Source organism: Sandaracinaceae bacterium (assembly GCA_016706685.1).
In the GTDB taxonomy this organism is placed as follows: Bacteria; Myxococcota_A; Polyangia; order Polyangiales; family Houyiibacteriaceae; genus JADJJE01.
Genome location: JADJJE010000001.1, coordinates 633,388 through 748,730 on the forward strand (window position 1 = coordinate 633,388; position 115,343 = coordinate 748,730).

The 115,343-nt window shown below is 70.2% G+C and carries 96 protein-coding genes and 1 pseudogene (2 of these 97 only partly in view); 57 read left to right on the forward strand and 40 right to left on the reverse strand.

Going from position 1 to position 115,343, the window contains the following annotated elements:
- The 4 genes from IPI43_02680 to IPI43_02695 form a co-directional block, all read right to left on the reverse strand.
- On the reverse strand, positions 1–266 hold the start of the coding sequence (locus IPI43_02680; protein ID MBK7773031.1) for a tetratricopeptide repeat protein. It extends 1,393 nt beyond the left edge of the window; 266 of the gene's 1,659 nt are visible here — the first part of the coding sequence; it begins with the start codon at positions 264–266; its stop codon lies off the left edge, out of view.
- A 66-nt stretch (positions 267–332) separates the two neighbouring features.
- Complete coding sequence (locus IPI43_02685; protein ID MBK7773032.1) at positions 333–1,280, reverse strand: OmpA family protein; 948 nt, start codon at positions 1,278–1,280, stop codon at positions 333–335.
- Positions 1,277–1,627: a DUF4398 domain-containing protein gene (locus tag IPI43_02690; GenBank protein MBK7773033.1), complete on the reverse strand. Its 351-nt coding sequence runs from the start codon at positions 1,625–1,627 to the stop codon at positions 1,277–1,279. The genes IPI43_02685 and IPI43_02690 overlap by 4 nt, the downstream gene beginning before the upstream one ends.
- Entirely contained in the window at positions 1,624–2,175 is a 552-nt protein-coding gene (locus IPI43_02695) for a hypothetical protein (protein MBK7773034.1), read from the reverse strand. The genes IPI43_02690 and IPI43_02695 overlap by 4 nt, the downstream gene beginning before the upstream one ends.
- Positions 2,176–2,370: 195 nt before the next feature.
- Between IPI43_02695 and IPI43_02700 the strand changes: the two genes are divergently transcribed.
- From IPI43_02700 to IPI43_02710, 3 genes are read left to right on the forward strand one after another with little or no spacing between them, the layout of a single operon-like run.
- On the forward strand, positions 2,371–3,684 hold the full coding sequence (locus IPI43_02700; GenBank protein ID MBK7773035.1) for a thioredoxin family protein: 1,314 nt from the start codon (positions 2,371–2,373) through the stop codon (positions 3,682–3,684).
- Between the two features lie 43 nt (positions 3,685–3,727).
- On the forward strand, positions 3,728–4,675 hold the full coding sequence (locus tag IPI43_02705) for a diacylglycerol kinase family lipid kinase (GenBank protein MBK7773036.1): 948 nt from the start codon (positions 3,728–3,730) through the stop codon (positions 4,673–4,675).
- Between the two features lie 48 nt (positions 4,676–4,723).
- Positions 4,724–5,143 (forward strand): hypothetical protein, encoded by a 420-nt coding sequence (locus tag IPI43_02710; protein ID MBK7773037.1) that lies wholly within the window; start codon positions 4,724–4,726, stop codon positions 5,141–5,143.
- 208 nt (positions 5,144–5,351) lie between these two features.
- Here IPI43_02710 and IPI43_02715 read toward each other — a convergent pair whose 3' ends face one another.
- Positions 5,352–7,109 carry a hypothetical protein gene (locus tag IPI43_02715; GenBank protein ID MBK7773038.1) on the reverse strand — a complete coding sequence of 586 codons (1,758 nt, stop codon included), beginning with the start codon at positions 7,107–7,109 and terminating at the stop codon, positions 5,352–5,354.
- Positions 7,110–7,586: 477 nt separating this feature from the next.
- On the opposite strand from IPI43_02715, the gene IPI43_02720 reads away from it, so the two are divergent.
- Positions 7,587–8,624 (forward strand): hypothetical protein, encoded by a 1,038-nt coding sequence (locus tag IPI43_02720; GenBank protein ID MBK7773039.1) that lies wholly within the window; start codon positions 7,587–7,589, stop codon positions 8,622–8,624.
- A gap of 24 nt (positions 8,625–8,648) precedes the next feature.
- Here IPI43_02720 and IPI43_02725 read toward each other — a convergent pair whose 3' ends face one another.
- Both IPI43_02725 and IPI43_02730 read right to left on the reverse strand, forming a co-directional pair.
- A complete protein-coding gene (locus IPI43_02725) occupies positions 8,649–9,836 on the reverse strand; it encodes a hypothetical protein (protein ID MBK7773040.1) in 1,188 nt (395 codons plus the stop codon).
- Positions 9,837–10,146: 310 nt separating this feature from the next.
- Positions 10,147–11,046, reverse strand: a complete 900-nt coding sequence (locus IPI43_02730) for a hypothetical protein (protein MBK7773041.1) — start codon at positions 11,044–11,046, stop codon at positions 10,147–10,149.
- A gap of 87 nt (positions 11,047–11,133) precedes the next feature.
- Between IPI43_02730 and IPI43_02735 the strand changes: the two genes are divergently transcribed.
- The 9 genes from IPI43_02735 (at position 11,134) to IPI43_02775 (ending at position 25,584) form a co-directional block, all read left to right on the forward strand.
- Positions 11,134–13,698 carry an AMP-binding protein gene (locus IPI43_02735; protein ID MBK7773042.1) on the forward strand — a complete coding sequence of 855 codons (2,565 nt, stop codon included), beginning with the start codon at positions 11,134–11,136 and terminating at the stop codon, positions 13,696–13,698.
- Between the two features lie 32 nt (positions 13,699–13,730).
- The gene (gene pncB, locus IPI43_02740; GenBank protein ID MBK7773043.1) at positions 13,731–15,182 is read left to right on the forward strand and encodes a nicotinate phosphoribosyltransferase; all 1,452 of its coding nucleotides are present in this window, start codon (positions 13,731–13,733) and stop codon (positions 15,180–15,182) included.
- A 26-nt stretch (positions 15,183–15,208) separates the two neighbouring features.
- Positions 15,209–16,132 (forward strand): ribose-phosphate pyrophosphokinase, encoded by a 924-nt coding sequence (locus IPI43_02745; protein MBK7773044.1) that lies wholly within the window; start codon positions 15,209–15,211, stop codon positions 16,130–16,132.
- Positions 16,129–18,111 carry an NAD(+) synthase gene (gene nadE, locus IPI43_02750; protein MBK7773045.1) on the forward strand — a complete coding sequence of 661 codons (1,983 nt, stop codon included), beginning with the start codon at positions 16,129–16,131 and terminating at the stop codon, positions 18,109–18,111. The genes IPI43_02745 and nadE overlap by 4 nt, the downstream gene beginning before the upstream one ends.
- A gap of 14 nt (positions 18,112–18,125) precedes the next feature.
- Complete coding sequence (pncA, locus tag IPI43_02755; GenBank protein ID MBK7773046.1) at positions 18,126–18,737, forward strand: bifunctional nicotinamidase/pyrazinamidase; 612 nt, start codon at positions 18,126–18,128, stop codon at positions 18,735–18,737.
- Between the two features lie 532 nt (positions 18,738–19,269).
- The gene (locus IPI43_02760; protein ID MBK7773047.1) at positions 19,270–19,887 is read left to right on the forward strand and encodes a TetR/AcrR family transcriptional regulator; all 618 of its coding nucleotides are present in this window, start codon (positions 19,270–19,272) and stop codon (positions 19,885–19,887) included.
- Complete coding sequence (locus IPI43_02765) at positions 19,884–21,281, forward strand: TolC family protein (GenBank protein ID MBK7773048.1); 1,398 nt, start codon at positions 19,884–19,886, stop codon at positions 21,279–21,281. Before IPI43_02760 ends, IPI43_02765 begins: the two co-directional genes overlap by 4 nt.
- Positions 21,282–21,436: 155 nt before the next feature.
- The gene (locus IPI43_02770; protein ID MBK7773049.1) at positions 21,437–22,399 is read left to right on the forward strand and encodes an efflux RND transporter periplasmic adaptor subunit; all 963 of its coding nucleotides are present in this window, start codon (positions 21,437–21,439) and stop codon (positions 22,397–22,399) included.
- Positions 22,396–25,584, forward strand: coding sequence for an efflux RND transporter permease subunit (locus IPI43_02775; GenBank protein ID MBK7773050.1), 3,189 nt, complete (start codon positions 22,396–22,398; stop codon positions 25,582–25,584). Before IPI43_02770 ends, IPI43_02775 begins: the two co-directional genes overlap by 4 nt.
- A 16-nt stretch (positions 25,585–25,600) precedes the next feature.
- Here IPI43_02775 and IPI43_02780 read toward each other — a convergent pair whose 3' ends face one another.
- The 4 genes from IPI43_02780 to IPI43_02795 all read right to left on the reverse strand — a co-directional run bounded on the left by IPI43_02780 (position 25,601) and on the right by IPI43_02795 (position 28,906).
- Positions 25,601–26,269 (reverse strand): transglutaminase domain-containing protein, encoded by a 669-nt coding sequence (locus IPI43_02780; GenBank protein MBK7773051.1) that lies wholly within the window; start codon positions 26,267–26,269, stop codon positions 25,601–25,603.
- Positions 26,266–26,799 carry a PaaI family thioesterase gene (locus IPI43_02785; GenBank protein MBK7773052.1) on the reverse strand — a complete coding sequence of 178 codons (534 nt, stop codon included), beginning with the start codon at positions 26,797–26,799 and terminating at the stop codon, positions 26,266–26,268. Before IPI43_02785 ends, IPI43_02780 begins: the two co-directional genes overlap by 4 nt.
- On the reverse strand, positions 26,789–27,469 hold the full coding sequence (locus IPI43_02790) for a TetR family transcriptional regulator (protein MBK7773053.1): 681 nt from the start codon (positions 27,467–27,469) through the stop codon (positions 26,789–26,791). Before IPI43_02790 ends, IPI43_02785 begins: the two co-directional genes overlap by 11 nt.
- A gap of 531 nt (positions 27,470–28,000) precedes the next feature.
- Positions 28,001–28,906, reverse strand: coding sequence for a hypothetical protein (locus IPI43_02795; protein MBK7773054.1), 906 nt, complete (start codon positions 28,904–28,906; stop codon positions 28,001–28,003).
- 87 nt (positions 28,907–28,993) lie between these two features.
- Here IPI43_02795 and IPI43_02800 point away from each other — a divergent pair, with 87 nt between their 5' ends.
- The 5 genes from IPI43_02800 to IPI43_02820 are packed head-to-tail and all read left to right on the forward strand — an operon-like array spanning position 28,994 to position 37,916.
- On the forward strand, positions 28,994–32,854 hold the full coding sequence (locus tag IPI43_02800) for a protein kinase (protein ID MBK7773055.1): 3,861 nt from the start codon (positions 28,994–28,996) through the stop codon (positions 32,852–32,854).
- A 55-nt stretch (positions 32,855–32,909) separates the two neighbouring features.
- On the forward strand, positions 32,910–33,920 hold the full coding sequence (locus IPI43_02805) for a hypothetical protein (GenBank protein ID MBK7773056.1): 1,011 nt from the start codon (positions 32,910–32,912) through the stop codon (positions 33,918–33,920).
- Positions 33,917–35,188 carry a hypothetical protein gene (locus IPI43_02810; GenBank protein ID MBK7773057.1) on the forward strand — a complete coding sequence of 424 codons (1,272 nt, stop codon included), beginning with the start codon at positions 33,917–33,919 and terminating at the stop codon, positions 35,186–35,188. The genes IPI43_02805 and IPI43_02810 overlap by 4 nt, the downstream gene beginning before the upstream one ends.
- Positions 35,185–36,492 carry an outer membrane protein transport protein gene (locus IPI43_02815; protein ID MBK7773058.1) on the forward strand — a complete coding sequence of 436 codons (1,308 nt, stop codon included), beginning with the start codon at positions 35,185–35,187 and terminating at the stop codon, positions 36,490–36,492. Before IPI43_02810 ends, IPI43_02815 begins: the two co-directional genes overlap by 4 nt.
- The gene (locus IPI43_02820) at positions 36,489–37,916 is read left to right on the forward strand and encodes a hypothetical protein (GenBank protein ID MBK7773059.1); all 1,428 of its coding nucleotides are present in this window, start codon (positions 36,489–36,491) and stop codon (positions 37,914–37,916) included. Before IPI43_02815 ends, IPI43_02820 begins: the two co-directional genes overlap by 4 nt.
- Here the strand turns inward: IPI43_02820 and IPI43_02825 are convergent.
- Positions 37,853–39,646, reverse strand: a complete 1,794-nt coding sequence (locus tag IPI43_02825; protein ID MBK7773060.1) for a tetratricopeptide repeat protein — start codon at positions 39,644–39,646, stop codon at positions 37,853–37,855. The genes IPI43_02820 and IPI43_02825 overlap by 64 nt on opposite strands.
- A gap of 123 nt (positions 39,647–39,769) precedes the next feature.
- On the opposite strand from IPI43_02825, the gene IPI43_02830 reads away from it, so the two are divergent.
- The 3 genes from IPI43_02830 to IPI43_02840 are packed head-to-tail and all read left to right on the forward strand — an operon-like array spanning position 39,770 to position 41,291.
- Positions 39,770–40,408, forward strand: a complete 639-nt coding sequence (locus tag IPI43_02830; GenBank protein MBK7773061.1) for a hypothetical protein — start codon at positions 39,770–39,772, stop codon at positions 40,406–40,408.
- Positions 40,405–40,722: a YkgJ family cysteine cluster protein gene (locus IPI43_02835; protein MBK7773062.1), complete on the forward strand. Its 318-nt coding sequence runs from the start codon at positions 40,405–40,407 to the stop codon at positions 40,720–40,722. The genes IPI43_02830 and IPI43_02835 overlap by 4 nt, the downstream gene beginning before the upstream one ends.
- A 53-nt stretch (positions 40,723–40,775) precedes the next feature.
- A complete protein-coding gene (locus IPI43_02840) occupies positions 40,776–41,291 on the forward strand; it encodes a hypothetical protein (protein ID MBK7773063.1) in 516 nt (171 codons plus the stop codon).
- A gap of 9 nt (positions 41,292–41,300) precedes the next feature.
- Here IPI43_02840 and IPI43_02845 read toward each other — a convergent pair whose 3' ends face one another.
- From IPI43_02845 to IPI43_02855, 3 genes are all read right to left on the reverse strand, one after another.
- Positions 41,301–42,905: a hypothetical protein gene (locus IPI43_02845; GenBank protein ID MBK7773064.1), complete on the reverse strand. Its 1,605-nt coding sequence runs from the start codon at positions 42,903–42,905 to the stop codon at positions 41,301–41,303.
- An 84-nt stretch (positions 42,906–42,989) separates the two neighbouring features.
- A complete protein-coding gene (locus IPI43_02850) occupies positions 42,990–43,592 on the reverse strand; it encodes a hypothetical protein (protein ID MBK7773065.1) in 603 nt (200 codons plus the stop codon).
- 33 nt (positions 43,593–43,625) lie between these two features.
- Entirely contained in the window at positions 43,626–44,111 is a 486-nt protein-coding gene (locus IPI43_02855) for a YajQ family cyclic di-GMP-binding protein (GenBank protein ID MBK7773066.1), read from the reverse strand.
- A gap of 706 nt (positions 44,112–44,817) precedes the next feature.
- Here IPI43_02855 and IPI43_02860 point away from each other — a divergent pair.
- From IPI43_02860 to IPI43_02870, 3 genes are all read left to right on the forward strand, one after another.
- Positions 44,818–46,848: a protein meaA gene (locus IPI43_02860; GenBank protein ID MBK7773067.1), complete on the forward strand. Its 2,031-nt coding sequence runs from the start codon at positions 44,818–44,820 to the stop codon at positions 46,846–46,848.
- A 10-nt stretch (positions 46,849–46,858) separates the two neighbouring features.
- Positions 46,859–47,827 carry a protein kinase gene (locus IPI43_02865; protein MBK7773068.1) on the forward strand — a complete coding sequence of 323 codons (969 nt, stop codon included), beginning with the start codon at positions 46,859–46,861 and terminating at the stop codon, positions 47,825–47,827.
- Between the two features lie 115 nt (positions 47,828–47,942).
- On the forward strand, positions 47,943–49,877 hold the full coding sequence (locus IPI43_02870) for a hypothetical protein (GenBank protein MBK7773069.1): 1,935 nt from the start codon (positions 47,943–47,945) through the stop codon (positions 49,875–49,877).
- Positions 49,878–49,896: 19 nt separating this feature from the next.
- Here IPI43_02870 and IPI43_02875 read toward each other — a convergent pair whose 3' ends face one another.
- Genes IPI43_02875 through IPI43_02885 form a run of 3 tightly spaced genes read right to left on the reverse strand, consistent with a single transcriptional unit; the run spans position 49,897 to position 50,907 of the window.
- The gene (locus tag IPI43_02875) at positions 49,897–50,160 is read right to left on the reverse strand and encodes a zf-HC2 domain-containing protein (protein MBK7773070.1); all 264 of its coding nucleotides are present in this window, start codon (positions 50,158–50,160) and stop codon (positions 49,897–49,899) included.
- The gene (locus IPI43_02880) at positions 50,144–50,710 is read right to left on the reverse strand and encodes a sigma-70 family RNA polymerase sigma factor (protein ID MBK7773071.1); all 567 of its coding nucleotides are present in this window, start codon (positions 50,708–50,710) and stop codon (positions 50,144–50,146) included. The genes IPI43_02875 and IPI43_02880 overlap by 17 nt, the downstream gene beginning before the upstream one ends.
- Positions 50,707–50,907 carry a DUF2892 domain-containing protein gene (locus IPI43_02885; protein ID MBK7773072.1) on the reverse strand — a complete coding sequence of 67 codons (201 nt, stop codon included), beginning with the start codon at positions 50,905–50,907 and terminating at the stop codon, positions 50,707–50,709. Before IPI43_02885 ends, IPI43_02880 begins: the two co-directional genes overlap by 4 nt.
- Positions 50,908–51,224: 317 nt before the next feature.
- On the opposite strand from IPI43_02885, the gene IPI43_02890 reads away from it, so the two are divergent.
- Both IPI43_02890 and IPI43_02895 read left to right on the forward strand, forming a co-directional pair.
- On the forward strand, positions 51,225–53,723 hold the full coding sequence (locus tag IPI43_02890) for a hypothetical protein (protein MBK7773073.1): 2,499 nt from the start codon (positions 51,225–51,227) through the stop codon (positions 53,721–53,723).
- 73 nt (positions 53,724–53,796) lie between these two features.
- On the forward strand, positions 53,797–54,849 hold the full coding sequence (locus IPI43_02895) for a B-box zinc finger protein (protein MBK7773074.1): 1,053 nt from the start codon (positions 53,797–53,799) through the stop codon (positions 54,847–54,849).
- 24 nt (positions 54,850–54,873) lie between these two features.
- Here the strand turns inward: IPI43_02895 and IPI43_02900 are convergent, their stop codons facing one another.
- Both IPI43_02900 and IPI43_02905 read right to left on the reverse strand, forming a co-directional pair.
- Entirely contained in the window at positions 54,874–57,396 is a 2,523-nt protein-coding gene (locus IPI43_02900; GenBank protein ID MBK7773075.1) for a serine/threonine protein kinase, read from the reverse strand.
- Positions 57,397–57,516: 120 nt separating this feature from the next.
- Entirely contained in the window at positions 57,517–58,590 is a 1,074-nt protein-coding gene (locus IPI43_02905; GenBank protein ID MBK7773076.1) for an NAD-dependent epimerase/dehydratase family protein, read from the reverse strand.
- 104 nt (positions 58,591–58,694) lie between these two features.
- Between IPI43_02905 and trxC the strand changes: the two genes are divergently transcribed.
- The 4 genes from trxC to IPI43_02925 all read left to right on the forward strand — a co-directional run bounded on the left by trxC (position 58,695) and on the right by IPI43_02925 (position 62,551).
- Positions 58,695–59,144 (forward strand): thioredoxin TrxC, encoded by a 450-nt coding sequence (gene trxC / locus IPI43_02910; protein ID MBK7773077.1) that lies wholly within the window; start codon positions 58,695–58,697, stop codon positions 59,142–59,144.
- Positions 59,145–59,224: 80 nt separating this feature from the next.
- Positions 59,225–59,854, forward strand: a complete 630-nt coding sequence (locus IPI43_02915; protein MBK7773078.1) for a TetR/AcrR family transcriptional regulator — start codon at positions 59,225–59,227, stop codon at positions 59,852–59,854.
- On the forward strand, positions 59,851–61,299 hold the full coding sequence (locus IPI43_02920; GenBank protein ID MBK7773079.1) for a cytochrome P450: 1,449 nt from the start codon (positions 59,851–59,853) through the stop codon (positions 61,297–61,299). The genes IPI43_02915 and IPI43_02920 overlap by 4 nt, the downstream gene beginning before the upstream one ends.
- Positions 61,300–61,357: 58 nt before the next feature.
- Positions 61,358–62,551 carry an ATP-binding protein gene (locus tag IPI43_02925; GenBank protein ID MBK7773080.1) on the forward strand — a complete coding sequence of 398 codons (1,194 nt, stop codon included), beginning with the start codon at positions 61,358–61,360 and terminating at the stop codon, positions 62,549–62,551.
- Positions 62,552–62,570: 19 nt separating this feature from the next.
- Here IPI43_02925 and IPI43_02930 read toward each other — a convergent pair whose 3' ends face one another.
- Positions 62,571–63,629 carry an alkene reductase gene (locus IPI43_02930; GenBank protein MBK7773081.1) on the reverse strand — a complete coding sequence of 353 codons (1,059 nt, stop codon included), beginning with the start codon at positions 63,627–63,629 and terminating at the stop codon, positions 62,571–62,573.
- Between the two features lie 333 nt (positions 63,630–63,962).
- Here IPI43_02930 and IPI43_02935 point away from each other — a divergent pair, with 333 nt between their 5' ends.
- Positions 63,963–65,396 (forward strand): hypothetical protein, encoded by a 1,434-nt coding sequence (locus IPI43_02935; protein MBK7773082.1) that lies wholly within the window; start codon positions 63,963–63,965, stop codon positions 65,394–65,396.
- 4 nt (positions 65,397–65,400) lie between these two features.
- On the opposite strand, the gene IPI43_02940 is transcribed toward IPI43_02935, so the two are convergent.
- Both IPI43_02940 and IPI43_02945 read right to left on the reverse strand, forming a co-directional pair.
- On the reverse strand, positions 65,401–67,113 hold the full coding sequence (locus IPI43_02940; GenBank protein ID MBK7773083.1) for a DUF4388 domain-containing protein: 1,713 nt from the start codon (positions 67,111–67,113) through the stop codon (positions 65,401–65,403).
- A gap of 56 nt (positions 67,114–67,169) precedes the next feature.
- Positions 67,170–68,756, reverse strand: a complete 1,587-nt coding sequence (locus tag IPI43_02945; GenBank protein MBK7773084.1) for a putative metal-binding motif-containing protein — start codon at positions 68,754–68,756, stop codon at positions 67,170–67,172.
- A 45-nt stretch (positions 68,757–68,801) separates the two neighbouring features.
- Between IPI43_02945 and IPI43_02950 the strand changes: the two genes are divergently transcribed.
- Positions 68,802–69,548, forward strand: coding sequence for a carbonic anhydrase (locus IPI43_02950; GenBank protein ID MBK7773085.1), 747 nt, complete (start codon positions 68,802–68,804; stop codon positions 69,546–69,548).
- A gap of 9 nt (positions 69,549–69,557) precedes the next feature.
- Positions 69,558–69,791, forward strand: a complete 234-nt coding sequence (locus tag IPI43_02955) for a hypothetical protein (protein ID MBK7773086.1) — start codon at positions 69,558–69,560, stop codon at positions 69,789–69,791.
- Positions 69,792–69,813: 22 nt separating this feature from the next.
- Here the strand turns inward: IPI43_02955 and IPI43_02960 are convergent, their stop codons facing one another.
- A complete protein-coding gene (locus IPI43_02960) occupies positions 69,814–70,380 on the reverse strand; it encodes a hypothetical protein (protein MBK7773087.1) in 567 nt (188 codons plus the stop codon).
- A 30-nt stretch (positions 70,381–70,410) separates the two neighbouring features.
- A pseudogene (locus tag IPI43_02965) lies at positions 70,411–71,329 on the reverse strand (LysR family transcriptional regulator).
- A gap of 80 nt (positions 71,330–71,409) precedes the next feature.
- Between IPI43_02965 and IPI43_02970 the strand changes: the two are divergent.
- Positions 71,410–72,048 (forward strand): glutathione S-transferase, encoded by a 639-nt coding sequence (locus IPI43_02970; GenBank protein MBK7773088.1) that lies wholly within the window; start codon positions 71,410–71,412, stop codon positions 72,046–72,048.
- A gap of 104 nt (positions 72,049–72,152) precedes the next feature.
- Entirely contained in the window at positions 72,153–72,995 is an 843-nt protein-coding gene (locus IPI43_02975; protein ID MBK7773089.1) for a pyridoxamine 5'-phosphate oxidase family protein, read from the forward strand.
- A gap of 1 nt (position 72,996) precedes the next feature.
- Here the strand turns inward: IPI43_02975 and IPI43_02980 are convergent, their stop codons facing one another.
- A complete protein-coding gene (locus tag IPI43_02980) occupies positions 72,997–73,935 on the reverse strand; it encodes an FKBP-type peptidyl-prolyl cis-trans isomerase (GenBank protein MBK7773090.1) in 939 nt (312 codons plus the stop codon).
- Between the two features lie 152 nt (positions 73,936–74,087).
- Between IPI43_02980 and IPI43_02985 the strand changes: the two genes are divergently transcribed.
- Together IPI43_02985 and IPI43_02990 are read left to right on the forward strand one after the other, a co-directional pair.
- The gene (locus IPI43_02985) at positions 74,088–74,339 is read left to right on the forward strand and encodes a UPF0175 family protein (GenBank protein MBK7773091.1); all 252 of its coding nucleotides are present in this window, start codon (positions 74,088–74,090) and stop codon (positions 74,337–74,339) included.
- The gene (locus IPI43_02990; protein ID MBK7773092.1) at positions 74,332–74,826 is read left to right on the forward strand and encodes a DUF3368 domain-containing protein; all 495 of its coding nucleotides are present in this window, start codon (positions 74,332–74,334) and stop codon (positions 74,824–74,826) included. The genes IPI43_02985 and IPI43_02990 overlap by 8 nt, the downstream gene beginning before the upstream one ends.
- A 331-nt stretch (positions 74,827–75,157) precedes the next feature.
- On the opposite strand, the gene IPI43_02995 is transcribed toward IPI43_02990, so the two are convergent.
- Positions 75,158–76,666, reverse strand: coding sequence for a DUF2083 domain-containing protein (locus IPI43_02995; protein MBK7773093.1), 1,509 nt, complete (start codon positions 76,664–76,666; stop codon positions 75,158–75,160).
- A gap of 579 nt (positions 76,667–77,245) precedes the next feature.
- On the opposite strand from IPI43_02995, the gene ccrA reads away from it, so the two are divergent.
- Together ccrA and IPI43_03005 are read left to right on the forward strand one after the other, a co-directional pair.
- Positions 77,246–78,466, forward strand: coding sequence for a crotonyl-CoA carboxylase/reductase (gene ccrA / locus IPI43_03000; GenBank protein ID MBK7773094.1), 1,221 nt, complete (start codon positions 77,246–77,248; stop codon positions 78,464–78,466).
- Between the two features lie 45 nt (positions 78,467–78,511).
- Positions 78,512–80,125, forward strand: coding sequence for an acyl-CoA/acyl-ACP dehydrogenase (locus IPI43_03005; GenBank protein ID MBK7773095.1), 1,614 nt, complete (start codon positions 78,512–78,514; stop codon positions 80,123–80,125).
- Positions 80,126–80,242: 117 nt separating this feature from the next.
- Here the strand turns inward: IPI43_03005 and purE are convergent, their stop codons facing one another.
- A complete protein-coding gene (gene purE, locus IPI43_03010) occupies positions 80,243–80,749 on the reverse strand; it encodes a 5-(carboxyamino)imidazole ribonucleotide mutase (protein MBK7773096.1) in 507 nt (168 codons plus the stop codon).
- Between the two features lie 133 nt (positions 80,750–80,882).
- Positions 80,883–81,146: a LysR family transcriptional regulator gene (locus tag IPI43_03015; GenBank protein MBK7773097.1), complete on the reverse strand. Its 264-nt coding sequence runs from the start codon at positions 81,144–81,146 to the stop codon at positions 80,883–80,885.
- 89 nt (positions 81,147–81,235) lie between these two features.
- Here IPI43_03015 and map point away from each other — a divergent pair, with 89 nt between their 5' ends.
- Positions 81,236–82,012: a type I methionyl aminopeptidase gene (gene map, locus IPI43_03020; protein ID MBK7773098.1), complete on the forward strand. Its 777-nt coding sequence runs from the start codon at positions 81,236–81,238 to the stop codon at positions 82,010–82,012.
- 3 nt (positions 82,013–82,015) lie between these two features.
- On the opposite strand, the gene IPI43_03025 is transcribed toward map, so the two are convergent.
- The 3 genes from IPI43_03025 to IPI43_03035 all read right to left on the reverse strand — a co-directional run bounded on the left by IPI43_03025 (position 82,016) and on the right by IPI43_03035 (position 85,044).
- Positions 82,016–83,293, reverse strand: a complete 1,278-nt coding sequence (locus tag IPI43_03025) for a hypothetical protein (protein MBK7773099.1) — start codon at positions 83,291–83,293, stop codon at positions 82,016–82,018.
- Positions 83,290–83,937 carry a tetratricopeptide repeat protein gene (locus IPI43_03030; GenBank protein ID MBK7773100.1) on the reverse strand — a complete coding sequence of 216 codons (648 nt, stop codon included), beginning with the start codon at positions 83,935–83,937 and terminating at the stop codon, positions 83,290–83,292. Before IPI43_03030 ends, IPI43_03025 begins: the two co-directional genes overlap by 4 nt.
- 138 nt (positions 83,938–84,075) lie before the next feature.
- Complete coding sequence (locus IPI43_03035; GenBank protein ID MBK7773101.1) at positions 84,076–85,044, reverse strand: class I SAM-dependent methyltransferase; 969 nt, start codon at positions 85,042–85,044, stop codon at positions 84,076–84,078.
- Positions 85,045–85,327: 283 nt separating this feature from the next.
- Between IPI43_03035 and IPI43_03040 the strand changes: the two genes are divergently transcribed.
- Complete coding sequence (locus IPI43_03040; GenBank protein MBK7773102.1) at positions 85,328–87,802, forward strand: sulfatase; 2,475 nt, start codon at positions 85,328–85,330, stop codon at positions 87,800–87,802.
- Between the two features lie 15 nt (positions 87,803–87,817).
- Here the strand turns inward: IPI43_03040 and IPI43_03045 are convergent, their stop codons facing one another.
- The 3 genes from IPI43_03045 to lnt all read right to left on the reverse strand — a co-directional run bounded on the left by IPI43_03045 (position 87,818) and on the right by lnt (position 97,594).
- Positions 87,818–90,172, reverse strand: a complete 2,355-nt coding sequence (locus IPI43_03045; protein MBK7773103.1) for a transglycosylase domain-containing protein — start codon at positions 90,170–90,172, stop codon at positions 87,818–87,820.
- A gap of 74 nt (positions 90,173–90,246) precedes the next feature.
- Positions 90,247–95,904 carry a hypothetical protein gene (locus IPI43_03050; GenBank protein MBK7773104.1) on the reverse strand — a complete coding sequence of 1,886 codons (5,658 nt, stop codon included), beginning with the start codon at positions 95,902–95,904 and terminating at the stop codon, positions 90,247–90,249.
- A gap of 76 nt (positions 95,905–95,980) precedes the next feature.
- Positions 95,981–97,594, reverse strand: a complete 1,614-nt coding sequence (gene lnt / locus IPI43_03055; GenBank protein ID MBK7773105.1) for an apolipoprotein N-acyltransferase — start codon at positions 97,592–97,594, stop codon at positions 95,981–95,983.
- A gap of 127 nt (positions 97,595–97,721) precedes the next feature.
- Here lnt and IPI43_03060 point away from each other — a divergent pair, with 127 nt between their 5' ends.
- The 4 genes from IPI43_03060 to radC all read left to right on the forward strand — a co-directional run bounded on the left by IPI43_03060 (position 97,722) and on the right by radC (position 100,752).
- Positions 97,722–98,324, forward strand: coding sequence for a hypothetical protein (locus tag IPI43_03060; GenBank protein MBK7773106.1), 603 nt, complete (start codon positions 97,722–97,724; stop codon positions 98,322–98,324).
- Entirely contained in the window at positions 98,321–99,250 is a 930-nt protein-coding gene (locus IPI43_03065) for an ABC transporter permease (GenBank protein ID MBK7773107.1), read from the forward strand. Before IPI43_03060 ends, IPI43_03065 begins: the two co-directional genes overlap by 4 nt.
- Entirely contained in the window at positions 99,247–99,897 is a 651-nt protein-coding gene (locus IPI43_03070) for a hypothetical protein (GenBank protein ID MBK7773108.1), read from the forward strand. Before IPI43_03065 ends, IPI43_03070 begins: the two co-directional genes overlap by 4 nt.
- Before the next feature lie 117 nt (positions 99,898–100,014).
- Positions 100,015–100,752 carry a DNA repair protein RadC gene (gene radC, locus IPI43_03075; protein MBK7773109.1) on the forward strand — a complete coding sequence of 246 codons (738 nt, stop codon included), beginning with the start codon at positions 100,015–100,017 and terminating at the stop codon, positions 100,750–100,752.
- Between the two features lie 25 nt (positions 100,753–100,777).
- Here the strand turns inward: radC and IPI43_03080 are convergent, their stop codons facing one another.
- Positions 100,778–102,100, reverse strand: a complete 1,323-nt coding sequence (locus tag IPI43_03080; protein MBK7773110.1) for a VWA domain-containing protein — start codon at positions 102,098–102,100, stop codon at positions 100,778–100,780.
- 275 nt (positions 102,101–102,375) lie between these two features.
- On the opposite strand from IPI43_03080, the gene IPI43_03085 reads away from it, so the two are divergent.
- The 3 genes from IPI43_03085 (at position 102,376) to IPI43_03095 (ending at position 105,107) form a co-directional block, all read left to right on the forward strand.
- Entirely contained in the window at positions 102,376–104,064 is a 1,689-nt protein-coding gene (locus IPI43_03085; GenBank protein MBK7773111.1) for a cation:proton antiporter, read from the forward strand.
- Between the two features lie 114 nt (positions 104,065–104,178).
- Positions 104,179–104,739: an OmpA family protein gene (locus tag IPI43_03090; GenBank protein ID MBK7773112.1), complete on the forward strand. Its 561-nt coding sequence runs from the start codon at positions 104,179–104,181 to the stop codon at positions 104,737–104,739.
- Complete coding sequence (locus tag IPI43_03095) at positions 104,736–105,107, forward strand: hypothetical protein (GenBank protein ID MBK7773113.1); 372 nt, start codon at positions 104,736–104,738, stop codon at positions 105,105–105,107. Before IPI43_03090 ends, IPI43_03095 begins: the two co-directional genes overlap by 4 nt.
- Before the next feature lie 19 nt (positions 105,108–105,126).
- Here IPI43_03095 and IPI43_03100 read toward each other — a convergent pair whose 3' ends face one another.
- A complete protein-coding gene (locus IPI43_03100; GenBank protein ID MBK7773114.1) occupies positions 105,127–105,855 on the reverse strand; it encodes a hypothetical protein in 729 nt (242 codons plus the stop codon).
- A gap of 281 nt (positions 105,856–106,136) precedes the next feature.
- Between IPI43_03100 and rpmH the strand changes: the two genes are divergently transcribed.
- From rpmH to IPI43_03125, 5 genes are read left to right on the forward strand one after another with little or no spacing between them, the layout of a single operon-like run.
- Entirely contained in the window at positions 106,137–106,286 is a 150-nt protein-coding gene (gene rpmH / locus IPI43_03105) for a 50S ribosomal protein L34 (GenBank protein ID MBK7773115.1), read from the forward strand.
- Between the two features lie 25 nt (positions 106,287–106,311).
- Positions 106,312–106,707 (forward strand): ribonuclease P protein component, encoded by a 396-nt coding sequence (rnpA, locus tag IPI43_03110; protein MBK7773116.1) that lies wholly within the window; start codon positions 106,312–106,314, stop codon positions 106,705–106,707.
- Positions 106,704–106,961 (forward strand): membrane protein insertion efficiency factor YidD, encoded by a 258-nt coding sequence (gene yidD, locus IPI43_03115; protein MBK7773117.1) that lies wholly within the window; start codon positions 106,704–106,706, stop codon positions 106,959–106,961. Before rnpA ends, yidD begins: the two co-directional genes overlap by 4 nt.
- A gap of 9 nt (positions 106,962–106,970) precedes the next feature.
- Complete coding sequence (yidC, locus tag IPI43_03120) at positions 106,971–108,638, forward strand: membrane protein insertase YidC (protein MBK7773118.1); 1,668 nt, start codon at positions 106,971–106,973, stop codon at positions 108,636–108,638.
- Between the two features lie 58 nt (positions 108,639–108,696).
- On the forward strand, positions 108,697–109,236 hold the full coding sequence (locus IPI43_03125) for a KH domain-containing protein (protein MBK7773119.1): 540 nt from the start codon (positions 108,697–108,699) through the stop codon (positions 109,234–109,236).
- On the opposite strand, the gene IPI43_03130 is transcribed toward IPI43_03125, so the two are convergent.
- The 3 genes from IPI43_03130 to IPI43_03140 all read right to left on the reverse strand — a co-directional run bounded on the left by IPI43_03130 (position 109,214) and on the right by IPI43_03140 (position 112,158).
- Positions 109,214–109,735 carry a class I SAM-dependent methyltransferase gene (locus IPI43_03130; protein ID MBK7773120.1) on the reverse strand — a complete coding sequence of 174 codons (522 nt, stop codon included), beginning with the start codon at positions 109,733–109,735 and terminating at the stop codon, positions 109,214–109,216. The two genes, IPI43_03125 and IPI43_03130, sit on opposite strands and share 23 nt — an antisense overlap.
- Before the next feature lie 295 nt (positions 109,736–110,030).
- Positions 110,031–111,836 carry an elongation factor 4 gene (lepA, locus tag IPI43_03135; GenBank protein MBK7773121.1) on the reverse strand — a complete coding sequence of 602 codons (1,806 nt, stop codon included), beginning with the start codon at positions 111,834–111,836 and terminating at the stop codon, positions 110,031–110,033.
- Positions 111,837–111,972: 136 nt separating this feature from the next.
- Positions 111,973–112,158 (reverse strand): ribbon-helix-helix domain-containing protein, encoded by a 186-nt coding sequence (locus IPI43_03140; protein MBK7773122.1) that lies wholly within the window; start codon positions 112,156–112,158, stop codon positions 111,973–111,975.
- A gap of 240 nt (positions 112,159–112,398) precedes the next feature.
- Between IPI43_03140 and IPI43_03145 the strand changes: the two genes are divergently transcribed.
- The 4 genes in view from IPI43_03145 to IPI43_03160 are tightly spaced (at most 15 nt apart) and all read left to right on the forward strand, a layout consistent with a single transcriptional unit that may run on beyond the window.
- The gene (locus tag IPI43_03145) at positions 112,399–113,307 is read left to right on the forward strand and encodes a hypothetical protein (protein ID MBK7773123.1); all 909 of its coding nucleotides are present in this window, start codon (positions 112,399–112,401) and stop codon (positions 113,305–113,307) included.
- Positions 113,304–113,966, forward strand: a complete 663-nt coding sequence (locus IPI43_03150) for a hypothetical protein (protein MBK7773124.1) — start codon at positions 113,304–113,306, stop codon at positions 113,964–113,966. The genes IPI43_03145 and IPI43_03150 overlap by 4 nt, the downstream gene beginning before the upstream one ends.
- Before the next feature lie 8 nt (positions 113,967–113,974).
- Positions 113,975–114,805: an rRNA pseudouridine synthase gene (locus tag IPI43_03155; protein ID MBK7773125.1), complete on the forward strand. Its 831-nt coding sequence runs from the start codon at positions 113,975–113,977 to the stop codon at positions 114,803–114,805.
- A 15-nt stretch (positions 114,806–114,820) separates the two neighbouring features.
- Positions 114,821–115,343 carry the start of a hypothetical protein gene (locus IPI43_03160; GenBank protein MBK7773126.1) on the forward strand. 1,235 nt of this gene lie beyond the right edge of the window, so the window shows 523 of its 1,758 coding nt (coding positions 1–523); it begins with the start codon at positions 114,821–114,823; the stop codon falls past the right edge of the window.

Consider the following 115,343-nt stretch of genomic DNA (forward strand, 5'->3'; position numbering starts at 1 on the left):
GCCACGATGGCGAGGTTCATGTACGTGCGGGCGAGCGGCGTGTCCGTGATGCGGTGGCGCTGGCAGAGGGCGAGGGCCTCTTCGAGCAGCTCTTGCGCGCGGTCGAACTCGAAGTTGCCGTACTCGTTCATCGCGCGGATGTTGAGCGCCGCGACCTGGTCGCGTTGGGCCGGCTGTGCGCCCGCAGGGAGCGCGCTCGCGAGCACGAGAGCACCGATCACCCACGGCGCGAGCGCCGCCACCATCCTCATTCGGAGACCGTCCATCGGCGGCATCCTATCGCGCTTCCGCGCGCACGTCGCGTTCAAGATGCGCCCCCACCGCGAGTACCTCTAGAGCGCCCCGTCGCCGCCTTCGGTTCGGCGCACCTCGACGCGGCGGTTCGCGGCGCGCCCCTCCTCGGTGCTGTTCGACTCGAGCGGGAGCTCCTCACCGTAGCCACGCGCGCTGATGCGGTCGGGATCTGCTCCCTCGGCGACGACCAGCTCGCGTAGGCGCTCAGCGCGGCGCTGCGACTCCGCGAGGTTCTCGAGCTCGGTCCCCTCACTGTCCGTGTGGGCTCCGATCTCGATGCGCATCGCCGGGCGATCGCGCAGCGCGCGGGCGAGCGCACGCAGCAGCGGGCGCGTGGGCTCGGCCGGTGCGCCGTCGGTGTCCAACAACAGCGGCCGCAGCAACACGATGCGCTCGGAGCGGACTACGAGACCCTCGTAGCTTCCTGGGCAGGCGGCGCCCGCTTGCCCTGCCGCTCGCGGACACTCGTCGGCGGAGTCGGGCACCCCGTCCGCGTCGTGATCGGGGGCGGGCGTGAGCAGCACATCACCCGAAGGGTCGGGCGCGCTCGTGGGATCCGGAGTCCCTACGGGGTCCAGCAGCGGAGCGGCATCGGGGTCCCCAGGATCATCACCCCCAGGGGCGGCATCCGTGAGGGGCGCGGTGTCGATGGGCGCCTCGCTTTCGCTCGATGCAGGCTCTTCCTCGAGAGGAGGATGGCCGGAGCAGCGGGCGGCTGGGCTCAGGTAGAGGGCAGCCCCCGCGTTGGGCTCGGCGATGGCCAGGTGCTCCTCCGCCCGGGCGCGCTGACCCCGCTCGCGCTCGAACGTGGCGAACCCGAGGTGCGCACGCCCGAGTGCCAGCTCTCGCGGCGCGCAGCGCATGGCGCCCGCTTCCTCCGCGCGAGCGAGCGTGCCCTCGATGGAGACGAAGCGACGCTCCCAGCTGGGGTCTGCGGCACAACCACTCAGCCACAGCGCCACCGCGCATGTCAGCAGCGCCCTCATGGCGCGGTCGTGGCCCCCCGGCTGGTGGCCTCGGCGCGCTCGGCGTGCTCGCGTGCGATGCGGGCGTGGTCCGCTGCGTCTTGGAAGGCCGACTCGGCGGCCTCTTCGCGAGCCTTGTCGAGGTGCGCCAGGGCAAAGTAGTAGTCGTACGTGGCCAGCTCCTCGGCGCCAGCGTCGTGCGCGCGCTCGACGGCGCGCTCGGCTGGCCGCATGGACGCGAGGTACAGGCCGGGGCCGCACCCGCCGAGCAGCGCAGCGAGACCGCCGACCCACAGCGTGGCGCACACCCCACGGCCCAGCCGACGACGCGCCGCGAGGGCCGTCCGCCCGGGCCTGCCGGTGCTCACCCGCGACCTCGGCCCCAGATGACGCGGGCCACCGTCCCCATCAAGCCGAGCACCAGGATGGACCCCATGAGCCACGCGCTGGGCTGAACGGGCCCGGCCGAGAAGTCGGTGAGGCCGAAGCCGCGCGTGAACTGCGCGTGGGTGCCCACCACCGAGAGCCGATCGCGCAGCGTGAGCGCGACAGCGGCCGACGCGACCATGGCCACCGCGAGGAGCGCACCGCTGATGGCGTCCCGCTGCGCCCGGGCCAGCGCTGCGGCGCACGCGAAGCCGAGCAGCCCGACGCCCACCAATAAGATGAAGCCGATCAGGGCGAGCGCGGACGGGATGCGCTGGACATCCACCATGTAGACCAGGAACCAGTCTCCGTGGAGCACGTAGAAGTAGATGCCCACGGGCACGACCAGCAGGCTGGCGTAGAGCAACAACGCGGTCGCGCTCGACGTGAGCAACACCGGCCGCGGGGACACACGGATCTCGGAGCGCCCCGCCAGCGCGATGGCGATGCCCGCCGCGAACACGAAGCAGAGGAGCGAAGGGAGTGGCACGCCCCGAGCTAACGCGATGCGGGGCGTTCCCGCAAGTGCCGAGTGGTCGCGGCGCCGGAGCCGGACGAAAGCCCCGGGCCCGGCGGCGGGAGAGCGGCTTGCGGTCGGCTCCCCCGCTTCCCATGATTCGGGGGAATGCTGCCTCTTCGCTCGCACGCCCTACGCCTCGCTGGGGCGCCTTCCCCTCTTCGCCCCGTGGGACGCTCGCTGGTCGCGCTCGGCGCACTGATGGTGACGTGGCTGGTGGCGGGCGACGCAAACGCCTCGTTCTTGGACGACGTGTCCGAGAGCTACCGCGCGGCGCTCGCCGAAGGGCGCTACGGGCCAGCGCTGGGCATGACCTACCTGGCCGGCCTGCTGACCGCGCTCACGCCCTGCGTGTACCCGATGATCGCCATCACGGTGAGCATCTTCGGCGCCCGGCAGAGCGACTCGCGCTGGCGCGCCGCAGGCCTCTCCAGTGCTTATGTGCTCGGCATCGCGGCGCTGTTGACGCCCCTCGGGGTGCTCTCGGCCCTGGCGGGCTCGCTGTTCGGCGCGTGGACCGGGAACCCGTGGGTGATGGTGCCCATGTCGCTGCTCTTCCTGGTCATGGGCGCCAGCATGTTCGGCGCGTTCGACCTGGCGCTGCCCACCAGTGTCCAGACGCGCCTGTCGCAGTCCGGCGGCGTGGGCTTCAAGGGGGCCTTCGTCATGGGCTTGGTCAGCGGCCTGATCGCGGCCCCGTGCGCGGGCCCCGTCATCAGCGCGCTCTTGGCCTACGTGAGCACCACGCGCGACGCCACCTTCGGCGCGCTGAGCATGTTCACGTACTCCATCGGGCTCGGCACGCTGTTCTTCGCGGTGGGCACGTTCGCGCTGTCGCTGCCCAAGACGGGCCGCTGGGTGGACGCGGTCAAGAGCGTGTTCGGGCTGGTGATGGTCATCATGGCCATCTACTTCGTGCGCGACATCCTGCGCCTGCCGGCGCCCGTGACGCGCGACGTCCGCTGGCTGTACGCGGGGGCCGCCATGATCCCGGTCGGCGCGCTGCTGGGGGCCATCCACCTGTCCTTCAAAGAGGGCGCCTGGCACCAGCGGGCGCGCAAGGGCGTGGGGGTGCTGCTGATCACGCTCGGCGCGCTGGCCCTGATCCGGCACCAGGAGGCGCTGCCGGAGGGCGCGCAGATCACGTGGGAGACCGACTACACGGCCGCGCGGACGCAGGCGCAGCAGAGCGGGCTGCCGCTGCTGGTGGACTTCGGGGCGGACTGGTGCTCCGCGTGCCGCGAGCTCGACCACATGGCCCTCAGCGACGCGCGCGTGGTGTCCGAGGCGCGGCGCTTCGTGGCGGTGCGCATCGACCTCTCGGACGCCAGCGACGACGTGGCCCAGGGCCACCTGCGCAGCTACGGCCAGTCCGGCCTGCCCTTCGTGGTGATGCACCACGCGGACGGCTCCGAGGGCCCGCGCGTCACCGCGCCGATGCAGGCCGAGCCGTTCCTGGACTTGATGCGCGCCGTGCGTTGACGGTGGCGGTTCCGCCGGTGAGCAGGCATCCTCCGGCGGCGCCATGATCGACCCTCGCAAGACCTACGTCATCGCCAACCCCGCCGGACGCGGCGGCTGGGTGGGCCTCAATTGGCATCGCTTGAGCGACGAGATCCGCGCCGTGCTGGGCGCAGACGTGCAGTTCCTGCAGACGCAGAGCATCGGTGACGGCGTGCGCTGTGCGCGTGAGGCCGTGGAGGCCGGCGCCACCACGCTCGTCTCGTTCGGCGGCGACGGCACCCACAGCGAAGTGGCCGACGGCATCATGCGCGCGAGCGCGGGCCAGAAGGTCTCGCTGGGCATCCTGCACGCCGGCACGGGCGGAGACTTCCGGCGCATGCTGCACGCGTCGGACGACCTCGGCGCGGCGTGTCGCGTCATCGCCGAGAGCGAGCCCGTGAGCGTGGACTGCGGCTGGGTGGAGTACGTGACGGAGAGCGGCGAGTCGCGCGGCAGGCACTTCCTCAACATCGCGACCACCGGCATTGGTGGGCTGGTGGACCGCTTCGTGAACGAGTCCAAACACCGCTTGAGGGGCGGCGCGGCCTACGCCCTGGCCACCCTGCGCGCCAACATGGTCTACAAGCCGGCCGAGGTCACCATCGAGGTGGACTCGGAGAACGTGGGCACCTACCGGGTCTCGGCGGTGGGCGTGTGCAACGGGCGCTGGTGCGGCGGCGGCATGATGCTGGCGCCCAACGCGCGCCTGCAAGACGGCCTGCTGGACGTGGTGGTGCTGGAAGCGGCCAGCACGCTGCGCTCGCTGCCGGTGTTGCAGGGGGTCTACAAGGGGACGCACACGCGCTCGCGGCTGGTGCACGTGTTCCAGGGGCAGCGCGTGCGCGTCACTCCGCACAAGAACACCGCGTACATGGACATCGACGGTGAGGCCCCCGGCATCGCCCCCGCGTCGTTCCAGGTGCGCCAGAAGGCGCTACGCGTCCACGGCGTGCGGCCGGAGTTCGTCTGAGTGCTGCGCCGGCTGCGCGGGTCTCTCACCAGACGCGTGGCGCTCGCCATGCCACTCTTGCTGCTGGGCTGCCTGCACGGCAACAACGCCCCGAGCGGTGAGGTGGAGGTGCGCGTCACGCGCGACACCGAGGGCTTCGTGGTCAGCTGGCCCGCAGGGCGCGCCGTCGAGGTCCAAGTGGGCCGCTGCGCCGCCGTGTGCGACGAGCGCGTGTTGATCGACCCCACCTCGGAGTTCTCGGAGCTGGTGCCCGAGCCCGAGTTCGCGGATCTCACGTGGCACGTCACGGTGCCCGACGGTGCGCTGTCGCCGCTGCGAGTAGGGCTCACACCCGCGGGCGGCACGGTGATCGTGCCGTTCGAGGAGCCCGCCACCGAGACGGGGACGTGGGCAGTGTTCGTGGTGGTGGAGAGCCCACGTGGCGATGACGTGCTCACGCAGACGGGCGTGGCGCTGCTGCCTCCGTAGAGGCGGGAGAGGCCGTCGGTGGACTCTTCGCGGGGTCGGTGGTGCGCCGCTCCAAGGCCCGACAGCGCGCGCCCCGGTCATGGCCATCCAGCGTCTTGGTGGGCGGACTCTACAGCGACGGCGCCTTCATCGCAGATCGGTGCCCCGTGAGCTTCGCGCCATTCGTGGAGGCCCTACGGGCGACGGAATCGACTTGCGGCAGCGCCCGCTAAGGACGCAGCCGCAGCACGTAGATGTCCTCGCGCCCCAAGCCGGTTTCATGGGGCACGGCGCCGTTCACTCCGCCGAGCACCCGCACGCGGCCGGCTGCGTCGACGGCAATATCCCGAGGCACGAACCAGTCGACGGCGAACTGCTCGGTCCGGGTCAGCGACTCACTGTCGTCGTACCACTGCACGAACCCGCCGGGCACGCTGCCCCCGGTGACCGGTGCTTGCGAGGAGCTCCCCGCGATGACCACGCCCCCCGTCAGGTCGGGCGCCATCCACAGGTTGCGTGACCCCACCGTGCCAGGGTCGGTGTACATGTGGAGCAGGGTGCCGTCTGGCGCGTAGCGCACCAGCGCGATCGCATCAGCGGCTCCCGTGCGGGCAGCGAGCGCCACGATGTCGCCGTCGGAGGTGAGGACCACGGCCACCCCCACGTCGCTACCGTCGGTGCCGAACTGCCGCGCCCAGAGCGTGGTGCCGTCGGTGTCGAGCTTCAGGAGGTACGCGTCGCGCGCGCCGAGCTGTGTTTGGCCCGCCAGCACGGCCGCGCCGGGCAGCTCCCCCGTGATGTAGGCCGCCCCGGTGGCATCGACCACGACGCCGTTGGCCGCGTCGCTACCGGCATTCCCGAAGCCCATCTGCCGGGTCCAGCGCTCGTTCCCGTCGGTGTCGTAGACGCGCACGTAGGTGTCCGGCGCGTCCACCGCCATCTGCCCCGGGAGCACACCGTAGGTCCTGCCCACGATCCACACGTCACCCGTGGGCCCCACCGCGATGTCGTACACGTAGTCGGAGGTCGACGTGCCGAACTGCCGCGTCCACAGCACCGCTCCCGTAGACGCGTACTTCCGGACGAACACGTCGTCCACCCCGTTGGCCACCTGACCCGGCAAGGCAGCCGTGTGCACGTCCCCCGCGACGTAGACGGTGCCACCAGGTCCCACCGCCACGGCGTCGACCGCGTCGAAGCTGGCAGTCCCGAACTGGTCAGCCCACGTGACCACCCCGCCTGGGCCAGCGGCGACCACGGCGGCGTCGGACATCCCCAAGTGCGTGAAGCCGGGATAGGCCCCCTCGTCGATCGCCGCGCCGAAGCGCATCGACCCGTCGGGCAAGACCACGAACGAAGACGCGCTGTCGCGATGGGCGGTCCCGAACACGTCCACGTGATCCCACGGGGTGTCCGTGCACACCCGGTCGCGGTAACTCGTGGGGGGGGAGGCTTCGATCGTGTCGGGTGCTGGGCACTCGGTCCACGCCGTGCACGCCCTGGAGTTCGGACCGACCGCGAACGTGCCCTGAACACAGGCTTCGCACGTACGGTTCGTGGTGGCGCTGCCGTCGTCGAGCACCGTGAACCCGCCGACACACCGGTAGCGCTCCTGGCAGGTCGTCTCGGGATCGCCGTCGTGGTCCCAGGTGTCGTCCACGTCGCCGCACACGACGGCGGCAGCCGACCCGCCCTCGCAGTACGTGCCCGCGTCGCACGCGGCGCAGACGGGCGCGGAGCTCGAGGTCCCCGCCTGCACGAGTACCGTGCCCGCCACGCACGTCTCGCTGCGCTCGCAGCCGGTGCTGTTGACGCCGACCGAGTAGTATCCGGGTCGGCACGGCAGACAGTCACGGTCCGTCACCGCGTCGCCGAGCGCCACCTGATACTCCCCCGGCGCGCACTGCGTCCACGACGCGCAGCGGTCGGCGTTCTCGGTGGTGCTGAACGACCCGCTCCCGCATGGAGCGCAGCTGCGATCGCTCACTGGACGGGGTGCCTGGCTAACGTAGGTCCCCGGCGCGCACGATGTCCACGGCTGGCAATCGACGTCTGAGCCCGGGTCCGAGTCGAAGAAGCCGACACCGCAGGGGTCGTGGACGGCCGCGTCGTCCGGCGTGGCGGGTGGGTCCCCACAACCGAGTACGAGCGCGGCGAACAGCAACGGCCCCATGAAGGCTCTGGGTCTCGAATGTGAAGACATGCGCTTCCTCCTCGGCTCCGCGGGTGTACGCGGTAGGGACGCCCGCCGTCAACCAGTGGTGCACCCATGGACCCGCGAGCTGCCGCACTGCGTCGGCACCTTGAACGCGCGCCTCATGAGCTACGCCGGCGAAGCCGTGACCTTCGCCACCGAGGACGGCCTCAGCTGCACCCTGAACGCGGTGGACTTCCTGGGCCGCCTCTTCACACACCACGTTGGAATGACTCACAATTCCTATGGATCATGCTACGTTACGGCCCAATGCAACGTCTCCTCGCGCTCCTCGTGCTCGCCTCCTTCGCCTTCACCAACGCTCGCGCCGACGCGCAGTGCGTCCCGTCTCCCGAAGTCTGCGACGGCGCCGACAACGACTGTGATGAACAAGTGGACAACCCACCATTCGCCGACGCTCCCTCGGCGGGCCAGGCTGGTTGCTGGAACCAAGCTGGGAACTGCTGCTCCTTCTCGAACCTGAATTGGTGCCCGCCGTCTGGCGCGAGCTGCGGCGGCACGGGTGTGCTCTCGTCGCCGTGCGCGGCCGGGACGATCACGTGTGACGAAGGGGCATGGACGTGTGCCAACGTCCAGCGACCTCTGCCCGAGGTCTGTGACGGCTCGGACAACGACTGCAACGGCGTTGCGGACGACGGCACGGAGGCCGGCACCAGCTGCATGTCGGGCGTCGGGGCATGCGCGGCGATGGGCGTGCTCGAGTGCAGCATGACGGGCGCCTCCTGCTCCGCGGATCCAGGCCTGCCTGGCACCGAGCTGTGTGGAAACGACGTCGACGACGACTGCAACGGCATGGTCGATGAAGGCTTCACGATTGGCGCCTCGTGCACGGTTGGCGTTGGCGCCTGCCTAGCGACGGGCATGTATGTCTGTGACGCCGGGAGCGAGGTGTGCGACGCCACGGAGGGTACCCCTGCGGCGAGCGAGACCTGCGATGACGGCGTGGACGACGACTGCGATGGCATGACGGACAACGGGTGCACGCCCGACGCTGGGGTCCCCGACGACGCTGGCGTGGTCGGCGACGCGGGCATGGTGAGCGACGCTGGCACGACCGACGACGCTGGCACGACCGACGACGCTGGCATGATCGAGGATGCGAGCGTCAGGATGGATGCGCGCGTGCTCGAAGACGCAGGCGTCGACGCGGGCACCCCCGATGGAGGCGGCTCGTCCGGCTGTTCGTGCCGCGCAGGCGCGTCCAGCGCACCCTTCGGCGCTCGGGCCATGGCGCTGGGGTTGCTGGCCGCCTTGCTGGCGCGTCGCTGCCGACGCACTGGCGTCTGAACGCGGGCGCTGGTGGTGTCGACGTCAGCGGGCCACGGCAAGGTCGATGGCGTCGAAGCCGACGTCCACCGGGGTGCCGCTCGCGACCTCGCCGCTGCGAGCGTGGAACACGTGGACTCCGCGTTCGCAGGCCTGGTTGGAGGGCGTGATGGTGCACGGGTCCGGGAAGAACAGCAGGTCTTCCACGGTGTCGAGCGCCAGCTGATCCACGTAGTACGACGAGAAACTGTTGTACGTGGGGAAGGCTCCAGCGCCCACCAGCTCGAGGTGCGACGAGGCCCCGGGACCGAAGTCCGTGTGCGTGATGCGCCACCCGAGGACGTCGTCCACCACCTCGAAGCCACCCACTTGCGCGCCGTTCGCGAAGTCGAACACGCTGACCACTAGCGTGCTGAGATTCACGACCTCGTAGCCCCCTCCCCCCGAGAAGAGGGGCCTCGGCTCGGCCACGAACAGACGGCTACGCGCACAGTCCACGGGCATGTCGAACTCCGCCTGTGAATTCAGCGCAACCCCTTGGACGCCGACAGCGTCCGGATCGACGTCCACCACGCGCCCTCCTGCGGGCGAGCTGAAGTCCAACACGGCCAGCGCAGGCCCGAGATCACTGACGGCGCCCGACTCATGATCGATGCGCGCGAGCTGAACGAAGGCACGCTGCCCGCAGCTCGCGACGTGCGCGGGCTCCGGGAGGCCATCGGCGTCCGCGAGGGCGGCGAGGTCGATGGACGAGACGGTCAGCGCGGTCGCGTCGATCACCACCACCTCGGCGCTCTCGTACTGGCTCACCACCACGATGTCGTCCCCCACCCACGCCGCATCGCGCGGGTCGGCGCCACGGGCGAGAGTGAAGGTGCGCGTAACACTCAGAGTGCGCGCATCCACGAGATCGACGGTATTGCTGGGAGCAGGGTGCACCACCACGCAGCGCGCGCCTGCGCACTTCACGCTCGAAGTCACGGCATCCAAGTCGTCGCTCGCCCGCACCGTGAAGGGCGCCGCCAAGTCGAGCGAGGCGATCTCCCCATCGGGGCCCACCACCACGAGCCGCCCGCTCTCGACGCCGGCGTCGTCCACGTGTCCGTCCACGGCGGCATCGAGACCGGCGGCCGCCCCCGAGCCGCAGCCGGGCAAGAGACAAAGCGAAAACACGAAGGCGCGCCGCCAAACAGGGACCGGGCGCTCCACGAAACAAGAGTAGAAGTCAATCATGCCGCGGACTATAGCGGGGGGTGTTCCGCGCAACAGGCGTGGGTCAGCTCGGGGGAGACACTCCCGTATACAGCCAGTCTGCACATCCCCACTGCACTCCGATCCAGTGAGGACCGCTGTTACGCTCGTCAATGACGCGCCCATGTCCTCGTGAGTCGGCTCGAGCATGGGTGCGAAATGTCTACATTGGCCGACTGCTGGGCAGTGCGCGGTCGGTCAGCGCCAGATGCATCGGCTACATCGCGCCTCTGGGCGACAGATTGGCGAGACTGTCCGCTGGTCATGCAGGCCGACGGGAACCGCTCGGGCTTCAGTTGAGCGGGAAGCCCGCGTTCACCAGCAGCGCGCGCAGGGAGCTGTCGGCGTGGTCCCGCACGAAGGCCAGGTCGCGATCCGGATCGTAGGTGCTGCCACGCCCCGCGCGGTAGGCGGCACGCAGCAGGCGGATGGTGCCCAGCTCGTCGCCGGCCACGCAGGCTGCACGCGCCGCGAGGCCCAGCCAGAGCACGCGCCCCTCTTGGTCCGAGCGGTGGGCGCGTTCCTCGATGATGCGCGCGGCCACCATGCCCTCCTCGGCGAGGCCGATGGCTTCGGGCGTGGCGCCGTCGAGCGTGGCGAAGTGGAAGACGGTCTCGGGGGCCACTCCGATCTGCATCAGGATGCGCAGCGTGTAGCGCACGCGCTCCTGATAGACCTCGCACGGCGTGAAGCGCTGCAGGTGACCCCAGCTCTCTTCGCTGGGCTCCATGGCGAACTGCGCGACGGCCAGCGCCCAGCCGCTGGGGGCGAGGGAGACCTCGGCGAGCAGACCCTCGAGCTCGTGACGATCGCGCTGCTCGTTGGCGTCCAGCAGCGCGATGGCCATGCTCACGGCCCGCGCGCTGTGACCGTTTTGAACCAGCAGCCGGAGGTACTCGGCGTGCGACCCGCCCGCCAACCAGCGCTCACGCGCCTCGCGCAGCAACGCGTCGGGCAGGCCGAGGCAGGCGTCGATGGTGTCGCGCAGGGTGAGCAGCGAGCTGCGATGCTCCGCCAAGGGATGACTTCGGTGCAGCGGCACGGGCAGCGCGCGCAGGTGCTGCTCGAGCTCTCCACGCAGCGCGCCGAGGTGCTCGGGAGCGGCGGACGACAGCAGCGAGCGGACGTGTCGGACCTCACCGCTCGCGACGCGGCTCATCAAGTGGTCCAAGTCTGCGTAGTGCTGGTCCACGCATCGACTATACGTCAATCAGCGCGCTGGGAGCGAGCGCGTTCGTTCGTCGCAGCTCGGCACTCAGTGTCGTGGTAAAGCGCGAACGTGCAGTCGCTGCTTCCCCGCATGCTGGATCCCGACGACGCCGAGGCCGTGCGCGTCGATGGCCGAACGCTCTCTTATCAAGCCCTCGCAGAACGCGTGGCGATCCACCTCGCGCGCTTGGATGCGCTTGGTGTGGGGGCGGGTGAGCGCGTGGGCGTCTTCACCCACGCGAGCCTGGACGTGGTGACAGCGCTGGTGGCGCAGGTGACGCATGGCGTGGTGACGGTCCCGCTCAACCCTGCGCTCGGCGCGCGGGAGCTCGAGCACATGCTGAGCGACGCGGCCCCCGTGGCGGTGTTCGTGGATGGCGCGCGACGGGCCGAGCTGCCGGTGAGCCCTGCGCTCGCGGGACGCTTGCACGACATGGCGGACAGCGACGTTGGGAGCCCGAGCCCGGCGTGGGCTCCACGCGCGGTGTCGAGCGACGTGGCGCTGATCCTGTACACCTCGGGGACCACCGGCGCGCCCAAGGGCGCCCAGCTGAGCAGCGCCAACCTGGCCGCCAACCTGGACGCGCTGGCGCTCACCTGGGGCTGGACGGCGAGCGACACCGTGGTGCACGGGCTGCCGCTCTTCCACGTGCACGGCTTGGTGCTGGGGCTGCTGGGCGCGCTGCGGGTGGGCGGCGCCCTGCACCACGTGTCGCGCTTCACCCCGCACGCGCTCGCCGCCGCGCTGGCCGCGGTCACGCCCGGTCGCGCGCTGCTCTTCGCGGTGCCCACCATGTACCACCGCCTGATCGAGGCGGCCGAAGCCGAGTCACAGGGCAGCACCGGCACGCCCATCGCGAACGCGCTGCGCAGCGCACGTCTGCTGATCTCGGGCTCGGCGGGGCTGCCCACGCGTGAGCACCAGCGGCTCACCGCGCTCACCGGGCGGGGCATTCACGAGCGCTACGGCCTGACCGAAACGCTCATCAACTGTGGCGTGCCGGCGGCTGACGCACCGCGGCCGGGCTATGTGGGCCCCGCGCTCCCCGGAGTAGAGCTGCGGCGTGTGGACGAGGCACGCCAGCCGCTGCCCCCCGAGGCCGATGACGACGCCACGCTGGGCGAGGTGGCCGTGCGCGGGCCGAGCGTGTTCCTGGGCTACCTCAACCGCGAAGACGCCACGCGCGAGGTGCTGGACGACGACGGCTGGTTCTATACCGGCGACCTCGCCACGGCGGCGCCGGACGGCGCGCTGCGCATCGTGGGCCGACGCAGCACGGACCTGATCAAGACCGGCGGCTACAAGGTGGGCGCGGGCGAGATCGAAGCCGCCCTGCTCGAGCACCCCGACGTGGCCGAGGCGGCCGTGCTCGGCGTGCCGGACGCGGACCTGGGCGAGCGCATCGTGGCGTTCGTGGTGCCGCGTGTGGGGACCACGCTGTCGGCCGACGCGCTGCGGGCGCACGGCGAGCAGACGCTCACGCGCCACAAGCAGCCGCGCGAGTATCGCGTGGTGGACGCGCTGCCGCGCAACGCCATGGGCAAGGTGCAGAAGAAGCGCCTGCTCGAGCCCACGCCCGCTGCAGCCCCGCTGCCACCCGAGGTGCGCGTGGATCCCTTCACCGGCTTCCCCGTCATCGTGTCGTCGGCGCGCGCGCAGATTCGCCACGGCGTGGACCCCGGCGCGGGGCTCCCGCAGCCGAGCGGGCCCTGCCCCTTCTGTCCGGGCTACGAGGGCCGGACGGAGCCCGCCGTGCTGCGCGTGCCGGCCGACGAGGCGCTGCCGTGGCTCGTGCGCTTCGTGCCCAACCGGTACCCGTGGGTGGTGGAGGGGCCGCTGAGCGTGCCGTTCCAGCACGCGCCCGGCGGCGAGTCGCACCCTGCGCTGGGCGTGCACGACGTGGTGGTGGAGCACCCCGCGCACGACCTCGACCTGGTGGACTACGACGACGCCCACGTGCTCCTGTTGCTGACGGCGCTGCGCGACCGCGTGCGCACGGTGGAGGCTGTGCCCGGTGTCCTCAGCGTGAGCCTCTTCCGCAACCGAGGGCGCCGCGCGGGGAGCTCGCAGCCGCACCCCCACGCGCAGATCGTGGGCGCGAGCGTGCTGGGCCCCACGCAGCTGGCCCGTCGCAGCCGCGCGCGAGAGCACTTCATGCAGCACGGAACCAACCTGCTGGCTTCACAGGTGGCGGTGGAGCGGGCCGCCCGCGAGCGCGTGCTGCTGGATGACGGCGTTTGGTTCGCCGGCTGCCCCTTCGCGCCGCGCCACCCCTACGAGGTCTGGCTCGCGCCACAGGTGCCGAAGGGCCAGCCCGCGGCCACGCCGTTCTCGGCGCTCACGGACCAGGCGCTCGGCCAGCTGGGCGGCCACCTGCAGAGGCTGGTGCGGGCCACGCTCGCGGCGGCGGGCAAGCGCGACTACAACGTGGTGCTGCACCAGCTGCCGGTGGCCGAGCGCGAGGCCCCTCACGCCTACTGGTGCCTCGAGATCGCACCACGGGGTGGTGGCGGTGCGGGCTTCGAGCTGAGCACGGGGCTGGCCATGACGTCCACCCGCCCCGAGGCCAACGCGGCTCGCATTCGCGCAGAGCTCGCCGCCCTGGCGCCACGAGCGGCCGAAGAATCCCAATGACCGCATGAGGCGCTTCGTGTAGGACTCTCACGATGCTCGCCCCTTCCGCGCTGCTGACCGACCTCTATCAACTCACGATGGCGTTCGGGTACTACCGCGCCGGCATCGCCATGCGCGACTCGTGCTTTCACCTGCACTTCCGCAAGTGCCCCTTCAAGGGGGGCTACGCGGTGGCTGCCGGGCTCGAGCCCGCACTCGACTTCCTCACGGCGCTGCACTTCACGGACGAAGAGTGCGCGTACCTGAGCACGCTGCAGGACGCCCAAAAGAACCGGCTCTTCCCGGACGACTTCCTGCGCTTCCTGCAAGACACGCCGAATGGCCTCGAGGTGGACGCCATCCCCGAGGGCACCGCCGTGTTCCCGCACGAGCCGCTGCTGCGCGTGAGCGGGCCGCTGTATCAGGCGCAGCTGGTGGAGACCGCGCTGCTCACCATCGTGAACTTCCAGACGCTGGTGGCCACCAAGGCCTCGCGCGTGCGTCAGGTGGCCGGCGACCGGCCCGTGGTGGAGTTCGGGCTGCGACGCGCACAGGGAGTGGACGGCGGGCTGGCCGTGAGCCGCGCGGCGTACCTGGGCGGCTGCGCGGGCACCAGCAACGTGCTTGCCGGCATGCGCTTCGGTGTGCCCGTCACCGGGACGCACGCGCACAGCTGGGTGATGGCCTTCCCGGACGAGCGCACGGCCTTCAACGCGTACGCCGACGCCATGCCCGGCAACTGCATCTTCCTGGTGGACACCTACGACACGCGCAAAGGCGTGGGCATCGCCATCGAAGTGGGCAAGCGCCTCGAAGCCGAGGGCAGCCGCCTGAACGGCGTGCGCCTCGACTCGGGCAACCTCACCGAGCTGAGCATCGACGCACGCGCGCAGCTGAACGCCGCGGGCATGCAAGACGCCAAGGTGGTGGCCAGCAACGACCTCGACGAGTACGCCATCGCGCAGCTCCAAGCCGAGGGCGCGTTGATCGACATCTACGGCGTGGGTACACGGCTCTCCACCTGCCACGACCAGCCGGCGCTCGGTGGCGTGTACAAGCTGTCCGCGCTGGCCAACGCCGAGGGGGAGCTGGTGCCCAGCATCAAGCTCAGCGAGCTGGCCATCAAGGTGTCGCTCCCCGGGCGCCTCGGAGCGAAGCGGCTCATGCGAGGCGACACTCCGGTGTGCGACGTGCTGGTGGACCTCGACCACAGCGGCATCTCGCTCTCGCTGTGCGCCATGGCCACGGGCGAGCCCATCCCCACGCCCGAGCACGACCGGGTGGTGGACCTGTCGGTGCCCGTGATGCGCGCTGGGAAGCGCGTGGGCACCCCACCCGCGCTCAGCGCTTCGCGCGACCTGGCCAAGCGCGAGCTCTCGGTGCTGCCGGCCGTGCTGACCGCGCTCACGGCCACGGGTGAGTATCCAGTCTACCTCGAGGCCTATGTGGCGCGCTCCCGCGCCGAGCTGATGGCGGCACGCCGCCCCGTGAAAGAAGCGATGTGATGAGTGCCCTGCTCCCCCGCGGTCCCATGCTCCTGTTCTGTACCGAAGCCTATGAGCCCCTGGCCGAGCGGCTGATCGCCTACGAGGAGATCACGCGCGGCGCGCTCTTGCGCAAGCGGTTCCCGGACGGCGAGCGCTACCTGCGCATCCTCGAAGAGTGCAGCGGACGCGACGCGGTGGTGCTGGGCGGCACGGTGACCGACGCCGACACGCTCGAGCTGTACGACCTCTGCTGCTCGCTGGTGCACCGCGGCGTGCACACGCTCACGCTGCTGATCCCGTACTTCGGCTACCAGACCATGGAGCGGGCCGTGAAGCCCGGTGAGGTGGTGGTAGCCAAGACGCGCGCGCGCCTGCTCTCCAGCATCCCCACGGCCGGCAGCGGCAACCGCGTGGTCATGTTGGACCTGCACGCCGAGGGCATCCCGCACTACTTCTCGGGCAGCATCCGCCCGCTGCACGTGTACGCCAAGCCCGTGATCATCCCGCTGCTGCGCGAGCTGGGCGGCGAGGACTTCGTGCTGGGCGCCACCGACGCAGGGCGCGCCAAGTGGGTGGAGTCGCTGGCCAACGACCTGGGCGTGCAGGCGGGCTTCGTGTTCAAGCGGCGCACCAGCGGGACCGACACCGAGGTCACCGCGCTCGCGGCCGACGTGCGCGGCCGCAAGGTGGTCATCTACGACGACATGATCCGCACGGGCGGCTCGCTCATCGGCGCGGCGCGCGCGTACCTGGACTCGGGCGCCAGCCACGTGGCGGCCGTGTGCACGCACGGGGTGTTCCCGGCCGGCGCCCTCGACACGCTGGCCGCCTCGGGCCTCTTCACCGAGGTGGCCTGCACCGACTCGCACCCCAACGCCGAGGCCGCGCGCGCACACCCCCTGCTGCGCGTCACCACCATCGCGCCCGTCCTGCGGGACGCCCTCGCGACCCTCTCCGGAGTCTCATGAACCGCATCCGCGCCGCCATCGCCGTCCTCAACCAGACCCCGTTCGCGTGGGACGAGAACCGCACCAACATCGAGGCCGCCATCACCGAGGCGCGCCGTCGTGGAGTCACGCTGCTGTGCCTGCCCGAGCTGTGCATCACGGGCTACGGCTGCGAGGACATGTTCCTCGCGTCGTTCGTGCAAGACGAGGCCTTCCGCATCTTGGAGCGCCTGGCGCCCCTCACGCGCGGCATGATCGTGAGCTTTGGCCTGCCCGTGCTGCACCGCGGCTGCGTCTACAACACCGCGGCCATGGTGGTGGACGGCGAGATCGCGGGCTTCGTGGCCAAGCAGTTCCTGGCGGGTGACGGCATCCACTACGAGCCGCGCTGGTTCAAGCCCTGGCCCACTGGGCGGCGCGCCACGCTCGAGCACGGCGAGCAGCGCTATCCCATCGGCGACCTGACGTTCGACATCGGCGGCATGGTGCTGGGCTTCGAGATCTGCGAGGACGCGTGGGTGGCGCGGCGCCCGGGCGCGAGCCTCTCGCTGCAGGGGGTGGACGTCATCCTCAACCCGAGCGCCAGCCACTTCGCGTTCGGCAAGCAGCGCATCCGCCGGCGCCTCGTGCTGGAGGGCTCGCGCGCCTTCGGCGTGAGCTACCTGTACGCCAACCTGCTGGGCAACGAGGCCGGCCGCGCGGTCTACGACGGCGGCGGCATGATCGCGGCAGCGGGCAACCTGCTGGTGGAGACCAAGCCCTTTTCGTACGCGGGCATGGGCGTCTACGACGCGGTGCTGGACATCGATCACACGCGCCTGATCCGCGCGCAGTCGGCCAGCTTTCGCCCCGAGGTGGAGGGCGACGAGCGCTGCGTGCGCGTGAGCTTCGACCACAACGACGTGGCCCCCAAGCGCGTGGACATCAAGCCCGAGCCGTGGATCGAGGGGCCACACCGCAAGGAAGAGGAGTTCACGCGCGCCATCGGGCTCGCGCTGGTGGACTACATGCGCAAGTCGCGCTCGCAGGGCTTCGTGGTGTCGCTCAGCGGCGGCGCCGACTCGGCCGCCTGCTGCGTGCTCATCTACACCGCCCTGCGCATGGCCGCGGCCGAGCTGGGCTGGGACGGGCTCCAGAAGCGCCTCGCGCACGTGAAGGGCATCGCCAGCATGGGCAGCGTCAAGGAGCTCATGCCCAAGGTGCTGACCACCGCCTACCAGGCCACGCACAACAGCGGCGACGTCACGCGCAACGCCGCGCGCGCCATGGCCGAGGCGGTCTTCGCCGACCACTACGAGCTGGACGTGGACGCGCTGGTGAAGGGCTACGTGGCCATGGTCGAAGGCGCCGTGGGGCGCCCGCTGACCTGGGAGCAAGACGACCTCACGCTCCAGAACATCCAGGCACGCACGCGCGGGCCGGGCATCTGGATGTTCGCCAACCTGCGCTCGCAGCTGCTGCTGGCCACCAGCAACCGCTCCGAGGCCGCGGTGGGCTACTGCACCATGGACGGCGACACCTGCGGCGGCGTCTCGCCCATCGCGGGCATCGACAAGGCGTTCTTGCGGCAGTGGCTGCGCTTCATGGAGAGCACCGGGCCGCACGGGCTCACGCCCACGCCGGAGCTGGTGCACATCAACCGCCAGCAGCCCACCGCCGAGCTGCGCCCCAAGGAGAGCGCACAGACCGACGAGGGCGACCTGATGCCCTACCCGCTGCTGGACGCCATCGAGATGGTGGCCATCCGCGACAAGAAGGGCCCGGGTGAAGCGTTCGAGCTGATGCGCGCCGAGTTCCCGCAGTACACGCCGGAGCAGCTGCGCGTGTGGGTGGTGCGCTTCTTCCGCCTGTGGTGCCAGAACCAGTGGAAGCGCGAGCGCTACGCGCCGTCGTTCCACGTGGACGACAAGAACCTGGACCCCAAGACCTGGTGCCGCTTCCCCATCCTGTCGGGCGGCTACGACCTCGAGCTGCGCGAGCTGCTGAGCCGCACGCTCTGAGCTGGAGACACGCCATGCACATGCCCGCGCACGCCCTGATCCTCGTCGACCTGCAGCCCGACTTCCTGCCGGGCGGCGCGCTGGCCGTCACCGCCGGCGACGAGGTGGTGCCGTTCGCGCGGCACGTCATGCGCGAGTTTGCGTGCGTGGTGGCCACGCAGGACTGGCACCCCGCGAACCACGGGTCGTTTGCCAGCCAGCACCCCGGCAAGCAGCCGGGTGAGCTCATCGAACTGAACGGGCTGACGCAGGTGCTGTGGCCGGACCACTGCGTGCAGGGCACCCCCGGCGCCGCGCTCTGCAAGGAGCTGGACCCGGCCAGCATCACACGGGTCTTCCGCAAGGGCAGCGACCCCGGCGTGGACAGCTACAGCGGCTTCTTCGACAACGGCCGCCGCAACGCCACGGGCCTCGGCGACTGGCTGCGGGCCGAGGGCATCACCGCGCTCAGCGTGCTGGGTCTGGCCACCGACTACTGCGTGAAGTTCACGGCGCTCGACGCGCGTGACCTGGGCTTCGACGTCACCTTGCTGACGCAGGGCTGCCGCGGCGTGGAGCTCCACGCGGGTGACGTCGCCCGCGCGCTGGACGAGCTGCGGAGCGCGGGCGTGCACGTCCGTGAGTGACAGCCCGGAAGCACGGCCGGCAAATGCGACTGAATATCATTGATGGTTCACCCGGATTTTCGCGCACCAAAGACGGCACCTCGTCCGAAGCTTCCGTTGCATTTGCTGGATACTCTGATCAGCCCGCAAATCACTTCGTAATCATAGGCAATTTGAGGTTGGCACAACGGTTGGCGAGGCGCCGTGTGTGGAAACCTCCTACGCGCCCCAATCCCTCCTCGTCCTCCCGCAGACCTCTGGCACGCTCACGTGTCGCCGGGTGGCGCTGAAGGCCAGCCGGACGCTCTGCCTGCTGATGACGATGGGCTGCGGCCACATGGGCGTAGGGAGTCACGCCATGTGTCAAAGAGCATAGAAATGTCGGGGAGGGAGTTCATTGGAATTTCGCGACAAGTTCGGGACGGAGGTTCCAGCCCTTCGGGGCGCAAGCTGGCACCGTGGCTCCCTTCCACGCGCGCATCGAGAACGATCATTCTTGATGCGAGAACGATCGTTCGCTATAACGGAGCGATTCGTCTTTGTGGAGGTCGCCATGAGCAACCCGACCCAGGAACGGCGCCACGCCAGAGCGCGGACAGAAATTCTCGAATCGGCCGCCCGGGCCTTCGCCAAGAAGGGGTTCCACGGCACGAGCATGGACGACGTTGCCCGTGAGGTCGGGATGTCTCCCAGCTCGCTCTACCGCTACTTCGAAGGCAAGGAAGTGCTCTACCGAGCGATGGTGGACAACATCGCGGAGGTCGTCCTCGCCCCATTCAGCGACCCGCTCCTCCCCACGCTGCCCTTTGACCAACGACTCGAGTGGTTGTTGCGCCGCCAGCTGGCAACCATTGAAGCACAACGCGAGTTCTTCATCACTTTCGCGTCGGACCGGGCCTCCATGGACTGGGAATTTGCGGGCACAGGTGACCCCGTCGGCGATGCCTATCATCGTTGGGTGGCGGCGTTTCGAACCCTCCTCGAGGAGGGTGTCGCCATTGGGGCCCTGCGACGTCTCGACACCTGGAACACCGCCTATCTCGTAACCGGCGCGCTCAGCGCCACCGTCTTTCGCTGGATTCGCGGATATCTGCCCGTCGCTCTGCAGGACTACGTGCCCGTCCTGCTCGACATGATCTTCTGCGGCATACGCTCGGAGCACCAGCCGTGAACGCCACCCGTAGTCTCGTATCGCTCGTCACGGTGTTACTCCTCGCTGCTCCTGCACACGCGCAGGAGGGCGCCGACACCGTCACCGTAAGCCCAGACATAGAGCCCGCAGTTCGGACTCGCAGGACGCTCACGGAGTGCGTCCTGCTCGCCTTGGACCGCAGTCCTCGCGTCGAAGGCGCGGCTGCCGCGAGCGCGGAGGCAACGGCGATGCGGCGCAGCGCTCGCGGGAGGTTTGGGCCGGTCGTCCGCGTGGAGGCCAACGTGCTGCGCTGGAATGCGCCCTTTGGGCTGCCGCTCGAGATCCCAGTTCCCGCTCCCTTTGGGCCACTGAACGTGCCGCCGATCCCCGTGCGCAACGCCACGACGGCGCAGTTATCCGCGACCGTGGTGCAACCGCTGACCGGTCTCTGGACCGTCTACGAAGGTCACCGGGCGCAGCTACTTGGCGAAGACGCCGCGCGCCACCAGGAGCGCGCGACCCGAGACGACGTGGTCCTCGCCGTCGCCGACGCCTACGTGCAGGCACTCGAGGCCGAACGAATGACTGAGCTTGCCGCTGATCAGGTGCGAACCATCGAAGCCCATGTGGAACGAGCGCGGCAGTTCCACGAAAATGCTCTGATTACACGCAACGACGTGCTGGTCGCTGAGATCCGCCTCGCCGACGCGCGCGTGCGTCAGCTACAAGCCGAGGGCGGGGCGGGCCTCGCGAGAGCGCACCTCGCCTTTCAGATCGGCTTACCGGCCGATGATGAGGTGTGGCCCGAGGAACTGCCGGCTCCGAGTGTCGCCGCGACGACCACCAGGAGTGATGCTTCCCTTGGGAGTGGCTCGGAGGACAGGCCCGAACTCGCGGCGGCGAGAGCACGGGTAGAGCAAGCGCGCGCCGGAGTACGTGTCGCGACCTCGCAGATGGCGCCAGAGGTCAGCGCGATCTTCAGGGTTGAGCACGTTGAGGGCGTGCGCTTTCAACCCTCCAACGCCTGGTTCGTTGGGGCCCAGCTCAGTTGGAATGTCTGGGAATGGGGGAGCGGATACTACGCCATCGATGCTGCACGGGCTCGAGCAGTGCAGGCTGAAGCGGCGGAAACCCAAGCCCGGGAGGGGTTGCGCCTGGAGGCGATGCAGGCTGAGACCGAGGTCGACATCGCTATGGCGCAGCTGCAGGTCGTGCGCGCTGCGGTGACGCAGGCTGAGCAGAATCTCGAGCTCGTACAGCAGCGCTTCGCGCAGCAGGTTGGCACGAGCACGGACGTGCTCGACGCACAGCTGCTGCTGCACGCGACGCAGCTACTTGAAGTCCGCGCCGGATACGGCGTCTTGCGGGCCCAGGTCCGGTGGCGGCGCGCGCGTGGTTTGGATCCCGTCGCCATCGAAGGGGAGTCCCCTTGAATTCCTTGCACCCCGCTGTCTCGACCTACGCCGCCCCCGGTTTCTTGGGGGTGCTGCTCGTCCTGGCTCTGGTGGGAGGGTGCCGCGAGCTTGAACCTTCTTCGGCACCCCGGCGCGCTGCGGATCTCCCCCCTTGCTCGGCCGAGCTTCAGCGCGTGACGCCGGACCAAATCCCTCGCTCCACTACGATTGTCGGAGTCACAGAGCCACTACGGAGAACGACCCCGGCCGCCCGCGTGATGGCGAGGGTCACCGAGGCCACGTTTCGTGAGGGCGAGCGCGTGCTGCCCGGACAAGTCCTGGTGCGGCTCGACACGCGAGATCTGAGCAGACGAAGAGTGCAGGCTGCAGCCGGCCAAGATGCGGCACGAGCCGTCCTCGACCTTGCCCGGATGAACGTGGAGCGCATGCGCGCTCTCCATGCTTCGGGCGCGCTCTCGGGAGCGCAGCTCGAACAAGCGGAAGCGGCGTTCACCCAGGCCACCGCCGGCGCGACGACCGCAGGCGCCGCCATCGGTGAGGTGGACGTCAACCTGTCCTACGCACGCGTCGACGCACCGTTTGCTGGCGTGGTGGTCCGGAGGTTGGTCGAGGTCGGAGACCTCGTCGGGCCCGGCCAGCCTGTTGCCGTCATCGAGGACGACTCGCGGTTGCGGGTCGTAGCGCCCATCGGAGCCGATTTAGCGAGGCGCGTGACCCCTGGGCAGCAGCTGTTCATGGAGATTGCCGAAGCGCGCATCTCCGGCGAGGTGGAGGGGGTCATCCCCTCGGGAGACATTCGTGCTGCCGGGCTACGACTGCAGCTCGTGCTGGAGAATCCGAGCCATACGTACCAAGCGGGCATGTTCACGACCGTAGAGATCCCCCTCGAGGCCAACGGCAGGGAAGTCTATGCAGTCAGGATTCCGCGGTCGGCTCTGATCGAACGCGGACAGCTCACGGGGGTCTTCGTCGTGAACGAGCAATCGGAGGCGAGGCTCCGTTGGGTCGTGATCGACGAAGACGGGGGTGACACGGTGCGCGTCTTGTCCGGCCTCCGGGTCGGTGAGCATGTCGCCATCGCGCCCGATGCCGAGTGCTTGTCCGATGGACGGAGCGTTACGGCGGTGGGGCGATGAGCGACGAGTCCTTGGGCTTCTCGGCCCGCGTCGCGAGCCTGTTCATTCGCTCGAAGCTGACGCCGCTCATCATTCTCGTGTCGTTGGCTCTCGGGACCCTCGCGATCTACACGACGGCCAGGGAGGAGGACCCGTCGGTCACCATCACAGTGGCCGACGTGTTCGTCGCGTTTCCCGGTCGCGGCACGACGGACGTGGACGAGCGAATCGCACGTCCTGTGGCGGCATGGATCCTCGAAATCCCCTCGGTCGAGCATGTCATCAGCTCGGCCGCTGACGACGGAGCCATGTTCGTCGTGCAGTTCCGGGAAGGCGTCGAACGCGATCAGGCGTTGAGCCAGCTCTACGAGCGCCTCAACGCGAACAGAGACTCACTCCCCGCGCGGGTTCCGGCACCGTTGGTGGTGCCACGAGGTATCGAGGACGTTCCGGTGCTCGCGGTCACGCTCTGGCACGAGACAGACGATGCCGTCCTGGTTCGCAGGCTAGCTGCGGAGTTCGCCACCGAGCTCGAGGCGCTTCCCGGGGTATCCCGCGTTCAGCTCACGGGAGGTTCTCGCCGCGAGATCGTCGTCGAGCTCGACGCGAACCGGCTCGCAGAGCGAGGTCTGGGCGCCGACCGCATCGTCCAAGCCGTCCAAGCGGCCAACGTCCGCCTCCCGGCGGGCGAGTTGGCGGGTCCGGGCGGCAGCTTTCGCGTCGAGACTGGCGCGCTGCTGTCGTCGGCCCAAGATGTCGAGGCGCTGGTCGTCGGAGCCACGCCTGCCGGGCCGGTCTACCTACGAGACATCGCGACCGTGCGCGATGGAGTGGCCGAGCCGCGAAGCTACGTGGCACACCTGCAGCGCGGCGACGGCTGGTCGTCGCACGCCGCCGTGACCCTGGCGATTCACAAGATCCGCGGCGTCGACGCTGCGGGCCTGACGGATCGGGCGCGAGGCCTGCTCGACAGGCTCGCCCCCGAGCTCCTGCCGCGTGATGTCCATTTGAGCATCACGCGCGACGCGGGACGAACCGCGACACACCGGGTGGTCACGCTGATCGAGCACATGGCCATCGCGACGCTCGTCGTCGTCCTCCTCATCGCGCTGGCGCTCGGCCGGCGCGAAGCCGTCATCGTGGCGATCGTGATTCCGATAACGCTCGCGATCGTCCCGTTCGTCTACAAGATGACAGGGTTCACGCTGAATCGCATGACGCTGTCGGCGATGATCTTCGCGATCGGGATTCTCGTAGACGACGCGATCGTGGTCATCGAGAACATCCACCGCCACTACCAGGAACGCAGCGCCGAGAAGGACCTGGTCCGCGTCACACTCGAGGCCGTCGGAGAGGTTGGTAACCCGACCATTCTCGCCACGTTTACGGTCATTGCGGCGTTGATGCCCACCGCGTTCGTCTCGGGCATGATGGGGCAGTTCCTGCGCGCGTTGCCGATTGGCGCCTCGGTTGCGATGGTGTACTCGCTGTTCATCGCCCTCGCGGTGACGCCGTACCTCGCCTACCGACTGCTGCGACACCCGAGTCGCGAGAACGGCTCTCAGGATGGGTCTGAGCTGGCCGTGATCCCGCGACGTCGTCTGTATCGTCGCAGCCTCGAGTGGGCAATGGCGCGTCGCTGGCGAGCGATCAGCGTCTGGGCCGCAGCCATCCTCATGCTCCTCGGATCTCTGGGGCTCGTTGTCGCCCGCGTTGCCGTCGTCAAGATGCTCCCGCTTGCCGATGTGGACGAAATGTCAGTGATGATCGACCTGCCGCCCAGCTCAACGCTCGAGGATACCTACGGGCGCGTCACCGACGTCGCGCGGGCGCTAGAGGGAATCCCGGAGATCGTCACGTGTCAGGCCTACGTGGGAACTGCGGGTCCCATCACGTTCCAGGGCGTGGCTCGCCACTACATGCTGAGGCAGCAAGCCTACCAGGCCGAACTACAGATAGAGTTAGCGCCGAGCGGCGAACGCCAGCGGACCAGTCATCAGCTTGCCGCCGAAGTACGCCGGGTGGTGACTGACGCGCTCCAGCACGATCATGCGTGGTTCACCGTGGTCGAGCTTCCTCCGGGACCTCCTGTTCAAGCCGCGTTGGTCGCCGAGGTGTACGGCCCGGACGAACAAGGTCGGATGGCGCTCGCACAACGGGTGAGACAGTTGTTCGAGGCGACGCCTGGCATCGTCGACGTGGACTGGTCGGCGCGCCGCGGCCCTCCGGTGCTGCGCTACGAGGTCGACCAGCAGCACGCCGCCGTGCGGGGCGTCGTTCCGGCGCAAGTGGCCACCACCGTTCGCACGCTGGTCCACGGGGACAGCAGTGGGTGGGCCTACCTGCCGAGAGAGCGAGAACCCGTTGGCGTGAGGCTCCAGGTGGCGCGAGCCCAGCGCGCCAGCGAGATCGATCTCGGCTCGTTGTACTTCAGTTCGATGCTCGGACCGCCGGTCCCTGCTTCGGACATTGGTAGCCTGCACCGACTGGAAGGCACCTATCCGCTCATGCGAAAGGATCTGCAGCCGTTCGTCTCCGTGACAGCTGAGGTCACCGGACCCGGACCGATCTACAGCGCGATCGACCTGAGTCCGCGACTGCGCGACGAGGTGGGACGGGGAGCTCGACCGGTTCGCATCTTGTGGAATTCCGACGCGCCTGAATCGAACGAGCTCGCTGTTCGCTGGGGCGGGGAATGGACCGTGACCTACGAACTGTTCCGCGATTTGGGCGCAGCCTTCGCGGTCGTGTTGCTCCTGATCTACGTGATGCTCGTCGCGTGGTACCAATCGTTCCTCATCCCATGGGTCGTCATGCTTCCGATCCCGATGGCGTTTATTGGTGTGATCCCTGGGCACTTCGTCCTCGGCATGCCGCTTTCCGGAATGGCCGTGATCGGGGTGATCGCCCTCGCCGGACTGATGGTGCGGAACTCGATTCTACTCGTCGACTTCGCCAACCAACGAGTCGCCGCAGGGACGAACGTACGGGAGGCCGTGCTTCTCGCGGGAGAGACGCGGCTTCGGCCGATTGTGCTTACCGCACTGACCGTTGTGCTTGGCGACGGTGTGCTTTTCTTTGACCCACTGCTCAAGGGACTCGGGCTCACGATGGCCGCCGGCGCGCTGTTCTCCACGGCCTTGACTCTCGGAATCGTGCCGCTGGCCTACTATCAGCTCATGTCGATGATCCACCGGGGTCCGTAGGTAGCCCGCACGACCGTCAGAACAGGAAGCCCCTCTCCGCCAGCGCGGCCAGATCAGCCTGCGCGTACGCGGCCATGAAGGCTCCCACCATCTGGCCGAACGGAAGATCAACGTACATCCCGTGGAATCGGATGACCTCGGCGTGGGCGGCTCCAGCGAGCGTAGTCTCCGGAAAGAGCGCGTCGTCTTCACCGTTGAAGTCGACTCGACGGTAGCGCTTTCGTGCGACGACGTCCGGGGACAGACTGGCGTCCGCTAGGAGCCAACTCCCGTTGAGGTGGATGGCGTTGAGACCGTGGTGGAACATCGTGTTGGTACCCATTGCCTCGACGATGTGCGTGGGGAGCGTGGAGTCCTTCAGGTCGCAGAGCACGAGCGCGGACGGTATCCGGGCAGCGCGCAACAGCGCACAAAGCAGGACGGCCTTCTGGACGCAGAACCCCTTTCCGTCCGACAGGACGCGGCTCGCGCGGTACTCATCTTTCGCAAGCTTCGCCCGAAACTCGTACTGTATCTCGTCACGGACGTGCGAGAAGAGGCGGACGGCTTTCTGGATGGGCGGGCCATCCCCCCCCACGCGATGGGACAGCGCTTCCAGGCTAACGCTGTCGCTATCGATGAACTGGGTGGGTTCCAGGCATTGCGTCGGGTCGAGAAGGCGCTCGAGCGGGGGGCGCTGGTTCACGTCGTGCCCTCGTCGAGCTCAGAGAAGATCTGAGACGCCTCTGATGCCAACATACCGAACTTCTTGGGGTCGAGCGTGATGAAGAGCGCCTCGCCCTCTGCGAAGACGGTGTGGCCGTCACCCTGCCTTAGCCGGCCGGCGACTCGTACTTTGCGACCGTCCACGGCGTTCACCCGGGCCTCCACGACGCACCGCGCCCCGAGGGGGAGCATGGTCTTGAATCGAGTGATGAGTTCGGCCGCCACGACCGGATGGCCCTGCATCCATGCGGCGCCGCCCAGCGCTTCGTCAAGCATCGCCGCCATGCTGCCGCCATGCGCGTGCCCCGGCGGGCCCTGCGTGCCTGGGCCGAAGATGACGTTCGCTCGCAAGGTGCGGTCCGGGTCGTGTCGGAAGTATCGAAGTGAGAGCCGACGGCCCGAGCTGTCCCCGCAGACGAAGCTGTCCTTTAGAATCATGTGCGGCAGGCGCACCGGAGACCACCCAGGCTGGGGAGTCTCTAGCCACTTCACATCATCGTCACTCAACATGGTCGCCGCCTTGGTTTCGTGTGGGACGGGGGCGTAGCGCGCCCAACCGCTCATAGGCTTCAACTGTGGGCCCAGGGCGCGAGCGATCGGACAGGGCACCCATGCCGATGAGCGCAGAGAAAGCGTCGGCGATCTCTTCTGGGGTGCGTGGGCCATCAGCCCGGTACCAGAACGCGACCGAGTTTGCGGCACCAAATGCGAACTTGCGCACAAGCGAAAGATCGAGCCCCTCGACCAGTTGCCCGCTCGCCGCCGCGGCGTAGATGAGCCCGTCCCAGATCGACTCGTACCGACGTCGTTCCCTCGCGAGAGCGGCCTGGCTCTCCGGCGACAACCGCTGCCAGTCGAAGAGCAGAACGAACACGGCGTCGTCCCCGTCCAGCAGTGTTCGCAGATGGACCCTCATCGCCAGTCGCAGCCGCTCCACGGGATCGCTCGACACCTCGATCGCTTCGAACACGCGGACGCTGATGTCGGCGACCGCACGCTGCATGAGTGCTACGACGAGCGCTTCTTTGGTCGGGTAGCGGTAGGTGACGCTGCCTGGAAGCACTCCTGCGGCGTCTGCAATGGCCCGTATCGAGGCGCCGGCGACGCCATGTGCTCGGAAGAGCTTGGCCGCCGCCGTCAGCACGTGCGTGTCCGTGTCGCTGACGGTCTTCTTGGTCATTCGTACAAATGCGACGCCTGCAGATTTAGGTTGTATGGATGCGAGTTTCAAGGCCATTTGTACGAGTGTACAAGGCCATATCTCACTTTTCAAGAGGAGTACCTGCGAGCGCGCCATGACGAGCGGGTCGCCAGAGATCTCGCGCTGGCCAAGGCAGACCCCCCACCTACCGTCGACCGATCGACATTCTGAGGCTGGGGCACGCGCGCTGCGATGGGCGCGCGTGCCTGCGATCCGGGTCAAGGGCTGGCGTCGAACACGAAGGGGTAGTTGATGGAGATCGGCTCGCGCGCCTCGTCGGCGGGGAACGTGAGGCTCGCAGCCCGACCCCGTCGGCATCGGATGGCGGCGCAGGCGGCGCCCACACGGGCACCGGCGCAGGGAGCACGAGCACGCTCTGGTCCACTACCGCGCTCGGACGCTGGGCCACGCTCTCGGCGGTGTCGTGGTCGCGCACGTCGATGGCGACCGGCGCGAGGTCGTCGCCGCCAGCGCGGACCGCCAGTGACAGCAGCCATGAGGTGCTGGGTGTCACGAGCGCCTGGTGGCGGAGCTGCGGGGGCACATCGCCCTCTCGAAAACCCGGAGGCGCGGAGGCCCCCACCACCGTGAGCGAGCGGTACCCCAGACGCACCGCGGCCACCAGCAGCTGGCGCAACAGGGGAGCAGGCAGGCGCGCGTCGATCGCCACCGTGAGGGCCGGCTGCATGGCGACCAGCGCCGCGCCGAGCCCAGCAAGGTGGTGAGGGCCAGGGCGGTGAGCAGCGCGAAGTGCGTGCTGCGCGCCTCCAGCAGCGTCTGGCCCAGCAGCGCCGCGCGCGTGGCCGCTTCCGCTTGGGCCGCCGCCGAGAGACCGCGACGCAGCACCGTCGCATCCACCAGAACGACCAGCGCCACGGCGGCGACTCCGAGCAACACCAGCGCTGCGAGTCCGCTACCCGGGACGCGGGCCTCGGTGCCCTCCGCGCGCGGCGTCAGCGCGAGCGCGAGCATGGCGGCCGAGAGCGCGAGCGCACCGCCCAGCATCAGCGCGGCCCCAAGCATGCGGGAAGCCATGACCTCCGAGCCGCCTGCGCCCATCATGACGAGCTGTGAGGCCGGGTCCGCGTGACTCACGGCGTCGACCACCAGCCCGGCCCCCAGCACCCCCAGCACCAGGGCGAGCGCCATGAACACCCACGGGACGAGCGCGAGCGGCGCGGCCAGCGCCGGCCAACGTGAGCCTCCGCGTGACCCCGTGAAGAACAAGGCCGCCACACACGGGGTGACCACGAACGAAGCGCCGACCGCCACGAACGCGAGCGTACCGGCCTCTTCGACCAGCAGCAGCGGTTGCCCAGCGGACGCGACGAAGCTGGCCACCAACGTCACCACGGGCCCGAGCAGAACCAGCATGGGGGCGGCGAGGGATGCCTGGGGCGCGGGAGTGGTGCTCATGTCGGTGGCTGTGGTTCTACACGATCTTCGAAGCGGCCCCTTGTCGCTCATGTACTTCTACCGTTCGATGGTACCCTCACAGCGGACATGCTCGGTGACCCGCGACGGCTCGGGGAAGGTGAACGCTTCGAGGTCGTCTCACGCCTCGGCGTCGGCGGCATGGGCACGGTGTTCGACGTGCTCGACCGCGAGCGCGGCACGCGCGTGGCCCTCAAGACGGTGGGCACCGTGGACGGCGACACGCTGCTGCGCTTCAAGCGGGAGTTCCGCGCTCTGCAGGACCTGAACCACCCCAACATCATCGGCTACGGAGAGCTCTTCGAGCACGACGGCGAGTGGTTCTACACCATGGACCTGATCGACGGAGTGAGCTTCCGCGACTACGTGCGCACCCTGCCGCTCGTGCGCAGCGAGCCGGCGCCCAGCGTGGCCAGCCCGCCCACCGAGAAGCCCACACTCACGGGTGGGCCGCTGCGCTCTTCGGTGCCGCTCGATGATCCGCCGACGTCTGCGCTGCGCAGCCGGCCCAGCACGCTGACCGGCGACGACATGGACACGGTGGCGCCCAGCAGCACGTCGAAGCCCGGCCCGAGCCGGCCCATCGGCTTCGACGAGGCCCGCCTGCGAGCCGCCATCGCCCAGTTGGCCGCCGGGCTCAGCGCCATCCACGCGGCCCAGAAGGTGCACCGCGACATCAAGCCCTCGAACATCCTGGTGACGCGCGAGGGCCGCGTGGTGCTGCTCGACTTCGGCCTGGTCGCCGAGGTGCACGAGGGGCAGCAGGTGACCGACGTCGGCGCCTACGGCACGTATCCCTACATGTCGCCGGAGCAGGCGTCGGGGCTGCCGCTCGATGGGCGCTCGGACATGTACAGCGTGGGCGTGCTGCTCTTCGAGGCGCTGACCGGCGAGCTGCCCTTCGCCGGAAGGGGCGTGGCGGCGGTGATGGCGAAGGTGCACACGGACGCGCCGGACCCCAGCAAGCTGGTGGCGCGGCTGCCGCCGGACCTCGTGGCGCTGTGCAACGAGCTCCTGTCGCGCGACCCGACGCAGCGGCCCACCGCCAACCAGGTGGCGAGCCGCGCGCTCGGCGACCGCGCGGACCCGTCGTCGAGTGCGTCGCATCCCACCAGCGCTGCCACGGCCGCGTTCGTGGGCCGGCAGCCCGAGCTGGCGCAGCTGCACAACGCGCTCGCGCGGTCCGAAGAGGGCGCGCTGGTGAGCCTGCTGGTCAAGGGACAGTCCGGCATCGGCAAGACCGAGCTGCTCGAGCGCTTCGAGCGGGACCTGCGCCACACGCGCCGCGACGTGGTGGTGCTGCGCGGGCGCTGCTTCGCGCGCGAGGCCGTGCCCTACAAGTCCTTCGACGCGATCATGGACGGCCTGAGCGGGCACCTCGCCAAGCTGCCGGTGGACGACCAACGCCGCCTGGTGCCGCGGCACGACGAGCTGCTGGCGCGCGCGTTCCCGGTGCTCAAGCGCGTGGAGCTGTTCACCGACCCGCGGGTGGAGCGCGAGCAGGTGCGCGACCCCCAAGAGCAGCGCGGTCGCGTGTTCACTGCGGTGCGCACGCTGTTCTCGCGCTTCGCGGCGTCCACCCCGCTGGTGGTGGTGCTGGAAGACCTGCAGTGGCTCGACGACGACAGCCGCAGCCTGATCGGCGAGCTGCTGCGCGAGCCCGCCCCGCCGCACCTGCTGTTCTTGGGCACGCTGCGCACCGAGGCCGGCGAGCCCCACGAAGACGAGCCCGCGCTGCTGGGCGGGCTGCCTTACGAGTCCTTCACGCTCTTGCCCCTCTCCGATGATGAGGCGCTAGCGCTGGCGCACTCCCTGCTGGGCGGCGACGACCTGGCCGCGCCGCGTGCGCTGGCCATCGTGCGCGAGTCCCACGGGCACCCGCTGTTCATCGACGAGCTGGCGCGCCACGCGCTGAGCACGGCCACCACCGAGGTCGGGGCCCTCGACCTGGAGCAGGCCATCCGCGCGCGCATCCGCACGCTCGGCGCCGACGTGGCGGTGCTGCTCGAGGCGCTGGCCGTGGCCGCTGGGCCCGTGACCCTGGACATCCTGGCGCGCGCCACCCAGCTCGGCACCGAGCGCGTGGTGCGCGCGGCCACGCAGTGCCGCATCCAGCGCCTGGTGCGCATGAGCGGGGTGCGCCGCTCCGACACGGTGGAGCTGTACCACGGGCGCATCGCTGGAGCGCTGGCCGAGACCCTCTCGGAGGACCAGATGCGCAGCGCGCACGAGCGCCTCGCGCGCGCGCTCGAGGTGGAGCGCGACGCCGACGCGATGAGCCTGGCCACGCACTGGGCGGGCGCGGGCGAGAAGGGCAAGGCCGCGCGCTACGCGGTCAAAGCCGCACAGGAGGCGAACGAGTCGCTGGCCTTCGACCGCGCGGCGTCGCTGTTCCGCCTGTCGCTCACGCTCGAACCGGGCGAGGCCGAAGGTCTCGAGGGCCGGCGCCAGAAGCTGGCCCACGCGCTCGCCAACGCGGGCCGTGGTGAAGAGGCGGGCGAGTGCTTCCTGGCCGCCGTCGAGGGCGCCTCCGAGGCCGTGTCCATCGATCTCCGGCGGCGCGCGGCCGAGCAGTTCCTGCTGAGCGGGCACGTGCGCCGCGGCATCGCGAGCTTCAAGCCCATCCTGCGGGCGCTGGGGCTGCCCTACCCGGAGTCGCTGCTGCGCTCCGTGTGGTCCACCATCGTGGTGCGCACGCTGCTGTTCTTCCGACGCGAGCGGTTCGTTCTGCGCGACGAGTCCATGGTGGCGCCGCACGAGCGCCTGCGCGTGGACACCGCGCACTCCATGGCGGTGGGCCTCGCGGTGACCGACACCATGCGCGGCTTCGACTACTACGGGCGCGCGCTGCTGCTGGCGCTGAAGCTCGGCGAGCCGGGCCGCGTGGCCATCGAGCTGGCCATGGAGGCGAGCTCGCTGGTGGCGATGAGCGGCCGGAAGAAGCGCAAGGCGCACCGCATGCTGGAGCTGGCCCGCGGCCTGGCCGAGCGCTCGGGCAACGCCAACGCACGCGCCGCCGTGCACTACTCCGAGGGCATGTCCGCCTACCTGATGGGCGAGTGGCAGCGCGGGCAGCAGGGCCTCGAGCGCGCCGAGCAGCTCTACCGCAACGAGTGCGCGCAGGCGCCAGCCGAGCTGCGCACGCTGCAGGCCAGCATCGTCCACTGCCTCTGGGAGCAAGGGGACTGGCTCGCGCTGCGGGACCGCACGGGGCGCGTGCTGAAGGAGTCCGAGGAGCGCGGCGACCTCTTCACGGAGGCGACCATCCGCGCCGGCATCAACATGCAGGTGCAGTGCATGCTGGGCCGCGCAGAGGCCGGCTACGCGGGGGCGCGACAGGTGGTGGACCACTGGACGCGAGACAGCTTCGACGTGCAGCGCTTCATGTTCTGGGTGCACGGCGCCTTCACGCGCTCGTACATGGGCGAAGCCACCGCCGCCCTCGAGGAATTCCGTGCGTCGTTGCCGCGCGCGCGGCGCTCGCTGCTGTTCAGCGTGCAGCTCATGCGCGCGGGTGCGTGGCAGATGCACGCGCTGCTCGCGCTGCGCGCGGCCACCGAGGTGTCGGGCCCCGCCCAGGCCGCGTTGTTGAATGCAGCGCGCCGCGAAGCGAAGAAGCTGCTGCGCGAGGACGCCGCGTGGGCCAACGCGGGAGGCGCCCTGGTGCGCGGCTGCGCGAGCGCCATCGTGGGGGACACCAGCGACGCGAGCTGGTGGCTGGACGACGCCGTGCGACGCTTCGACGCCGAGGGCATGAGCGGACGCGCCGCCGCCGCGCGCTGGGCGCGGGCCACGCTGCGCGGTGGTGACGACGGAGCGCGCGAGCTCGAAGCGGCGAAGGCCCACTTCGTGGCCCACGGCGTGGTCGACCCCGAGCGCTTCGCCACCACCCTCGCACCCAGCATCGCGCTCCGGCCGCCAGGGCGTTGACAGGCTTTTCCCTCTATCGGCGAACTGCCGTCCTCTGTTACACCCGCTGACGGTGATGGAACGCGGCTCAATGGTCTGGGTGGACTTGCTTTGCCTCTCGCTGTGCGCGGGGAGCTTTGGCTGTGGGGGCTCGGAGGCGACGCCACCGCGACCCGACATGGGGCCGCCCCCGCGCGTGGGGGTCTGCACACCCGAGGCCGGGCCCGTCACGCTCACCGGCCAGTGGGCGGCGCAGGCGGACCTGCAGGTGGAGCTCATGGGTCTGCCGCGCGCGCTCGTGGCGCTGTGCCCGGACCCGCAGATTCGCCCCTCGCGTCTGACCATGCGCGCCGTGGTGACCGAGGACATGAACGGCGACGCCGAGGTGAGCCTCGAGGTCTGTAGCCTCGAGCTGCCCACCATCACGGGCAGCGCCTTCCGCTGCCCCACGGATCCCACGGCCACGCTCGACATCGCCATCCTGACCAGCGAGGCGTTCGGCGCGCTGCTGCCCACGCTGGACGTCAACTTCGCCACGGGCCTGCCCGCGACCACCACGGGTGGCACGCCGTTCCAGCCCACCCCCTTCACGCTGACCATGGGCGCCAACCTGGCGGAAAACGAGCCGCTGCCGCGCTGGGACCTCACGCGCCCCACGTGCGCCACCGCCGGGGACACGGTCACGTGCGTGGACAACCACGAGGCGCTGTTCGATGAAGACGGTGATGGCAACCTGGGCGTCACCCTGCTGGCCGACAGCGGCGAGGGCGGCCTGGTCTCGGGAGAGGCCTATGTCGCCGTGCGCATCGCGCCCTCGTTCGACGGAGTCATCCAGAACAGCAACTGTGTGGATGGCACGGTCTCGCTCAACCTCGACTTCTCCATCGTGGACAGCGACGTGCGCGTGGTGGGCCTCGCGCTCGCCACGGGTGCCGTCACCCAGAACATCCCGCCGCTCGACTTCCTGCCCACCAGCTCGTTCAAGCTGCTGCGCGCGGACCAGAGCGGCCTCGACTTCGACGACGACAACGACGGGACGGTCACGTGCGCCGAGATCCTGAACAACGAGGGGCAGTTCCAGCGATGAGCAGACAGGGGTGGATGGGCCTGCTGGCGCTCGCGCTGCTGGCCTCTTCGGCGAGCGTGGCGCGCGCCAACGCGGGCGACGTGGTGGGCTTCGGCTCCGAGTCGATCGCGCGCGGCGGCGCCATGACGGCGGCAACCGACGGCGCGGAGGCGCTGCACTACAACCCAGCAGGGCTCATCGCAGCCGAGCGCGCGGAGCTCTCCGTGGGGTACATGCGCTTCCTCTCCACGCTGAGCTGGACGGGGGTCACGGCCGGCGTGTCCGAGTCGCACGACGCGGACATCTCGCAGCCGGACTCGGTCACCATCGGCCTGGTCGTGCCCCTGGGGCGCATCGCAGTCGGTGCCTACATCAGCACGCTGACCAACAAGCTGCTGGCGCTGCGCATCGACACCACCACCGCGCCCACCTTCGGGTACTACGCCAACCGCACGCAGCGCATCGTGGTGCTGCTGGGCGCGGCCATCGACCTTGGGCACGGCTTGTCCATCGGCGGCGGGCTCAACATCTTCGGCGGCGTGGACGGCCTGGTGCTGGCCTCGGAAGGGCCCACGCGCGACGTGGAGCCCGGCATCTTCATCGGCGACGACACCGCGCTCTCGGGGCAGCTGGGCCTGCGCCTCGAGGTGAACGACGACCTGCGGCTGGGGCTGGCCTACCGGCACCGCTTCCGCGTGCCGGTGAAGATCCAGTCGGACAGCACCGTGGGCAACGTGCCGCTCAACATCACGTTCGTGGTGGACGGCCTGCAGACGCCCTACGAGCTGGCGGCTGGCGGCGCGCTGAACGTGGGCGCGGTCGAGCTGAGCCTGGACGCCACCTGGTCACGCTGGCGCAACCTGCGCGCTCCGTGGGTGGACGTGGACACCATCGTGACGGGCCTGCCCATCGAGAGTCCGCCCGTGCCGCGCGCGTTCCGAGACACCGTCAGCCTGCGCGCCGGCGCCCAGCTCCAGCAGAACCTGGCCGAGCAGTGGACCATCTTCTACCGCGCTGGTGCGCGCTTCGAGACCAGCATGGGCACCTCCCAGACGGGCCAGACGTCCATGCTGGACGGCAACAAGCTCGGTGTGGCCGCCGGTCTCGGCCTGCGCTTCGGCAACTTCTACGGGCTGCCGGTGACGGCCGACGTGCACTTCTCCATGGACCACATGTTCAGCCGCACGCACATCAAGGACATGGACTCCGGCTCGGGCTACGACCAAGTCTCGGGCGGCGGGCAGGTCATGACCTTCGGCCTCACCCTCACCCTGGGGCTGACGCAATGAGCCGCGCACACCTCACCTCCGCGCACGCCGCGCTGCTGCTCGCGGGCCTACTGGTCGCCGGGCTGGCTGGCCGCGCACACGCCACCCCCACGGAGCAGATCGGCTTCGGCACCCGCGGCCCCGGCATGGGCAACGCCATGGTCGCGGGCCAGGACGCGCTCGGCGCGCCCATCTACAACCCGGCCGCCGGTGTCCACGGCACGGGCGAGTACGAGTTCGGCCTGGGCTACACGTACTCCCACCTGTCCATCGAGGTGAACGATCGGGACCCCAACACGCTGCCCGTGCGTGGCTTCTGGTTCGCAGGCGCCGTGCCCTTCGACATCGGCAGCGCGCACCTGTCCTTCGGCCTCGGCGCCTACGTGCCCGACCAGTTCCTGCTGCGCGCGCACGCCGTGCCCGGCACCGAGCAGCGTCTGGTCATGTGGGACAACGGGCCGCACCGCCTCGTGGTCAACGCCACGCTCGCGTGGCGCATCGCCGACTGGCTCTCCATGGGCGTCGGCGTCTCCATCCTCGGCTCGGTGCGCGGCAACCAGGTGGACTTCACGCTGGACGCCGACCCGGCCGGCACGCGCGCCGAGAGCACGCTCTCCATCGACTTCCCCATCTTGGCGGCCCCCATCGTGGGCGTCATCGTCACGCCCATCCCCGCGTTGCGCCTCGGCGCGCGCTTCTCGGACGAGCTGGGCCTCGACGTGGTGCTCAACGTGCAGGCCAACGTGCGCGTGCCCGGCACGCCGGTGGACGGCGTGGTGGACTTCCAATTCAGCGGACCCAGCGGCTTCACCCCGCGCGAGCTGGTGCTGGGCGGCAGCGGCGACCTGGGCCGGTTCACGTTCAGCGCGGAGCTAGCGTGGCAGCAGTGGTCGCGCGTCAACCAGCTGACCGCGCAGGTCCAGGTGGACGTAGACCTCGGCGCACCCGTGCCCACGTCGTCGTTCGTGGAGCCGCACCCCAACCTGCGCAACACGTGGACCCCGCGCTTGGGCGTGGAGTACCGCCTGCCGCTGGCCAGCGAGCGCGAGCTCCAGCTACGCGTGGGCTACTGGTTCTCCCAGACTCCGGTGCCCATCCAGACGGGCATCACCAACTACGCAGACGCCAACCGCCACGTGGGCACCTTGGGCGGCACGTACTCGTTCGACATCGCCGAGACGCGGGTGTCGCTCGAGGGCGCCTTCCAGCTCCAGTACATGCAGAACCGCGAGAGCCTCAAGGACGACCCAACCACGTCGGGCGGAGACCTCACCGTGGGGGGACCCATCTACGTCTTTTCGCTTGGCGCGAGGGTGTCGCTATGAGCACGCATCAGACCTCATGGAGCGCCGTGGCGTTCGCCAGCGCCGCCCTCTTGCTCACCAGCGCGTGTGGCCTCGCGCCGCAGCCGGAGAGCGATGGCGTGCGGGTGCGCGACGGCATCGCCCCCTACAGCGACCAAGGCGGCCTTCAGTTCTGCGTGGGTGGCCAGCGCCTGCTCCCCAACGTGGAGCGCGAGGGCGTGTGCCGCGCCGACGCGCAGGTGCCCGCCGACTGCGAGGCCGACAGCGACTGCCCCAGCCCCGAGTCGTGTGTCTGTGGCCAGTGCATGGTGCAGCTCTGTCAGGCCACCTCCGAGTGCCGTGACGGGTTGATCTGCGCCGGGCGGCCCAAGCGCTGCATCCCGCGCTGCAACGCCGACGAGGAGTGCGGCCCCTATGGGCTGTGCAATGGCGGCGCCTGCGAGACGGCGTGCTGGGCACAAACCGACTGCCCCACGGGGGAGCTGTGCCTGGTGGGCCGCTGCGCCGCGGTGGGCTGCGGCCCCGATGGCCCCAACTGCTTCGCGGGCGAGACCTGCGCCGTGCAGGCGCTCGAAGGCAGCGTGACCGGCGTGTCCGCCATCGCCGCCGAAGACGTGAGCGACACCACGGAGGGGACCCGCATCGTGGTCTTCGCCGAGCTGTCCACGCCCGCCACGCCGTCCGCCATCGTGCGCTTCGAGAGCGAAGAGGGGCGCCGCTTCGTGGCCGTGGCCGGGCAGTCCATCCTCCCGCCGCTCGGCGCTACCCGCATCGCCAACCCTTCCGTGGTGCGCACGCCCGCCGGGCTCTACGTGTTCGCCGAGCTCGACAACGGCGCCTCCATCGTGCGCGCGCTCGACCCGAGCGGCACGGGGCAGACGCCGGGCACGTTCGAGGTCATCGCGACACCCGCAGGCTGGGCCAGCGAGGTGCGAGCCCCGAGCGCCGCCTTCGTGAACGACCGCGTCATCGTGGCCATCGCGGGAGCGAGCGGCGAGGGCATCGTCATCGGCTACCTGGACGGCGCCACCTTCGCGCTGGGCGCTGCGCCCACCCTGACGCTCGCTTCGTTCGAGGCCGAAGGGCGCTTCGTGGGTGTGAGCACCCTGGGCGGCCCGGACCTGCGCATCGAGGAGAGCGCCGCGGGGCGCACGTTCCTGCGCCTGTTCGCCGACGCGCGCGCCACAACGTTGCCAGTGGGCATCGTGGGCGGGCCGCTCGACCTGCCCACCTCGAGCGTGGTCTACGCCACGGCGCTGGTCGAAGACGGCAGCGACGCACTCCGCTTCCACATCGCTCAGGACAACCCCACGTTCGGCCGCGTGCAGAACTTCGCGCCCCTCGAGGAGTACGACCCGAGCGTGGTGCGCCTGGGCAACGCCTACCTGCTGTACTTCGCAGACGAGACCGGGCCGCGCGTGGCGCGCAACCCCGTTCGGGACTGACCGCGCCTACTCGTCCAGCCGCAGGCTGCCGCCGCCGAGCTGGAACGAGCCGGGGCCGCTGGGCAGCCCGGGCGGTGCGCTGGGGCGCTCGTCGTCGCCCAGCAGGGACGGGCCAGTGGCTCCACCCGGTGCGGCGCCGGCGGGGCGCCCATGCCAGGCGCACCACCAAGCTGGAGGCCGCCGCCCAGCTCGAAGTCGTCATCCTCGTCCCACTCTTCGTCGAGTTCTTCGTCGGTGAGCTCCTCGTCGTCGAGGTCATCGGGCTCTTCGAGAGCGGTGGGCCCGAGCATCTGCAGGATGAGCGCGCTCACCCGCTCGCGCATGGACTCCGGCGTCAGCTCCACGGCGCGGCGAGCCGCCACGCGCATGCTGTCGAAGTCGCCCGCCTGGCGGAACACCTGGGCGATCTGGATGTGCGCCTGAGGGTCGAGGCCGGCCTGCGACATGGCGGTCCGCGCATGGCCAATCGCCTCGGGGATGTTGCCGCTCTCGAGTTCCAGCATGGCGAACCAGACCGTGAGCTTCTGCAACCCCGGCTCGAGCCGCCGCGCGGTCTCCAGCTCGTCGCGCGCGCGCTCGTCCTCGCCACCCTGCAAGTAGATGAGCCCGTTGAAGGCGTGCGCCAGCGCGTAGTCCGGAAACTCCTCGAGGGCCGTGGCGATCTCGCGGCTAGCGCCATCGAAGTCGTTGGTGGCGATGAGCACGCCCGCCCGGGCCAGGCGTCGCGGCGCGTCGGCGCGGATTTCGGCGGCCGAGCTCAGCTCCGAGATGGCCTCCTGGTGCGAGCCGCTGCTCAGGAGCACGGCCGCACGCACCCCGCGCGCATAGGGAGCGCGAGCGTCGAGGCGCAGCGCGTGCTCGGCCCGCTGCATGGCGCGGGGCCCGTCGTGCTGGTGCACGTTCCGGTACAGCGCGTCCAGGCTCATCATGGCCGCTACGGCCTGCGTGTCGTCCAGCACGCGCACGAAGCCCTCGGTGGGCGCGCTGGTGCGCCCGCCATACGGGTCCAGATACGTGGGCTCGCCCTGCCCCGCGTCGCCCTCGTACACGGCCACCACGAAGTAGCCAATCTGCCCCGAGGGGTCTGGCGGCCGGCGGTCGCCGTCGAACTTCCAGACCTCGGCCAGCATGGCCGGGACGCCCTCGGCGCGTAGCGCCGCCACGGCCAGCGCCGCCACTTCGAGCGGGTACAGGTGGTGGTCGCTCTCCGTCAGCGCCTCGGCCACGCTCGCGGCCAGCTTGGGCGCGGTGTCGCGCGGCACGTCCATGGGCCAGGCCACGAAGGCCCCGGCGCTGGCGCGCTCACGCAACAGCGCCACCACACCGCGCGCCTGCTCGAGGGCGCCGGACTTGCCGTCCACGCCGCGCTCGCCCAGGTCCGACACCGCGTCGTTTGCTTCGAACAGCCCCACGAAGGGCTCGGGCGTGACGTCGCGCTCCACCAAGTGCGCGCGCAGCTCCGAGGTGGAGAGCGGACGCATCGGCACGTCGCCCGCCACCGACGGTGTGCCGGAGCTGCGGTTCATCAGCAGGTAGCCGCCGCCCAGCAGCGCCACGGCCAGCAGCGCGGCCGCCGGGGCCCACAGGTTTCGTTCGCCCGCCGCAGCCGCCGCCGCGGGCTCTTGGCGCGCCTCGAGGCCGCCCTTCCGCATGCAGGACGGGCAGCGCTTGGGAGGCTCGGTGCCTTCGTGTTCGAATCGGTGATCGCAGTGGACGCAGAGGTAACGCATGACGAGCGGCCAGCATGGCGCGGATCCCGGGGGATGCCAACGCGCGCTGGGAGCCCGTTCGGCCTCGCCCGTGAGGCCACGGAGCGCGCTCGACCAGGCGCGCCGAGCGGGCATACTGCGCGCATGAGTGAACGCGCGCTGCCGCCTGCCCCGGCCCTCCCGTCGCGCTGGCCGACCGGCGCGCGGAGTGTGCTGCTGGGCGGCCTGCTGCTGGTGCTGCTGGGCTGCGACCAAGGCCCACCCGAGCCCCCGAGTGAGCCGCCCGCGCCACCCGCGACACCGCCCAGCGAGCCACCGCCCGGCAGCGCGCCCGCGCACGACCCCATGCCCTACGGCGACCTCGACACCCAGTTCCCGGAGAGCATCGGTTCGTATCGCGCGGCTGGCCCGGTCACCCAGAACCACGCGCTGGTGAACGACATCCACATCCCCAGCGCGCGGCGCCAGTACGTGGACGGCGAGCGTGAGTTGCTGATCGAGGTGTTCGACGCGCGCACGGCCCCGGTGCTGGCTGGTGGCTTCCAGGCCGCGCGTCAGTTGCCGTCCGACACGCTGGACGAGCTGGTGCGCTCGGAGCAGGTGGCGGGCTACGACGCGCTGCTGATCTGGACCCGCGCCGAGGCCGAGAGCGCGGTGCAGGTGCTGCTGCCGGGGATGGTGCTGGCACAGCTCAAGGTGTGGCCCGCCGACGACCGCGACCAAGCCATCCAGCTCCTGGCGGCGGTAGACCTCGAAGGCCTGGGACGGCGCTTCCCCCGATGAGCGCCGCCGAGCTCGACTGCCTGACCTGCGGGGCCTGCTGCCGCAGCGGCCACGACGGCCGCATCCTGATCCCCCCCGAGGACCTGGTCCGCTGGCGCGCGACCGGGCGCAGCGACGTCGCGGCCGCCATCCAGCCGGGCCACTTCGGCTTGGACGCCTTCGCCACGCGCGACGACGGCTCGTGCGTGCACCTCGGCACCCCCGCGAGCGAGAACGCCTGCCAGATCTACGCCGAGCGCGGCACCACCTGCCGCGAGTTCGAGCGGGGCAGCGCACAGTGCATGGAATTTCGGCGCGACTTCGGAGTAATCTAACCCACCCATTGACCGGGGCCCGGGCACGGTCCCTCGACAACCAGGAACAAGACATGAAGCCAACACGCACCGCCTCCGCCACGCTCGGGCTCGGGCTGCTCGCCATCACCGCCCTCGGGCTCTCGGGCTGCGGCCTCTTCGGACCTCCCGCGGTCATCAACGAGACGCACCAGGGTGCCCTCGCCGCCGGCGACACCGTCAACACCACGGACCAGTCGCTGCAGGACGACTACAACATCCGCGTCGAGCAGGGCTGGGTCATCACGGCCACCTTGAGCGCGCCCACGTTCGATCCGTACGTCTGGATCCTCTCGCCGAACCAGGCCAGCGCGCAGCAGCTCGCGTCGCAGCCGGGCACCCACGTGGTGACGCTCACCCACACGGCCGAGACCTCGGGCACGTTCATCGTGCGCGCCAACAGCAACACGGCCGGCCAGACGGGCGCCTACACGCTGCAGATCAACGCGGGCCCCCCCGGCACCGCCGTGCCGGCCGCTGCGCCTGCCGTCCCGACCGGCGCCCCCGTGCCGCCGCCCGTGCCGCCGCCCACGGCGCCGCCCGCGCCCTGAGCAGAGCCGTCAGATCAGGATCCCGGCCACGCTCGCCGTCATGCAGGCGGCGAGCGCGCCACCCCACATCGCCCGCAAGCCCAGGCGCGCCACGTCCGCGCGCCGCCCCGGTGCGATGGCGCCGATGCCGCCCACCTGGATGGCGATGGAGCTGAAGTTGGCAAACCCGCAGAGCGCGTAGGTGACCAGCACCACCGAGCGCTGCGAGAGCGACTCCGGCGCCGCGTCCAGCATCTCGGCCAGGTGCATGTACGACACGAACTCGTTCAGCACGATCTTCTCGCCCAGCAGCCCTGCCACGGCGCCGCACTCGCTCGGGTCCACGCCCATGAGGAAGGCGATGGGCCAGAACAGCACACCCAGGATCTGCTCCATGGTGATGGGCGTGACCGTGGCCCCCGCGAGGTGGTTGTAGGCGTCTACCGGTAGGGCCAGCAGCGCGTTGGCCAGCGCCACCAGGGCCACGAAGGCCAGCAGCATGGCGGCCACGTTCAGCGCCAACATGAGCCCCTCGGAGGCTCCGCGCGCCGCCGCCTCGATCAGGTTGGCGTCCACCCGTTCGAGCGACAGCTTGGCCCCACCCGCCGTCTCGGACTCTTGCGTCTCCGGCTGCATGACCTTGGCGATGACCAGCGCGGCCGGCGCGCTCATGACGCTGGCGGCGATGAGGTGCCCCGCGATGTCGGGAAAGAACGGCTGGAGCATGCCCACGTAGGCCGCGAGCACGCCGCCCGCCACGGTGGCGAAGCCGCCCACCATGACCGCCATCAGCTCGGAGCTGGTCATCTTCTCGAGGTAGGGGCGGATCACCAGCGGCGCCTCGGTCTGCCCGACGAAGATGTTGGCGGCCGCCGAGAGCGTCTCGGAGCCGCTGGTGCGCATGGTGCGCTGCATGACCCAGGCGATGCCCGACACCACGCGCTGCATGACGCCCGCGTGGTAGAGCACCGCCATGAGCGCCGAGAAGAAGATGATGGTGGGCAGCACCTTGATGGCCAGCGGCGCGCGCGCGAGGAACGTGCCCGCCTCGCCTTGCGCAGCGCCCACCCACAGGTCCGACGCATAGGCGCCGAACAGGAAGCTGGTGCCACGGTCGGTGTACCCCAAGAGGGCCACCACGCCGTCGTTGATGAACGAGAACAGCGCGAGGCCCGTGCGTGTCTTGAGCGCAAACGCTCCGAAGAGGATCTGCAGCGCCAGCCCCCACGCCACGATGCGGTACGGGATGCGACGGCGGTCGCTGGACATGAGCCAGGCCAGGCCGATGAACGCGAGGAGACCGAAGGCGCTGGTGGCGCGCTCGGTCCAGGTGGAGCTGGACTGCCGATTGCCGCGCAGGGACACCGCCGCTGGGCCTGCCGCGGACGGTACGGCCACGTCGGCCGAGGGCGCAGGCGGTGCAGCGGGCGCAGGCTCGCGTTCCGGCACGTCCGCAGGAGCGTCCACTGGGGCAGGCGCTGCCTCGGGCTCTGGCTCCTCCGCAGGGGCCGTCAAGGTGGGCGCAGGCTCGGGCGCGGCCAGCGGAGCCTCGGGAGACTGGGCGCCAGCCGGGCGCGTGACGCACACCAACAGCGTGAACAGCGCGAGACGACTCAGCGAGCGGGCTCTGGGCATGAGGAGACGAGGGGTATCACAGCGCCCTCCCCGCGCGGCGCGGAAAGCGTGGCGGCCCGCCTCCACCACGGCAGCCGCGGCAGCTCAGATGCGCAGGCCCACGCCCACGTACGGCCCGATGCTGAACGCGCGGTCCACGAACGCCTTGCCCGGCATGTACACGTCCACGTCCACACCCGCGTGGATCATCCAGTCGTTCGTGGCACCGAGGTGGAACTCCATGCCCAGCTGCGACACCAGCGTGGGGGCGAAGCGCAGCTGGTCGTCTCCCTCCGCGCCCCACCAGCTCAGACGCAGGCCGGCCATCACGTACGGCACCAGCGTCTCGTTCACCTCGAAGCGCAGGCGCCCCCCAAAGCCGATGAACGGCCCATAGACGTTGCTGCGGCCGCGCCCCACGGGGTTGCGCGCCCCGAACTGCTGGAAGCCCACGTGCCCCTCCACCACCAGGATGTCGATCTGGTAGCCAGCCCGCGCGGTGAACTTCACGCCCAGCGACGGGTCGTACGCGCCCTCGCTGTCCACCACCACGGGCATGCCCACACTCACGTTCACGTGGCGCCGCCCCACCACGTCGTCGGCCACCTCTTGCGCGTGCACCTGGGCCGGGAGCAGCGCCAGGAGCAGCACGAGCCCCGAGAGCGTGCCGAGCGCACCCCGTGAGAAGAACCGGTTCGCAGCGTCCATGGTGAACCTCCTGAGGGCCAGCGGCCCGCCCCGTCAATCGCGGAAGTTCTTGTACTGCAGCGGAATCTTGAGGTCCTGCCCCTTGAGGAACGCGATGGCCTCCTGCAGGTCGTCGCGCTTCTTGCCGCTCACGCGCACCACGTCACCCTGGATGGCGGCCTGCACCTTCAGCTTGCTGTCCTTGAGCGCCTTCACCACCTTCTTGGCGCCATCTTGGTCGATGCCGTTCTTCAGGTTGAGCACTTGCTGGCTCATGGACCCGCCCACCGCCTTGGTGGGCTGCGCGTCCAGCGACAGCAGCGACACGCCGCGCTTCACCAGCTTGCCGTGGAGCACCTCCAGCACCGCCTCCACGCGGTTCTGGCTGTTGGCGCGCAGCACGATGGTCTCGTCCTTCAGCTCGAGCGACGCGTCGGTGCCCTTGAAGTCGAAGCGCTGGGCCACTTCCTTCTGCGCCTGGTCGAGGGCGTTCTTCAGTTCCTGCATGTCCAGCTCGGACACCACGTCGAATGTCGGCACGTCACAGCTCCTTTTCCGGGACCGTATAGGGCGGTGGAGTCGTCCGCAAGCGCCCGCCGAGAGTCGACGACCAACGCCACGTACGTAACGTAGACGTACGTAGACGTAGACGTAGACGTGGTCGTACTCGTGCTCGTAGACGTGCTCGTGCTCGTGCTCGTGCTCGCCAACATCGACGTCGACCGAAAGCAACTCCCGCCGCCCTGAGCCGACACCCCTCCCTGTTCACCTTTCAAGACCTGGATGTGTACCGCTGCTCCATCGAGTTCGCCTGCTGGGGCGTAGGGACGGACGAGCAACATCGCCAGGCGGTCGAGCGGCTGGGGCGGATGGTGTCGATGGTGTCGAAGCGGTCCTGGTATCCGGTGGGGGGTTGTAGGGACACGAGTACGAGCACGAGCACGAGCACGTCTACGAGCACGAGTACGACTACGACCACGTCTACGTCCACGGCTGTCGACTCGTGATCAGTCGTTGGACGTCCACGTCCACGCCTCAGCCCTGTTTTCACGAACGAATGCAACACGTTCCACTCGCCCCCAGCCGCCCGCCGCGAATTGACAGCTCAACAGACCAAGACTAGCGTTGGCCCATGACGCGCTGCGGCAGCCCTGGTCGCCGCACGTCACACCGGCCGCGACCCCACCCGCCTTCTGGGCGGAGGGCGCGTACCCACCTCCCCCGCAGCACCAGAAGCGAGCAGACCATGAGCGCGAAGGCCCACCAACTGGTCACCAAGGCCGGCCACGTCATCGAGCGTGAGGAGCCCTGGATCTTCCGCACGTACGCCGGGCACAGCAGCCCGCGCGCGTCCAACGAGCTGTATCGCCAGAACCTCGAGACGGGCCAGACCGGCCTGTCCATCGCGTTCGATCTGCCCACGCAGTGCGGCTACAGCTCGGACCACAGCCTGGCGCGCCCCGAAGTGGGCAAGGTGGGCGTGCCCATCAACTCGCTCGACGACTTCCACGTGCTCTTCGATCAGATCCCGCTCGATCGCATGAACACGTCCATGACCATCAACGGCACCAGCATGTGGATGTTGGCGCTGTACGTGGCCCTGGCGCGCGAGCGCGGCACGGACGAGAAGCTGCTGCGCGGCACCACGCAGAACGACATCGTCAAGGAGTACCTGGCGCGCGGGACCTACATCTTTCCGCCCGACGCCAGCCTGCGCATCATCGCCGAGATGTACGAGTGGTGCCTCGAGCGGGTGCCCAACTGGAACGCCAGCAACATCTGCTCGTATCACTTGCAGGAAGCGGGCGCGACGCCAGCGCAGGAGCTGTCCTTCGCGCTGGTGAACGCCATCGGCACGCTCGACACGCTGAAGCAGCGCGGGCACTTCACGCCCGAGCAGTTCGAGCAGTCGGTGGGGCGCATCAGCTTCTTCGTGAACAGCGGCATCCGCTTCATCGAAGAGATGTGCAAGATGCGCGCGTTCTCGGAGATGTGGGAGGAGATCACCACCGAGCGCTACCAGGTGAAGGACAAGCGCATGACGCGCTTCCGCTACGGCGTGCAGGTGAACTCGCTGGGCCTCACCGAGAACCAGCCCGAGAACAACGCGTGGCGCATCCTGATCGAGACGCTAGGCGTGACGCTCAGCCGCAACGCGCGCTGCCGTGCGCTCCAGCTGCCGGCCTGGAACGAGGCGCTCTCGCTGCCGCGCCCGTGGGACCAGCAGTGGTCGCTGCGCCTCCAGCAGATCCTCGCGTTCGAGACCGACCTGCTCGAGTACCCGGACTTGTTCGACGGCAGCCCCGTGATCGCCAGCAAGGTGGCCGCGCTCAAGGAGCAGGCCTACGCCGAGATCCAGAAGATCCTCGACATGGGCGGCGTGAAGGCGGCCATCGACAGCGGCTACATGAAGTCGGAGCTAGTGCGCAGCATGAGCGAGCGCATGGGCCGCATCAACACCGGTGACCTCACCGTGGTGGGCGTGAACAAGTGGAAGGAGGGCATCCCCTCGCCGCTGCTGGGCGGCGAAGACGGCGGTGTCTTCAAGATCGACCTGAGCGAGGCCGACGAGACGCGCGCGTCGCTAGCCGAGACCAAGCGCAAGCGTGACGGTGCCCGTGTGGCGGCGGCGCTGGCGGCGCTCCAAGCGGCGGCCAAGAGCGGCGAGTCCATGATGGAGCCGTCCATCGAGTGTGCGCTCGCGCGTGTGACCACGGGTGAGTGGGCCGACGCCCTGCGCGAGGTGTTCGGCGAGTACCGCCCGGCCACCGGCATCGAAGGCCAGCGGCTCACGCTGGAAGGCACGCGCGTGGACGCGCTGCGCCGGCGCGTCACGGATCTCGTGGAGGTGCTCGGGCACCGGCCCCGCATGGTGGTGGGCAAGCCCGGCCTCGACGGCCACAGCAACGGCGCCGAAGTCATCGCCGTGTCGGCGCGCCACGTGGGCTTCGACGTCATCTACTCGGGCATCCGCCTCACGCCGGAGCAGATCGTGGAGAGCGCCGTGGAGGAGAACGCCGACGTGATCGGCGCGTCGGTGTTGAGCGGCAGCCACCTCGAGCTGGCCGACCAGCTCATGGACGGGCTGCGCCAAGCGGGCGCGGCCGACGACGTGGTGGTGGTCTTCGGTGGCATCATCCCGCGCGACGACTTCGCGGCGCTCAAGGCGAAGGGCATCGCGCGCGTGTTCACGCCGGCCGACTACGAGCTCATCGACATCATGGAGCAGATCGTCACGCTGCTGGAAGCCCGCCACCAGCGCAGCGCGGCCGAGTGAGCGCCGCGCTGTGCAGGCCACGCTGAGCGACACGCACCGTGAGTGGATCGAGGCTGCCCTCGATGCGCACAAGTTCTCCATCGCGCGGCTGATCTCGCTGTTCGAGGACCAGCGCCCCGAGGCCGTGCCCCAGCGCGCCGCCGTGCTGGCCGCCTTGGACACGAACCCGCGTGCGCGCCGCGCCACGTTCCTGGGCATCACCGGCACACCCGGCGCCGGCAAGAGCACGCTCACGGGCCAGCTCGCCCGCCGCATGCACGCGCAGCGCAGCGACCTGCGCTTTGCCGTGCTGGCCGTGGACCCCAGCAGCCGCTTCTCGGGTGGGGCCCTGTTGGGAGACCGCACGCGCGTGCGCTTCGCCACCGGGGACGCGCGCCTCTTCTTCCGCAGCCAGGCCAGCGACACCGAGCTGGGCGGCCTCTCCCCGCGCAGCTTCCAGGTGTGCCGCCTGCTGTACCGCCTCTTCGACTGCGTGATCATCGAGACCGTGGGCATCGGCCAGAGCGAGGTGGACATCCGCTTCCTGGCCGACCGCGTGTACCTGGTGGTCCAGCCCATGGGCGGCGACGAGATCCAGTTCCTGAAGGCCGGCATCATGGAGGTGCCCGACGAGATCGTGCTCAACAAGTGCGACGCCGTGGACGCCGCCCGCCGCAGCTACCAAGCGCTGAAGAGCAGCATGGCGCTGGCGCGGCCGTTCGATGGCGACGCCATCCCGATCCACCGCGTGAGCGCCACCGAGGGCATGGGCTTGGACCGGCTGGCAGGGCGGCTGCTGGAGGCGACCGACGCGTACCGCGTGGGGTCCCTGCGCGTGAAGGAAGAGCACTACTTCGCCAAGTGGGTGAAGGAGGAGTTCGGGCGCCGCGGGATGCTGTACCTCCGGCAGCAGCACGAGGGGGCGCGCGAGTACCTGGACGCGTGCGGGTCGTTCGACGCGGCCGAGGCGGCGTTCGCGGCGGAGTACTCGGCTCGCTAGGTGGGCAGACGTTGGCTGCGCTGAACTCCGGGCCGTTGCGTGGCGGGGAGACAACTGTTAATGGCTACCCCGAGCGGGAGAGCATCCGCGACGGGACTCAACGAAGGCGACGGCGATGCGTTCATGGATAGGTGTCTGGTTCTCTCTCCTCGGGGTGCTCTCGGGCTGCGGTGATGCACCCAGCACCATGGATGCCGGCGCCGGCGACAGCAGCGTGATGCTGGACGGCGGCGGGAACGACACCAGCATGAATGAGGACGCCGGGTGCCTCGGGGCCGACGCCGATGGCGACGGAGTCCCCGATGCCTGTGACGTCTGTGCCCTGGGGGCAGACCAGCTGGACGCGGACATCGATGGCGTGCCCGATGCGTGCGACCAATGCCCTGGGTTCTCCGACCAGCTCGATGGCGACTCCGATGGCGTCCCGAACAGCTGCGATGTGTGCCTCACGGGTGACGACGAGCTCGACGGCGACGGCGACGGCATCCCGACAGCGTGCGATGCGTGCGACTCGGGTCCCAACGGCGCCGACGCAGACACCGACGGGGTACCCGACGCCTGCGACGTGTGTGCGGCGTCGGACGATGCACTGGATGCCGATGCGGATGGAACCCCGAACGGGTGCGACATCTGCGGCGGGTTCGACGACACGGTGGACTCCGACGCGGATGGCGTGCCGGAGGGCTGCGACGTGTGCGCTGGGCACGACGACGGCATGGATGGCGACACGGATGGCACACCCGACGGATGCGACTGCGAGCCGACTCTCCCGGAGATCCACCCCGCCGCCCTCGAGACCTGCGACGGAATCGACAACGACTGCACGGGCGGTGCGGACGATGGCCTGAGCGCATGCCCCGTGGGCTGCACTGCCGGACAGGTGGACTGGGACCTCGATGGCGCTTCGTGCGAGTCCGCAGGCCGCGTGATCTTCGTGAACGGGGCTGCGACGGGCAACGACGATGGAACGAGCTGGGCGCACGCGTACGCCGATCTCGAGGACGCCATCCTGGATGCCGAGCAAGCTCCCGCAGGCCGCAAGCAGATCTGGATCGCGCAAGGCACCTACTCACCGAGTCGTGAGCCCGACGACAGCACCGATCCTGGGGAGCGGAGCTTCGTGGTGCCGGCCGCGACAGCGCTCCTCGGGGGATTCGAAGGCAGTGAGTTTGCTGCACCCCAAGCCGCGCCCGCGACTTTCGTGACCGAGCTCGCGCGAGGCGAGGACACCTGGATTCGAGCCCTCGACGTACGGAGCCTGGACGTGAGACTGGACGGCCTCTCGATCGACGTGGAGTGGGGCATCGGCCTCCAGGTCGAAGGTGGCGAAGTGCTGGCCTCCCGGCTGATCTTCCTGGGGTCGATCAACATCATGGGCCCGGGAGGGGCACAGCACGTGCGATTGGTCTCGGGCAGTCTGCACATGACCGACACCAACATGGCCTTCGGGCTCGTCGGGGTGCAGGCATTCTCCGGCAGCTTCGTCTGCGAGCGCTGCGCGATCCGCTACAACGGCATCCCGAGCCCTTCGCTTCCGCCCTTTGGCGGGATGATCATCCACGACGCCACGGTGACGCTGCGCAACTCCTGGGTGGTGGGGAACCTCGCCTATGATGGCTCTGGATCCGACATCCCTGCCGGGGGCATCACCATCGTTCACGCCGACGGTCGCTTGCGCGCCGAGAACACGACCGTCGCGCGGAACCTCGGCAGCCGCACCATGGCCCCCGCAGCGCCGAACGCCCCTGCCGGGCTGGACGTGCAGCTGGGCTCCGCGGTGTTGGTGAACAGCATCGTCTACGACAACGGCGGCAGTGACGTCGTTGTGGCCACCCGTGTCTCGTCCAGCGTCGAAGGGGACGCGGGCGCGTGCGACCCGTTGCTCATGGACGGGCCCGAACCGGACTACTTCCCCGTGGTGCTCGGCGCGGGCAGCCTGTGCATCGACGCGGGCGATTCGACCATGGCGGCTGGGAGCGTGGACTTCGGGGGCGCACCGCGTGTCCAGGGTGCCGCGGTGGACCTGGGGGCGTTCGAGACCACGCCGTAGGGGAAGCCCGACTCCGTCGTCACTCTCGGTCCCAGCCCGCCGAGAGCGCAGCGGCGAGACGTGCTTGCACATCGTCGGCGAGTTCGGGGGCGGTCAGCGTCAGTCTCAGCGCCCGCACCGCCTCGCCGAACCGGCCGCCGAAGCGCGCGCACACATCGCAGCCGCGCACGTGTGCCTCGAGCGCCTCACGCTCGGCTCGGGGCAGCTCGCCGTCCAGGTAGTCACTCAGCTTGGTCAGCACCGCGCCACAGCGCAGCCCGGCCACTTCACGCTCGCCACGCATCGCAACCTCCTTCCCGGAGCGCCGCGAGCAGGCGCAACCGCGCGCGGTGCACGCGGCTCTTGATGGCTGCGCGCGACTCCCCGCGCACGCTCGCCACCTCGTCGGCAGTCAGCCCGTCCAGTTCGTAGAGCACCAGCACCTCCTGGTCATCGGGGGGCAGCGCGGAGAGCGCCCGCGTCAGCTGCTCACGCTGTTCCGTGAGCGCCAGCGCGTGCTCGGGATCGCCTTCGGACGCGAAGCCAGCAGCCTCGCCCAGCGCTTCGAAGGACGCGTCATGACTCTCTTGCCCCGCACGCAGCCTGCCGAAGCGCTGGGCCTCGTGACGCAGGATGGTGCGCAGCCACGCCTTCTCGGCACCCTCACGGCGAGCCTGCCCCGCGGCCCGCCACGCCGCGAGGAAGGCACGCTGGAGCACGTCCTCGGCGTCGGCCTCGCGCGCCGTGAGCACCTGAGCGTAGCGGAAGAGCGCGGCCTGGTGTCGCCGTACGAACACCTGGTACGCCTCGCGATCGCCCGCCGCGGCCGCCGTGAGCAGGCGGGCGTCGGTCACGTCGGGTTCGACTTCACCGGGCATGTGCTCATGCCGAATAGCGTGTAGAGCGGGCAGCTTCCAACCAGACCGGTCAGGAGCGGGATGACGCCCAGGAACCCCCACGGCGTCTGGGGGCCCACGAAAGCGAGCGCGATCAGGCCGAGACCGAGGACGACACGCACACCGCGCTCGATGGGGTGTTCATTGGTGGGCAGCAGCTTCTTCGACATGGAGGGACTCCTTGAGTGGCACAGGGGGACACCCGCCCGCTCGGCGGGGCACCCATGAGAGTCACGGCGCGGGCAAATGGATTCGCCCGGTCGCAAGACAGCTGACCCGAGCGGCCAACTTGTGTGCGCCACGCACCTACATGATTGCTATCGATGGTGTTGCTGATAGTCTGAGTGGGCTTGCGGAGGCATACGACATGAATCGGCTTACGGTTGCGGCGATGATGGCAGTAATGGCCAGCGGTTGGCTCTCGACGGGTTGCGATATCGACCCGGACATTGGAGCACTCACTCTCTCCTGCGTGCAGGACGCGGATTGCACCTCGTGCACGGACTGCGATTGCACGGACTGCGAGGACTGTGCTGGCTGCGCGGCCGAGCCGGTGGACTTCGCGCTGGCGGAGCGCATGCCCAACGCCACGCAGGTGCGCCTGAGCGAGGCCGGGCTCAACTTCATCGAGACCAACGCCCTCGCGTTGGTGGGTGGCATCGTTGGCGGGCTCGACCCGGCCACCCTGCCGATCGCGGTCACCGTGAACAACGGCGTGCTCAGCATCCCGCTCGGCAACAGCCTGCTCGAAGGCGCGGATCTCCCGGTGGCGATCACGCTGTGCCCGATGAACAACTGCCAGATCGACGTGACCATCCCGTCTCTCACCATCACGCCAGTCGACGGTGGGGCTGACCCGGACCGCTTGGAGATCAACGTTCAGATCGACCTGTCGAGCAACCGTGCCACGCCGGTGACCGTGATCGGCCAGCAGTGCACGTTCAACTTCCAGACCGACGACACCGCGCCCAACACCCTGAACGTCTCGGCGCAGCTCGAGTTCGCGGAAGACGCAGACGGCTACGGCCTCGGACAGAGCCCGTCCCTCGTGGTGGACCTCAACACCCTGCAAGGGCTCGACATCCAGCTCAGCTGCCCCGGCCTCGCCACGTTCGGCTACTTCTTCATCGACTCGGACGATGCGGACTCGTGGGACAGCGGCGGCAGCGACAACATGGCGCAGGACATCTTCGCCGAAGTGAAGGAAACGCTGAACCAGGCCATGGCCGAACTCATGGCCAAGCTCTTCACCTTCTGCCAGGTGGCGCAGAGCGGTCAGTGCCCGGCCGGCAGCAACAACGTGGCCGGCGTCTGCATGACCAGCCAGACCGAGTGTCTGCCCATGCGCATCGGCGTCGAGACGCGCATCGACGCGAGCGAGCTGCTCTCGAACATCTTCCCCGGCTCCACGCTGATCATGGACGTGCTCTTCGCCATGCAGGGTGAGGCACAGGCGGTGAGCGGTGGCTACAACCTGAACTTCTTCGGCGGCTTCGAGAACGCGGCCGCGCCTGCGGCTTGTGTGTCGGGCATCACGCTCGCCAACCCGCCCACGCGTCCCACCGACATCCCGGTGGCCACTTCGCTGCAGAACAGCGAAGAAGCCCACGTGGTGGTGGGCGTCGCCGAGCGCATGATGGACTGGGCTGGCTATCAGCTGTGGGAGGGCGGTACCCTGTGCATCGAGGCCGGCACGCGCCTCAGCCCGCTGCTCAGCACGGGTCTCTTCTCGGTGCTCATCCGCTCGCTTCGCAACCTGTCCTTCCCGGACAATGAAGCCGCGCTCGCCATCGGGCTCCGCCCGCAGACGCCGCCCGACGTCACCATCGGTGCGGGCACGGACGCCGACCCCATCGTTCAGGTGGACCTCGACGCCCTCGAGATCGATTTCTACGTGTGGAGCACAGAGCGCTACGTGCGCTTCATGACCTTCCGCGGTGACCTGCACATCGGCCTGGACGTCCAATTCACGGACGCCGGCGAGATCGTCCCGGTCATCGAAGACATCAGCGTGGAGAACTCCAGCGTCTTCGGCAGCGAGCTGCTGACCGAGACCCCGGCGCAGCTGGCGACCGCTGTCGAGGGCGTGCTGCCCCTCATCAGCAGCTTCGCGGGCGGCCTCATCCCCACCATCGCGCTCGGCGACCTGCTGGGTGACACCCTGCCCATCGGCCTCGAGCTGGGCTCCGACTCGCTGCGCCAGGTCACTCAGGGCAGCGACCGCTTCCTGGGCGTGTTCGTGAACCTCGCGCCGCCAGCCACCCCCACGCCCTTCGCGGGCCGTGTGGACACCACCCTCGAGTTGGTCTCGGTCACCGTGCCAGACCCGGCCGCGCTTTCGGCCGAGCGGCTCGGCCAGGGTGAGCGCCCGCGCATCGAGATCGCGCTGGCCGCGAGCGGCCCCGAGGAGGTCAGCTTCGAGTACCAGTACCGCCTGAACGAGGGCACCTGGAGCGACTGGAGCCGCACCCCCTACGCCGTCATCGACGACCCCATCCTGCAGCTGCAGGGTCGCCACAGCGTCGAGGCGCGTGCCCGCGTGGTGGGCGCCACCGACTCGGCCGACATCATCCCCGCCCGCGCCGACTTCCTGATCGACGTGCTGGCGCCGGAGCTGGAGGTCAACCGCGCGGCCAACCTGGTGCAGGTGGCCGCCATGGACGCCGTGTCGGGTGCGGAGCAGATGCAGTACCGCTGGCGCAGCGCGTCCCGCGAAGAGTGGAGCGAGTGGTCGCTGATGCCGGCCAGCCGCCTCACCCTCGAGAGCGCCGAAGACGTGGTCGTCGAGGTGCGTGACGAGAACGGCAACGTGGCCAGCAACGAGCAGTCCCTGCGCGGCCTGCCCCCGCCCAGCGATGGCGGTGGCTGCGGCGACTGCGCCGTCACCGGTGAGCCGGACGCGTCCCGCCCGCTCATGGCGCTGGCCCTGCTGCTCGGCATGGTGGGCCTCCTGCGCCGCCGCCAAGACTGAGCGCTCGGCGCACCCCACATGAATCACGGCGGCCCTCGGGTCGCCGTTTTTCGTGAGAGACTGCGAGCCTGCCATGAGCTCGACCACCGCCCCGCCCTGCCCTCACCACCCGGACGCGCGCGCGGAGGCGGCCTGCACCAGCTGCGGGCGCCCTCTGTGCGCCGAGTGCTGGGCGTTCGACGTCAACGACGCGCCGTGGTGTCGGCACTGCGTGGACCACATCCACGACCGCTCGCCGGCCGCGTTTCCGCTCGCCTTCTTGGGTGGCACCGGCACGCTGCTCGCCGCGTTCTACGTGCGCTTCCGGCAGGTGGACGACGCCGTGTGGGTGGCGCTCGGCGTGGCGGTGACGCTGCTGGCCACCGCCGGGTTCCTCTACCGGCGCAGCAGCCAGGTGTTCGGGAACCACAAGATGGTGGAGCGCCCCCGCAGCGTGGGGCGTCCGCACCCGGAGGCCCTGGGTGCCTACCGCTCGGCGCCGCGCCGCGCGCGCATGGGGAGCATCGTGCCGCCCGTGTCGGGCAAGCTGTCCACGCTGGTGGTGCTGCTGTGCTTGATGCTGCCGCTGGCCGTGCTGCCCGGCCTGCTGAGCGTGCCCGTCTGGCTCGCGGTGGACTCCGTGTTGGCGCTCTGGTGGCTGACGCTGGTGAGCGCGTTCGCTGTCCTGCTCTACAGGGGCGCGCGGCTCGCCGACGACGGGCCCACGCTGGGTGACGCGCGCCCGCTCGAGGCGGAGGCGCAGGCCAAGGCCGAGGCGCAGGGGACGCCGAGCGCGACCAGCAAGAAGTCGCCACTCGACAGCTGCGGCGGTGGTTGCGACGGCGGCTGCAGCGGACTGGGCAGCATCGGCGGCGAGGGCCTCGGCGCCGCGCTGGGCGCGCTCTTGGCGCTGGGGCTCCTGCTGCTGCTCTCGTGGCTGCTGGCCGAGTTCGTGCTGCCGCTGCTGTTCACGGCCGGGTACTACGTGGTCTCGCGCGGGCTGCGACGCGTGGCCAACGATACGCACGACTGCCAGGGCGACCTCCCACGCGCCCTGGGCTGGTCGGTGGCCTGGGCCACGCTCTACACGCTCCCCTTCGCGCTGGTGGTGTTCCTGGCGCAGGGGCTCATCGCGGCGTCACGGTAGCGCTGTTCTGGCGCCCTGCAGCGGTCAGTCCGCCTGCTCGAGCGCGCGCGTCCAGCCCGCGTGCCACGTGTCGCTCACGTCGCGAAACGCGCCCAGGTAGCGCGCCCGTGCGTCGAAGAAGCCGTCCTGCGGCGGCCCCTCCGCGTGCTCGCTGAGCACCTGCGCAGGCTGCACCACGCCCGCCTCGCAGGCGATGGGGGTGCCCACATCCGGGGCTGCGTAGCGAGTGCCTTCGGCCACGTCGAAGCGGCTGAGGCCGAACAGCCCCGCAGACGCCACGTCGAGCTCGGTGCGGTCGCCGCGCGCCTCGATGCCCACGTGGAAGCCCGACACCAGCAGGTTGCGCAGCGTGCCCTGCGTGGCGCGCCGCGCGAGCACGCCGTGGCTGTCGCCCTCGCCCACCCCACCGCCGCCGCACAGCGTGACGTTCCAGACCGTGGGGGCGCTGCGCGGCGTGACGCCCACGCCGTTGGGGTCGCCATCGCCCTCGAAGCCGTTGCTGCTCTGCGATGCGTCCGGCGTGCCGCGCATGAGCAAGAACTGCAGGCGTCCACGGAAGCCCTGGTCCCAGTCGAACGCGTCGTCGCCCGGCGCGTCGCAAACCAGGTAACGCGCGTCCACGTTGCCGCCGAAGAACTCGAAGCAGTCGTCCAGTGGCCGGTACACCTGCACGTGGTCCACGCGCGTCTCGCGCCCCACGCCAGCCAGCGTGAGCCCGTTGATCTCGTTGTTGGGCGCGATCTCCACCCCCGGGTACTCGATGCGCACGTAGCTCAGCACGCCGCTGTCGTCGTCGTCGCGTGCGCCCCCATAGGCGGCCTCGTCGCCCACTTGCTCCAGGCCCTCGATGCGCCCGGCGATGGACGCACCGTCCACGTCGCGCACGTTGATGGCGGCGCGCCCCAGCACGATGATGCCGCCCCAGTCGCCCGCGCGGCGCTCCCCTTCGGGCTTGCTGCTGGTGAAGACGATGGGCGCGGTGGCGGTGCCCGCGGCGACGATGCGCGCCCCCGGCAGCACCACCAGCGTGCCGCGCGTCTCGCTGTCGCCCAGCACCAGCGTGCCAGGCTCGATGGTGAGCGTGGCGCCCGCGTTCACGAAGGTGTTGTGGCGCAAGAGGTAGCGGCGGTTGCAGCGCAGCGTGGCGCTGTCCTCGATCTCACCGCTCAGCTCCACGATGGGTCGCGCGGGGTCGTCGCAGCGGAACTCCGTGCGGCTCGCTCCGCCCACAGAGGGCGCGCGCGCCCCGCTCTCCATGGCAGCCGCGAGGTCTTGGCTGCCCGCGCCCAGGGCCGCGAGCGGCGGCGCGCCTTGCGCGAGGTCCGGCCGGGTGAAGATGAACACCGCCGCAGCCAGCACGAGCGCCACGCCCAAGAGCGCAGCCCACGGGGGGAGTCGCCGCGCGTGCCCGCTGCGTGCGCTGGTCTGTGCTAAGCGCGCACCCACGTGCTCACTGCGCGTCACCGCCGTGAGCGCCGTGTCCGTGGCCACCGTGGGCTGCCCGAACACCGCCCCGCGCATCAAGCTGGGCGGCAAGCTCTCGCCCGTGGCCAAGCGCGCCATGCGCCCGCGCACGGCCTCACGCAGCGCCTCGCGCTCGTCGCCGAAGGTGGCCAGCATCATGGCGCCCAGCTGGCGGTCGTCCACGCGCGCGGTCAGCTGCTCCATGAGCGCCTCCACCGAGCCACGCAGCGCGGCGGCGCTCGGGAAGCGGTCGTTCGGGTCCGTGGCCATCATGCGCGCCAGCAGCCCGCGCACCTCGGCCGGCACGCTCTCGTCGAAGGTGAGCGGCGGCAGCTTCCCCGCCAGCAGCCGCGCCGCCACGGACGCGTCGGGCACGCCGCCCCACAGGCGTTTGCCGGAGACCATCTCGAACAGCACCACGCCGAGCGCGTAGAGGTCGGTGCGCGCGTCCACCGGGAAGCCGCCCGCCTGCTCCGGCGCCATGTAGGCGATCTTGCCCTTGAAGTCGCCGGCGCGCGTCTCCGACGTGTGGCTGCTGGCCTTGGCCACGCCGAAGTCCAAGAGGCGCACGCGCCCCTCGTAGCCGATCATGATGTTCTGCGGCGACACGTCGCGGTGCACCACGCCCATGGGCTTGCCTTGCACGTCCACCAGCGTGTGCGCGTAGTCGAGCGCGCTCGCCACCTCGCGCACGATGTGGAGCGCGATGCCCAGCGGCAGCCCCTCACCCTCGCGGCGGCGCGTGAGGCGGTCCAGCGTCTGCCCCTCGTAGTACTCGAGCACCATGTAGTGCACGCCGTCCTCGCGCGCGACCTCGAGGGTCTGCACCACGTTGGGGTGCCGCATGCGCGCCGCCAAGCGCGCCTCGTCCATGAACATCTCGAGGAAGTCTTCGGACTCGGCCAGTTCGGGCCGCAGCGCCTTGATCACCACTTCCTTGTGGAAGCCCGAGGGGCCCAGCGCGGCGGCCAGGAAGACGTCGGCCATGCCCCCGCGGCCGATGTGGAAGAGCAGGCGATGCCGGCCGAGTACTTCGGGGGTGAAGCCGGCGCGGCTGGTGGGCGTGATGGGGGAGAGGTGCATGCGCCGCAGCTTTCCCTGCTGGCGCTGCGGGTCGAGCAACCATTCCCCGACGTCACGGTGTCAGACGTGGCAGCCACGTGGCGCACACACCAGCCGCCATGTGCGCCTCGCGAGCGAGGCTCAGCCGAGGCCGTGGTAGAGGCGCGCCGCGTCTTCGGCGGTGCGCCGCAGCCCCTCCTCGAGCGTGACCACCGGCGCGTAGCCCAGGTCGCGGCGCGCCTTCGCGATGGAGAAGAAGTTGTCGAGCGTGCACAGGTTCACGCCCACCTCGGTGACCTGCGGGCGTGGCTTGCCGAAGCGCTCGAAGGCCAGCTCCGAGCCCTTGGCCATGGCCATGGCCACGCGCCGCGGGATGCGCCGCGCGGTGGTGCCGAGGCCCATGAGGCGCACCAGCCGCACGCTGAACTCGGCCGGGTTGATGGGCTGATCGTCGGTCACGAAGTAGGCGCTGCCGCACACCGGCGAGCCCGGCACCAGTCGCTCCGCGGCGCGCAGTTGTCCGTCCACCAGGTTGTCGATGTACGTGTAGTCGAGCCGCGTGCTGCCGTCGCCGAAGCCGATGACGGGCATGCCCTGTTGGATGGAGGAGACCACGGGGCCGATGAGCGTCTTGCGCTCGCCCGGACCGTAGATGCCGCCGGGTCGAATGGCGCAGGTGCGCATGCGCGCGCCGTTGGCGCCGAGCGCCACGCGTTCGGCCTCGGCCTTGGTGGACGAGTACAGGTCCTCGCTGGTGCTGTAGGGCAGGGTCTCGTCGCCGCCCACGCAGCGCTGGCCGTAGACCACGTTGGTGGAGCTGGTGTGCACGAAGCGCGTGACGCCCGCGGCCGCGGCCTGCTCCACCAGCACGCGCGTGCCCTCGATGTTCACGCTGCGCACCAGCGCCTTGAACGGCTCGGGCGCGCGGCGCGCCAGCTCGATGAGCGCGGCCGTGTGGAAGACCACGTCCACGCCCTCGCACGCAGCACGCACGTCGGCGGGCTTGCGGATGTCACCCACGAACCAGCGCACCCGCGGGTGCGAGGCCAGCTCGGGCGCGGCCTGCTCCCCTGCCAGCGTGTCCAGCACGTGCACCGTGCAGCCGCGCGCGAGGAGCGCACGGGCCAGGTTCTGGCCCAGGTAGCCCGCGCCGCCCGTGATCAGGCAGCGGAGACCGTCGATGGGCGCGGGGGTGTAGCTCTGGGGGTCGCTCATGCCCGGCTATAGCTCGATAGCCTGAATCACGCGAGCCGCTGGCGGGGTCGCCGAGGCGTTCTTAGGTTGCCGACGACTTCACGCTCTGACCGCCGGAGACCCCGATGCCCACTCCCACGTCCGCCGCCAACATCGTCTGCCCCCGTTGCCACAAGACCAACCGCGTGCCGAGCGCCCGGCGCGACGAAGAGCCCCGCTGCGGGGCCTGCAAGTCGCCGCTCTTCGGCCAGGGGCCCATCGCGCTCGACGACAGCTCGTTCCAGAAGCACGCGGAGCGCTCGGACATCCCGCTGCTGGTGGACTTCTGGGCTGCCTGGTGCGGTCCATGCCGCGTGATGGCCCCCGCGTTCGAGCGCGCGGCGACTGCCTTCGAGGGCCGCGTGCGCTTCGCCAAGGTGGACACCGACGCGAGTCCGGCGGTGTCCCAGCGCTTCCGCATCCAGAGCATCCCCACGATGATCCTGTTCCAGGGCGGCCGTGAGGTGGCGCGCACGAGCGGCGCGCTGACCGCGGATCAGATCCAAAAATGGCTCACCAGCCAGCACGCCGCTTGACAGGTTCGGGGGCCTCGGGCAGCCTTTAGACCACCCGGTCGAACCAGCCGGTTCAGCCGCCCACCCCCGAGAGTCACTGCGTGCCCCTGCCCCGCTTCGAGAAGCTCGACGAGCCCCGCAAGGTGAGCATCCTCACCGCCGCCGCGGACGAGTTCGGCGAGCGTGGCTTCGAGGGCGCGTCCTACAACCGCATCATCGAGCGCGCCGGCATCAGCAAGGGCGCGATGTACTACTACTTCGCGGACAAGGACGACCTCTTCCGCACGGTGATGGACGCGGCGCTGCTGCAGTGGTTCGAAGAGGTGGGCTTCCCCATGGGGGCGGACACCGCCGCCGCGTTCTGGCAGGCATGCCAGGGCATGTACGAGCGCAGCCTGCTGTTCGTGCTGCGTGACCCGCGCAACGCCGCGCTGTGCGCCGGCATCACCAAGGCCCGCGCCGAGCTGGCAGGCCACCCCGTGGTGACGCAGCTCAACGAGCGCATGCTCGAGTGGGTGGGCGCGCTGGTCACGCACGGGCAGGCCATCGGCGCCGTGCGCGACGACGTGCCCACCGATCTCTTGGTGCACAGCGCGCTCTCGCTGATCGACGCCGGCGACCGCTGGCTCGCGTCACGCTTCGCCGCGATGAGCGAACAGGATGTTCAGAAGACTGCGGCCATGATGGTGGGATTCCTCCGCCGCATCGCCGCCCCGGAGGTGACCCCATGACCGCAGCCGCCACAGCCCCCGTCACTCCTCGCAAGAAGGCCGCAGGCGCACCCGAGCCGAGCCCGAGCCAGAGCCAGAGCGCGGGGCGTGCGCCTGGCCCGCGCGACCGCTTCGGCCTGCGCAACGTGGCGCGCTTCTCCACGGGGACGCTCGAGTTCCTGCGCGATCTGGCCGACCGCTACGGCGACGTGGTGCAGCTGAAGATCTTCGGGAAGGAGTACTTCCAGATCAACCACCCCGACGACATCGAGTCGGTGTTCGTGAAGCACGCGGCGGTCATGGGGCGCGACGAGTACATCGAGACGCTGAAGCGCACCCTGGGGGAGGGCCTGCTCACCAGCGAGGGCGACCTCTGGAAGCACCAGCGCAAGCTCATGTCGCAGGCCTTCACGCCCAAGCGCATCCGCACCTACGGCGACACCATGGCCAAGGTCACGGCGGGCGCGCTGCACTACCGCGAGGGCGAGGTGGTGAACATCCACGCGGAGATGTCGCGCATCACCATGGAGGTGGTGGCCGCGGTGCTCTTCGGCGCCACCATCGGGCCCCGTGAGTTCGCGCTCGTGGGCAAGTCGATGGACACGCTCAACACCTACTACGCGAACAGCCCCGAGGCGGTCTTGATCCTGCCGCGCTGGGTGCCTACGCCGCTGAACATGCGTGTGAACGCCGCGGTGGAGCGCCTGGACGGCCTGATCTACTCCATCATCGCGAAGCGCCGCGCGTCTCGCAGCGGCCAGCGAGCGAGCGACGCCGCCACCACGGACGACCAGCGCGACCTGCTGGACGTGCTGCTGGGTGCCCAGGACGACGGCGGCGAGGTGATGAGCGACCAGCAGCTGCGCGACGAGGCCATGACGCTCTTCCTCGCGGGCCACGAGACCACGGCGCTCGCGCTCGCGCACACCTTCTACCTGCTGAGCAAACACCCCGAGGTGGAGCAGCGCCTGCGCGCGGAGCTGGACACCGTGCTGGGTGACCGCCTGCCCAACGCCGAGGACATGAAGCAGCTGGTGTACACGGAGCGCGTGCTGAAGGAGAGCATGCGGCTCTACCCGCCCGCGTGGACCACGGGGCGCCAGGCCAACGAAGACGTGACCATCGGCGGCTACCGCATCCCGAAGGGCGCGCAGATCCTGATCAGCCAGTGGGTGGTGCACCGCGACCGCCGCTTCTACCCGGACCCGGAGGCCTTCGACCCGGACCGCTGGGAGCCGGAGCGCGCCAAGATCATCCCACGCTACGCGTACTTCCCGTTCGGCGGCGGGCCGCGCATCTGCATCGGCAACCACTTCGCCATGCTGGAGGCCACGCTGATCCTGGCCATCGTGCTGCGCCGCTTCCACTTCGAGCTGCTGCCCGGGCAGACGCTCACCTTCAACCCGTCGGTCACGCTGCGGCAGCGCGGGCCAGGGCTGCAGATGCGCGTGCGCACGCCCGCCTGAGAGCGTCGAGTGCGCTGGACACTCCTGAGAGTGTCGAACACGTTGGACACTTTTGGAAGTGTCCACTACATTGGACGGCATGGTGCACGACGACGCGCTCGCCATCGCCAGCACGTGGAGCTTCTGGGACCGCCCCGTCCCAGACTCCGTGCCCCGGCGCGTGAGCAGTCCGGCCGAGCTGCGTGAATCGCTCGCGCTGGTGATCCAGGGCGTGCGCCGCTGCGGCAAGTCCACGCTCCTGCGGCAGCTCATGGCGCGCTACAAGCTGAACCCCAAGCACTGCCTGTTCGTGAACCTCGAGGACCCGCGGCTCTCGAACGCGCTCACCCACGAGACGCTGGACGCCTTCGTCACGGCCTTTCGGGCGCGCCACCCGCGCGTGAAGCGCCTGGTGTTCTTCTTGGACGAGATCCAGGCGGTCACGGGCTGGGAGCGCTGGCTGCGCAGTCAGCTGGACCGCCCCGCAGGGCACGTGTTCGTGGTGTCTGGCTCGAACGCCACGCTCCTGTCGGGTGAGCTCGGCTCCGTGCTCACAGGGCGGCACCTGACGGTGGAGCTCTACCCCTTCGACCTGCAAGAGGTGCGCGCGGTGAAGCCCAGGGCCAGCGTGGAGGACTACCTGCGCGATGGTGGGTTTCCCGAGCCCTTGCACCTGTCCGACGGCGACGGCCTGCGGCGGCAGTACTTCCACGACATCGTGGAGCGCGACATCCGTGAGCGCCTCGCAGCGCGCTCCAGCAAGCCCATTCGTCAGGTGGTGCAGCTGGCCTACGAGGGCGCGGGTTCCGAGCTGAGCCTTCGACGTGTCGCGGCGGCGGTGGGCCTCGCCACCGACACTGCGGGCGCCTACCTGGATGCGTGCGAGGCGGCCTACCTGCTCTTCCAGGTGCCCTACTTCGCCACGTCGGAGCGCAAGCGCGCCGGGCGCAACCGCAAGGTCTATCCCATCGACACAGGCATGCGGCGGGTGGTGGTCACGCCTGGCAGCGCCGACCGCGGCAAGTCGCTCGAGTGTGCCACCCAGCTGGTGCTGCGCCGTCGCTTCGGCGAGGTCTGCTACTGGCGTGGCGACGGAGGCGAGGTGGACTTCGTGGTGCAGGAAGGCCGACGAGTGATCCCCGTGCAGGTTACGTGGGACGAGCCGCAGCCCCGGCACGAGCGGGCGCTAGCCTCGTTCTACGAGCAGTTTCCACACGCCGACGAGGCGTGGTGGGTGACGGCCGAGACGTTCGCGGAGCTGGACGCGCGCTGACCACCTGGGGGGCGCACGGCTACACGCCGAAGCGCGGGTAGTCCGTGTAGCCCTCGGGGCCGGGCGAGTAGAGCGCCTTCAGGTTGAGCGGCGCGAGCGGGTGCCCGGCGCGCAGGCGCTCCACCAGGTCCGGGTTGCTGATGAAGTGGCGGCCGAAGGACACCAGGTCGGCGTCGCCCGCCGCGAGCGTGGCCGTGGCGCTCCCGCCGTCGTAGCCGTCGTTGAACATGAACGGGCCGGGGAAGTGCGCTCGGCGCAGCGCGAGGAGATCCACACCGGGCGTCTGACGCATGGCGTGCAGGTACGCGAGGCCCATGCCGCCCACGTGTTCGAGCAGGTGGTCGAAGGTCTCGGTGGGGTCCGCGTCCGTGAGGTCGTTGAAGGGGTTGCCCGGGCAGATGCGCAACCCCACGCGCTGGGGCCCGGCCACGGCACTCATCGCCGTGAGCACCTCCAGCACGAAGCGCACGCGGTTGGGCACGCTGCCGCCGTACGCGTCGGTGCGCTGGTTGGTGCCGGTGGAGAGGAACTGCGCCGGTAGATATCCCGAGGTGCAGTGCAGCTCCACCAGGTCGCAGCCCGCGTCGAAAGCCAGCTCGGTGGCGCGCCCGTAGGCCGCGACCACGCCTGCGATCTCAGCGAGCTCGAGCGCGCGCGGCGCCATGATGGGCTGCATGCCCTGCTCGGTGAAGATCTTGGCGTTGGCCTGCACGGCGGAGGGCGCCACGGCATCGGTGCCCGGCACCTTGTTGAGCGGGTGCCCGATTCGGCCGCAGTGCATGAGCTGCATGGCGAAGCGCCCGCCCGCGTCGTGTACGGCGCTGACCACCGCTCGCCACGCGTCCACTTGGCCCGGCGTGACGATGCCCGGTGTGCGGCAGTACCCCTTGCCCTCGGGGCTGGGGTACACACCCTCGCTGATGATGAGGCCCGCGCTCGAGCGCTGCCGGTAGTACTCGACGTGCAGCTCGGTGGGTTCATCGGCCGGGTTGGCGCGCGAGCGCGTCATGGGCGCCATCACGATGCGATTGGGGAGCTCGAGGTCGCCGAGGCGGATGGGATCGAAGAGGGTGGGCATGGGCGTGCGCGACGTCGCGTATCCGACCGGGGCGAGTGTAGGCCGGCAGGGTCGACTATGCTCCCGCACAACGCCATGCGTGCCCACACCCCTCGGTTCTGGTCCCGTGTCCGTCGGCTCGCGCTCCCCTGCGTCGCCGTCAGCGCGCTCGCCGCCTCTCTGGCCTGTGGCGGCGCCCGCGAGAGGCCCGCGACCCACGCGCCGCAACAGGACCCGATGAGCGTTCCGACCCCCGCCGGTCCGAGTGCGTGCGAGGGGCATGTGCTGCTCGACCAGACGCCTCGGGAGGACCCCGCCCCGCCTGACCCGCTTCGCTGCGCCGAGCTCACCCCCATGCCGCTCGTTCCGCAGCCCACCCCGGCCATGTGCCGCGCCCTGCCCAGCGCCGAGCGTGCGCCCTGCCTCGCTCGACTGCGCGCGCGCTCGCGTGTCGTCGCGCCCCTCGACGCGGCGCGGGCGGCCGCCACACGACATGACTGGGTCGCGGCGCTGAACGGCTTCGAGGCCGCGCTCGAGAGGCTCCCGGGCGAACCGGACGTGCTCGCGGAGCTGGGCTGGGCGCGCTTCCACGCTGCCACGTGGTGTCGGCAGACACAGGACGTGGGCTTGCTCCAGGACCAGCTCGAAGCCCCCACCGGCCCCGACCCGGTCACGGTGCTGTGCACGCGGAGAGTCGCCATCCCACGGGCACAGCAGGAGCTCGCGGCCGCGGTGAGCGCTGCCCCGACGGTGGCGCAACGGGCGCTGTGGCAGCAGTGGAGCGCGCAGGTCGCGCTGGGCGTCGGCGAAGAAGCCGAGGCGTTCGAGGCCGCCCGGCGGTCGCTGTGTGCGCTCGAAGACACCGCCGCGCGCCAGCTCGTGGGCGACCTGCTGTCGCGAGCGGGACATCGCGCCGGACCGGATGCGCCCGAGGAGGCCATCACGCTCTACGGTCAGTCCATGCTCGTCCACCCCACTCCCGAGAAGCAGGACTACGTGGCGAACATCTCCGCGGAGCATGGCGCCGGCTTCTCGATCAGCGCGCCGCCCTCTCCCCCGGAGCCCCCGCACTTCTACCCCGACATCCCCAGCCTCTGCGCTGCGCTCGTGGGGCGGCAGCTCACCGAACCCGCGTCACCCGAGGAGGTCTCGCATGCTCCCTGCGAGACAAGCGACTGGGAGGACGTGGGCATCGGACGGGGTGAACGGCTGGACGTGCCGTTTCGCGTGGCCGTCATGCGGGCCGAGAGCCCAGAGCGCTACCATGGCATGAGTGCAGCGAAGTACTTGGTGGCGCGGTCGCCGCGTGGCCTGAACGTGTTGCTCATGTTGGGGCGAGAGCATGGCGACGACCGCCAGTACCACATGTCCGTGGGCTCCATCGTCACGACGCCTCACCGGCACTCGCCCGACGCACCGCTCAGCGTCTCCTGGGAGGTTGGTGAGGCCCACGCCGACGGTTGTGGCTGGGACACGGCCGCCACCCGACACGTGACGTTGTGCGCGCTCGTGGATGGCGTGCCGCGCTGCTTCGCGTGGGCCAACCTGGGCCGCGCGGAATTCGCGAGCGACTCGCTGCCGCCGACGGCCGACCAGGCCCTGGGCCGCTGCGACAGCGTCGTGCAGCGGCCCAGGGAGCGTCGCTACGCTGCCTTTCGCCCCCGCTACGATCTGACGGTCACAGAGCAGGAGCTGGTGGCCACACGCGCGCGTGATGGGGCCATGCTGTGCCTGCCGCTGCGCGAGACCCTCGCGCCCCTGCGAGAGCCAGCTGACCGCCGCCTCTGAGGCCTCACGCCCCGAGCTGCGACGCGATGGCGCGCAGCCCTTCGAGGGCCTCGCGGTGATCCGGGTCGAGGTGCAGCACCCGCTCGTAGGCGTTGCGCGCCGCAGGCCACTTGCCGCGGTCACGCAGCAGGCGCGCGCGGAGCAGGTGCGCGTCGGGGGCGTTGGGCACCAGGCGGCAGCCCACCACCATCTCCGCGAGGGCCTGGTCGGCCGCCACCGGGTCGGTGCTGCGCAACGTGTGTCGGCAGTAGCCCAGGTAGACCCACGGGAGCCCCTCGTCCGGCGCCAGCGTGGTGGCGCGCGCGAACGCCTCGAGGGCGCTCTCGACGGCCCCCTGGGCCAGCGCCTGCTGCCCCAGGCGAAGCGCCTGCTGCGCCCACTCCAGCTCCTGCGTGGGGGCGCTGCCGGCCGGCGGGTCCGTCTGTCGCTCGGAAGGCCCCGTAGCGGCCCCTTCGTCGAGTGGAAGCGCGACGTCATGGAGCTTGATCGCCCCCACGCACACCAGCGTGTAGACGAACGCGGCGAGGGTGGAGCCCGCGATCGCGGCGCCGCCGAGGAGCCCTCGCACCGTCTGGCGGCCATCCAGCTTGTCAAGCAGCGCGCGACACTCGGACGGCAGCTCGAAGCGCCGAAAGGGCGCCACGCGATAGGCCACGGGGGCCGCGAAGCGGTCGAGCGCGGGCGCCAGCAGCTCGGCCACGCGCGCCGGCGGGACGCGCTCGCGCACACCGCACATGACCAGCTCGAACAGCGCCATCTCGAGCGTGGCGGTCTCTTGCGGTGGCTCCATCTCTGCGAACTCGAACGTGCCCGAGGGCCAGCCGAACACGTCCAGCAGCTTGGTCTCCTGTTGGTACTCGAGGGCCTCGCGCAGCTGGTGCGGGGTGATGGCGCCCATGGACAACAGGATGGCCCCCTGCCGCCCTTGCCAGGCTCGCGCGCGCTGCAGGGAGTCGTGGAGCACGCGTGGCTCGATGACGCCGCGCTCGCAGAGGATCTGCCCGAGGCACTCCGACACGAGGTTGGAGCGCACCGAGCGCGGGACCCCGCGGCGGAAGAAGATGACCTTCTTGGGGCACTCGCCCGCGGTGGTCTCGCGCGGGTCCGCCGTGCACTGCAGCGCCAGGGCGCCGGTGGCGCGTGTCTCGAAGATCTTGACCAGCACCGTGGCGAACGGGGTCTCGGCCAGGCTCCCGCGCAACGCGCTCGAGCTGCTGAGCTGGACACCCACGTGGCGCTCCACCGCGTCGCCCTCGGAGGAGTCCGTCATGGTGTAGCGCCGGGTCTCCTCATGGGAACCGATGGCCAGCGATGGCGGCGGCACCGAGTCGGAGCGCAGCTCACGGCGGACGATGTTCTCGATGATGCGCAGGACACTCGCGTCCGAGACGTCTCCCACCAGGCACGTCAGCGCGCCGAGCCGTGCGGTCTCGCGCTGCAGGTCGAGCGCGTCCTCGGCCGCCCCCAGCAGCACCATGTGCGCTTGCTCGCCACCAGGTGCCCAGCGCAGTGACTCCACGGTCGCGGCTCCGTCGCGCCCCGGCAGCCGAAGCGCCACGCACACGATGTCCATGGGCCGCTGGACGAACGCGTCGATCGCGGCCTCACCCGAGGGGACGCCGACGCAGTCGTAGCCGGCACGGTCGACCGCGGACACCAAGCGCTGCCGGACAGCGCCATCTGGGAGCACCAGGAGCACGGAGTTCGAGACCACCACAGGGTGAAGGTAGCGGATCCGCGTAGGCCGGCCCAGCGGGTTCGTGGGCTACAGCCTCAACGGCAGAGCAGCGTGTCCATGACGCTGGCCTGCAGCGTGCACCCCGTGGTGCCCAGGCAGCTGCACGTGTAGAAGAGGACCTCCGTGCCACAGTTGGCCACCTGCCTGTCGAAGGGGCGCGGCCCACGGTCTTCCTGACACGTGCCGGAGCACACCATGCCAGGGGCCACGCAGCCCGTTCCGACCGGCTCGGGCTCGGTGGTGCCGTCGCAGTTGAAGTCCGCGATGCGAGCGGCGGCGGCGCAGCCCGGCATGCTCTCGGGGCAGTACGCGTAGTCGTAGAAGGTGGACTGTCCAGGGAAGACGTCTTCTTGGCCGTCGTGGCAGTCGTCCTTCGGCAGCGGGCCGCCGGAGCAGCCTGCGAAGGCCGTGCGGGTGTGACCGTCGTCGTCGGCGTCCTCCGCCGTCACGACGCCGCCGCCGCTCGAGCAATTGTTGTCGCGGCGGTCGCAGAGCTCCGGCGCGCCGGGGAAGAAGTCCTCCCCATCCCCCACCAAGTCGTTGCAGTCGACCATGCCGCCCACGGGCTGGACATCGGTGTACCCCGGCGGACAGGCCGCGCACGTCTCGAGCTCCGGCGCCCCGGTGAGCGCGAAGCCATCGTGGTCGCTGTCCAGCCAGCAGGTCCGTCCGCCCAGCCCCTCGTCCACGCCGCCGTTGCAGTTGTCATCGCTCCCGTTGCAGATCTCGGCGGACGGGGTGACCGAGCAGGCGCCCCACACCCCCGTGATGGCGTTGCAGCTCTCCACGCCCCCTGCACACACCCCCATGGCCGGGCAGGCGCGCGTCTCGGTGCCGGTGCACGCGCACTCGGTCTGGACCTCGCCGTCGCAGTTCTCGTCCTCGCAGCCGGTCCCGTTGGCCATGCAACCGGGGTCGCAGATCTCGGAGCGCAACGGCCCCACGTCGGCGGTCGTGTCGTCGCAGTCGAGGTCGTTCTCGGCCGAGTCCTCGGGAGGCGTGCAGGCCTGCACGGGTGCAGCGGTCATGTCGCCTGCGAGGTCGTGGTCCAGATCCGGATAGAACGTGCGCAGCACCTCTTCATCGACGAACTCGTCGCAGTCGTTGTCGCGTCCGTCGCAGCTCTCGGCCTCGTCCGGGTGCACGCTGGGGTTGAGGTCGTTGCAGTCCGACCCGCAGCTGTCGCCGTTGCAACAGCCCACGTCGGGGTAGTTGTCCATGTCCTGGTCACGGAAGCCGAAGGTGCGGGGGTCGCAGTCCTCGTCGTGGTTCGCGAGGTCGCACGCCTCGATGTTGCCCGGGAAGCGGTTGGAGTCGGTGTCGTCGCAGTCGTCGCCTCCACACGCCACGTCGCGGTGACCGTCGAAGTCCGCGTCCACGCACGCGCTCTGGCAAGCCCCGATGCCCTCGACGCACACCCCACCCGCACACGGTGCAGAGCCAGCCGCGCAGGCCATCGCTACGCAGACCTCCACCCCGTTGCAGAACACGCCATCGTCGCAGTCGGTGGGCGTGCTGCACGTGCGGCCCGCATCACCCGGCGGGCTCGTGGTCGGATCGCCCCCACAGCCGAAGACGACCAGACCCAGCACCAAGGCCGGCAGGAAAGCACGTGAGAGCATCGATTCCACCCGGACCGACGGTCTCATGAGCCCGCGCCGGTGTCCATGTCCCAGCTCCAAGAAACCGTTCCCCTTTCTGGAACATGTTCATCCACGAAATGTGGCTTCAACCGCTCGGTGTACCTTGGTAGGTTCGGCGACATGCCCGATCCACGCACCCGCACCGACCGCGTCCTCACGAAGGAAGAGCAACAGAGCCTCTCGCCGGAGCAGGTCCTCACCCTGCTCACCGAGGGCAACGCGCGCTTCGTCGCTGGCGACGTCACGCATCGTGACCACCGCGCCCAGGTGCGGGCCGCCGCGCTGGGACAGTGGCCCAAGGCCGTGGTGCTCTCGTGCCTCGACTCCCGCATCCCGGTCGAAGACGTGTTCGACTGCGGCATCGGCGACCTGTTCGTGGCGCGCGTGGCCGGCAACGTCATCAACGTGGACATCCTGGGCAGCATGGAGTTCGGCTGCGCGGTGGTGGGCGCCAAGGTGGTGCTGGTGTTGGGCCACGAGCACTGTGGCGCAGTCAAGGGCGCCATCGACCGGGTGGAGCTCGGCAACCTCACCGCGCTGCTGCGCAGCATCGAGCCGGCCGTGGACGCCGTCACCGGCTTCGAAGCCGACCGCACCAGCAAGCACGAGCCGTTCGTGCATCGCGTGGCCGAGGAGAACGTGCGCCTGAGCCTGCAGCGCATCCGCCGCGAGAGCGCCGTGCTGCGCGAACTCGAAGCGGAGGGACGCCTGCGCATCGTCGGGGCCATGTACGAGATGGAGACCGGCGTGGTCACCATGGTTCCCGAGTAGACTGTTCCCATGTCCAAGAAGCGCCGCGCCGACGAGAGCACCATCGAGAACCGCGTCTACCTGTTTCGCGAGCTAGCTGCCGCCTTCATCGCACGCGAGGGGGGCCTGCTGACGTCCGCGAAGCCGGAAGACCGCGAGCGCGCGCGTGCCGGGCTGGCCGAGGTGGCGCGCGTGGCGTGCCTGGTGGCCGACCTCGAGGACGCGACCCCGGACGAGCTGGCGAAGGCCATCGTGGGCGAATAGCCGGCGAGGTGAGGCGCGGAGCTCACCCTGGGGTGGCGGGGTCCTCGGGCGCGCTCGGCGTGACCGCGACGTAGAGCGCCAGCGTCATCGCGGTGGACGTCACCGTGCAGGTGGGCTCGCGCACGCTGGTGAGCAGGTCGCGCGCTGGGTCGACCGCCCGCGGGAGCTCGAACCGGTGTGTGAGCAACTTGGTGAAGTTCCATTCGATGGGCACGCCGCAGAGCTTCTTGGTGATGAGCTCTGCGATCTTCTGGTCGAGCAGCGCGGGCACCCACTCGATCTCGAGCGCCTCCACGTCGATCTGGAAGCGGAGGACCGCCTGCCCCTCGCGCATGGCGATGGAAGGCAGCAGCAGCGCCCGCACGGTGGTGACGGTCATGTCGAGCCCCCCGACCGGCAGCGACCAGCGCACCTTTCCCGGGCAGGCCACCCGCAGCCCGCGCCCCTCCACGAGCGCCACCTCGGTGGGCGCCGAGAGCACGAAGAAGCGGTCCGCATTCGAGTCCTCGTCGAGGCGAACCTTCAGCGGGAGAAGCTGCGTGAGGAACTCGAGGGCTTCTACATCCGTCAGGGTCGCGAGGATCCACATCTCTGCACCCTAGCAGTCGGGCGAAGCGGATCAGGCGCCAATCCACTTCTTGGGGTCGAGGCGCTCGTCGGCGCGCAGCTTGACCACGGCGAAGTCCACGAACGCACGCACGCGGGCGGGGGCCTCGGCGCCGGCGGCGTGGACCACGTGGATCGGAACCGGAGGCGGCTCCAGCTCGGGCAGGAGCACCACCAAGCGGCCCGCGCGGACGTCGGACGCTACCTGATACGACAGCGCGCGTGATGCCCCGGCCCGCGGCCGCCGCGCGGAGCGTCGTCTCGGTGCTGTTGGCCACGAGGCGCGGATCGATGGCCACGCGGTGCGACCTGCGGCCTCCAGCGAACACCCACTCGCGCGGAGCCTCGTCGAACGAGAACGCGATGGTGTCGTGCTCGCGCAAGTCGCTCACTCGCTGCGGAGTGCCACGAGCGGCGAGGTAGGCAGGTGACGCGACGAGCACGCGCCGCACCGCGCCCACCTTGGCCGCGCGGAGCGACGAGTCTTTCAGGTGGGCGATGCGCACCGCCACGTCGATGCCCTCGGCCACCAGGTCCACCACGCGGTCGGACAGGAAGGAGCGCGCGCGCACCTGCGGGTGGCGGCGCAAAAACGCGAGCAGCAGCGGGGCCACGTACAGGTTCCCGAACATGACCGACGCGGTGACTACCAGGTTGCCACGCAGCGCGGCGTCCTCGTCACGCAGCCCAGCCATCGAGGCCTCGGTGTCGGCCAGGATGCGCTTCGCGGACACGAGGAAGCGTGCTCCCTCCTCCGTGAGCGTCACCACCCGTGTAGTGCGGCGGAACAGCAGCGTGCCCAGCTCGGCCTCGAGGGCGGCCACGCTGCGGGTCACGGCGGCTGGCGAGCGCCCCAGCTTGCGGGCGGCAGGAGCAAAGCCCCCAGCATCAGCCACGGCGGCGAAGGTCGCGAAGGCGTCGAGGCGGTCCATGCGATTAGTGTGCAGCACGCAATAATCCATTGCCACGTGCACGTATTCCGCCGGACGGGTCGGAACGCCAAGCTGAGCGCATGGAAATCCTCACCCTCTATCGCCACCCCCTCTCCGGCCACTCCCACCGCGTGGAGCTCTTCCTGAGCTTGCTGGGCCTCCCGTTCCGCATGGTGGACGTGAGCTTCGCGGCGCGTGAGCACAAGGCCCCCGAGTTCATCGCCAAGAACCTGTTTGGACAGCTGCCCGTGCTGGAGCACGGCGCGCTCGTCATCCCCGACAGCATGGCGATCCTCGTCTACTTGGCGAAGACGTATGACACGACGGGACTCTGGCTCCCCGAAGAGCCCGCGCTCGCCGCCCAGGTGCAGCGCTGGTTCTCGGTGGCCGCCGGGCAGCTGGTGGAGGGCCCGGCGCGCGCGAGGGCTGCGGCGGTGTTCGGGCGCGACGTGGACACCACGGCCAACCGCGAGCTCGCACGCCACCTGTTCGCCACGCTGGACGCACACCTGGTCGCGGCAGGCCGACCCTTCTTCGTGGGTGAGCGCGCCACCGTGGCCGATCTCGCTCTCTACACCTACGTCGGCCACGCCCCCGAGGGCGGCGTCTCGCTCGCGCCGTTCCCTGCGCTGCGCGGCTTCGTCGGGGCCGTAGAGGCGCTGCCCGGCTTCGTCCCCATGCAGGCCACGGACACCGCCGCTGGGAGGGCAGCCGAGTGACCTCCCCGCGCACATGGCCGTTCCACCAAGGCGAGGTGCAGACCCAAGAGCGCGCGGGCGTGCGCGGCATGACCGAGCGCGTGGGCGGGTTCGTCCGCAGCACCATGCCCGACCAGCACCGGGACCTCTTCGAGCAGCTGCCCTACCTGGTCATCGGCGCGCTCGACGACGCGGGTCGCCCCTTCGCGAGCATGGCGGTGGGTGTGCCTGGCTTCATCGAGAGCCCGAGCCCCGGCACCCTGGTGGTGCACGCCACGCTGGCGGAAGACGACCCCGTGCGCGGCGGGTTGCGCGAGGGCGCCCCCATCGGTCTCCTCGGCATCGAGTTCGAGACCCGACGGCGCAACCGCGCCAACGGCACCCTCGCCCACGTGGAGCCGGGCATGTTCGCGGTGGACGTGGAGCAGAGCACCGGCAACTGCCCGCAGTACATCCAAGCCCGGAGCATCGAGACCGCCGTGCGCCGCCCGAGCGAGACGCAGCGCGAAGGCCCGCGCCTCTCCGCCCGAGCCCGGGCCATCGTCGCGGGCGCCGACACCACCTTCATCGCCAGCGCCTCCGCCGAGATCCGCCGCGACGGCGTCCACGGCTGCGACGTCTCCCACCGTGGTGGCAAGCCCGGCTTCTGGCGCGCGCAGACCGTGCACGGCGGCACGCGCCTGACGATGCCGGACTTTGCAGGCAACCGGTTCTTCATGACGCTGGGCAACGTGGCAGAGAACCCGCGTGTGGGCGTGGCCTTCGTGGACTTCGCCACGGGCGACTGGCTGTCCCTCACGGGCCGCGCCGAGGTGCAGTGGGAGGGCAGCGAGCTGCGCGCGTTCGAGGGCGCCGAGCGCCTGCTGCACGTGGACGTGGAAGGCGGCGTGATCCTCGGCGGAATGATCCCCTTCAGGTGGTCCGCTCCGGAGTACGCGCGGCAGCTCACGCGGACGGGCGCGTGGTGACCTACTCGAAGTGGATCAGCGTGACGTCGAACACCAGCGTCCCCTGCGGAGCGCGGGGGTTGCTGGCATAGGCCAGGTCCGCGGGGACCCAGAAGCGGCGCTTCTCGCCCACCACCATCAGCTGGAGCCCCTCCGTCCAGCCGGGGATGACGCCGTTCAGCCGGAACGTGGCGGAGCGGCCGCGCGCCACCGACGAGTCGAACATCTGCCCGTCCGTCGTCCACCCGCTGTAGTGCACCGTGACCGTGCTCGAGGCTTCGGGACGCTCGGTGCCGGAGCCCGCGCGCAACACCCTGGACGCCAGCCCCGTGGCGGTGACCTCCGCATCGGATGGCGCAGCCGCCACATCAGCGGGGACCTCGGGCGGCGACGCCTCGATGGCGATCAGCTCCACGTCGTAGACCAGCGTGCCCGCAGGACGGCCCGGAGCGCCGTCGTACGCCAGCGACTCGGGGATCCAGAGGCGGCGTCGCTCGCCCACGGTCATCAACTGCAAGCCCTCCGCCCAACCCGCGATCACAATCGAGAGCAGGAACTCGCTCGGGACACCCCGCTCCACGCTGCTGTCGAACACCTCACCGTCCGTGGTCCAGCCCACGTAGTGCGCGATGACGACGTCCTGAGCACGGGGACGCGGCCCGCCGTCACCCTCCCACAGCACCTGCGACGCGAGCCCGGAGGCCGTGGTCTCTGCGTGCGCGGGTGGGCGCGCGACATCCACTGGAGCCTCGAGCGACAGCGGCGGTCGAGGCCCACCACGGCCACGCGCGGGCGCGGCGGCCCGTCCCTCCGGAGTGGGCGTGACGACGGGGACCTCCATCCCCTCCACCGACGCTGAGCTCCCGGAGGGGCTCGCACCACCGCAGCCGAGGAGGAGACCGCTGCACAGGGGCAGTGCCAAGGCGAACGGAGCGACCAAATAGCCCGAAGCCAGGTGCATGTCGGGTTGCTACCCGAGCGCGCGGAGCATGTCGACCCCCAGCGAGCGCTGGGCATGTCGCCAGCGAAAGCGTGTGATAACGTGAACGAACCATGATGTAGGCAAGTGTAGCGAACACGGCACACCCGGCATCGAAGCAAGGCGCAAACCACATGACCGAGCTCGCGATCAGCATTCCGGACAGCCTCTTCAGCGCGCTGCGAAAAGCGCCGCACGAGGTCGCCCGCGAGATGCGCATTGCGGCTTCGATTCACTGGTACCAACAGGGCACAATCTCGATGGAGCGAGCGGCAGAGACGGCAGGGATGGACAGACCACAGTTCCTGGCGGAGCTCGCGCGCCGACGAGTCGATGTGTTCGTCGTGGACGAGGAGGACCTCACTCGGGAGCTCGAGCGTGTCTGACCTCGCGATCGTCAACGCGTCTCCTCTCGTGTTTCTCGGCAACGCGGGACATCTGGAACTCCTTCGTGCAATCGGATCAAGAAGGTTCGTGGTGCCGCATGCCGTGTTCGAGGAGGTGGTCTCCTCGAAGCACTGTGACCGCGCAAGCGTTGCGGTAAAGCAAGCTGAGTGGCTCGAGCGCGCGACGGCGGGTGGCGTCCCTGCCCCGGTGGCGGCTTGGGACCTCGGCCCTGGCGAATCCGAGGTGATCGCGCTGGGCCTTGCAAACCCAGCCGCCAGACTGGTCATCGACGACCTGGCCGGCCGAAAATGTGGACTCGCGCTGGGACTCGACATCATCGGAACCCTGGGCGTCGTCATCGCAGCTCATCGTCGAGGGGTCGTCGCCGACCCGGCGCTAGTCTTCAGCGAGTTGCGTGCGGCTGGCATGTGGGTCTCGGACGCCGTCATCGCTACCGCTCTACGTATTGCAGCAGGAGCCGAGTGAGTTGCGGGGCGTCTGACCTGGCGGTGGGGGAGTTCCTCGTGGTGACCTCTGCCGCGAGGGGTGACCGCCTCGTTCTATACGGCCGCGTCACCAGCGACATCTGCGTGGGGGATGACCTCGAAGCCGTCGGGCCAGGTGGTCAATCGGTGCGGATTCGTGTGGACAGCATCCACGCATTCGGCCGCACGTTAGAACGCGTTGGGTCCAACTGGAGCGTCGAGCTTCACACGATACCAGTCGAAATTCCGCTCCGCGACGTTCCAAAGATGACAGCAGGGTGGTCGGTACGAGAGGTGAATTCCGCGCCTTAGCTGGCGGGCAGGCGCCACTCCTACCGCGCCTTCTTCGCGCTCAGCCGCGCCACCGGCACCGTCGCGTCACCGCTGACCAGCGGCGAGAAGAAGTTGTCCTTCTTCATGTGCTCGTCCACGCGGAACGCGAACTTGTAGCTGGGCGCGGACCGCATGCTGCAGTCGGTGCGCTCGCAGAAGCGACACGTGGTGCCCACGCGCACGGCCAGCTTGCGGTCCACCATGGGCATGTCGTCGGCGTAGGCCAGGTGCTTGGCGGCGTCGGCGTGGGTGCCGAGGCCGATGCTGTAGGCAGTGCCGCGGGCCATGCTGCCGCGCGAGGGCTCGGCCACCACCTTGGCAAAGCAGAAGTAGGTGCTCTGGTCGGGGTACTCGCTGTACTGCCGCGTGATGACGCTGGGGTTCAGGAAGGCCAGGTGCACGGCCATCTTGGGGCAGCTGCCGGCGTGCTGGGCAAAGCGGATTCCGTCGCCCGAGTAGCGCTTGCTGATGTTGCCGGCCACGTCCACGCGCAGGAAGTGCATGGGCAGGCCGCGGCGCTTCGGGTCGGCCAGGTTGCACATGCGGTGCGCCACCGTCTCGTAGGACGACTCGAACATCTGCGTGAGCAGGTCCACGTCGTAGCGCGTGCGCGTCACCGCCTCGAAGAACTCGGCGTACGGCAGCAGCAGCGCGCCCGCGAAGTAGTTGGCGAGGTGGATCTTGATGAGCCGCGCCGTCTCGCCGTGCCGCACCGGGAAGCGCGAGATCACCTCTTGATGGAGGGCCTCGCGGTCGAACAGGCGCAGGGCGATGGTGCTGGCCAGCTGGAAGCGCAGGCGCTGCTCGAAGAGCTCGTCGCTCACGGTGAGCACCTGCGACTCGGCGTCCCAGCGGCGGATGACGGAGCTGTCCTGGCCCGCCGTGGCGGTCTTCACGGCCACGTCGAAGTGCTCGCGCAGCACGCGCACCAGGTCGCTGCTGCGGGTGCCCGCGTCCAGCTTCGTGTCGCGGCGCAGCTGCTCGGCGCGCTCCTCCAGGTGCCCGAACCAGTTGTCGTGCTGCTCGAGGAAGTCGGTGACCTCGTCGAAGGGGCTGTAGTCGAAGCGCAGCGAGTCTTCCTCGTCGTCGTCGGCCTCGCGCCGCGCCAGCCCCGCCAGCACGTTGTCCAGCTGCGTGCGGGTGTTCTTGTAGAGGTTGAAGAGCGCCGTGATGGTGGTGACCACCTTGGGCTCCGCGCCGATGCCCGTGAGGTCGTCCTCGGTGAGGTTGAGCGAGCGCATGAGCGGCTCGTCCAGCAGGCGCGCCAGGCCGTCGTCCACGCGCGGCTCGCCCAGCGACGCCATGAACTCCTCCATGCTGACCTCGAACAGCTCGAGCGCCTTGAACAGCAGGGGCAGCTGCATGGCGCGCTTGCCCTTCTCGATGAGGCTCAGGTAGGCCGGCGAGATCTCGAGGCGCCGCGCCACCTCACCTTGCTGGAGGCCGCGCGCCATGCGCAGCTCGCGGAGCCGGGCGCCCATGGCCGCGTGGTTGGTCTTCATCGACATCGGGGGGGTTCCAGCACGCCGAGCGGGCTTTACAAAACACCGGAGCGCGCAGGGCCTGTTTACGACATCTTTACAAGGACCGCCAGGGATGAGTTGAATCGGGCACTGGGCACCCCGGACTGAAGTCCGGGGCAGCATCCCAGGCCTGGACAAGGGCGGAAGTCCGCCCCTAGCGGGGCCGGACTGCGTGATGGGGAGCCAGTTCCATTCTTCCGAGAACTCCCTTGGAACCTAGAGGCTGGGCCCCACGGGTCGCCAGCTCTCGCTCGCGCAGTCCGGCCCCGCAGGGGCGGACTTCCGCCCCTGCCGAGGCCTGGGATGCTGCCCCGGGTTTCAACCCGGGGTGCCCAATGAGCCCTGCCTCCAAGCCTTCAGGCCCTGCTACCCAGCATCAAGTGACTTGCCCCAAGGGGCTTCGCCACCAACCACCGACACCGGCTTGACCACCCCACCCCGTATGTTACGCACAACGGCAAGGTCCGCCGCCGTGTGAAGCTGTAAAGCACCGCAACCAAGGCCGACCACCCCATGACCCTTACCCGGCTGCCCCCTGTGCAGCCCCGACACGAGGTATTGACCATGAGCGAGCGCCCCCAGATCGTCCCCGTCGGCAAGGTCCCCGAGTTGGGCAACGTGCCCGAGAAGATGCACGCCTTCGTCATCCGCCCCGAGCGCTTCGGCGAGCCGAAGAAGTCGTTCGTGCAGGAGGAGATGCCCGTGTGGAAGGCCGGCCCGGGCGAGGTCCTCGTGCAGGTCATGGCCGCCGGTGTGAACTTCAACGGCATTTGGGCGGGCCTCGGTGAGCCGGTCAACATCCTCAAGGCGCACGGGCTCGACTTCCACATCGCGGGCTCCGATGCGTCCGGTGTGGTGTGGTCCATCGGCGAGGGCGTCACCGGCTGGAAGGTGGGCGACGAGGTGGTGGTGCACTGCAACCACCTGGTGGAGCCCGGCGCTTCGGACCTGCAGACCATCTGGGGCTACGAGACGCCCGACGGGTCGTTCGCGCAGTTCACGCGCGTGCAGGCGCAGCAGCTCTTGAAGAAGCCGCCCCAGCTCACCTGGGAAGAGTCGGCCAGCTACGGCCTCACGTACTACACCGCGCACCGCATGCTCGTGGACCGCGCCAAGGTGCAGCCGGGCGAGGTGGTGCTCATCTGGGGTGCCGGCGGCGGCCTCGGTGTGTTCGCCGTGCAGCTCGCGGCCGTGATGGGCGCGCGCCCCATCGCCGTGGTGTCGAGCGAGGACAAGGCGCAGCTCTGCATGGACCTCGGCGCGGTGGGCGTCATCAACCGCAACGACTTCCCCGCGCTCCAGTACAAGGACGGCATGACGCCGGCCGAGGACGCCGAGCACCAGAAGGCCATGAAGGCCTTCGGCAAGCGCATCTGGGACATCCTGGGCGAGCGCACGGGCCCGGACGTGGTGTTCGAGCACGTGGGCAAGACCACGTTCCCGGCCAGCGTGTTCCTGGCCAACAAATTCGGCCGCATCGTCATCTGCGGCGCCACCACCGGCTACAACCTGACGTTCGACGTGCGCCACCTGTGGATGCGCCAGAAGCAGATCATCGGCTCGCACTTCGCCGACGCGGACTCGTCGCGCCGCGCCAACAACCTCATGCTGCAGGGCAAGGTGAAGCCCGTCATGACGCGCCTCTTCACGTGGGACGAGATCCCGCAGGCGCACCAGCTCATGTACGAGAACAAGCTGCACGGCACCGTCTCTTGCCTTGTGGGCGCACCGCGCCCAGGTCTCAAGAACTACGCCGAGACGCTGGCCGCGATGAACGCGGGCTGAGCTCGAACCTCCCCTTCCCCCCTCACTCGGAGTCTCAAGCGAACCATGGAGCGAGTCCTCGAAGCCCTCGGCGCCGTCTATCAAAAGGCGCTCGCCAACCTGAAGACCAAGGTCGTGGTGAACGGTCGCCTGAACGGCGATCGCTTGAACGACGAGCAGCTGGCCGCGCACGCGCTGGCCTACCTGGCGACGGAGCTCGAGGCCTGCCGGCAGCTCTCCGCGTGGGCCGCTCGTGTGGGTGGGGAGTTCGAGGGCAAGGTGGCGCGCGCCTACGTGGGTGAGCTGGCCCGCAACCTGCGCGGCGGTGTGGATCTCGGCGCCTGCGAGAACATCGCGCTGGCCGACCTGGGGCTCACGGACGCAGACCTGGCCGACACGCTGCTGCACCCCGAGGTGCAGGCCTTCAGCGCCGCGCACTCCACGGGCGCCATCTACCTCGAGATCGCGCAGCACGCGCGCGACAAGGGCTTCGGCAACGTCGGGCTCGACGACGAGATGCTGGAAGAGGTACGCGCGCAGTTCGCGAAGTTCTCGGATCAGAAGGTGATCCCCATCGCGCAGGACGTGCACCGCCAGGACAAGCTCATCCCCATGGACATCCTCGAGCAGATGGCCGAGCTGGGCGTGTTCGGCCTGACCATCCCCGAGGAGTACGGCGGCCTGGGCCTCAGCAAGGTGGCCATGTGCGTGGTCACCGAGGAGCTCTCGCGCGGCTACATCGGCGTGGGCTCACTGGGCACGCGCAGCGAGATCGCGGCCGAGCTGATCATGGGCGGCGGCACCGAGGCGCAGAAGCGCGAGTGGCTGCCCAAGCTGGCGTCCGGTGAGGTGCTCTCCACCGCCGTGTTCACGGAGCCCAACAACGGCAGCGACTTGGCCAACCTGACCACGCGCGCCGTGAAGCAGGCCGACGGATCGTACGTGGTGAGCGGCGCCAAGACGTGGATCACGCACGCGGTGCGGGCCGACGTGATGACGCTGCTGGCGCGCACCAACCCGGACGCGCCGGGCTACCAGGGGCTGTCGATGTTCCTGGCCACCAAGACGCGCCTGGGCGGCGAGGCGGGCGAGCCCGAGTTCGTGGACAAGGGGCTCACGGGCACCGAGATCAAGGTGCTGGGCTACCGCGGCATGAAGGAATACGAGCTGAGCTTCGACGGCTTCAGCGTGCCCGGCGAGAACCTGCTGGGCGGAGAAGAGGGCGCGGGCTTCAAGCAGCTCATGCGCACCTTCGAGAGCGCGCGCATCCAGACCGCGGCGCGCGGCGTGGGCGTGGCGCAGGCGGCGCTCAACGACGCCATTCTGTACGCCACGGAGCGCGAGCAGTTCGGCGGGCCCATCTTCCAGTTCCCACGCGTGGCGCGGAAGATCGGCCGCATGGTCACCCGCATCCAGGCGGCGCGTCAGCTCACGTACTTCAGCGCACGCGAGAAGGACATGGAGAAGCGCTGCGACCTCGAGGCCGGTATGGCCAAGCTGCTGGCCACGCGCGCGGCGTGGGAGTCCGCCGACGCCAACGTGCAGATCCACGGCGGCAACGGCTTTGCCGAGGAGTACACCGCGTCCCGCCTGCTGGTGGACGCGCGCGTGCTGAGCATCTTCGAGGGTGCCAACGAGATCCAGGCGCACGTGGTGGCGCGGCGCCTGCTCGAGATCTGACGCGGCTCGCCGGGCCTGCGCTGCAGTCCCGAGTCGCTCACGGCGATGGAACGCTGGAAGCACGAGAGGGCCCACTAGGGGCCCTCTCGCGCTTCACTTATCGTTCGCTAGCGAGGGCTACTTCTTCTTCTTGGCGGCGCGCTTGCCTAGCTCGTCGCCCTGCGCGGGAGAGCCCGGCACGGGGGAGTCGTAGCGCTTCTTGCCCTCGGCCAGCTGCTCCACGAGGCGCTCACGGATCTCGGGGCGACCACCGGCCAGGATGCGCGCGGCGAGGAAGCCCGCGTTCTTTGCGCCGTCGATGGCCACAGTGGCCACGGGGATGCCGGGCGGCATCATGACGGTGGAGAGCAGCGCGTCCATGCCGTCGAGCGCGGTGGACTTGAGCGGCACGCCGATGACCGGGCGCGTGGTGTGCGCGGCGACGACGCCCGCGAGGTGGGCCGACATGCCGGCGCACGCGATGAAGACCTCCACGCCAGCGGCCTCGGCGGCCTCGACGTAGGCCACGGCGTCGTGCGGCGTGCGGTGCGCCGACAGCACGCGCAGGTCGTTCGAGATGCCGAGCTCGTCGAGGACGTCACGCGCCTGCACGACGACCGGGAGGTCGCTGGGGCTGCCCGTCATGATCGCGACGAGGAACGTGGGCGCGCTCGGTGCAGCGAGGGTGGTGGCTTCGGACTCTTGCTTGTGGGACTTCTTCTTGGACACCGTGGTCTCCTGTGGGGTGACGAGCGTGGGGGGTGGGGCGGCGCGGACGTCAGCGTCGAGGCGCCTGAACGGCATGGCGTGCGTCGGCGACCGACGCGAGGATGGCGCGGGCACGCTCGATGAAGCGCTCTCCGGCCGGAGTCGGGGTCATGCCGCGCGCGGAGCGGATGAAGAGTTCGGCGCCCAGCTCGTCTTCGAGCGCACGCAGGCGACGCGTCAGCGGCGGCTGGCTGATGTGCAGGCGCTCGGCGGCGCGCACCATGGCACCCTCTTCGGCGATCGCGACGACGGTCTCGAGCTGTTCTAGCGACACGCGCCGAAGCGTAGCGCGAGAAGGCGCCGAGAGCGACCCATGCCGAAGGGGTATGGGTGCTGCGGAGGCACCCCCGCTAGCCTGGGCTGATGCACGGACGCATCTCGATCCTCTCCCCGAAGCACCAAGACGCGATGCGACGCGCGGGCCGTGTGGCGGCCGAGACGCTGGCCGTGGCGGCGCGCGCGGTCGCGCCGGGGGTGACCACGGCGGCGATCGACGCGCTGGTGGCCGCGGACACCAAGGCGCGCCGGGGGCGCTGCGCTCAGTACCACTACCGTCAAGGGCGCTTGGTGTTTCCCGCGCACGTGTGCACGTCGGTGAACGAGGTGGTGTGCCACGGCATACCCGGCCCACAGGTGCTGCGCGAAGGAGACATCGTGAACGTGGACGTGACCACCGAGCTGCACGGCTGGCACGGCGACACCTCGCGCACCATTGCGGTGGGGGCCGTCTCGCCCGAGGCCGCCCACGTGACGGCCGTGGCCGCGCGCGCGCTCGAGGTGGGCATCGCGCAGGTCCGGCCCGGCGCCCATCTGCACGAGGTGGGTGCCGCGATCGAGGAGTACGCGCGGACGGAAGGCTGCAGCGTCGTGCGCGACTTCGGGGGCCACGGCATCGGCCGCAGCATGCACATGGCGCCGCACGTGCCGCATCACCGCTGCAGCACGCCTGGGCCACGTCTGGTGCCTGGGATGTGCTTCACGATCGAGCCCATGCTGTGCCTCGGGGCGCCGCAGGTGCGGGTGCTGCCCGATGGCTGGACCGTGGTGACCGCAGACGGCGCGCTGTCCGCGCAGGCGGAGCACACCATCCTGGTCACCGAGAGCGGCGTCGAGGTGCTGACGCTCGCGCCCGAGAGCTGAGCCTCAGGTGCCGCAGCGCCCGATGTTGATGGGCCCGATGGCGTCGTCGAAGGCACCATTTCCGACCTGGAAGCACTCTGTTCCGGTAGGGCAGGTGACCCGTGGGGACGTGTCGTCCGGGTCACAAATCTGTTGGCAGACGTAGCCCTGGGCGCCCGACTGGTCGCCACAGGTCCAGTCGTATCCGCAGATGTACCCCGGGGCGCAGCCAATGGGAGTTGGGTATGTGTCCCCGTTCTCAATCGAGCAGGGCTCGAGGTGGTGGCGTGGGTCCGCTTCGAGCTCGAGGCAGTCCGTGAAGACCGCCTCGATCTCGGAGTCCCCGATGGGCACGCAACTCAGACCGGACGGGCACCCAACATCGTCGAACGGGTTGCAAGGGATAGAGCAAAGGTGCACGTCGGGCTCGGAACCAAGCCCGAGGCCTGGAACGCACCGAGAGTCGGGGTGCACCGTGGTTGCGCAGATCGGGTCATCGGTCGCTACGCCACCATCGCCAACGCCCAGAGTGCACGGCGTCCGGCAATAGGCGACCCCACCCTGTGAGCGTGCCGAATAGCAGATGTCGATGTTGCTGGCCGTGTCCGTGCACTCGTCGCCCGGGTCATGATTGGTGGGGCACTCCTCGAGCGTGGGGTACGACGGGGGGATGCCGGAGTTGTCGAGCGTCCCATCGAGAGGGTTGGCCACGCGGATGTCCGGGTCGGGGCAGTGCAAGGGCACGCCCGTGTCGCCCGCGTCGCTCACGTCTCCGTCTGCGCCGCCGTCACTGGGGCCCGCATCCACGCCAGCGTCCACTGGGCCCGTGATGACGCCCGCGTCGACGCAAGCACCCGCGCGGCAGGTCTCGTCGCTGTCACACATGATGCCGGCGCAAGTGTTCTCGAACACCAGGTCCACTCGCAGGGTGCGACCAGACACGTAGCTGCCGCGCACGCGCACCGTGGCGGTGGCGTTGCTCACCGTGTTGACCGCGGTGGCGTCCACGGCCCAGCGGCGCGAGACGTCGCCGTTCAGCGGGGCCACCGTGACGTCGATGGGGAACGTGTACGACTCGCCGGCGCCCACCATGAGGGTGACGTCGCGCGAGGGGTTCTCGAGGCCAGCGTCACCCGCCGCGCCGCCGCGGACCACGACGCGCACGGACGTGGTGTCGTTCCGCCACGAGGACTCGGCGTCGATGCTGACGACCACCTGCGTGACCTTGTCGGCACAGCCGGCCGCGCTGGCAGAGAGCGCCACCAAGCACGAGAGCGCGAGCGCGCGAACCTTCCCGCTCATCGTCCGGCCTCCTGCAGCGCGAAGACGGTCCCCACGTCGGAGCTGGCGTAGCCGCTGCCCCCACCACCGGCCAACAGCACGGTGAGCACCACGGCGGCGGCCACCACCACCACGCTGGTGGTGATGAGCGCGATGCGGCGAGGGCGGTGGGAGCGCTCTTCCCGGAGGTCGGCCCCGGGAGCGGCGACGGCCGGCTCTGATGCGGCCGCCACGGCAGTGGGCGCAAGCTCGGGGTTGGCGCGGCGGGCAATGGCCTCACGCAGCGCGCGGATGCGAGACTCTACCTGGGCGCGGTTCTCGGCGGCCGGCATGGCCTCGAGGTAGCGCTCGAACGCGTTCACCGCCTCCTCGTCGCGGCGCAGGCGGTCGTAGCACTGCCCCATGTTGTAGAGCAGGGCCGCGCGGTTGCTGCGGCGATAGGCACGCTCGAAGCTCTCGAGCGCGTCCTCGTAGCGGCCGGCGTCGTAGGCGGCCACGGCAGCATTGAAGAGGGCGCGGGCCTCGGCCTCGGCCAGCTCTTCGTCGGTGGCGGCGGGCTCCATGAGCTGGGCCGAGACGACCGGCACGAACGCCAGCGACAGCCCGACCAGGACCGCCCCGAGCGCCCACGAGGAAACACACCACCGCCTACCGATAGTCACCATGAAGCAAGATCTCCCGAGCACCCACCACCATCACCCACGCTGAGCACGCCACGCATGGCGCATGCTCTACGCTGTTCCCGGCAGGATGCCACATGCCGCGCGCCCGGCGCTAGGGCCGCGCGGCATATGGCAGGGGCATCAGGCGTCCTTGCGAACCAGCACCACGCGGTACGTGTCCGTGCCGTCCACCATGCGCTGGTAGAGCATGGTGTCGGGGTTGCGCGCGAAGTTCTTGAGGGCCACGTCGGCCTGGCCGCGACGCACCTTGCCGACCACGGGGATCTTGAAGCCGTGGAAGGCGGTCATGCACTGGTCCACGTAGGTGTCGATGCGCGCCTTGTCCTGGTCGCGCGCCGCGATGGCCTCGGCGGTGACGTCATCCTGCTCGCGCACGTGCATGCCGATGCTGGCGAGGTAGTCCATGCAGGGCTGCCACGTGGAGTCTGGGATCGCGTTGCCCCACACCAGGAAGCCACCGGGCTTCAGCAGGCGATGGGCTGTCTTGAAGAAGCGCTCGTCCTCTTCGGTGACCTGCCCCGCGTGCTCGGTCACGTGCGTCTCGTTGACCGCGACGAAGTCGGCGCTGCCATCGGGAATGGTGAGCTGCGTCGCATCGCTGCAGGTGGCCACGAGCCGCCCGCCCAGCTCGGGAACGAACTTGCGTCGGCACGTGAAGATGGCGGCCTGCTGCATGTCCACCGCCTCGTAAGTGGCCTTCGGGAGGACGTTGGAGCAAACGTGGTGAGCCCCCGCGCCAGTACCACAGCCCATCTCGATGATGTGCACCTTGCCGTTGCGCGCCGCGATGTACTCCTGCGCCTCGGCGAAGTGATAGAGGCCCGTGTAGGCGTTGCGCCCGAAGCGCTGTGGCTCGGACGGCTTGGTGGGTGACGCGCCCCAGCGCTCGGGCCAGGTGTACCCCCAGGTGTTGAAGGTGAACTCATAGCGCTGACCGTGCTCGTCCTTCACCTCGCCCATGGAGCGATAGAGGGCATAGAGCAGCGAATAGAGTGAGCGCTTGTCGTAGTCGTCTTCGGACACGTCTCCGTCCGACACGGAGATCTTGCTCTTACGCTCGGCCGCTGCGCTGAGGATCCAAGCGCCCACGATGAATTGCAGTTGTGTTTTCGAGTAGTCAGACTTGTTGCTGAGCGCGGTCAAGATATCCAAACGGGGGCCTCTTCTTTCGTTTTCGCTGTCTGGGGGACCGGGGACAGTACTGGAATCCATCAGAATGAGCGAATGGTATCTCGGCGCGGACACGCGGCGCTTGCAGGAGGCGTGATGCGGATGCGGAACGATGCACACGCGACCCGGGACCCCTGGGAATAGGCTCCGCGGGAGGTGCGGTTGCTGGCCGCGGCAAATGCTCTGTGGTAGCCGCGGAGTCGTGACCCCCATGAAGCAGCTCTCTCCCTGCCCATCCCCTCCATCCTCGTCCCGCACGGCAGGTTGGGCCTGTGTATCCGCCACGCTGGCCCTCGGGCTGCTGGTGGCCTGCAGCGGTGACGACACGGCCCCGGCGGCGGACCCGAGCGCAACCCCGGCCGCGGCGGCGCCGGGTGAAGGCCCAGCGGTGGCGGCGGCTCCCGAGCAGCCCGTGGCGCCACCTGCACCACCCCCCGAGCGCGCCCCGGCGCCCGACGGAACGCGCGTGCACATGGACCTGGTCACGCTCCAGCACCTGGCCGACGTGGACGTGGACGGGCTCTTCATCGACTTCGGCACGCCTGCCCGCATGAAGTACACCTCGGGCAACTGGAGCAGCGGCTTCACCCGGGACCACGAGAGCGCGGGCGTCACGTGGACGGGCTTCGGCACGCTCGGGCGGGTGTTCTTCCCGGCGGAGGACGCGAGCGCACGCAGCATCCACGTGCGGCTGAAGGGCGTGGGCGGCACCCGGCTGATCGCCTTCGTGAACGGCACGGAGGTGGGCGGCGGTCCGGTGGAGCCCGGGGACTACCGCGACGTGCGCCTCGAGGTGCCTGCGGCCGTGATGCGCCGTGGCGAGAACACGCTGCTGCTGCGCGGGGACGCCGTGAGCCCCGTCTCGGGCGAGGACGTCTCGTTCGCGCTCGACCGCATCACCATCACGCGCGCCGACCGGGCGGAGCAGCCCGAGCCCTTGCCGCCCCTGCTGCGCGAGGTGAACGCGGGCGTGGCGCGCAGCGCGCTGGCGCTGCCGGCTGCGGGCAACCTCTCCTACTACCTGGAGGTGCCGGCGGGCGCCTCGCTGGTGCTGGGCGCCGCCCGCGCCGACGCAGGCGAGGGAGAGCGCAGCGCCGAGGTGCGCGTGACCACCGACGGCGCCGAGCCACGTGTGCTGGCCACCGTGCCGCTGGCGGACCGCTTCGTGGACCAAGCGCTGAGCCTCGCGGACTTCGCCCACCAGCACGTGCGCGTGGAGCTGCGCGGGGTGGGCGGCGCGGTGGCCTTCAGCGACGTGCGCGTGGTGGTCCCGGCGCCAGCGGTGGAGCCCCTGGCGCAAGACGCCCGCAACGTCATCGTGCTCACCGTCGACACGCTGCGCGCCAGCAAGCTGCGCACGTACAACCCGCGATCGCGGGTGCGCACGCCCGCGCTCGACGCCTTCGCCACGAGCGGCACCGTCTTCGACCGCGCGCAGAGCCCGGAGAACTGGACCAAGCCCTCGGTGGCCAGCATCCTCACGTCGCTCTACCCGGCCACGCACAACGCCAAGTACGACACTTCGTCGCTGCCGCCCGGCGCGCTGCTGGTGTCCGAGGTGCTGGAGCAGGCGGGCTTCGCGACGGCGCAGTTCTCGGCGAACGGCTACGTGTCGGACCGCTTCGGCTTCGCGCAGGGCTTCAACACCCACGTGAACTACATCCGTGAGACGCGCAGCACGGAGGCCGAGACGGTGTTCCGCGAGGCCGGCGACTGGATCGAGCAGCAGGTGGCGCGGCAGCGCGCCGCGGCCACGGAGGGCGAGCCGCCGCCACGCTTCTTCACGTACATCCAGACCATCGACCCGCACGTCCCGTACGACCCGCCCACCAGCTTCTTGGACATGTACTTCGAGGGCCCCTACACGGGCCAGGTACGCAACCGGATGACGGGTGACCTGCTGGGCCGCGCCAAGGAGAACCCGCCGCGCGTGGTGTTCACCGACGAGGACAAGCTGCGCCTCGAGGCGCTCCACGACGCCGAGATCAGCTACCACGACCACCACTTGGCGCGCTTCCTCGCGCGCATCGAGCAGCTGGGCCTGAACGAGAACACGCTCTTCGTGATCACGTCGGACCACGGCGAAGAGTTCAACGAGCACGGCAGCTGGGGCCACGGGCACTCGGTCTACCAAGAGCTACTGCACGTTCCGCTCATGATCCGCTGGCCTGGCGTGGCGCCCGCCGGAGCGCGCGTGCGCGACGTGGTCACCACCATGGACATCGCGCCCACCATGCTGGAGGCGCTGGGCATGGCTTCGCCGCCCGACTTCGAGGGGCGCTCGCTCATGGGCTACCTGCGCGGGGCGCCGCCGCCCGGCCCGCACGTGGCGTTCAGCGACTATCAGGAGACGCGGCGCGTGATCCGCAGCGGGGACGCCAAGCTCATCTTGCGCAGCAACGGGACGCACGTGCTGTTCGACCTGGCCACCGACCCGGGCGAGCGGCGCGAGCTGAACGGCAGCGCGAACCCGGTGACCATGCGCACGCTGCGCATCTTGTCCGGGGTGTTCCTGGGAGCGGCAGACCGCCGAGGCTGGATCCTGGGGCGTTCGGGCGAGGCGCGCTCGCTGCGAGGCAACGTGCCCATGACGCGCGAGCTGTGCCTGCAGCTGGCTGCGCTGGGCTACATCGTGGGCGACTGCGAGACGTTCCCGAGCGAGCGCCCACGCCGCTGAGGCGCTCGGCCCTGGTCAGTGTCGCTCGAGCGCGTGGACGGTGAGCGTGACCTCCACCCGCTCGGCGCCCCGGCGCGCGGTGATCCGATGGACGCCCTCCACCGGGAGCCAGCTGGCCTCACCCACGGGGAGCGGGTTGCCGTTGATCTCCCAGCGCACGTCGGAGGCCACCGGCGCGCTCGAGCGCAGCTCGGTGGGCGTGGGGCGCAGCGGGTCCACCCACCACTCGGCTCCGTCGGACGGGTGCTCGATGCGCAGCGGACCGTCGGCGCGCGCCGCTTCACCCACGAGCCAGCCCTCCCCGCGTGCCCACTCGGCGCCGCGCGCGTCGAGCAGCACGGTGCCGCTCTCGTCGTGCAGCATGCAGGACTCGGTGGGCACACGCCCCGGCACGAAGCGCTCGGCGATGGTGGTGGAGCAGCCCGCGTGCGGCAGCTGCCCCGAGAGCGCGCACACGGGCACCGTCTCGCTGAGCGGCGTCGCGTCCAGGGCCTCACGCTGGTCGTCCACGCCGCGCTGGGCACGCGCGGCCGCGAGGATGCGTGCGGCCACGGGCGCGGCCCCCTCGAAGCCGCTGACTCGCTCGAGGGGCGCGCCGCCCGGGTCGCCCAGCCAGACCACCACCACGGTGCGGGCGTCGAAGGCCACGGCCCACGCGTCGTGGTAGCCGCTCGAGGTGCCCGTCTTGAGCGCGAAGGGCTCGCCGCCTGCCTCGGCCTCGAGGTCGCGCCCGAAGGCCAGACGCCGCGCCGTGCCGTCGGCGAGGATGTCCAACGTGGTGGCCGCCGCGAGCGGCTCGAAGGTGCGCGTCTCGACGGGGGGCTCAGCATCGCTCGCGGCGCCCCCTTCGGCGGGTGCCTCGGCAGGAGCGCCGGGCATGGCCTCGCTCGCGCCAGCGTCGCCTGCGGACGCAGGCTCCGAGTCGTCCGCGGGTGCCTGCGGGTAGCGCTGCAGCGCCACCATGTGGCCCGCGTTCAGCAGCGCCGTGTAGGCGCGCCCCAGCTCGAGCGGCGAGACGTCCACACCACCCAGCACCACGGCCGCGCCCACCTCGGCGGCCGATGGAACCTCCGTGAAGCCCAGGTCGCGCAGGCGCTGCACGATGGCCGGTGCCCCCACACGCCGCGCCACGTCGAGCGCCGCCAGGTTGAGGCTGCCGGCCAGCGCTGGGCGGGCACGCACTGGCCCGTGCTCGCGTCCGTCGTAGTTTTCGGCCTCGAAGTGGGTGCCCCCGGCGCCCGTCATGCCGCGCGCCGTGTCGTCCAGCAGCGTGGCCGCATGCGCGCCCCCCTCGAAGAGCATGGTGTAGGCGAACGGCTTCAGCGTGGAGCCCGGCTGGCGTCGCGCGCGCAGCAGATCCAGCTGGCCTCCCGCGTGCTCGGCGCCTTCGCGCGCGGCGCCCACGTACGCCAGCAGCTCGCCGGTGCGCGCGTCGATCACCACCCCAGCTCCGTTGCGCACGCCGCGCGGCTCGAGGCGCGTGACGGCCGCGCGCAGCAGCGCCTCGCTCTCGGCCTGCAGGGCGGCGTCCAGCGAAGTGCGGATCACGCGGCCCCGGGCTCGGGCGCTGGCCGGCACGGCGTCGTCGCGGTGGTCCGCCATGACGCGGTCCACGAACCGTGGGGCGCGGTAGGCGCGCACGTCGTCGGTCAGGATGCGCGGACGGCTGGCGACGGCCGCTCGATACTCGGCCTCGCTGATGAGCTCACGATGGCGCATGCGCCGCAGCACCTCGTCGCGGCGAATGAGGGCCGCCCGCAGATGACGACGCGGCTCGGTGGCGCTGGGCGCACGCGGGATGCCGGCCAAGAGCGCCGCCTCCGCCACGCCCAGGTCGCGTGCTGCCACACCGAAGTAGGCCTCGCTCGCGCGGCCCACGCCCACGATCTGGTCACCGTAGGGCAGCCGGTTCAGGTACTGCTCGAGGATCTCGTCCTTGGTCATGGCGCGCTCGAGCGCCAGCGCGCGCAGCACCTCGAGAGGCTTGCTGAGCAGGCCGTGCGGGCGCCCGTGCGTGAGCTTGATGGTCTGCTGTGTGATGGTGCTGGCGCCGCTCTTCAGGCCGAAGGGCACCAGCAACTGGAAGACCGCGCGGGTGGTGGCCAAGAGGTCCACGCCGGGGTGCGAGCGGAAGCGCCCGTCCTCCGCCGCGATGACGGCGGCCACGAGGTGCGGCGACACCTCGTCGAGCGACACCCAGCGCCGGTCCACTCCGTCCACGCGCGACTGACGGAGCGGCACGCCGTGGCGGTCGAGCACACTCAGCGCGTCGGGTGGGTGCGCGAAGCGGCTCTCGTCGAGCGTGACGCCGAACGACGCCAGATAGCCCAGCAGCAGGCCCAAGACCACGACGCCGACGGCGCGTGGCACAGCGCGAGCGACTGCGGCCGCCCACCGACGTCGCCTCGTCGGGCGCGTCGGCGGAGCGCTCGGCGCGCGGTCGCTCACTCGCTCGCCACCTCCAGCACGAACGCCGCCGAGTCACCGCCCACGCTCGGGTCGTCCTCGGACTCGATCTGTGCGGGGGGTGCCACGAAGCGCCCCACCGACGTCGCGCGCACCGCGTAGGTGTACTCGCGCAGCCCTTGGCCCAGGCGCTGCAAGCGGAAGTGCGCGCCGTTGGCCTCGAGCGAGCGCTGCTCGATGTCGCGCACGGAGCGCATGGCGTGATGACCCGCAGGCCCCACCACGTCGTCCTCCGGTCCCATCCCCAGCATGGCGCGCAGCGCCGACACCGGGCTGCCGTCGTTCAGCGTCTCGATGGCCTCGACGCCGCCGGGCAGCGGGTCGTAGAGGAACATGCGGCCGTCGGCCTCGCCGTAGGCGAAGAGGCGCACGCGGATCATCTCGCCCAGCTGGACGCGGTCGCCCGACGCGATCACCCGTCCGTCCTCGTGCTCGTAGCGCCGGTGCAGCGTGATGGCGCCGCGCGGCTCGGTGAACTGCCCGTCTTCGATGCGCTCGCCCAGCGGCTCGGCCCACTCGGCATCCACCGAGAAGAACACGGCTTGCTCTGCGGGGGCGACCACCGTGAGCGCGTGCGCGGCACCGCCCAGCGACGCCGTGGAAATGCGGTAGCGCAGACGGCCACCCTCACCCGCCGTGGCCGCCACCGCCTGCCCATCCACCAGCACCGTGGGCGGCGTGTGGAACTCGGTCCCCAGCAGCGCCGCATAGGCCGCGAGCGCACGCTGCGCGTCGGCCGCCGCGGCCAGGCTGTACCAGCCGTAGCGCGAGCGCGGTTCCACGCGGCGCAGCAGCGACGCAACAGCCTCGCCGATCAGGGCGTCCTCGGGACGCACCCGCAGCGCCAGCTCCAGCACGGACGCGAGCGCATCGATGGAGACGGAGTCGATCTGCTCGGGCAGCCCCGACTTGATCTCGTCCAGCAGCGTCACGCGCAAGCGGTGATCGTCCGGCAGCGCGAGACCAATGGAAGCCCGTCCGCCCACGCTCAGCGTGTCGCGCAGCTCGATGAGCGCGTCCACCATGGGCTGCGCCACCGTGGCCCCGGAGAGCACGAGCACGCGCAGCGCGTAGGTCAGCTCGTCGGCGGAGCGACGGCCCTGGCTCGGGCGCTCGAGGGCACGCGTGAGCGCCGTCAGGGTGGCGGCGCGCGGCGCGGCCGGCACCGTGGCGCCCGCCTGCTCGGCCAGCACCAGCGCGTGGAGCACGCGCGTGTGGTCGGCGAGCGAGAGGCGATGCTGCGGTGAGCGCACCCCATCGAGCAGGTCCTGCACCGCAGCCTGGAGGCGCGTGGCCCGCACCTCGGGAGCCGCGTCGCCCGTGGCCACGCCAGCCGCCAAGAGCATGACGCGCGCCGCGTGGTGCGTGACGCCGCCGTAGGTCGCACGCTCGGCCACCAACATCATGGCCTCGGTGCCCACCAGCGGGTGTGGTGCCAGCTCGAGGTCCATGCGGCCCCGCAGGTTGGTGGGCAGGTCGAGAGCCACCTGCGAGCGCGTCTCTTCCTCGCCCCCGCGCACGAAGCCACGCGCGTGGCTGCGACGGTAGACCGCGCGCGGCGCTACCGGCAGCGTCCGCACCGCCTCGGCCGTGGCCCCGCCCGTCACCGCGAAACGCAGCGGCAGGGTGCCCTCGCCGAGCGGCACGCGGTGCATGCTGGCCACGCGCTGCGACCGGCCGGGCGCGAGCGAGAGGTGCTGGCGCCCGAGCTCGCGATCACCCGCCGTGAGCACGACGTCCAGCTCCTGCGCGCGCTCGCCCGTGTTGTGCACGAACGCCGCCACTTCGAAGCTGTCGCCCTCGGTCACGAAGCGCGGCAGCGCGGGCTGCACCTGCACGTCGGTCATGGTGCGGATGGTGGCCTCGGCGCCTGCCGTCCCGAGCCCGGCGTCGATGACCACGGCCATCACGCGGTACTCCGTGGCGCGCGCGGGCAAGCGCAGCGTGGCGCGGGCCCGGCCTTGCGCGTCGGTCACCAAAGTGGGCGACCAGAGCGGCGTGGGGTCCAGGATCTCGTCCTCGGGGCGCAGCGTGCGCAGCGCGCCCTCTTCTTCAGCGCCGTCACCGCCGTTGCGCACCGCGTTCTGAGCCACGCGCGACGCGAGCGTGCGGCGGAGGTCTTCCCACGCGAAGTCGCCGTCGATGGTGCTGGCGAAGAGAAAGTCCAGCTCGGGGCGCTGGTAGTCCGTGAGCCTCAGGCTGCCTTCGTCCACGGCCCACAGCGCGAGCGACACCTGCGCCGGCTGACCATCGCGCGTGACGGCCACGTTCACCGTCACCTCTTCGCCGGGGCGCGCGTTGGCGGGCGCCTCCACGTTCACCACGAACGCCTGCGTGGCGGGGCGCACCGTGAGCTCGATGGCGCCGAGACGCAGGTCGGGCCCCAGCAGGTCGTGCGTGGCGGTGGGCGCACCCACGCGACCGCGCACCAGCGTCACCGTGACCAGCGCGCTCGGCACCATGTCGCGGCGCAGCGGCACGGCCAGCTCTTGCGCCCCGCGGCCCACCTCACGCACGGCCACCACCTCGGGCACCCCGCCCACGTCCACGGTGACCAGCGCGCGAGCCTGCTCGAAGGGAGACTCGAAGGCGATGCCCGCCGTCTGGCCCACTGCGTATTCGCGCTCGCGCGAGGTCAGCGTGATCGCGGTGCCGGGCGGGTCGCGGTCGGGCACCTCGTCCGCGGCGGCGACGTAGGTGCGCACCGCCGAGAGCGTCCGGCGGCCGGCCTCGTCGGTCACTTCGGCTTCCAGCACGTAGGTGCCGCCGCGAGCGGGGCGGTGCTCACACGACACGGGCTCGGCCGCGGAGCGCAGCGTGCACTCGTGGTCCACTTCACGGCGCAGCTCACGACGCTCGCGCATCTCGCCGCCCGTGCGGTCCCAGAAGGTGTGGTAGCTCTCGCGCACGAAGCGGCCGCGCACGGTCTGGCCGGGGACTGCGGCCCCCGTCCGATCGATGACGATGGCGGTGAGCGACAGCGGCTGCGCGTGGGGGATCCAGCCCTGCACGTGGCGCACGCCCACCTCGACCGCGGCAGGATAGAGCGTGACCACCTTGTCGGCCCCCACGCTCTGTCCCGCTTGGTCCGTGACGCTCGCCTCGAAGACCACGCGCGAGCGCTGCCCCGACTGCGCGTCACCGGGGATGGTCACCACCGTGCTCTGGTCCTCACGCAGGACCTCCACGCCGGCCTCGAGGGTGCCGCGCCCGCCGGCGCTCTCGCCCGTGCCGAACTGGAACGCCTGGTAGGCGCGTGGATAGTTCGCCGCGCCGTGACGCGCCAGGCTGTAGCGCAGCTCGCCGCCGGTGAGGCGCCCACCGAAGAGGTAGTTCGCGTCCACCTCGAAGCGCAGCGGGTCCCCCGCGAAGGCATGCTCGGGGGCGCGCACGTCCACGCGGAACGAGGGCTGCCGGAAGGAGGACACGTCGAAGCTGGCGCTGCCCACCCGCACGTCGCGCGCGTTCTCGCCGTCGCCGCGGCGCACGAAGATCTCCACGCGGTGCTCGCCGAGGGACGCGTTGCGCGGCAGGCGGAACTCTGCGGCGCCCGCGCCATAGGTGTCCAGCTGCACGTCGCTCGACTCGAGGGCAGCGCTCTCGGTGGGCCCCATCAGACGAATGGAGATGCCGCCGCGGGCGGCCACCGCGTCGCCCGCTTCCACGCGGCGCAGCGTGGCGCGAACGCGCACGCGCTCACCCGGCCGGTAGGCCCCGCGGTCGGTGAAGACGTGCGCGCTGGGCAAGTCGGCGGCGCCCTCGGCGGCCCCCTCACCAAGGCTGAAGTGACCGGCTCCGATGGCTCGGCCGCGCTCCACCACCACCACGGCGCGGCTGCTCTCGGTGCGCGTGACCACGGCCACGCGCTGGGTGGCCAAGCCCGTGGCGCGCAAGAACACGACACCGTTCGCGTCGGTGCGCGCGCGCTCGCTGGCGGCGCCCAGGTCCGACGGGGACGTGGCGTTGCGGGCCACGCGGAAGAGCTCCACCTGCGCGTTGGCCACGGGCGAGCCGTCCGAGAGCTTGGTCACCCACACCAGCGCCCCACGGCTGGTCACGCGCACGTTGGGCGCGAGATCGCCCTGCTGCACGAAGACCGCGTGCGACTGGGCGCGCGCCCCGGCGGCCGCGCGGAAGCTGAGGGCCGCCATGTCGGCGCGCCGGGCAGCGCCGTCACGCCAGCGCAGCGTGCCTTCGCCCCAGCGGTTGGCGCGCGAGTCCGGCACCAGGGGCTGGAGCGGGATGGACGAGCCCTGCCCCGCGTCCGAGGCGTGCGTGGGGAACAACGCTGCCAGCGCCTCGCCGCCGTTGGCCACGGGCACGTAGCGGGCCACCGCCGTGTCGGCGTGCACGGCTGCGAAGCGTATGTCGGCGGACGCGTCGCCCTCCATGGCCACCAGCTGGCCATCCAGGTGCACGCGCACCTCGGGGTTGAGCCCGCGGCTACGGATGGCATAGGGCGGCGTGCGCTCGAGGCGCACCGCGTTGGCGGTGTCCACGTTCCCCACGCGCACCTCGTAGACCTGGTCGGGCTCCCAGTCCGCCACCACGCCGAAGCGCCGCGGCTGCTGCGGGTCGAAGCGCAGCGCCAGGTTGGGCGGCGTGGGGCGCACGCGGATCTCGCTGAGCGCAGGCGCGCTGATGGCCTCGGACGCGCGGAAGCTGAACTCCTGCTCGATGTCCAGCACCTCACCCGGCTCGCGGTCGGCCGAGCAACGCAGCCCCGACGACTGGCAGTTGACCCCGTCGATGCGCGGCCGCGGCAGCACCGAGAACGCGACCATGGAGGGATACGAGCTGGTGCCGCCGGCCCAGCGCGGCGTGAGCGCCATGTGGATGCGCGCCCCCAGCTGCAGCGGGCGGGTGGGCACCACGTCCACCTGGAAGCCGCGCTCTTGCACGCCGCGCGCGCGCACCGTGACCGGCAGGGTGCGGTGGCCACCGTCGGCCTCGAACACCAGGAGCTCGCGGCCCAGGTCGGCGGCCGACACGCTGGCGTCGAAGAACAGCGGCATGGGCTCGCCGGCGGTGATGCTCTGGGTTCCCGTCGAGCGCAGGCGCGGCGTTCCGTCGAAGACCACCAAGCGCTCGTCGCCGTCATCCACCAGCGCGCCATCCAGCGACGAGAGGGCGGTGTCGAGGGTCATGGTGGCCTCGCCCACGCTCGAGGCCGGCCACGCGCGCTCGTTCGGCGTGAACACCAGCGTGCTGCGGTTGGTCCAGGTGGCCGTGCCCGGCACCGCGGGGCGGAACACGAGCGGGATGGCGGTGAGCGGGTCGCCCACGGCGGCGCGGCCCACCATGGGGCGGTTGAAGCGCAGCGAGATGCTCTGCCCGCGCCGCAGGTGGATGGAGTTGCCGCGGGGCGAGAGCAGCACCAACGCCTCCGGGCGGTCAGCCGCCAGCAGCGGGTCGAGCGGGGCCGCCGGCCGCGTCGTCCCGGGCTCGCCGGGGAAGCTGGCCAGGGCGGCGAGGCCCGTGGGCAGCGGCACGGCGTGCGTGGGCTCCGAGGTGGTCGGGCTGGGGATGCCACCGCAGGACACCCCGAAGACCACGCCCAACGGCGCGAGCACGAGCGAGACGAACCAGATGGCGCGCGCACGAGGGCGCGGCGGCGTGTGACTTTCCAAACCCATGCCGAAGGGGGTAGCACAGAGTGGGCCGCGACCGTGAGCCCCCTCTCCGTGCTTGGTGGCAGGGGCTTGGCGGGGTTCAGGCCTCGGCTTCGGGGACGGCTTGTGGCTCTGGCGACACGGGCTCGTTGCGCGGCGGACGCGATCGCACGCGGGCCCAGGCCACGAGGCCGAGAAGCGCCAACAACACCAGCCACTCGAAGGTGCGCCCGATGCGCACGTAGAGCGTGCGCCCGATCAACCCCTCGGCCCCACCCAGCTCCGCCACCGTGGTCACGAAGGTAGTGGCCTCGTAGGTGCCCGTCAGCACCACGTTCTCGCCCGTGGCGGCGACGTGCCCGCTGACGCCGGTGTTCACCGCGCGCACCAGATCGCGCCGCGTCTCGATGCTGCGCATGCGCGCCACCATGTGGTGCAGGTGCGGCTCGCTGGTGTTGCCGAACCATGCGTCGTTGGTGACGTTCACCAGGTAGTCCGGGCTGTGCTCGGCGACGGCGCGCCCGTAGTGGTCCAGCACGTCCTCGTAGCAGTTGAGCACCCCGATACCAGAGCCGGCCAGGGTCATGACCTCGGGCGCCTCACCCGGATAGACCCCCGGGCACTGAAAGGCCCACTGCAGCGGCGGGAGCACCTCCCAGAGCGGCACGCGCTCGCCGAAGTAGAGCAGCTCCACCTTGTCGCTCTGCCCCGTGACGCGGCCGTCGGCCTCGAGCGCCAGCACCGAGTTCCACACCGCGCAGCCGTCTCCATACGTGGCCGTGCCCACCAGGATGGGCCCGCGCACACCATCGCGCAGCACGGCGTGCACGCCGGTGCGGTCGTGCGTGGCGTCGCGCTCGAAGCCGAAGGGGTAGGCCGTCTCGGGCCAGATGACCACCTCGGCGCCCGCCGCCTCCACCTCGCGGGTCTGGCGCCGCAGCACCTCCATCTGGGCCCGGAAGAAGCGGCGATCGTGCTTCTCGAAGATGCCCACGTTGGGCTGCACCACGCCCACCCGCACCGTGGGGGCCGCGGCGCGTGCCGCCCGGACTTCCGCCAGCCGCTGGTGACCATAGACCGCGGGAGACACCAGGCAGAGCACGCTGCCCACCAGCAGCGCCGCCCGCGCGCGGCGCGACGCGGGCGCGAGACCGAGCGGCGTGTCGAACGCGGCGAAGGCCATGCACCCACCCGCGAGGAGCAAGAGGTCCAGCAGGGCCTGCCCCGCCAGATCGGCGCCCTGCACCCAGGCCAGTGACGGCAGCATGCCCACGGCCGGGTGCCACGGGAAGAGCTGCCACACGAAGGCGAAGCCCACCGTGAGCGTGATGGGCAGCCCCAGCGCGAGCGGCACCCCGCGCGCCCGCAGCGCCCCGGCGACCGCCCCGCCGAACATCATGGGGCCGGCCTGCCCGGCCCACAGCAAGAGGCCCACCAGCATGCCGGCGATCCACGGGAACCCCGCGAAGTCCTGCAGCAGGCCCACCACCCAGTACAGCACCAGTGCGTTGCACGCGGTGCCCGCCGCGAGCCCCACCAGCAGCCCGGTGCGCGCCCCTTGCTTCACGCTCTCGAACCCGGGAGCGAGGCCCATGGCGATGCCGAAGAGCGGCGCGAACAGCACCGGCCCACCGGGCACCTCGTGGGGAGCCGCCGCGAGCCCCAGGAAGAGCCCCGCGAACGCGGCCAGCAGCAACGAGCGAAGAAGGGTCACGGGGCCGGACCCTGCGCGAAGTGCGGCGAAGAGGCAACTCTCGGCGCGCGACAAGCTCGACATCCTGCGGGAAAACCACTATCCATCGCGCGTGTCCAGCGCCCCGCGACTCCACGAGCTTCGGCGAATGCATGCGGCCACGGGTGCCCCCCTGCTGCTGCTCGGCTGGGTCAGTGTGCTGGTGGTCGGCTACCGCTTGCTGGGCGGCCCCTCCTCACAGCTGGACTGGCTGCCGGGCGCCGGCCCCCTCGTGGGGTGGGGGGGTCTGATGACGCTCGGCCTCGCAGCCCACTTGGGCGTCCGCATTCGGCTGGGCGATGCGCTCGAAAACACCGCGAGTGAGGCCGACGCGGACGGGCGGAGCCTGCGGATGGGCGCGGGCGCGCTGTCGCTCCTGGCGGGCATCGCGGCGCTCTTCCTCGTCGCCGGCGTCGTCTTTGGGGGTCGCAGCGCGCCCGAGGTGTACACCCTGCTGGACCAGGCGCTGAGCGGTTCCGTAGGCGTGGGTGTGGCTTGCTTCCTCGGGGCTGCGGGTGGGCTCTACCTGTCGGAGGAGCTGCCGCGCGCCACCGTGCAGCTCGGGGTCGTGCGGACCGAGCGCGCGCTGCGCGCCGCACAGGTGATCTCCCTCCTCATGGGCGGTATCCTCTTTGCCGCCAGCATGAACCTCGTCAGTCACTTCAGCGTGGGTCGCGCGCTGCTCGGCGCGGCGGCCGGAGGTGCGCCGTGAGCCGCATCTACGCCATCGCCCTCAACACCTTTCGCGAGGCCGTCCGCGACCGCGTGCTGTACGGCATGCTCGCGGTGGCCATCCTCATGCTGCTCTTCAGCCTGGCGCTCGGAGAGCTGTCCCTCGGCCAGAACGAGCGCGTGGTCGCCGACGTGGGCATGGCGTCCATCTCCTTCTTCTCGGTCATCATGGCCGTCTTCCTGGGCGCGTCGCTCCTCTACAAGGAGATCGAGCGCAAGACCCTCTACGTGATCCTCCCGAAGCCCATCGCCCGCTACGAGTTCCTGCTGGGCAAGTACTTCGGCATCGTGGCCACGGCCGGCGTCTTCGTGGCCATCATGGGCGGGGTGCACCTGTGGGTCACGGCCATCCAGAAGGGCGCCGACATCTTCACCAGCCTCGGCGTCGTTGCGCTGGCGCTGGCTGCGCTGGGCGGCATCGCCTACAAGGCACGCGATCGCACGGCCGTCGTGGTCCCGTGGGCGCTGGGGTTCCTGGCGCTCATGGCGTGGTTCGCAGCACACCACGAGGCCGACGTGGGCTACCTGCTCGCAGCCTTCGCGCTCAACGTGGGCGAGCTGGCGCTGGTGGCCGCCGTGGCCCTGCTCTTCTCGTCGTTCTCCACGCCGTTCCTCACGGGGGCCTTCGCGCTGGGCGTGTGGGTGATTGGCCGCTCGGCCGACACCATGGCGTCCATCCGCGGCTCGCGCGTGCCGGATGAGGTCCAGGCGTTGCTGCACACCGCCGTGAAGGTGGTGCCCAACTTCCACCTCTTCGTCCCGGGCCGCAGGGCGCTCACGGTGGGGCTCATCGAGCAAGGCGGGGTCTGGCCGTACGTGGGCCAGACGCTGCTCTACGGGACGGCGTACGCCACGCTGCTGCTCGTGTTCGCGTCCCTGATCTTCCGGCGCCGAGACTTCCTTTGAGCCGCGCCAAGCGCGTTGCCCTTCGTGTGCTCGCAGCCGCGCTGGTGCTGCTGGCGCTAGTCGCGGCGCGCGTGCACGTGGAGTCGGCGCGTGAGCTGCAGGCCGCCGAGGTGGCCGCTGCTGCCGGCGACGCGCGCAACGCGATGGTCCACCTGCGCCGCGCCGCGCGCTGGCACGCGCCGCTGAACCCTGCATGCACGGAAGCCCTCGCGCGCCTGCGCCAGATCGCCGAGCAAGCCGAGGCGGCCGAAGACGTGGTCACGGCCCTCTATGCCTGGCGTGCCATCCGCGGTGCGAGCGTGGCGGGCGAGAGCCTGTTCACCCCCCACGCGGAGGAGACCGAGCGCGCCGAAGAACACCTGGCGGCACTGATGGCTCGCGTGGATCCGCCGCAGATCGACGCCGGCGACAGCGTCGGACAGCGACAGGAACGCTATCTGGCCGCGCTGCGCGAGCACGGTCGCCCCAACCGCGCAGCGCTTCTGGCCGCATGGCTCGGGCTCGCGCTCTTCGTGCTGGGGCTGGGCGGCGTGGCCACGCGCGGCTTCGACGTGGAGGACCGGCCGCTGCGTGACGCGCTCGGGCGGCACGCGGCCGTGAGCGTGGCGGGCTTCCTGCTGTTGGTGGCTGGGCTGGCGCTCGCGTAGCTCCACGGCCACCCGGCGGCCGCCGGCGGGGCTGGCGGATCGCCACCCCGGGTGCCTCCGAATCACGGGAGACTCGCCGGATGGGTGCAGGCGCAACGCCTGCAGGGGAGTCGGCCCATGCTGCTCATGACCTCCGGCGACAGCCCGCACCCTGCCCTCCCCATCCGAGACGACACGCCCGCATCGGCACCGCCGCGCCACGGCCCACGCGAGCGCCTGGTGGAGCAAGGCGCCGAGAGCCTCTCGGCCGAGGACCTGCTCGCGATCCTGCTGGGCACCGGCAGCGCGAGCGAGCCCGTGGCCCTGCTCGCAGCGCGCCTGCTGCACGAGCTGGGTGGTCTCGAGGGCCTCGAGCGCAAGGGCCCGCGCGAGCTCATGGGCATCCGCGGCCTCGGCCCCAGCAAGGCATGCCGGCTGGCGGCCGCGGTGGAGCTGGGACGCCGGGTGAGCAAGCGCCCCATGACGCGTGGCGGCCAGCTGCTGTCGAGCGCAGACGTGGACGCCTCCATGCGGCCGCGCCTGGCCGCGTCACGCATCGAGGAGTTCCTGGCCATCCCGCTGGACGCCAAGAACCGCCCCACCGGCGAGCTGCGCGTGGCCGTCGGCGGCCGCTCGAGCTGCCCCGTGGACCCGGCCGAAGTCTTCCGCAGGCTGCTGCGCGAAGCTGCGTCGGGGGTCATCTTCGTGCACAACCACCCGAGCGGCGAGCCCTCCCCCAGCCCCGAGGACATCGCGCTCACGGCCCGCCTGGTGGAGGCGGGCGAGCTGCTCGGCATCCGCGTGCTCGATCACATCATCATCGCGTCCGAGGGCTACTTCAGCTTCTTGGACGCGGGGTTGATGACTCGCGCCTAGGCTCGCGCGGGTCGACCGGTTCGCCTCACTCGAAGATGACCGTGTCGCAGGGGAAGCTCGCGTCCAGCGAGGCCATGCTGGCGGCCTGCAGCTGCTGGCACGCAGTCCCCATGATCTCCACCGTGCTGGGCCCCGTGAGCTGCCAGCCGTTGCCGGGCGCACACAGCAGCATGGTGCGCTGGGCACCCTGTACCAGCTCGATGGTGCCACCCGCGCACGGGTCGCTCTGCCACGTGGGCACCGAGCCGTTGAGCTCGATGGTGCACGAGATCTCGTCTCCGATGATGGAGGTGAGCGCCGTGTTCAATGCAGCCACGTCGTTCACGCGCCAGCTCATGGCCGCCGGGCTGGCGTTGGGCGCGGCGCCGATGCCGGCGTTGGCCAGCTCGTTCACGTGATCTTGCGCCAGGTCGTCCTCATCGGCGACGGCCAGCACGAAGGTGCGGATGCCCGCTGCATGAGCGCGCTGCACGGCTGCCACCGACCACGCCTCGGGGTTGTCGGTGTAGTTGTCGAAGCCCTGGCAGTTGTCGCTGTGGGTCGGGTCTCCGTCGGTCGCCAAGATCAGGATGGTCGGGTCGGAGGAGCTGGTGACCGTGGAAGCCAAGCGCTCGAGCAAGTAGTCGATGGCGGGGCCCGTGGGCGTCCCACCGCTGGGACCGGAGTTCAGATACTGGCCGTCGTTCGACCCGTTCCCCGCAATGACATCCCGCGCCGAGGTCGTGGAGAAGGGGCTGATCACGTTCACCCGCGTCTGGCCGCCCTCGGTCACCGGTGTGTAGATCCGCATGGTGCGGCAGTCACCGTCGGCTCGTGTGTAGGTCAGCGCCCCGAAACGAACCTGGTCCTGCAAGTCCGCGATCAAGCCTTCCTCTGCGGGTGCGGCAGAGGTCCCAATCAAGGTCGAGCGGAGCCCGCGCCAACGACTGAGGTCGCGGGTCGCGCTGCTGGTGCCGTTGGCGTAGCAGTCTCGGTCACCGTTGTTCAGCGGGCACTGCGCCCCGTCCGACAGGTCGAGCTCCCAGCCCATGGACCCGGAGCGGTCGACCAGGAAGATCACGTTGGGCGTCACGCGCGTCGCCTCGACGGTCACGCGGGCGCAGACGTCGCCGTCCGGCTGGGGCCCGAGGTCCACGGGCGGCCCGAAGTCCGGACGTGGCCCGTTGTCGCGCGGCCCGTTGTCCTGCGGGCCAGCGTCCGCGCTGTCGGGCGGCGTGCATACGCCCGTGCTCGGGTTGCAGGTTCCGTCCCCACACAGCGCGTTGGCCGCCGAGCAGTCCGCTGTGCACGTGTCGTCGGCGCCGCAGTAGTAGCCGCTGGGGCAGGCCGCATCGGAGCAGTCCAGCATGCACTGGGCCGGCGGGTTGGCCTCCTCGCAGAGCTGCCCACACGAGTAGGCACCGCCCGGGCAGCGACCACCCGGCCCCGTGTCGGAGCCGCAGCCGGCGAAGAGGAGGGACGCGGCGAGGATGCCGAGCCCAGAGAATAAGGAAGACGAGCGATGCATGGCGGACTCCATCGAAGAGAGGCGGCGTTCCCACACCCCAGGGTGATCGATGTCTTGATTCTACCCTGGGCGGAATCGCTTGGCTATAGCCTCGCGAGACCGCACCGTGAACCGCCTTGGGCATCGCCACCGACATCATCCTCCTCATCGTGGTCGGCTTCGGCTGCGGCCTGGTGCTGCATCGGTTGGGTCAGCCCCTGGTCCTCGGGTACATCCTGGCCGGCGTCATCCTGGGCCCCAACACCGCAGGCGTCACGCTCGCGAACACGCACGACATCGAGCTGCTCGCGGAGATCGGGGTCGCCCTGCTGCTGTTTGCGCTGGGCCTCGAGTTCTCGCTCAAGGACCTCCGCCCCGTGCGCGGCATCGCGCTGATCGGGACCCCCATCCAGATGCTGCTCACCATCGGCGTGGGCGTGCTGATCGGGCCGCTGCTGGGGCTCGACTGGCGCGAGTCGATCTGGCTCGGGGCGCTGATCTCGCTCTCGAGCACCATGGTCATCCTCAAGACGTTGATGGCTCAGGGCCTGCTGGGGACGCTCTCCAGCAAGGTCATCATCGGCGTGCTCATCGTGCAGGACCTCGCGGTGATCCCGCTCATGGTGGTGCTGCCGCAGCTCAGCCTGGCCGACGGTGGCTTCGGCCCCGTCGCCTTCGCCGCCCTCAAGGCGGCCGTATTCATCGCGGCCATGGTGGTGCTGGGCACCCGCATCCTGCCGCGCTTGATCGGGCACATCGCCAAGCTGGGCTCGCGCGAGCTGTTCCTGCTGGCCATCACGGCGATCGGCCTGGGCATCGGGTACGTGACCCACCTGGTCGGGCTCTCGTTCGCGTTCGGCGCCTTCGTGGCGGGCCTGGTGCTGAGCGAGTCCGACTACGGGCACCAGGCGCTCAGCGACATCATCCCGCTGCGCGATCTGTTTGGGCTGCTGTTCTTCGCGTCGGTGGGCATGCTCTTGGACCTCGACTTCCTGGTCGATCACCTGGGCCAGGTGGCGCTGCTGGTGCTCGCGGTCAGCCTCTCGAAGGGCGTCATCTTCGCGGTGCTGGCCAGGGTCTTCCGCTACGGCAACGTGGTGCCCATCGCCATGGCCTTCGGGCTCTTCCAGATCGGCGAGTTCTCGTTCGTGCTGGCCCGGGTGGGCTTGTCCACGGGCTCCATCGACCACGACCTCTACTCGCTGGTGCTCACCACGGCGATCATGACCATGGCGCTCACGCCCTTGGTGTCCGGGCAGACGGGGCGGGTGTACCAGTGGCTGCGGAAGCGCGCCCCCATCCGGCAGTTCGAGACCAAGAACCTCCCGGAGACGGGGCTGCGCGACCACATCGTGCTGGCCGGGGCGGGACGCGTCGGCCTGCAGATCGCCCAAGTGCTGCACCGGCTCGGCTTCTCCATCGTGATCGTGGAGCTCGACTCGCGGCGCGTGGAGCAGGCCCAGGAGGCCGGCATGCCGGTCATCTTCGGAGACGCCAGCCACGAGATCGTGCTCGAGGCGGCGTCCATCGGGGCCGCGCGGCTGCTGGTGGTCAGCACGCCCGAGATGATGGTGACGCGCTCGATCGTGGTGCATGCGCGGGCGCGAAACCCCCGCATCGAGGTGGTGGCGCGCACCTCGGACCCGCACTTCATGGCCGTGTTCAAGGAGCTCTCCGTGCGTGACGTGGTGCTGCCGGAGTTCGAGACTGGCCTGGAGATGACCCGGCAGGCCCTGGTGCACCTCGCGGTGCCTCACGCGCAGATCTCGAGCGAGATGGAGGCCGTGCGGCACGCCGTGTTCGCGGGCCTGCGCGGCACCGAGTAGCCGGGCCCCGGGGCTCCCCGGGTTGAATCCGGGACGGGGACGTTGTACTTCCATGTCTCAACATCGGGGTCGATGTGCGTGCATTGCGCACAGACCCCAACGCTAGGAGTTCCCATGAATCATCGTCAGCATGCGTGCTTGGCGCTCGTCGCGACCCTCGTCGTCGGCTGCGGTGGTGTGACGCCGCTCGTCGAGAGCGACCCGATCCGCGTCATGGCCGAGAGGCCCGCCCCGCCCCCTCCCCCGCCGCCGCCCCCGCCGCCGCCGGTCGTGGAGGTCACGGAGACCGCCATCGAGGTGCGCCAGACCATCAACTTCGCCTTCAACAGCGACGTGATCGAGTCCAGCTCGTTCGGCCTCATGGACACCATCGTGTCGGTCATCCAGGAGCACCCCGAGATCGTGCGCCTCAGCATCGAGGGCCACACCGACAACGTCGGGACCCCGCGCTACAACCTGGACCTGTCCACGCGCCGCGCGGCTTCCGTCATGCGCTACCTCACCGAGCACGGCGTGGACGCCGGCCGCCTCACCAGCCAGGGCTTCGGCCTGACGCGCCCGCGCGCCACCAACGACACCGACGCCGGCCGCGCCGAGAACCGCCGCGTGGAATTCAACATCGTCGAGCGCTCCGCGCCGAGCGCCGCCGCCCCCGCCGAGGAGACCGCACCATGAAGAAGCCCTTCCACAGCATGACGCCCATCGCGGCCCTGCTCTCGCTCTCTGGCCTCGCCGTGGGCTGCGGCGGCGTCGGGACGGCCCAGGCCGACCTGCGCTCCGCCATCGACGCGCGCCAGTCCACCATGGACGAGTGCTACCGCGAGGCGCTCACGCGCGACGAGTCGCTCACGGGCGACCTCCAGCTGCGCGTGGCCATGGCCAAGAGCGCCACCACCATCAGCGGCATCGAGGTCACCCACTCCAACGTGGATGACGAGCTGCTCGTGGCGTGCGTCACGCAGGCCCTCGAGGGTCTCAGCATCGACGAGGCGCCCAAGAGCGCCCTCACGGTGGACTACACCGTGCGCTTCTCGCCCCGCTGAGCTCACGCGCTGGCCTGCGTCACCTCGCGTGGCGCAGGCACCAGAGCCCGTCGTACACGAAGCGGAAGACGAAGAAGGGCGCCAACACCCACAGGGAGTTGGCCAGACCGAACTTGATGTAGACGCTGATGAAGCCGTCCCCCACGTTCGGGAGCCCCGTGAGCAGCTCGCTCGCGTAGTACAAGCTGGCCGAGTAGAGGTGCACCACCGCCGTGGCACCGAGGGCGAGCCGCGCCGCGAGGTCCTGTCGGCCGCTCCGCAGGAAGCGAGCGAGCGCCAGTGCGCCCACCGTGCCGTTGGTGACCGACAGCAGCTCCATGGCCACGAGCAGCGTGTCGCCCACGGCGTAACGTGCATCGCCTCCATCGATGTAGGCCCACCAGGCGTAGGCCCAGGGCGCGTCGGGGTTTGCGGCGATGGCGTCCTTGAGGAGCAGCCAGCCGAGCTCCCAGCTGAGATGGGTGACGTAGGACATGCCCAGGAAGACGAGCGCCGCGGACTCGACGCGCTGGGCGCGGGTCCATGCGCGGAGGCTGGGGAGGGGCAGGAGGACCGCGAAGACGCCTGAGATGAGGCCCACGCAGTAGATGACGGCCAGGGCATCGGCGGCTTGGTGCCGGTCGAGGCCCGCGCCGAAGACGAGGGCGCCCGAGATGGGGAAGGCGAGCGCGACGGCGCCGAAGCAGGTGGCGCGCAGGGCGAGGAGGGCCTTGCTGGGTGGGGGGGCGGAGGGGGGGCTGGGGGACATTGGGGGGACTTTATCGCGGGCCGGGGGTGATCGGGCCTGGTTGTCGGCGGTGGGGTCGTCGAGCACGAGCACGAGCACGTCAACGTTCACGTCTACGTGCGTCTACGTCTACGTGGACGTACGTGGGCGTGGTCGTGAACGTGGTCGTGCTCGTGCTCGTGCTCGTGCTCGGGTCTGCTCTTGGGCCGGCCCGAGCTTGACACTCCCGGGACCACGTGCTTGATTGCGCGGCCCCGAAGCCGTCTCACGGTGTCGGTCCAACGTACTTTGGAGAATGTGCCGTGAAGCGGACTTATCAGCCCAGCAAGACCAGCCGGAAGCGTACCCACGGGTTCCGCGCACGCATGAAGACCGCGGGAGGCCGCAAGGTGCTCTCGGCGCGCCGCCGCAAGGGGCGCACGCGCCTCGTGGTCAGCACGTTCGAGAAGTGAGCCCGGCTCCGCGCTGCGCACGCCCATGACCGAGGTCTACCCGCCGAGCGCCCGCGTGCGACGGCGGGCGGACTACCGCCGGATCCAGGCAAGCCGCTCGCGGACGCACACGCGCCACTTCCTCGTCGTCATCGTGCCCAGCGGAAGCCAGCGCTTCGGCGTCACGGTCACCAAGAAGATCGGCAACGCCGTGGTGCGCAACCGCGTGAAGCGTGTCCTGCGCGAGGTGTTCCGGCGCAACCGCGCGCTCTTCCCGCTCGCCACGGACATCGTGTTCATCGCGAAGCAGGGGGCGGGCAAGCTGGGCTACGCCGACGTGCTCGGCGAGGTGAGCGGCATCCGTGACTCGCTGGCACGCCAGCGAGATCGACTCGGAGCGGCCCCCGCAGCGCCCGATGCTAGAACGGAGGCGTCGTCATGAGCGCCCCGGTCACGCGAAAGAGCCCACTCCAGTGGCTGTTCCTGGCCCTGATCCGGATCTACTGGTGGACCCTCTCGCCGCTCATCGGCAGCGTGTGTCGCTTCGAGCCGTCGTGCTCGCGCTACACCGCGACGTGCATCGAGCGCTTCGGCGCCTTGCGCGGAGGCTTTCTCGGGGCCAAACGCATCTGCCGTTGCCACCCCTTCAACCCGGGCGGCTATGACCCCCCGCCCCCTGCGTCCGACCGAGACTGACCACCGACGATGGCTGACGACCCCAAGAAGCAACTGATCCCGCTGCTGGCCTTCACGGTGCTGATCGGCCTCGCATACGCCGGGCTCAAGCTCTTCGGCGACCCAGCCCCCGAGGCGGCCGCCGGTGAGACCGCAGCGGACGCGGGTGGGGCGCGCGCCCCGAGTGGGTCGTCGTCGCCCAGCGCCGAGGCACGGGCTGCCCGCACGGCGAGCGCCAGAACTGCGCAGATCGAGACCGAGCACTTCATCGCCACGTTCACCAACCTGAACACGGCCGTGACCAGCATGCGCGTCAAGGGCGAGCGCTTCCGCGGGCCCACCGGCGATCTCCACGAGATGGTCAGCACCGAGCTCGAGCGCTACCTGCCGCTCAACCTGGACCTGGGCGGAGTGAACATCCCCGCCGACGCCGTCTGGACGCTCACGCAGCCGGCGCCCAACCTGGTGCGCTTCGAGCTCGAGGCGGACGGCTTCACCATCACGCGCCAGTGGGAGGCGGGCACCTCGCCCTACCAACTTTGGTCCACGGTACGCATCCGCAACAACGGGCGGGTGGCGCGCCCGGTGCGGGTCAACGTCCGCACCGCGCACTACGTGTCGCGTGAGGCCGAGGGCAGCACGTTCCTGGGGCGCCCGTCAGACTTCGCGTCCTTCGGGCAGTGCTTCTTCGGCGAAGACGAGCACGAGCGCTTCGACCGCAGCGAGCTGGACGACGACAACCCCTCGCACTTCGCGGCCGGCTTCGGTCCGCGCGCCGGTTGGACCGCCATCACCAACCAGTACTTCGCCACGCTCATCGCCGCCGAAGACGACGCCGCCGAGCGCTGCCAAGTGTGGATGGACAACCGTGGACGTCCGCAGGCCGTGGGCACGCTCTTCGAGACCGCCCTCCGCTACCCGCGCGTCGCGCTCGAGGCCGGCCGGGACCATCTGGTTCGCACCGCCGTCTACATGGGCCCCAAGGACCTGGACGCCATGCACGCGTTCGGTCACCAGGCCACCGCGGCCGTGGACCTCGGCTGGTTCACGTTCATCGCCGAGGGCCTGGTCTGGCTGCTGCGCTCCATCTTCAACCTGGTGGGCAACTGGGGCCTCGCCATCGTCCTGCTCACCTTCCTGGTGAAGCTGGTGCTCTACCCGCTCACCGCCGCCAGCTTCAAGAACATGGCGAGGATGAGCGAGCTCAAGCCGCACCTCGACGCCATCAACGCCAAGCACGGCGACGACCGCGAGGCCAAGGGCCAGGCCACCATGGCGCTCTACAAGGAGTACAAGGTGAACCCGTTCGCGGGGTGCTTGCCCATGCTGCTGCAGATGCCCATCTGGTTCGCGCTGTACCAGAGCCTCTCCACCAACCTCGAACTATATCATTCCCCGTTCGCGCTCTTCTGGACCGACTTGTCCGCGCGCGACCCGTACTTCGTGCTCCCGCTGGTGCTGGGTGTCCTCATGTTCGTGCAGCAGAAGCTCACGCCCACCGCCACCATGGACCCGGCCCAGGCCAAGGTCATGCTCTACATGATGCCGATCATGATCACCGGCTTCATGCTGTTCCTCCCCGCCGGCCTGTGCCTCTACATGGTCACCAACTCCGTGCTGAGCATCGCGCAGCAGCACTACATCCGCGTCCAGCACGCGGCCTCCGTCGCCAACAAGACGCCGGCCGGCCCCGCCTGACGCCCCCGTCATCTATCATCGCCGAACCCAACGGCCTGTTGTAGGATCCGTCTAGCCCATGAGCGATCGAGACCCCAAGCTCCACGACGGCGCCCTCCTCCTCGAGGATGGGCCGGCACCGTCTCCCGCCACCCACGTCAACGACAAGAAGGCCGAGGTCGCCGCCGAGGCGCTCGAGGACATCCTGGACTTGATGGACTTCGACGTCGACGTGGACATCCGCGAGGACGACGAGCGCATCGTGCTGGACCTCGTCGGCCCCGACGCCGGCATGGTCATCGGCAAGAAGGGCCAGACGCTGGACGCGCTGCAGTTCATCCTGAACAAGGTGGTGAACCGCGAGCCCGAGGGGCGCCGGCACGTGGTGCTGGACTCCGGGGACTACCGCGATCGCCACGACAAGGGGCTGGTCAGCATGGCTCGCCGCGAGGCCAAGCGCGCCGTCACGCAGGGCAAGGTGGTCACGCTGCGCCCCATGAGCGCGCGCGACCGCCGTGTCATCCACCTCTCGCTGGCCAAGCTGGAGGGCGTCACCACGTCGTCGTCCGGTGAGGGCATGCGCCGGCGCATCCAGATCATCCCCGCGCGTACGCGCTGATCACCCGCTTGGCCCCGCTGCTGGGCACGCTGTAGCGCAGGGTCAGGTCCGCCCCTGGGGGTGGCTCTTCCTGCGCCGTGAGCACCAGCGTGCGAGGTGCCAGCTGGTGCCCGAGGGGCAGCCACACGTGGGGCGCGAAGGTGGCTCGGGCAAGCGCCACCTGCACCTCGCCGTGAGCCTCCACCAGCGCCCGTGGCTGGTCGAGGTCGAGCTTGGCCTCCACCACCTGCACGCGCGCCGACAGGCCCAGGCTGCCCACCGCGGTGCGCAGGAAGGCCACCCGCTTGCGGCGCGGCTCCACCAGCAGCGCGCGCAGGTCGGGGCGCAGCAGCAGCACGGGCAGCGTGGGCGCACCCACCCCGGCGCCCACGTCGAGCACGCGCGCGTCCCTCGGGATCAGGTCCTCGCCCGTCATGTGCAGCGCGTCCACGAACAGGATCTCGGCCAGGGCCGCCTCGTTGCGCGCGCTCGTGAGATCGATGCGCTTGCCCCACAGCATGGTCAGCGTGAGCAGGGCGGTCAGGCGCTGCTCGGCGTCAGGGGCCAGCGGGATGGCGAGGCGCTCGGCGAGGGGGGGGGGGGGGGGGGGGGGGGGGGGGCCGGGGGCCCGGGGGGCGCGCGTTTGGGGGGGGGCGGCCGGGGGGGGGGGGGGGCGGGGGGGCCCCCCGGGGGGGGGGGGGGGGGGGGGGGGGCCCGGCCGGGGGGGGGGGCCGGGGGGGGGGGGGGGGGGGGGGGGGGGGGGGGGGCGGGCGGGGGGGGGCGCGCGGACGTGAGCCATGAGCCAGACCCCCGTGTCACTCGTTGACCTTGAGGATGGCGTGGAAGGCGGCCTGCGGGATGTCCACGCGGCCCACCGACTTCATGCGCTTCTTGCCCTCTTTCTGCTTCTCGAGGAGCTTGCGCTTGCGGCTGATGTCGCCGCCGTAGCACTTGGCCGTGACGTCCTTACGGAGCGCGCGCACCGTCTCGCGGGCGATGACCTTGGTGCCGATGGCGGCCTGGATGGCCACCTCGAACTGCTGCGACGGCACGATGGTCTTGAGCTTGGCGGCCAACTGGCGCCCCACGTGCTGGGCGTTGTCCATGTGCACGATGGCGCTCAGCGCGTCGACCTTCTCGCCGTTGATGAGCATGTCGAGGCGCACCAGCTTGTTCTCGCGGTACCCGGCCAGCTCGTAGTCCATGGAGGCGTAGCCGCGCGTGGCGTTCTTGAGCTGGTCGAAGAAGTCGAAGAGCACCTCTCCGAGGGGCAGCTCGTAGGTGATGATGACGCGCTCGGCCGAGGCGTACTGGATGTTCTTCTGCTCGCCGCGGCGGTCCTGGCACAGCTTGATGACCGCGCCCACGTAGGCGTTGGGCACGTGGATGGAGACCGTGAAGTACGGCTCCTCGATCTTCACGCGGCCGTCGGGCAGGCGCGACGGGTTCTCCACGTCGTACGTCTCGCCCTTCTCGTTGGTCACGCGGTACACCACGCTGGGCGCGGTGGTGATGAGGTCCAGGTTGTACTCGCGCTCGAGGCGCTCCTGCACGATCTCCATGTGCAGCAGGCCGAGGAAGCCGCAGCGGAAGCCGAACCCGAGCGCGTCCGAGTTCTCGGGCTCGAACTGGAAGGCGCTGTCGTTGAGGTGCAGCTTGTCGAGCGCGTCACGCAGCTCGGGGTACTGCTCGCCGTCCGTGGGGAAGACACCGCAGAACACCATGGGCTTCACCTCTTGGAAGCCCGCCAGCGGCTCGGTGGCCGCGTTGTAGAGCTGGGTGATGGTGTCGCCCACCTTGGTGTCGCGGATGGTCTTGATGCTGGCGCCGAAGTAGCCCACTTCGCCGGGCCCCAGGTGGTCCACCAGCACCGGGAACGGCGAGTAGACGCCCAGCTCGGTGGCTTCGTAGACGGCGCCGGTGGCCATCATCTTGATCTTCTCGCCCTTGCGCAGCGTGCCGTCGAACACGCGCACCATGCCCATGGCGCCGCGGTACGTGTCGTACCAGCTGTCGAACATGAGCGCGCGCAGCGGCGCGTTCTCCGCCGTGTTGTACTTGGGCGGCGGTACGCGGCGGCAGATGGCCTCGAGGATCTCGCGCACGCCCTGCCCCGTCTTGGCGCTGCACGGCAGCACCTCGGTGCAGTCGAGGCCGATCAGCTCTTCCACTTCGCGGCGCACGCGGTCCACGTCGGCGCTGGGCAGGTCCACCTTGTTGAAGACCGGGATGATCTCGAGGTTGTTCTCGAGCGCCAAGTACACGTTGGCCAGCGTCTGGGCCTCCACGCCCTGCGTGGCGTCCACCACCAGCAGCGCGCCCTCGCAGGCGGCCAGCGAGCGGCTGACTTCATAGGAGAAGTCCACGTGGCCCGGCGTGTCGATCAGGTTGAGCTGGTAGGTGATCCCGTCGGCCGCAGTGAACGGCAAGCGCACGCCCTGCGCCTTGATGGTGATGCCGCGCTCCTGCTCGAGCTCCATGCGGTCGAGCAGCTGCGCCTTCTTCTCGCGATCCGTGATCACGCCGGTGACCTCGAGGATGCGGTCGGCCAGCGTGCTCTTGCCGTGGTCGATGTGCGCGATGATGCTGAAATTACGGATGCGTGCGGGGTCGTAGCTCATGAGTGCGCCCTGGGGTGGGCAACGGCACGCGCTGTCGCGAAGTAGCGTGGGGCGGCCGGGCGGCTCGACCTTGGCGCGCAGAAGGCCCTGCCGCAACCGCAACCCTCCACACCGAGTGCGGCGGCTGTCGCGAGCTTCAGTCGTCCGTGGGCGTCAGCGACAGCTGCCCAGGCAGCTCGTCCGCATGGCGGCGCAGCACGAGGTCGATGCCTTCGCGGATGTACACCGCGATGGGCACCTTGGTGCGGTCGTGCAGAACCTTGAGCTGCTCGTTCTGCTCGGGGGTGATGTACACGGTCGTGGAGATCTTCTTGCGCGCCATCTGCACCGTTGTCCGCGTTGGTGCTCGCGGCCTGCGAGCCTTGTGAACATACATGGCATGACGTGTACTGTCAACACCGGCGGGCGGTGGACGCGCCATGCCTCGGACCCGGGGCCTGCCGGACCGCACGCGGCTTGCCGAGGGGCTCGGCTTGGTCGTATGCTGCTCGGGCGGCTGGGGCCCATCACTCGCGGCGCGAGCGGACACCCGCCATCCTGAGACCAACTCATGCTCCACCTCTTGCACCCCGCCCCCGCCTCTCCAAGAGCGCGCCGCTTCTTCACGTCCCAGGGCGCCGCCCCGGCCTCCCGCATGATGTGGGCGGCGCTGGTGCTCTTGGCCGTCTCCGTGGCGGGCTGCAAGAACCGCGGCGGCTCGGACTCGTCCGGTGACGGGACCACGCCAGAGGAAGAGGAGGAGGTCCTGGCCAGCATGGACGACCGGGTGCGCTGCGGCAGCCTCGGGCCCATCACCGACGGCATCGACGTAAACAACGACGGGCGCGCCGACATCCAGCACCACACGGCGGGTGGCCGGATGCTGTGCCTCGAGATCGACATGAACTTCGACGGCCGCGTGGACGTCACGCGCTTTTTCGAGGCGGACGGCACCACCGTGCTGCGCGAAGAACACGACTACGACTTCGACGGTCGGCTCGACGAGATCGCCTACTTCACGGGCGGGGTCATCCGCCGCAAGGAGCTGGACACCACGTTCGACCACCGCGTGGACACGTGGATGTGGTGCGAGAACGGCTTCGTCTCGCGCGCCCAGCGTGACCGCCACAACCGTGGCCGCGCCGACGTGTGGGAGACCTACGCCGAGGGCATGCTCATGGAAGCCCACTACGACGACAACAACGATGGTCGCGTCGAGAAGTGGGAAGTCTTCCGCAACGGCAGCCTGGTCGAGGTGCGCTACGACCTGGACAACAACGGCGACGCCGACCGCACGGACAGCGTGCACCCCGATGACGCGGGCCCGCCCGAAGAGCGCTTGCGTTGCGACGGGACGGGAACGGTCCAGGCGGCCGAGACCGCAGGTGGCGACGCGCCCGATCCGGACGCCCCCCCGGCGACCGATGCGCCCCCCGCCGACGACGACACCAGCGAAGACACCTTCGTGCCGGACCCAGAGGAAGCCCCGTGAGCATGACCCCGAGAACCACCCGCGTGTTCTGGCTGATGCTGTCTTGCGCTGCGCTCCTGGTGGGTGCCAGCGGCTGCAAGCGAGGCCAAGAGGAGTCCACCACCCCGGAGGAGGCCACCCGGCTTCCCACCGATCGCCCAGACGATCAGGGGCGCTGCGAGGCCAACGGCGAGCAGTACGAAGTGAGCGAGTACGACACCTCGGGTGACGACCTGCCGGACGTGCGCAAGGTGTTCCTCACGGTGGGCAGCGGGCGCCTGGCGCGCCTGGTGCTGGTGTGCCGCGAGGCCGACCTGAACGGCGACGGCGTGAAGGACGTGGTCCGCTTCTACACGGACGAAGGCCGCCCGCGCAGCGAGGAGTCCGACCGCGACTTCAACGGCGCCATGGACCAGGTGACCTACTTCGAGCACGGCCGCGTGGCGCGCGTGGAGCAGGACTCCAACGGTGACGGCCGCGTGGACACCAAGATCTTCTACGAGGCCGGCGTGCCCTCGCGCTCCGAGCGCGATCTCGCGGGCCGCAGCACCGCCGAGACGTGGCAGCCCGATCGCTGGGAGTACTACGAGGACGGTCGCCTGGTGCGCATGGGCACGGACATCGACGGCGACGGTCGCGTCGACGTCTGGGACCGCGACGACACGCGACGCGGGGCGTAACCCCTCCCATGGCACAACAGAGACTCCAGAAGGTGCTCGCCCAGGCGGGGATCGCCTCACGCCGGGGTGCCGAGAAGTACATCACTGACGGGCGCGTGCGCGTGAACGGCAAGATCGTCACCGAGCTCGGCGTCAAGGTCGATGACCACCTCGACAAAGTCGAGGTCGACGGTCGGCGCTTGGTGCGTGACTCGCCGGTCTACTACATCCTGAACAAGCCGCGCGAGGTGGTGAGCACGCTCAGCGACCCCGAGGGTCGCTCGTCGCTGGCCGACATCATCGAGAAGATCCCGGAGCGCGTGTTCCCGGTGGGGCGGCTCGACTACCACACCAGCGGCGCGCTCCTGCTCACCAACGACGGTGAGTTCTCGGAGGCGCTCCTGCGCCCGAGCGTGGGCGTCCCCAAGGTCTACGCGGCCAAGCTGCAGGGCCACGTGGACGTGCCCGAGCTGGACGCGCTGCGCAACGGCGTGAAGCTGGACGACGGCTACGTGACCAAGAAGGCCGACGTCTTCGTGCTGCGCACGGAGGACCGCTGCACCTGGGTGCAGATCACGCTGCGCGAGGGCAAGAACCGGCAGATCCACCGCATGGGCGACGCCATCGGCCACCGCGTGCAGCGCCTCACGCGCCTGGCGTTCGCCGGGGTGGACACCGAGGGGCTGCGCCCCGGACAGCAGCGCGCGCTCAGCAAGAAGGAGCTCGACACCATCAACAAGCTGTTCGTGGCGCCCTTCAAGAAGAAGAAGCGTGAGGGCGGTGCAGGCACGGGCCAGTACGTGCCGCGCGACCACGACCACGACCCCGACGACGAGCTGGTCGACGACGGCGACTACTGAGGCGAGCCGCTCCCCATGTCCGACCGCCCGCGCGACCCCTCGACCTCCGCCCTGTTCGGTGAGCCGCGGGTCGACGGCGACTTCAGCGCGGAGCGGCTGCGCTGGCTCATCGACCTGCGCTGGGTGGCCATGGCGGGGGTGCTGGTGGCCGCGGGCTTCGCCATGTGGGGCAAGTACCCCGGCATCAACTGGCGCGTGATGCTGGCGGTGGTGGTGCTGGGCTCGTCCTACAACGCGCTGCTGCGGCGCAGCCTGCTGCGTGATGGCACAGGCCCAGTGGCGGCCGTGTCGCAGGCGCTGATCGACATGCTGATGCTCACCGTGGTGCTCTGGTCGGCCGGCGGCATCCGCAACCCGTTCATGGGCTTCTACATCTTCCACGTGGCGCTCATCGCCGTGCTGGGGGGCCCGCGCGCCACGCTGGTGGCCGCCGCGGCCGCGTTCGGGATGGCGGGGCTGCTGGCCCTCACGCTGCTCGAGCCGCGGCTGCAGATTGGCGTCTGGGATCCGCAGCCGGCGTGGGACACGTTCGCGCACG

Coding starts and splice junctions, on each gene's coding strand:
- IPI43_02685 (MBK7773032.1), bottom strand. CDS start 1,280: ATGAGGGCGCTGCTGACATGCGCGGTGGCGCTGTGGCTGAGTGGTTGT.
- IPI43_02705 (MBK7773036.1), top strand. CDS start 3,728: ATGATCGACCCTCGCAAGACCTACGTCATCGCCAACCCCGCCGGACGC.
- IPI43_02710 (MBK7773037.1), top strand. CDS start 4,724: ATGCCACTCTTGCTGCTGGGCTGCCTGCACGGCAACAACGCCCCGAGC.
- IPI43_02720 (MBK7773039.1), top strand. CDS start 7,587: ATGCAACGTCTCCTCGCGCTCCTCGTGCTCGCCTCCTTCGCCTTCACC.
- IPI43_02725 (MBK7773040.1), bottom strand. CDS start 9,836: ATGATTGACTTCTACTCTTGTTTCGTGGAGCGCCCGGTCCCTGTTTGG.
- pncB (MBK7773043.1), top strand. CDS start 13,731: ATGCTCGCCCCTTCCGCGCTGCTGACCGACCTCTATCAACTCACGATG.
- IPI43_02745 (MBK7773044.1), top strand. CDS start 15,209: ATGCTCCTGTTCTGTACCGAAGCCTATGAGCCCCTGGCCGAGCGGCTG.
- nadE (MBK7773045.1), top strand. CDS start 16,129: ATGAACCGCATCCGCGCCGCCATCGCCGTCCTCAACCAGACCCCGTTC.
- pncA (MBK7773046.1), top strand. CDS start 18,126: ATGCACATGCCCGCGCACGCCCTGATCCTCGTCGACCTGCAGCCCGAC.
- IPI43_02760 (MBK7773047.1), top strand. CDS start 19,270: ATGAGCAACCCGACCCAGGAACGGCGCCACGCCAGAGCGCGGACAGAA.
- IPI43_02775 (MBK7773050.1), top strand. CDS start 22,396: ATGAGCGACGAGTCCTTGGGCTTCTCGGCCCGCGTCGCGAGCCTGTTC.
- IPI43_02785 (MBK7773052.1), bottom strand. CDS start 26,799: ATGTTGAGTGACGATGATGTGAAGTGGCTAGAGACTCCCCAGCCTGGG.
- IPI43_02790 (MBK7773053.1), bottom strand. CDS start 27,469: ATGACCAAGAAGACCGTCAGCGACACGGACACGCACGTGCTGACGGCG.
- IPI43_02795 (MBK7773054.1), bottom strand. CDS start 28,906: ATGAGCACCACTCCCGCGCCCCAGGCATCCCTCGCCGCCCCCATGCTG.
- IPI43_02800 (MBK7773055.1), top strand. CDS start 28,994: ATGCTCGGTGACCCGCGACGGCTCGGGGAAGGTGAACGCTTCGAGGTC.
- IPI43_02805 (MBK7773056.1), top strand. CDS start 32,910: ATGGAACGCGGCTCAATGGTCTGGGTGGACTTGCTTTGCCTCTCGCTG.
- IPI43_02810 (MBK7773057.1), top strand. CDS start 33,917: ATGAGCAGACAGGGGTGGATGGGCCTGCTGGCGCTCGCGCTGCTGGCC.
- IPI43_02815 (MBK7773058.1), top strand. CDS start 35,185: ATGAGCCGCGCACACCTCACCTCCGCGCACGCCGCGCTGCTGCTCGCG.
- IPI43_02820 (MBK7773059.1), top strand. CDS start 36,489: ATGAGCACGCATCAGACCTCATGGAGCGCCGTGGCGTTCGCCAGCGCC.
- IPI43_02825 (MBK7773060.1), bottom strand. CDS start 39,646: ATGCGTTACCTCTGCGTCCACTGCGATCACCGATTCGAACACGAAGGC.
- IPI43_02830 (MBK7773061.1), top strand. CDS start 39,770: ATGAGTGAACGCGCGCTGCCGCCTGCCCCGGCCCTCCCGTCGCGCTGG.
- IPI43_02835 (MBK7773062.1), top strand. CDS start 40,405: ATGAGCGCCGCCGAGCTCGACTGCCTGACCTGCGGGGCCTGCTGCCGC.
- IPI43_02840 (MBK7773063.1), top strand. CDS start 40,776: ATGAAGCCAACACGCACCGCCTCCGCCACGCTCGGGCTCGGGCTGCTC.
- IPI43_02845 (MBK7773064.1), bottom strand. CDS start 42,905: ATGCCCAGAGCCCGCTCGCTGAGTCGTCTCGCGCTGTTCACGCTGTTG.
- IPI43_02850 (MBK7773065.1), bottom strand. CDS start 43,592: ATGGACGCTGCGAACCGGTTCTTCTCACGGGGTGCGCTCGGCACGCTC.
- IPI43_02860 (MBK7773067.1), top strand. CDS start 44,818: ATGAGCGCGAAGGCCCACCAACTGGTCACCAAGGCCGGCCACGTCATC.
- IPI43_02870 (MBK7773069.1), top strand. CDS start 47,943: ATGCGTTCATGGATAGGTGTCTGGTTCTCTCTCCTCGGGGTGCTCTCG.
- IPI43_02875 (MBK7773070.1), bottom strand. CDS start 50,160: ATGCGTGGCGAGCGTGAAGTGGCCGGGCTGCGCTGTGGCGCGGTGCTG.
- IPI43_02895 (MBK7773074.1), top strand. CDS start 53,797: ATGAGCTCGACCACCGCCCCGCCCTGCCCTCACCACCCGGACGCGCGC.
- IPI43_02900 (MBK7773075.1), bottom strand. CDS start 57,396: ATGCACCTCTCCCCCATCACGCCCACCAGCCGCGCCGGCTTCACCCCC.
- IPI43_02905 (MBK7773076.1), bottom strand. CDS start 58,590: ATGAGCGACCCCCAGAGCTACACCCCCGCGCCCATCGACGGTCTCCGC.
- trxC (MBK7773077.1), top strand. CDS start 58,695: ATGCCCACTCCCACGTCCGCCGCCAACATCGTCTGCCCCCGTTGCCAC.
- IPI43_02920 (MBK7773079.1), top strand. CDS start 59,851: ATGACCGCAGCCGCCACAGCCCCCGTCACTCCTCGCAAGAAGGCCGCA.
- IPI43_02930 (MBK7773081.1), bottom strand. CDS start 63,629: ATGCCCACCCTCTTCGATCCCATCCGCCTCGGCGACCTCGAGCTCCCC.
- IPI43_02935 (MBK7773082.1), top strand. CDS start 63,963: ATGCCGCTCGTTCCGCAGCCCACCCCGGCCATGTGCCGCGCCCTGCCC.
- IPI43_02945 (MBK7773084.1), bottom strand. CDS start 68,756: ATGCTCTCACGTGCTTTCCTGCCGGCCTTGGTGCTGGGTCTGGTCGTC.
- IPI43_02950 (MBK7773085.1), top strand. CDS start 68,802: ATGTCCCAGCTCCAAGAAACCGTTCCCCTTTCTGGAACATGTTCATCC.
- IPI43_02955 (MBK7773086.1), top strand. CDS start 69,558: ATGTCCAAGAAGCGCCGCGCCGACGAGAGCACCATCGAGAACCGCGTC.
- IPI43_02960 (MBK7773087.1), bottom strand. CDS start 70,380: ATGTGGATCCTCGCGACCCTGACGGATGTAGAAGCCCTCGAGTTCCTC.
- IPI43_02970 (MBK7773088.1), top strand. CDS start 71,410: ATGGAAATCCTCACCCTCTATCGCCACCCCCTCTCCGGCCACTCCCAC.
- IPI43_02975 (MBK7773089.1), top strand. CDS start 72,153: ATGCCCGACCAGCACCGGGACCTCTTCGAGCAGCTGCCCTACCTGGTC.
- IPI43_02980 (MBK7773090.1), bottom strand. CDS start 73,935: ATGCACCTGGCTTCGGGCTATTTGGTCGCTCCGTTCGCCTTGGCACTG.
- IPI43_02985 (MBK7773091.1), top strand. CDS start 74,088: ATGACCGAGCTCGCGATCAGCATTCCGGACAGCCTCTTCAGCGCGCTG.
- IPI43_02995 (MBK7773093.1), bottom strand. CDS start 76,666: ATGTCGATGAAGACCAACCACGCGGCCATGGGCGCCCGGCTCCGCGAG.
- ccrA (MBK7773094.1), top strand. CDS start 77,246: ATGAGCGAGCGCCCCCAGATCGTCCCCGTCGGCAAGGTCCCCGAGTTG.
- IPI43_03005 (MBK7773095.1), top strand. CDS start 78,512: ATGGAGCGAGTCCTCGAAGCCCTCGGCGCCGTCTATCAAAAGGCGCTC.
- purE (MBK7773096.1), bottom strand. CDS start 80,749: ATGACGGGCAGCCCCAGCGACCTCCCGGTCGTCGTGCAGGCGCGTGAC.
- map (MBK7773098.1), top strand. CDS start 81,236: ATGCACGGACGCATCTCGATCCTCTCCCCGAAGCACCAAGACGCGATG.
- IPI43_03025 (MBK7773099.1), bottom strand. CDS start 83,293: ATGAGCGGGAAGGTTCGCGCGCTCGCGCTCTCGTGCTTGGTGGCGCTC.
- IPI43_03030 (MBK7773100.1), bottom strand. CDS start 83,937: ATGGTGACTATCGGTAGGCGGTGGTGTGTTTCCTCGTGGGCGCTCGGG.
- IPI43_03050 (MBK7773104.1), bottom strand. CDS start 95,904: ATGGGTTTGGAAAGTCACACGCCGCCGCGCCCTCGTGCGCGCGCCATC.
- IPI43_03060 (MBK7773106.1), top strand. CDS start 97,722: ATGCATGCGGCCACGGGTGCCCCCCTGCTGCTGCTCGGCTGGGTCAGT.
- radC (MBK7773109.1), top strand. CDS start 100,015: ATGCTGCTCATGACCTCCGGCGACAGCCCGCACCCTGCCCTCCCCATC.
- IPI43_03080 (MBK7773110.1), bottom strand. CDS start 102,100: ATGCTGGACTGCTCCGATGCGGCCTGCCCCAGCGGCTACTACTGCGGC.
- IPI43_03090 (MBK7773112.1), top strand. CDS start 104,179: ATGAATCATCGTCAGCATGCGTGCTTGGCGCTCGTCGCGACCCTCGTC.
- IPI43_03095 (MBK7773113.1), top strand. CDS start 104,736: ATGAAGAAGCCCTTCCACAGCATGACGCCCATCGCGGCCCTGCTCTCG.
- IPI43_03100 (MBK7773114.1), bottom strand. CDS start 105,855: ATGTCCCCCAGCCCCCCCTCCGCCCCCCCACCCAGCAAGGCCCTCCTC.
- rnpA (MBK7773116.1), top strand. CDS start 106,312: ATGACCGAGGTCTACCCGCCGAGCGCCCGCGTGCGACGGCGGGCGGAC.
- yidD (MBK7773117.1), top strand. CDS start 106,704: ATGAGCGCCCCGGTCACGCGAAAGAGCCCACTCCAGTGGCTGTTCCTG.
- yidC (MBK7773118.1), top strand. CDS start 106,971: ATGGCTGACGACCCCAAGAAGCAACTGATCCCGCTGCTGGCCTTCACG.
- IPI43_03125 (MBK7773119.1), top strand. CDS start 108,697: ATGAGCGATCGAGACCCCAAGCTCCACGACGGCGCCCTCCTCCTCGAG.
- IPI43_03130 (MBK7773120.1), bottom strand. CDS start 109,735: ATGCTGTGGGGCAAGCGCATCGATCTCACGAGCGCGCGCAACGAGGCG.
- lepA (MBK7773121.1), bottom strand. CDS start 111,836: ATGAGCTACGACCCCGCACGCATCCGTAATTTCAGCATCATCGCGCAC.
- IPI43_03140 (MBK7773122.1), bottom strand. CDS start 112,158: ATGGCGCGCAAGAAGATCTCCACGACCGTGTACATCACCCCCGAGCAG.
- IPI43_03155 (MBK7773125.1), top strand. CDS start 113,975: ATGGCACAACAGAGACTCCAGAAGGTGCTCGCCCAGGCGGGGATCGCC.